Annotated in this window: 95 protein-coding genes, 1 other RNA gene and 1 pseudogene (2 of these 97 running past the window's edge); 50 read left to right on the forward strand and 47 right to left on the reverse strand. The window is 53.7% G+C overall.

The genetic code is table 11. From position 1 onward, the window contains the following. Together H7U12_RS00505 and H7U12_RS00510 are read left to right on the forward strand one after the other, a co-directional pair. Positions 1–1,392: the 3' portion of a lipopolysaccharide biosynthesis protein gene (locus tag H7U12_RS00505; RefSeq protein ID WP_186631211.1), read on the forward strand. The gene continues 81 nt to the left of window position 1, outside the view; 1,392 of the gene's 1,473 nt are visible here — the last part of the coding sequence; its start codon lies off the left edge, out of view; it ends in the stop codon at positions 1,390–1,392. Between the two features lie 149 nt (positions 1,393–1,541). After that, positions 1,542–3,344 carry a T9SS type B sorting domain-containing protein gene (locus tag H7U12_RS00510; RefSeq protein ID WP_186631213.1) on the forward strand — a complete coding sequence of 601 codons (1,803 nt, stop codon included), beginning with the start codon at positions 1,542–1,544 and terminating at the stop codon, positions 3,342–3,344. Between the two features lie 181 nt (positions 3,345–3,525). Here H7U12_RS00510 and H7U12_RS00515 read toward each other — a convergent pair whose 3' ends face one another. From H7U12_RS00515 to H7U12_RS00530, 4 genes are all read right to left on the reverse strand, one after another. Beyond that, a complete protein-coding gene (locus H7U12_RS00515) occupies positions 3,526–4,524 on the reverse strand; it encodes a glycosyltransferase family 4 protein (protein ID WP_206683842.1) in 999 nt (332 codons plus the stop codon). A 99-nt stretch (positions 4,525–4,623) separates the two neighbouring features. Beyond that, positions 4,624–5,310 (reverse strand): class I SAM-dependent methyltransferase, encoded by a 687-nt coding sequence (locus H7U12_RS00520; RefSeq protein ID WP_186631217.1) that lies wholly within the window; start codon positions 5,308–5,310, stop codon positions 4,624–4,626. Between the two features lie 27 nt (positions 5,311–5,337). Further along, positions 5,338–6,351, reverse strand: a complete 1,014-nt coding sequence (locus H7U12_RS00525) for a Gfo/Idh/MocA family protein (protein WP_186631220.1) — start codon at positions 6,349–6,351, stop codon at positions 5,338–5,340. Between the two features lie 167 nt (positions 6,352–6,518). Continuing rightward, positions 6,519–7,649 carry a DegT/DnrJ/EryC1/StrS family aminotransferase gene (locus tag H7U12_RS00530; protein WP_186631223.1) on the reverse strand — a complete coding sequence of 377 codons (1,131 nt, stop codon included), beginning with the start codon at positions 7,647–7,649 and terminating at the stop codon, positions 6,519–6,521. Between the two features lie 224 nt (positions 7,650–7,873). On the opposite strand from H7U12_RS00530, the gene H7U12_RS00535 reads away from it, so the two are divergent. After that, complete coding sequence (locus H7U12_RS00535; RefSeq protein ID WP_186631226.1) at positions 7,874–8,734, forward strand: DUF6565 domain-containing protein; 861 nt, start codon at positions 7,874–7,876, stop codon at positions 8,732–8,734. Positions 8,735–8,923: 189 nt separating this feature from the next. Here H7U12_RS00535 and H7U12_RS00540 read toward each other — a convergent pair whose 3' ends face one another. The 8 genes from H7U12_RS00540 to H7U12_RS00575 all read right to left on the reverse strand — a co-directional run bounded on the left by H7U12_RS00540 (position 8,924) and on the right by H7U12_RS00575 (position 15,162). Next, entirely contained in the window at positions 8,924–9,811 is an 888-nt protein-coding gene (locus H7U12_RS00540) for a glycosyltransferase family 2 protein (RefSeq protein WP_186631229.1), read from the reverse strand. Next, on the reverse strand, positions 9,801–10,511 hold the full coding sequence (locus H7U12_RS00545) for a cell division ATP-binding protein FtsE (protein WP_186631232.1): 711 nt from the start codon (positions 10,509–10,511) through the stop codon (positions 9,801–9,803). Before H7U12_RS00545 ends, H7U12_RS00540 begins: the two co-directional genes overlap by 11 nt. A 121-nt stretch (positions 10,512–10,632) precedes the next feature. Continuing rightward, positions 10,633–10,836 (reverse strand): fructose-6-phosphate aldolase, encoded by a 204-nt coding sequence (locus H7U12_RS00550; RefSeq protein ID WP_186631522.1) that lies wholly within the window; start codon positions 10,834–10,836, stop codon positions 10,633–10,635. A 105-nt stretch (positions 10,837–10,941) separates the two neighbouring features. Then, the gene (gene fsa, locus H7U12_RS00555) at positions 10,942–11,598 is read right to left on the reverse strand and encodes a fructose-6-phosphate aldolase (RefSeq protein WP_186631235.1); all 657 of its coding nucleotides are present in this window, start codon (positions 11,596–11,598) and stop codon (positions 10,942–10,944) included. Between the two features lie 246 nt (positions 11,599–11,844). Beyond that, an RNA gene (gene ffs / locus H7U12_RS00560) (signal recognition particle sRNA small type) lies at positions 11,845–11,944 on the reverse strand. A gap of 108 nt (positions 11,945–12,052) precedes the next feature. Next, a complete protein-coding gene (locus H7U12_RS22925; RefSeq protein WP_186631238.1) occupies positions 12,053–12,460 on the reverse strand; it encodes an IS1 family transposase in 408 nt (135 codons plus the stop codon). Positions 12,461–12,821: 361 nt separating this feature from the next. Beyond that, positions 12,822–13,913 carry a hypothetical protein gene (locus H7U12_RS00570; RefSeq protein WP_186631241.1) on the reverse strand — a complete coding sequence of 364 codons (1,092 nt, stop codon included), beginning with the start codon at positions 13,911–13,913 and terminating at the stop codon, positions 12,822–12,824. Positions 13,914–14,499: 586 nt separating this feature from the next. Further along, positions 14,500–15,162, reverse strand: a complete 663-nt coding sequence (locus H7U12_RS00575; RefSeq protein ID WP_186631244.1) for a hypothetical protein — start codon at positions 15,160–15,162, stop codon at positions 14,500–14,502. 270 nt (positions 15,163–15,432) lie between these two features. On the opposite strand from H7U12_RS00575, the gene guaA reads away from it, so the two are divergent. The 10 genes from guaA to H7U12_RS00625 all read left to right on the forward strand — a co-directional run bounded on the left by guaA (position 15,433) and on the right by H7U12_RS00625 (position 27,086). Next, positions 15,433–16,962, forward strand: coding sequence for a glutamine-hydrolyzing GMP synthase (guaA, locus tag H7U12_RS00580; protein WP_186631247.1), 1,530 nt, complete (start codon positions 15,433–15,435; stop codon positions 16,960–16,962). Positions 16,963–16,988: 26 nt separating this feature from the next. Then, complete coding sequence (locus H7U12_RS00585) at positions 16,989–18,674, forward strand: ABC transporter substrate-binding protein (protein ID WP_186631250.1); 1,686 nt, start codon at positions 16,989–16,991, stop codon at positions 18,672–18,674. 104 nt (positions 18,675–18,778) lie between these two features. Next, positions 18,779–20,077 (forward strand): glutamate-1-semialdehyde 2,1-aminomutase, encoded by a 1,299-nt coding sequence (hemL, locus tag H7U12_RS00590; RefSeq protein WP_186631253.1) that lies wholly within the window; start codon positions 18,779–18,781, stop codon positions 20,075–20,077. Positions 20,078–20,603: 526 nt separating this feature from the next. After that, a complete protein-coding gene (locus H7U12_RS00595) occupies positions 20,604–21,902 on the forward strand; it encodes an NCS2 family permease (protein WP_186631256.1) in 1,299 nt (432 codons plus the stop codon). 219 nt (positions 21,903–22,121) lie between these two features. Continuing rightward, positions 22,122–22,820, forward strand: a complete 699-nt coding sequence (locus H7U12_RS00600) for an SDR family NAD(P)-dependent oxidoreductase (protein ID WP_186631259.1) — start codon at positions 22,122–22,124, stop codon at positions 22,818–22,820. Between the two features lie 133 nt (positions 22,821–22,953). Next, entirely contained in the window at positions 22,954–23,355 is a 402-nt protein-coding gene (locus tag H7U12_RS00605; RefSeq protein ID WP_186631262.1) for an acyl-CoA thioesterase, read from the forward strand. Positions 23,356–23,413: 58 nt separating this feature from the next. After that, the gene (locus H7U12_RS00610; RefSeq protein WP_186631265.1) at positions 23,414–24,286 is read left to right on the forward strand and encodes an alpha/beta hydrolase; all 873 of its coding nucleotides are present in this window, start codon (positions 23,414–23,416) and stop codon (positions 24,284–24,286) included. A 356-nt stretch (positions 24,287–24,642) separates the two neighbouring features. Beyond that, positions 24,643–25,635 carry a glycoside hydrolase family 5 protein gene (locus H7U12_RS00615; RefSeq protein ID WP_186631267.1) on the forward strand — a complete coding sequence of 331 codons (993 nt, stop codon included), beginning with the start codon at positions 24,643–24,645 and terminating at the stop codon, positions 25,633–25,635. 209 nt (positions 25,636–25,844) lie between these two features. Then, complete coding sequence (gene dcd, locus H7U12_RS00620) at positions 25,845–26,381, forward strand: dCTP deaminase (protein WP_186631270.1); 537 nt, start codon at positions 25,845–25,847, stop codon at positions 26,379–26,381. A gap of 225 nt (positions 26,382–26,606) precedes the next feature. Continuing rightward, the gene (locus H7U12_RS00625; protein WP_186631273.1) at positions 26,607–27,086 is read left to right on the forward strand and encodes a hypothetical protein; all 480 of its coding nucleotides are present in this window, start codon (positions 26,607–26,609) and stop codon (positions 27,084–27,086) included. A gap of 67 nt (positions 27,087–27,153) precedes the next feature. Here the strand turns inward: H7U12_RS00625 and gldC are convergent, their stop codons facing one another. From gldC to H7U12_RS00675, 10 genes are all read right to left on the reverse strand, one after another. Then, positions 27,154–27,516, reverse strand: coding sequence for a gliding motility protein GldC (gene gldC / locus H7U12_RS00630; RefSeq protein ID WP_377163097.1), 363 nt, complete (start codon positions 27,514–27,516; stop codon positions 27,154–27,156). A 581-nt stretch (positions 27,517–28,097) separates the two neighbouring features. Next, positions 28,098–29,222 carry a DNA polymerase III subunit beta gene (gene dnaN, locus H7U12_RS00635; RefSeq protein WP_186631276.1) on the reverse strand — a complete coding sequence of 375 codons (1,125 nt, stop codon included), beginning with the start codon at positions 29,220–29,222 and terminating at the stop codon, positions 28,098–28,100. A gap of 220 nt (positions 29,223–29,442) precedes the next feature. Then, the gene (locus tag H7U12_RS00640; protein WP_186631278.1) at positions 29,443–30,198 is read right to left on the reverse strand and encodes a hypothetical protein; all 756 of its coding nucleotides are present in this window, start codon (positions 30,196–30,198) and stop codon (positions 29,443–29,445) included. A gap of 177 nt (positions 30,199–30,375) precedes the next feature. Then, positions 30,376–31,470 (reverse strand): AMP-binding protein, encoded by a 1,095-nt coding sequence (locus H7U12_RS00645; protein WP_186631281.1) that lies wholly within the window; start codon positions 31,468–31,470, stop codon positions 30,376–30,378. A 156-nt stretch (positions 31,471–31,626) separates the two neighbouring features. Continuing rightward, positions 31,627–32,451, reverse strand: a complete 825-nt coding sequence (menB, locus tag H7U12_RS00650; RefSeq protein WP_186631285.1) for a 1,4-dihydroxy-2-naphthoyl-CoA synthase — start codon at positions 32,449–32,451, stop codon at positions 31,627–31,629. A gap of 108 nt (positions 32,452–32,559) precedes the next feature. Then, positions 32,560–33,033: a DoxX family protein gene (locus tag H7U12_RS00655; RefSeq protein WP_186631288.1), complete on the reverse strand. Its 474-nt coding sequence runs from the start codon at positions 33,031–33,033 to the stop codon at positions 32,560–32,562. 238 nt (positions 33,034–33,271) lie between these two features. Next, the gene (locus tag H7U12_RS00660; RefSeq protein ID WP_186631291.1) at positions 33,272–33,718 is read right to left on the reverse strand and encodes a DoxX family protein; all 447 of its coding nucleotides are present in this window, start codon (positions 33,716–33,718) and stop codon (positions 33,272–33,274) included. Positions 33,719–33,813: 95 nt separating this feature from the next. Next, positions 33,814–35,526 (reverse strand): 2-succinyl-5-enolpyruvyl-6-hydroxy-3-cyclohexene-1-carboxylic-acid synthase, encoded by a 1,713-nt coding sequence (gene menD, locus H7U12_RS00665; RefSeq protein ID WP_186631294.1) that lies wholly within the window; start codon positions 35,524–35,526, stop codon positions 33,814–33,816. Next, entirely contained in the window at positions 35,523–36,740 is a 1,218-nt protein-coding gene (locus tag H7U12_RS00670; RefSeq protein WP_186631297.1) for a chorismate-binding protein, read from the reverse strand. Before H7U12_RS00670 ends, menD begins: the two co-directional genes overlap by 4 nt. Positions 36,741–36,746: 6 nt before the next feature. Then, a complete protein-coding gene (locus tag H7U12_RS00675) occupies positions 36,747–37,166 on the reverse strand; it encodes a hotdog fold thioesterase (protein WP_186631300.1) in 420 nt (139 codons plus the stop codon). A gap of 52 nt (positions 37,167–37,218) precedes the next feature. On the opposite strand from H7U12_RS00675, the gene H7U12_RS00680 reads away from it, so the two are divergent. After that, a complete protein-coding gene (locus H7U12_RS00680) occupies positions 37,219–37,833 on the forward strand; it encodes a histidine phosphatase family protein (protein ID WP_186631303.1) in 615 nt (204 codons plus the stop codon). Positions 37,834–37,970: 137 nt separating this feature from the next. Beyond that, positions 37,971–39,713 (forward strand): pyruvate dehydrogenase complex dihydrolipoamide acetyltransferase, encoded by a 1,743-nt coding sequence (locus H7U12_RS00685; RefSeq protein ID WP_186631306.1) that lies wholly within the window; start codon positions 37,971–37,973, stop codon positions 39,711–39,713. Between the two features lie 342 nt (positions 39,714–40,055). On the opposite strand, the pseudogene nagB reads toward H7U12_RS00685, so the two are convergent. Then, positions 40,056–41,984, reverse strand: a pseudogene (gene nagB, locus H7U12_RS00690) (glucosamine-6-phosphate deaminase); the annotation flags it as partial. A gap of 312 nt (positions 41,985–42,296) precedes the next feature. Between nagB and hslV the strand changes: the two are divergent. The 5 genes from hslV to H7U12_RS00715 all read left to right on the forward strand — a co-directional run bounded on the left by hslV (position 42,297) and on the right by H7U12_RS00715 (position 46,867). Then, positions 42,297–42,836 carry an ATP-dependent protease subunit HslV gene (gene hslV / locus H7U12_RS00695; RefSeq protein ID WP_186631312.1) on the forward strand — a complete coding sequence of 180 codons (540 nt, stop codon included), beginning with the start codon at positions 42,297–42,299 and terminating at the stop codon, positions 42,834–42,836. 103 nt (positions 42,837–42,939) lie between these two features. Further along, positions 42,940–43,911: a deoxyhypusine synthase family protein gene (locus H7U12_RS00700; RefSeq protein WP_186631315.1), complete on the forward strand. Its 972-nt coding sequence runs from the start codon at positions 42,940–42,942 to the stop codon at positions 43,909–43,911. Between the two features lie 141 nt (positions 43,912–44,052). After that, positions 44,053–44,547 carry a hypothetical protein gene (locus H7U12_RS00705; RefSeq protein WP_186631318.1) on the forward strand — a complete coding sequence of 165 codons (495 nt, stop codon included), beginning with the start codon at positions 44,053–44,055 and terminating at the stop codon, positions 44,545–44,547. Positions 44,548–44,652: 105 nt separating this feature from the next. Further along, the gene (locus H7U12_RS00710) at positions 44,653–45,246 is read left to right on the forward strand and encodes a DUF4136 domain-containing protein (RefSeq protein ID WP_186631321.1); all 594 of its coding nucleotides are present in this window, start codon (positions 44,653–44,655) and stop codon (positions 45,244–45,246) included. A gap of 187 nt (positions 45,247–45,433) precedes the next feature. Next, positions 45,434–46,867 (forward strand): pyridoxal phosphate-dependent decarboxylase family protein, encoded by a 1,434-nt coding sequence (locus tag H7U12_RS00715; protein ID WP_194362485.1) that lies wholly within the window; start codon positions 45,434–45,436, stop codon positions 46,865–46,867. Positions 46,868–46,899: 32 nt separating this feature from the next. Here H7U12_RS00715 and H7U12_RS00720 read toward each other — a convergent pair whose 3' ends face one another. Continuing rightward, entirely contained in the window at positions 46,900–47,478 is a 579-nt protein-coding gene (locus H7U12_RS00720; RefSeq protein WP_377163084.1) for a 2'-5' RNA ligase family protein, read from the reverse strand. Between the two features lie 215 nt (positions 47,479–47,693). After that, positions 47,694–48,527 carry an SGNH/GDSL hydrolase family protein gene (locus tag H7U12_RS00725; protein ID WP_186631327.1) on the reverse strand — a complete coding sequence of 278 codons (834 nt, stop codon included), beginning with the start codon at positions 48,525–48,527 and terminating at the stop codon, positions 47,694–47,696. Positions 48,528–48,895: 368 nt separating this feature from the next. On the opposite strand from H7U12_RS00725, the gene H7U12_RS00730 reads away from it, so the two are divergent. From H7U12_RS00730 to H7U12_RS00750, 5 genes are all read left to right on the forward strand, one after another. Continuing rightward, positions 48,896–50,698, forward strand: a complete 1,803-nt coding sequence (locus H7U12_RS00730) for a carbamoyltransferase family protein (protein WP_186631330.1) — start codon at positions 48,896–48,898, stop codon at positions 50,696–50,698. Positions 50,699–50,733: 35 nt separating this feature from the next. Continuing rightward, on the forward strand, positions 50,734–50,847 hold the full coding sequence (locus H7U12_RS22505; protein WP_241749012.1) for a DUF5989 family protein: 114 nt from the start codon (positions 50,734–50,736) through the stop codon (positions 50,845–50,847). 1 nt (position 50,848) lies between these two features. Further along, positions 50,849–51,205 (forward strand): SxtJ family membrane protein, encoded by a 357-nt coding sequence (locus H7U12_RS00740; protein WP_186631336.1) that lies wholly within the window; start codon positions 50,849–50,851, stop codon positions 51,203–51,205. A gap of 217 nt (positions 51,206–51,422) precedes the next feature. Then, entirely contained in the window at positions 51,423–53,348 is a 1,926-nt protein-coding gene (gene abc-f, locus H7U12_RS00745) for a ribosomal protection-like ABC-F family protein (RefSeq protein WP_186631339.1), read from the forward strand. 244 nt (positions 53,349–53,592) lie between these two features. Continuing rightward, positions 53,593–54,918, forward strand: a complete 1,326-nt coding sequence (locus tag H7U12_RS00750; protein ID WP_186631341.1) for a type IX secretion system plug protein — start codon at positions 53,593–53,595, stop codon at positions 54,916–54,918. Positions 54,919–55,434: 516 nt separating this feature from the next. On the opposite strand, the gene H7U12_RS00755 is transcribed toward H7U12_RS00750, so the two are convergent. Genes H7U12_RS00755 through rsmA form a run of 3 tightly spaced genes read right to left on the reverse strand, consistent with a single transcriptional unit; the run spans position 55,435 to position 58,567 of the window. Further along, entirely contained in the window at positions 55,435–56,400 is a 966-nt protein-coding gene (locus H7U12_RS00755) for an NAD(P)-dependent oxidoreductase (protein WP_186631344.1), read from the reverse strand. A 42-nt stretch (positions 56,401–56,442) separates the two neighbouring features. Further along, the gene (gene mgtE, locus H7U12_RS00760; protein WP_186631347.1) at positions 56,443–57,795 is read right to left on the reverse strand and encodes a magnesium transporter; all 1,353 of its coding nucleotides are present in this window, start codon (positions 57,793–57,795) and stop codon (positions 56,443–56,445) included. Then, positions 57,785–58,567 carry a 16S rRNA (adenine(1518)-N(6)/adenine(1519)-N(6))-dimethyltransferase RsmA gene (gene rsmA, locus H7U12_RS00765; RefSeq protein ID WP_186631350.1) on the reverse strand — a complete coding sequence of 261 codons (783 nt, stop codon included), beginning with the start codon at positions 58,565–58,567 and terminating at the stop codon, positions 57,785–57,787. Before rsmA ends, mgtE begins: the two co-directional genes overlap by 11 nt. A gap of 55 nt (positions 58,568–58,622) precedes the next feature. On the opposite strand from rsmA, the gene H7U12_RS00770 reads away from it, so the two are divergent. The 10 genes from H7U12_RS00770 to H7U12_RS00815 all read left to right on the forward strand — a co-directional run bounded on the left by H7U12_RS00770 (position 58,623) and on the right by H7U12_RS00815 (position 67,926). Beyond that, positions 58,623–60,059 (forward strand): leucyl aminopeptidase family protein, encoded by a 1,437-nt coding sequence (locus tag H7U12_RS00770; protein ID WP_186631353.1) that lies wholly within the window; start codon positions 58,623–58,625, stop codon positions 60,057–60,059. A 3-nt stretch (positions 60,060–60,062) separates the two neighbouring features. After that, positions 60,063–61,070 (forward strand): 4-hydroxythreonine-4-phosphate dehydrogenase PdxA, encoded by a 1,008-nt coding sequence (pdxA, locus tag H7U12_RS00775; protein WP_186631356.1) that lies wholly within the window; start codon positions 60,063–60,065, stop codon positions 61,068–61,070. A 320-nt stretch (positions 61,071–61,390) separates the two neighbouring features. Further along, entirely contained in the window at positions 61,391–61,951 is a 561-nt protein-coding gene (locus tag H7U12_RS00780) for a YceD family protein (RefSeq protein WP_186631359.1), read from the forward strand. A 32-nt stretch (positions 61,952–61,983) separates the two neighbouring features. Beyond that, positions 61,984–62,178 carry a 50S ribosomal protein L32 gene (gene rpmF / locus H7U12_RS00785; RefSeq protein WP_062544815.1) on the forward strand — a complete coding sequence of 65 codons (195 nt, stop codon included), beginning with the start codon at positions 61,984–61,986 and terminating at the stop codon, positions 62,176–62,178. A gap of 64 nt (positions 62,179–62,242) precedes the next feature. Beyond that, on the forward strand, positions 62,243–63,184 hold the full coding sequence (gene plsX, locus H7U12_RS00790) for a phosphate acyltransferase PlsX (RefSeq protein WP_186631362.1): 942 nt from the start codon (positions 62,243–62,245) through the stop codon (positions 63,182–63,184). 37 nt (positions 63,185–63,221) lie between these two features. Further along, positions 63,222–64,220: a beta-ketoacyl-ACP synthase III gene (locus H7U12_RS00795; RefSeq protein ID WP_186631365.1), complete on the forward strand. Its 999-nt coding sequence runs from the start codon at positions 63,222–63,224 to the stop codon at positions 64,218–64,220. 123 nt (positions 64,221–64,343) lie between these two features. Continuing rightward, positions 64,344–64,907, forward strand: a complete 564-nt coding sequence (efp, locus tag H7U12_RS00800; protein ID WP_186631368.1) for an elongation factor P — start codon at positions 64,344–64,346, stop codon at positions 64,905–64,907. A 4-nt stretch (positions 64,908–64,911) separates the two neighbouring features. Continuing rightward, entirely contained in the window at positions 64,912–65,400 is a 489-nt protein-coding gene (gene accB, locus H7U12_RS00805; RefSeq protein WP_186631371.1) for an acetyl-CoA carboxylase biotin carboxyl carrier protein, read from the forward strand. A gap of 156 nt (positions 65,401–65,556) precedes the next feature. Then, on the forward strand, positions 65,557–66,900 hold the full coding sequence (gene accC, locus H7U12_RS00810) for an acetyl-CoA carboxylase biotin carboxylase subunit (protein WP_186631374.1): 1,344 nt from the start codon (positions 65,557–65,559) through the stop codon (positions 66,898–66,900). A 66-nt stretch (positions 66,901–66,966) separates the two neighbouring features. Continuing rightward, positions 66,967–67,926, forward strand: a complete 960-nt coding sequence (locus H7U12_RS00815; protein WP_206683843.1) for a DUF6340 family protein — start codon at positions 66,967–66,969, stop codon at positions 67,924–67,926. 95 nt (positions 67,927–68,021) lie between these two features. On the opposite strand, the gene H7U12_RS00820 is transcribed toward H7U12_RS00815, so the two are convergent. After that, positions 68,022–68,597: a DUF3109 family protein gene (locus H7U12_RS00820; protein WP_186631380.1), complete on the reverse strand. Its 576-nt coding sequence runs from the start codon at positions 68,595–68,597 to the stop codon at positions 68,022–68,024. Between the two features lie 304 nt (positions 68,598–68,901). Here H7U12_RS00820 and H7U12_RS00825 point away from each other — a divergent pair, with 304 nt between their 5' ends. From H7U12_RS00825 to H7U12_RS00860, 8 genes are all read left to right on the forward strand, one after another. Continuing rightward, positions 68,902–69,654 carry a hypothetical protein gene (locus tag H7U12_RS00825; protein ID WP_186631383.1) on the forward strand — a complete coding sequence of 251 codons (753 nt, stop codon included), beginning with the start codon at positions 68,902–68,904 and terminating at the stop codon, positions 69,652–69,654. A gap of 53 nt (positions 69,655–69,707) precedes the next feature. Then, positions 69,708–72,500 carry a TonB-dependent receptor gene (locus tag H7U12_RS00830; protein ID WP_186631386.1) on the forward strand — a complete coding sequence of 931 codons (2,793 nt, stop codon included), beginning with the start codon at positions 69,708–69,710 and terminating at the stop codon, positions 72,498–72,500. Then, on the forward strand, positions 72,500–73,642 hold the full coding sequence (locus H7U12_RS00835) for a DUF4249 domain-containing protein (RefSeq protein WP_186631389.1): 1,143 nt from the start codon (positions 72,500–72,502) through the stop codon (positions 73,640–73,642). The genes H7U12_RS00830 and H7U12_RS00835 overlap by 1 nt, the downstream gene beginning before the upstream one ends. Before the next feature lie 12 nt (positions 73,643–73,654). After that, on the forward strand, positions 73,655–76,123 hold the full coding sequence (locus H7U12_RS00840) for a hypothetical protein (RefSeq protein ID WP_186631392.1): 2,469 nt from the start codon (positions 73,655–73,657) through the stop codon (positions 76,121–76,123). A gap of 116 nt (positions 76,124–76,239) precedes the next feature. Beyond that, positions 76,240–78,477, forward strand: coding sequence for an ATP-dependent helicase (locus H7U12_RS00845; protein ID WP_186631394.1), 2,238 nt, complete (start codon positions 76,240–76,242; stop codon positions 78,475–78,477). A gap of 201 nt (positions 78,478–78,678) precedes the next feature. Continuing rightward, positions 78,679–79,350: a DUF4290 domain-containing protein gene (locus H7U12_RS00850; RefSeq protein WP_186631397.1), complete on the forward strand. Its 672-nt coding sequence runs from the start codon at positions 78,679–78,681 to the stop codon at positions 79,348–79,350. Between the two features lie 6 nt (positions 79,351–79,356). Continuing rightward, complete coding sequence (murA, locus tag H7U12_RS00855; RefSeq protein ID WP_186631400.1) at positions 79,357–80,661, forward strand: UDP-N-acetylglucosamine 1-carboxyvinyltransferase; 1,305 nt, start codon at positions 79,357–79,359, stop codon at positions 80,659–80,661. Positions 80,662–80,948: 287 nt separating this feature from the next. Next, positions 80,949–81,758 (forward strand): DUF4349 domain-containing protein, encoded by an 810-nt coding sequence (locus H7U12_RS00860; RefSeq protein ID WP_186631403.1) that lies wholly within the window; start codon positions 80,949–80,951, stop codon positions 81,756–81,758. A gap of 346 nt (positions 81,759–82,104) precedes the next feature. On the opposite strand, the gene H7U12_RS00865 is transcribed toward H7U12_RS00860, so the two are convergent. Continuing rightward, positions 82,105–83,289 (reverse strand): THUMP domain-containing class I SAM-dependent RNA methyltransferase, encoded by a 1,185-nt coding sequence (locus tag H7U12_RS00865; RefSeq protein WP_186631406.1) that lies wholly within the window; start codon positions 83,287–83,289, stop codon positions 82,105–82,107. Between the two features lie 269 nt (positions 83,290–83,558). Here H7U12_RS00865 and H7U12_RS00870 point away from each other — a divergent pair, with 269 nt between their 5' ends. Both H7U12_RS00870 and murB read left to right on the forward strand, forming a co-directional pair. Continuing rightward, a complete protein-coding gene (locus tag H7U12_RS00870; RefSeq protein ID WP_186631409.1) occupies positions 83,559–84,842 on the forward strand; it encodes a sugar MFS transporter in 1,284 nt (427 codons plus the stop codon). 150 nt (positions 84,843–84,992) lie between these two features. Then, positions 84,993–86,012 carry a UDP-N-acetylmuramate dehydrogenase gene (murB, locus tag H7U12_RS00875; RefSeq protein ID WP_186631412.1) on the forward strand — a complete coding sequence of 340 codons (1,020 nt, stop codon included), beginning with the start codon at positions 84,993–84,995 and terminating at the stop codon, positions 86,010–86,012. Between the two features lie 573 nt (positions 86,013–86,585). Here murB and H7U12_RS00880 read toward each other — a convergent pair. From H7U12_RS00880 to H7U12_RS00895, 4 genes are all read right to left on the reverse strand, one after another. Further along, the gene (locus H7U12_RS00880; RefSeq protein WP_186631415.1) at positions 86,586–88,994 is read right to left on the reverse strand and encodes an endonuclease MutS2; all 2,409 of its coding nucleotides are present in this window, start codon (positions 88,992–88,994) and stop codon (positions 86,586–86,588) included. A 175-nt stretch (positions 88,995–89,169) separates the two neighbouring features. Beyond that, entirely contained in the window at positions 89,170–89,949 is a 780-nt protein-coding gene (locus H7U12_RS00885; protein WP_186631417.1) for a TIGR02757 family protein, read from the reverse strand. Positions 89,950–90,158: 209 nt separating this feature from the next. Then, complete coding sequence (locus H7U12_RS00890; RefSeq protein ID WP_186631420.1) at positions 90,159–91,181, reverse strand: septal ring lytic transglycosylase RlpA family protein; 1,023 nt, start codon at positions 91,179–91,181, stop codon at positions 90,159–90,161. Between the two features lie 230 nt (positions 91,182–91,411). Continuing rightward, entirely contained in the window at positions 91,412–93,874 is a 2,463-nt protein-coding gene (locus H7U12_RS00895) for a type IA DNA topoisomerase (protein ID WP_186631423.1), read from the reverse strand. A gap of 312 nt (positions 93,875–94,186) precedes the next feature. Here H7U12_RS00895 and H7U12_RS00900 point away from each other — a divergent pair, with 312 nt between their 5' ends. Continuing rightward, complete coding sequence (locus H7U12_RS00900; protein ID WP_186631427.1) at positions 94,187–95,530, forward strand: hypothetical protein; 1,344 nt, start codon at positions 94,187–94,189, stop codon at positions 95,528–95,530. 81 nt (positions 95,531–95,611) lie between these two features. Here H7U12_RS00900 and H7U12_RS00905 read toward each other — a convergent pair whose 3' ends face one another. The 11 genes from H7U12_RS00905 to H7U12_RS00955 form a co-directional block, all read right to left on the reverse strand. Next, complete coding sequence (locus tag H7U12_RS00905) at positions 95,612–96,277, reverse strand: carbonic anhydrase (RefSeq protein ID WP_241749003.1); 666 nt, start codon at positions 96,275–96,277, stop codon at positions 95,612–95,614. A gap of 10 nt (positions 96,278–96,287) precedes the next feature. Next, positions 96,288–97,850 carry a SulP family inorganic anion transporter gene (locus H7U12_RS00910; protein ID WP_186631430.1) on the reverse strand — a complete coding sequence of 521 codons (1,563 nt, stop codon included), beginning with the start codon at positions 97,848–97,850 and terminating at the stop codon, positions 96,288–96,290. 332 nt (positions 97,851–98,182) lie between these two features. Continuing rightward, positions 98,183–99,568, reverse strand: a complete 1,386-nt coding sequence (locus tag H7U12_RS00915) for a HAMP domain-containing sensor histidine kinase (RefSeq protein WP_186631433.1) — start codon at positions 99,566–99,568, stop codon at positions 98,183–98,185. Further along, positions 99,565–100,248: a response regulator gene (locus H7U12_RS00920; RefSeq protein WP_186631534.1), complete on the reverse strand. Its 684-nt coding sequence runs from the start codon at positions 100,246–100,248 to the stop codon at positions 99,565–99,567. Before H7U12_RS00920 ends, H7U12_RS00915 begins: the two co-directional genes overlap by 4 nt. A gap of 181 nt (positions 100,249–100,429) precedes the next feature. Beyond that, on the reverse strand, positions 100,430–101,530 hold the full coding sequence (locus H7U12_RS00925; protein WP_186631436.1) for a hypothetical protein: 1,101 nt from the start codon (positions 101,528–101,530) through the stop codon (positions 100,430–100,432). After that, a complete protein-coding gene (locus H7U12_RS00930; protein ID WP_186631439.1) occupies positions 101,531–103,153 on the reverse strand; it encodes an FAD-dependent oxidoreductase in 1,623 nt (540 codons plus the stop codon). Beyond that, positions 103,154–104,665, reverse strand: coding sequence for a polyamine aminopropyltransferase (locus tag H7U12_RS00935; RefSeq protein WP_186631442.1), 1,512 nt, complete (start codon positions 104,663–104,665; stop codon positions 103,154–103,156). Between the two features lie 12 nt (positions 104,666–104,677). Further along, entirely contained in the window at positions 104,678–104,896 is a 219-nt protein-coding gene (locus H7U12_RS00940; protein WP_186631445.1) for a DUF350 domain-containing protein, read from the reverse strand. Positions 104,897–104,900: 4 nt separating this feature from the next. After that, positions 104,901–105,080, reverse strand: a complete 180-nt coding sequence (locus tag H7U12_RS00945) for a hypothetical protein (protein WP_186631449.1) — start codon at positions 105,078–105,080, stop codon at positions 104,901–104,903. Between the two features lie 6 nt (positions 105,081–105,086). Further along, positions 105,087–106,409 (reverse strand): DUF4178 domain-containing protein, encoded by a 1,323-nt coding sequence (locus H7U12_RS00950; protein ID WP_186631452.1) that lies wholly within the window; start codon positions 106,407–106,409, stop codon positions 105,087–105,089. Further along, on the reverse strand, positions 106,396–107,043 hold the full coding sequence (locus tag H7U12_RS00955) for a hypothetical protein (RefSeq protein WP_186631455.1): 648 nt from the start codon (positions 107,041–107,043) through the stop codon (positions 106,396–106,398). The genes H7U12_RS00950 and H7U12_RS00955 overlap by 14 nt, the downstream gene beginning before the upstream one ends. Positions 107,044–107,469: 426 nt before the next feature. Between H7U12_RS00955 and H7U12_RS00960 the strand changes: the two genes are divergently transcribed. The 4 genes from H7U12_RS00960 to xrtN are packed head-to-tail and all read left to right on the forward strand — an operon-like array spanning position 107,470 to position 112,313. Further along, positions 107,470–108,111: a hypothetical protein gene (locus H7U12_RS00960; RefSeq protein WP_186631458.1), complete on the forward strand. Its 642-nt coding sequence runs from the start codon at positions 107,470–107,472 to the stop codon at positions 108,109–108,111. Continuing rightward, positions 108,108–108,443, forward strand: a complete 336-nt coding sequence (locus H7U12_RS00965) for a winged helix-turn-helix domain-containing protein (protein ID WP_377163046.1) — start codon at positions 108,108–108,110, stop codon at positions 108,441–108,443. Before H7U12_RS00960 ends, H7U12_RS00965 begins: the two co-directional genes overlap by 4 nt. Beyond that, a complete protein-coding gene (locus tag H7U12_RS00970; protein ID WP_186631461.1) occupies positions 108,433–110,985 on the forward strand; it encodes an XrtN system VIT domain-containing protein in 2,553 nt (850 codons plus the stop codon). The genes H7U12_RS00965 and H7U12_RS00970 overlap by 11 nt, the downstream gene beginning before the upstream one ends. After that, positions 110,982–112,313, forward strand: coding sequence for an exosortase N (xrtN, locus tag H7U12_RS00975; RefSeq protein ID WP_186631464.1), 1,332 nt, complete (start codon positions 110,982–110,984; stop codon positions 112,311–112,313). The genes H7U12_RS00970 and xrtN overlap by 4 nt, the downstream gene beginning before the upstream one ends. Before the next feature lie 184 nt (positions 112,314–112,497). On the opposite strand, the gene H7U12_RS00980 is transcribed toward xrtN, so the two are convergent. Together H7U12_RS00980 and glgP are read right to left on the reverse strand one after the other, a co-directional pair. After that, positions 112,498–113,724, reverse strand: a complete 1,227-nt coding sequence (locus H7U12_RS00980; protein WP_186631466.1) for a multidrug effflux MFS transporter — start codon at positions 113,722–113,724, stop codon at positions 112,498–112,500. 314 nt (positions 113,725–114,038) lie between these two features. Next, positions 114,039–115,343 carry the 3' portion of an alpha-glucan family phosphorylase gene (gene glgP, locus H7U12_RS00985; protein WP_186631469.1) on the reverse strand. It continues 354 nt past the right edge of the window, so only the last 1,305 of its 1,659 coding nucleotides appear in the window; its start codon lies off the right edge, out of view — the gene reads right to left on this strand; the stop codon is at positions 114,039–114,041.

The raw sequence follows: 115,343 nt of genomic DNA on the forward strand, positions 1-115,343 counted from the left end.
TTTGTTCTCCCCTATTTCCTAGACGATACGCAAGTGGGACTCACCCGTTTTTTGATGGCTGTTTCTCCGGTATTCGCGCAATTTGCCGCCTTGGGGTTCACCAACACCAGCGCCCGCTATTTCCCCTACTTCCGAGACCGCGACAAGCAGCACAACGGCTTTCTGTTCCTGATGCTGGCCATCCCCATGCTGGGTTTTGGGGTGGTCACGGTGCTGTTCCTCTTCCTGAAACCCGTCGTATTTGACTTGTACCGGGTTACCTCGCCTTTGGCGGTGGATTATTATTATTACATCATCCCGCTCAGCTTTTTCACGCTGCTGTTCCTGCTGCTGGATGCCTACCTGCGTTCGCTCTACAAAACCATCGTGCAGACCTTCCTCCAGGATTTTATGGTGCGCGTGCTCACCATGGCCTGCGCCGCCCTCTTCTACTGGGGCTGGATCGATTTTCAGGGGTTTGTCATTCTGTTTATTGCCGCTAATTCCTGTACGGCCTTCATCTGCATTGTGTACCTGCTTTGGTTGCGGCAGTTCTTTGTGAAGCCGGGCCGGAACATGTTTCAGATTGTGCCCATCAAAGAAGTGGTGCAGTACGGCTTGTACGCATTCCTGGGCAACATCTCCAGCACCATCATCACCTTCACCGACACCGCCATGATCATGGCCTACCGCGGCCTGTCTGATGTGGCCTATTATACCACCGGATACTTTATCACCAGTGCCATCCTGGTGCCCTACCGGTCCATGAACAAGATTCTGAGTCCGCAGGTAGCTGATCTCTTCAAGCAGCAGGACATGTCGGCGCTCCGCAAACTGTACAAGAACATGACGCGCGTGAACCTGCTCATCGGGTTGCTGCTGTTTCTGGGGATCTGGGGCAACGTAGACAATATCTTCGCGCTAATGCCGGAGGAATACAGCGCCGGCCGCTACGTGATTTTGTTCATGGGCATCGCGCGCATCTTCGAGCTGGCCACTGGCCTGAACGCCATGATCCTGGTCACCTCCCACAAATACCGCTACGACCTGATTCTGAACATCCTGATGGTGACGCTCGTCATCTTCACCAACTACCTGCTCATTCCGCCCTACGGCATCAGCGGGGCCGCCTTCGCCTCCATGCTCGTGTTTATCCTGATTAATGTATTCCGGGTCGCGTTTGTGGGCTACTTTTTTAAAATGCAGCCCTTTGGGTGGGACTCCCTGCTGCTGCTGCTCATTGCCGGAGTGGCGTATCTGGCTTCTTGGCTGCTGCCGCAATTGCCAAATTTAGTGCTGGATATTGCCGTGCGTTCAATCCTAATCACCGTTGTATACGGAGGGTTAGCGGTAGGATTGAAAGTCTCCCCCGAGCTGAATAACGGGATACAGAAGACCTTGCACCGGAGATAATTCATTATAGATACCTATTCTAAACTCAAGGGATAATTACACATTAATCATTTGTATTTACCTCAGGCTCGTGTATATTACTACTTCTTAATATTTAAATTTAACATTATATTCAAAGGGAAATTGGTATCCTGCATTCATCTCTCTAAATGAAAAAAATCTACATTTTATTGGTTACCCTCTTAACTGTTGCTTCTCCTTCCTTTTCCCAAACTACCGTTGAAAAATTAATTGCCTATTTCCCCTTTGATGGAAACGCAAGAGATGTGAGCGGTAATGGCTACCATGCTACGGTAAGAGGAGCCACATTAACAACGGATAGGTTTAACAGGCCCAACAGTGCCTATTCCTTTGACGGCCAAAATGACAATATTATCATTCCAAGCAGTTTTGATCTACTGCCCAAGACCATCAGCTTCTGGTTTAATGCCGCCACCATTGACGCTTTTTCCAGGGTGTTGTATGTCTCTGATAATCCTGCTCTGAATTATGGAATTACTGCCATTGAAGTCAAAACGTTAGATGACGTGCCAAAACTCATCACCCATATCACCAGTTCCAGAGACACTGCGACCATAACTTCTGATGCCTGGTTTTTCTTTACGATTACCATCAATACAGATTCCACCCACTTCTACATGAATGGTGAGAAACTGAAAAGTAGAGTCAGGACCGGTTACCCTAAATCAAACACGGGCGTTCCCCAGACCTTTGTGGGGTCCCACAGACAAGGAGATACTCCAAGCCTCTATTTTCATGGCAAGATAGATGATGTAAAAATCTACAACAAAGAAATGACAAAGCAGGAGGTTAAAGCCGCCTATGATATGCTTTCCATTGATCTTGGCCCGGATTTCTGCTTAAGAACCGGACAAGTCAGAAGTCTATCGGCCCCAGGTTTTACGAGTTATAGGTGGAGCACCGGCTCTTCAGAACCGGTGTTACGGGTGAATCAACCTGGTAAATACACCCTTACCGCTACTGATCAATATGGCAACCGATACTTTGATGAAATTCAGGTATCTGACTGTCCTCAACCAGACTTTACCTACACCTTTGACTGTAAAACCAACAGTTTCAGATTTGAGCCGATCCTCAATTTCCCGTATGATCGGTTTCACTGGAAACTGGATAATCTGGTGATACCCAATAACACCTCTCCTACCCACCAATTCTCCAGGGAAGGGCAACAATACGTTACTCTGAATGTCTACCAGGATGGAGAAGAGTTCGCGGTAACTAAGACCCTGGACTACACGAAAAGTGTAACCCCTTACTTAGGCAGGGACACCATCCTGTGCACAGACAAGGCGTTCACCCTAACCCCAGACGTTTTACCCGGCACTACCTTACGTTGGTCAAACGGAACCACAGGATCTTCTTTGAATGTCACCGCTGGAGGAACGTACTGGGTAGAGGCCACAAGGGGTGATTGTACTTTCAGGGACGAGGTCAAGATTGAGTTCAGCAATCCCTTCTCTATCCATCTTGGGCAGGACACCACCTTATGTGAAGGCTCATCGGTACTGTTTGACCCCAAAGCTCCAATGGATGCTACTGTGAAGTGGTCTGATGGTTCTTCCGGCCCCACTCTGCAGGTGAACAAGGCAGGAACTTACTGGGTGGAAGTACAGCGCGGGGCTTGTACCGAACGAGATGAGGTACTGGTCACTTATTGTACAATTGATCTGTTTATCCCCAACATATTCACGCCTAACGCTGACGGGCTGAATGATAGCTTTTTTGTGAGGGGGCTGCTCTCTGAGAGTGCTAACAATGGAACCGAATGGGAATTAACCGTCTTTAACCGCTGGGGAGGACAGGTGTACCACAACCGAAACTACAAAAATGATTGGGACGGCGGAAAGCTTAAAGAAGGCTCCTATTTTTACCTTTTAGCTAACAAGGATCAGAAGAAAAACTACAAAGGCTATGTGGAAATTCTGCGCTAAGCAGTTCCATTCTCAGCATGATTAGCCCTTTACATATAAGCTTGTTTAAGCAGTTCTATTATCTGCCTATTAAAATTAGAAAGTTAGTTGATGAACTGATCCAGATTGCAAAGATAAAGTGCCGTGATAAAGTTTACGAGCATCTCGTTAATTTCAGAGCGGTCCTATCATTAACAGGAAGCTACGACCGCTTTAGCAATTGTTGGAGTAATAAGTGCAATTCCTTTTCTCTTCTTTCTTCCCGATAACGAAGGGCAATTTGCTGTCTTGCATTTTCGGCAAGTTTTGGGGAATTTGAGCGTAAAGCATCTTTTAATAAATGCTCTAATAAAACCGTATCCTGTTTCTCTAGAACGAAGCCGCTATCACCAATAATTACAGGCATTCCCCCTACTCCGCTAACTACCGGAACGCACCCGCACAGCATGCTTTCGCTTAGAGCGTTGGGAAACCCTTCAGATAGGGAAAGCTGCATGTAAAAGGTATGGGCACTGTACACCAATTTAAGATCGGCCAAAGGCATTTTAGGGAGCAGCTTTACATTGGCAGGTTGGTTGGGGAACCTGAAACCGTCTGGCGCGCCTACAATCGTGAAGGTGGCCTCCGGCATTCTGGCGGCCACTTCCAGCATCAAATCTAATCCTTTCAGGCGCTGGGTAAAACGCATGTCCAGCCCGGCACAAACGGTCAGAAAAGTGTTTGGCTGACGGACCACCGCTGCATCTGGCTTCCAGAACGAGGCGTCATATCCGTTGTAAATGACGGTGTGCGGCGTCTTTAGCCCAGGGCAGTGAAAACGGAATCCCTGGTGGGGAAAATCATTTGGTTGATAAGTATAGTCCTGCCACACCAGTTTCTCGTGTACCGGCGCAATGTGGGCCGCCATCTGGTAAGACCAGCGGGCGAATCGCCCCAGCAGCGCATTCGCGAACACGCCATAGCCAATGCTGGGGAAAGCCACACAGTCGGTGCCGCCTGCCACAATCAGACAGGGTTTTGAGGCTAGTTTCCCGAAAAGGGCCGGTAAAAAGGAATGGTACCCGGCAAACATGCAGATCAGCGCATCGGCTTGCCAGATGTGACGGAGAAGGAAGAGCACCTGACCTAACCAGACCAATGGCGTTTGCCACTTTTTCTTCGGCAGAAAACCTTGGTGGCGTACTTCGTATTGCTGCTCCATCAGCCGCAGATCTTTCACCACAAAAGATGACTGCGCAGGATAGAAGTACAGCAAAACAGGTTTACGCGACGGCATGGAAATGGTAATCAGTGGAAAAAGCTACAGCCACTTGGAGGACAAGTCCTGCAATTTCAGATCTACTTTAGATTTCGGCTGTACCGTCTCCGGCACCAGGCGTTGTTTCAGCAGGATCCACTGATAGTCTTCGGCCTGGGAAAAAAGCGAATAACTGTCCAGTTTGTGCAGATACAGTCCGGCCGCGTAGGTGTTACGCAGCAACTCATCCGTGTGAATCGGTTGATCGATTACCTGCAGCAACTCCGGCTGGTGCTCGCGCACCCAAGTCAGGTACAGCGGATGCGGAATGTTAATGGCCACCACCGATTTCTTGTGCAGATGGCGGGAAATCACCTGGAACAGGTTGGGGTGCTGCTCCAGCGGGATGTGTTCAATGACATCGGGCAGCACCACAAAGTCAAACTTCTCAGGGCGGTTGAAATCCGTCATGTCAGAGACGGCGAACTCCACGTGGTTGAACTGCTGGTTGAAGCGTCGGGCCATGTCAATGCTCTTCGGGCTGATGTCTACGGCCAGTACTTTCCCCTGCGGCGTGGCTTTGGCGATAAGGTGCGTGACGGTGCCAATGCCGCAGCCAACCTCCAGCACTTTGGAATCGGACTTCAGGCCGGCTTCTTTCAGGTTTTTCAGGATGGTCCGGTGCCGGATGTGGATACCCTTCTGGAACTGCTGCTCGGTATAGTCGTCGTAAAAATCAGATACTGACATGGCGGATCTTCTGTGGCCGGAAAGCCGTTACTTCTTCAATTCGTAAATGCGTTCAATAATCTCCACTACCTTGAGACCTTCCAGGGCGTTGGTGGTGGCGAAGGTCTTGCCTTTGAGCGTGTCAATCACGTTCTCAAAGATGAAGTGGTGGTTGGCGGCGCTGCCTTTGTAGTGGCCGTAGTCGTTGGCCGGGCTGCTGGGCGGCAATTGCGGCATTACGTAATCCTGCACGTGGCAATACTCCACCTCGTTCATGTACTGCCCCCCTACCTTGATGCTTCCCTTTTCGCCGATGATGGTCATGCTGCTTTCCAGGTTGCTGTCCCAGACGGCGGTGGAGTAATTGAGCGTGCCCGCGCCGCCGTTCATGAACTCAAACTGAATGAGGCCGCTGTCCTCGAAATCGGTGAGCTGCTGGTGGTTGAAATCCATGAACCGGCCGCTGATGTTCCTGATGTCCCCGAAAAGCCAGTACATAATGTCAATGAAGTGGCTGAACTGCGTGAACAGCGTACCGCCGTCCAGGGCCTGATTTCCTTTCCAGTTGCCGGGTTTGTAGTACCGGTCGTCGCGGTTCCAGTAGCAGTTGATCTGCACCATGAAAATCTGGCCCAGCCGTTTCTCCATGATCATTTCCTTCAGCCACAAAGATGGCGGACTGTAGCGGTTCTGCATCACGCAGAACACCAGCTTGGAGGTCTGCAGAGATTTGTAGATGATGCGCTCACAGTCGGCTTTGCTCAGGGCCATGGGCTTTTCGCACACCACGTGGCAGCCGTTCTCCAGCGCCAGCATGGCATGATGGGCGTGGAAACCGTTGGGCGTACACACGCACAAGACATCGGCCTTGGGGCCGGAGGCGAAATATTCCTCGATGCTCCCATAAAACGGAACCCCAAAGGACTCCACCTCGGCTCGGCGCGCCGGATCAGTATCTACCATGGCCACCAGTTCTCCCTCGGGGTGACGTTGCACCATGGTGGCGTGGCGTTTGCCAATGTGGCCCGCTCCTATTACGGCAAAGGTTATCTTTTCTGACATCAGATGTCGGCTATTCGTTTTGGGCTTGTTTTGGGAAAACACCCCTAAAACAAGCGGATCAATGTTGAGGACGTCTTGTCCATACTTTACTATCTAAGTTCTGGTGCTTGCTTGTCGGCAGAGCGGCGAGAGGCACCACGTTTCCTTAGAGGAAGCAAGTTATTCAATTATCCCCTGAAAAAGCGGACCACGGCTTCACCGATGAAATTTTGCTGCTCTTCGGTGAGCTCGGTATGCATGGGCAGGGAAATCACTTTCCGGCACAACTCCTCAGAAACCGGGAAATCGCCGGCTTGGTAGCCTAGGTAGGCGTACGCGTCGTGGAGGTGCAGCGGCACCGGGTAATACACCATGCTGGGGATTCCTTTCTCCTGCAGATAAACTTTCAGTTCATCCCGTTGTTCGGCGGGCACCTGCAAGGTGTACTGATGGAAAACGTGGCTGCTGTACGGGGCCAGGGCCGGAATCCTGATTTGCGCCACTTCCGCGAAAAAGGCATCATAAACACCCGCGGCTTTCTGCCGACGGTAGATAAAGTCATCCAACTGGGTGAGCTTCACATCCAGCAAGGCCGCCTGCAAAGTATCTAGCCGGGAGTTCACGCCTACGCGGGAGTAATGGTATTTCTTGTGCTGCCCGTGGTTGGCGATCTGCTGCAGGGTAGAAGCCAGGTCGATGTCCTGGGTGAAGATGGCTCCCCCATCGCCCATGCAGCCCAGATTCTTGGACGGGAAAAACGACGTGGTGCCAATGTGCCCAATGGTGCCGGCAAAAGAAGTAACTCCCTCGGCATCTATGTACTGCGCTCCGATGGCTTGGGCATTGTCTTCAATCACGAACAGCTCCTGCGCAATAGCCAGGTCCATGATTTCTTCCATGGGCGCACACTGCCCAAACAGATGCACCGGCATAATGGCCACGGTTTTGTCCGTAACGGCGGCTCGGGCTTTGGCCGGGTCAAGGCAGAACGTATCGGGGAGCACATCCACAAAAACTGGTTTGAGCCCCAGCAAGGCAATCACCTCGGCAGTGGCCACGTAGTTGAAGGCTGGCACAATGACCTCGCCGCCGGCGGGCAGGTCCAGGGCCATCAACGCAATCTGCAACGCATCGGTGCCGTTGGCGCAGGGAACCACGTGGTCCACCTGTAAATACTGGGCCAGGTTCTGGCTGAAGGTTTTCACCTGCGGACCGTTGATGAACGCGGTACTGTCTACCACCGCCTGCATGGCGGCGTCAATCTGGGGTTTCAGGCGCTGGTACTGACCTTTCAGGTCCACCATCTGGAGCTGGTTCATGGATTCAATAGAAAAGACAAATATAGGTTTTGTCTCCCGAACCATCCGTACTTCTCCCTGATTATTCCTCCATCTCAGCCGCACCGCACCCTTCTATCCACTTCTTAACAAAATACAATATATAAATTTTCATATTACGTATTTATACGAAAGTGAAACATCGCCAAATGGTTCTCGTTCAAAGCAATTACAAGTACCAAGATTTATTAACCAACCTTACGACTATGAAAATGTACAATCCACTTAAAAAAAATACATTGGTGTATGCGGCCTCTTTCACCTTGGCCTTTACCCAATTTGCGTGTAACCGCACGGAAAGTACGGAGACAGCTTCGTCTACCACTACTACCACCACCTCTTCTCCAGACCAGGCTTATGATGACTACAAAAACCACATCACAACGCTGGAGTCTGACGTGCAGCGCGGCTGGGACACCACCATGGCCGACGGCGAGGCGCAGATGAAGCAGTGGGAAACTGATTACGAAACAAAACGAGCGGCCGTAGCGCAGTACGAAGGAGACTTTGACGATACTCGCCGGAAAGAATACGATGAGTTGCAATCCAGATACAACACGGCCTGGGCTACCCGAGAGGAGCAATACAACACCTGGCGCATGAACCACCAGGGCACCGGCATGGCAGCCAGCGGCACTTCTTCCGTGGACATGTCTTCTATGGATGAAAGCAAGATCCCGTCTTATACCGCTACCAACATCCGTACCGCGTATGAGGACTTCGTGAAGCACGTGGAAGCCAACAAATCAGGTTTCAGTAACGAAGACTGGAGAACGGTAGAGAAATACTGGAACCAACTGGATGACCGTAAAAACGCCATCCAAAGCCAGCTCAGCGACAAAGACAAATGGGAAATTGCCAAGGCTAAAACCAAGTACGTGGCCATGAAAAACGCCAACAAAGCCGGTAACAAGGCCTCCAATATTGGCTCTGATGTGAAGGAAGTGGGCAAGGACGTATCTAACAGCAAAGTAGGCGAAGCCACCAAAGATGCCGGAAAAGCCGTGGGAAACACCGCGAAGAAAGCCGGCCAAAAAGTAGGTGACGTTGTAAAGGGCGATAACTAAAGACGTGTATCGCCGATAAAGAAGCCTCTCCCACCGGAGGGGCTTTTTTATTGCCTCTGTTCTCGCGCTGGTTTCACAAAAGGAAGCCTAAAACACCATCGTCTCTGTTTTACCCCTGTTTCCGGTAAAAGGGCCCTGAAACGCCATCGTCTCTGTGCCTTGCTTTGGGAAAAGGTGCCTAAAACGCTGCTACTTCCGCAAGTACCGGTCCAGCAATAGGAGTCGGTAGAGGTCAAAGAAGCGCAGGCTGGGCTTTCGGGACACCAGATTACGTTTCAGGAGCGGAAACAACCATTGACTGTTCTCGCGCAGCAGCTTGGTAGCTTTCCACTTTTTAAGGGAAGCATAAGCGCTGAGCAGTTTGGTCTGGTTCCCGAGGTTGAATTCCCGGTGCAGGTGCATCAGGTTATGGAGGGCTTGCTGGGTTTTGAGCAGAAAGATGTCGGCGGATTCCAGGCCCAGGTGCCAGACGGGGTTGTCCAGGTGCTGCACCGGAATTTGGTTTTGCTCTAGCCGCCAGGCGAAAAGCGTGTCTTCGTGCCCATACCCGGAAAGCTCGTTTTTGGGGAAACAGGCCAGAAACACCTTTCTGGACACCAGCAGATTACTGGTAAACACCCGCTGATAGGGATTCTTCTGCCGCAGGTGAGCGGGTGCCTCTTCCCGGGCTTTGCCGTATTTCCAGCGCAGCTCCGCGCCTTTTGGGGCAGATGCCTGATACGCAACTCCACCAACGGTCACATCGCCTTGCGCCTGGGTTAGATATCGATGCAGGAAATCTGGGTGCACGGGCAACACATCGTTGTCCAGGAAAAGGAGGTGCTCAAAACGGGCTTCCTGTGCTAAATTATACCTTATTTGGGAGCGGCCCACGTTTTGGGGCAGTTCCTGGTAAATCACCCCGGAAACACCTTGCAATGATCTGTTTTGCTGGAGCGTCTCTGAATTGGAGCCATCGTCATACACCCTGATCTCACAGGGAATGAGAAAAGCAGTGGTTTCCTGGCGCAGCGCCTCCACCAGGGCCAGCACGTTCTGGTTGTAAACGGGAATGAGAAGAGATATCTCAGATACCATCAACGAGCGAAAACTCTTCGCGCGAAGAATCCAGGACGCGGCCTCTATCGCATTTCAGGATACGGCGCGGGTAGCGCTGCAGGATGTGGTGGTTGTGGGTAGCCATTAAAACGGCCGTGCCGCTGTTGTTGATCTCCTGGAACAGTTCCATGATGCCCTGGGTCACGTCGGGGTCCAGGTTTCCGGTGGGTTCGTCGGCGAACAGAATGAGCGGCTCGTTGAGCAAGGCCCGGGCAATCACCACGCGCTGTTGCTCGCCGCCCGAGAGCTGGTGCGGCATTTTGTTTGTCACAGAATCCAAGCCCACGCGCATGAGCACCTCAGAAATACGGTTCTTGATGCGGGATTTGTCATTCCAGCCGGTGGCTTTGAGCACGAATTTGAGGTTATCGGCCACGGTGCGGTCAAAGAGCAACTGAAAGTCCTGAAACACGATGCCAATCTTGCGGCGCAGAAACGGAACTTGGTTCCAGGTGAGGGCATGGATGTTGAAACCGGCTACCTGCGCGGTGCCTACCTTCAGGGGAAGATCGGCGTAGAGGGTTTTCAGGAGGGAGCTTTTGCCGCTCCCGGTACGGCCCACCAGGTATACAAACTCGCCTTTCTCAATGGTACAGGTTACCTCAGACAAGATGGTGTTCACATCCTGAAAAATAGAAACTTTGTGCAGCAAGACCACTGGGTTAGACGAGAATTCCATGGCGGGGTACGTGGTAAAGTAAAGGACCGCCCAGAGGCAGCCGGAAATCATTTGAATTAAAAATACGCATCAGCAAAGGAGACGGGCACGGCGAATTCAGGGTACTTTCAGGAAAACAGGCTCAAATCTCCAGTTTCTGCAGTTTGCCAAATTCAAGGCCGGCAATCACGGCGGCCAGTTCCTCCTCTTTGCTGTCCAGGCCGTAGCGGTCCAGATTCTTCAGAGGCCGGTCGGCCCGGAAGTAGGCAATCAGCACGAAGTTCTCATCGCGCAGCTGAATGTAATCCGGAATCTTGGCCTTGCCTTTTACTTTGATGATGTACACTTTAGATGCATTAGAAACCAGGAAGCAGCGCGTTGGAGCCGAAGAGTAGCCGCAGCCGGTTCTCCAGACCAAGCGCTCTGCTTCCTGGTTTTGTATTTCTAAAACTTACGCGTTCGCTTTCTTGTGATCGGCAAGGAACTTGGCCAGACCGCTGTCGGTCAGGGGGTGGTTCAGCAGACCGGTGATCACGTTCAACGGGCAGGTCACCACATCGGCCCCAATCTCAGCGCATTTCACCAGGTGCATCACGTGACGAACCGAGGCCGCCAATACTTCCGTGGCGAAACCGTAGTTCTGGTAGATGTTCACGATCTGATCGATCAGATCCAGGCCATCGGTCCCAATGTCATCTAAACGACCCACGAACGGAGAAACGTACGTAGCGCCAGCTTTGGCCGCCAGAATGGCCTGCCCGGCCGAGAAAATGAGCGTGCAGTTGGTTTTGATGCCTTTGTCTGTGAAATATTTGATGGCTTTCACGCCGTCTCTGGTCATGGGAACTTTCACCACAATGTTGGGGTGAAGCTGGGCCAGCTCCTCTCCTTCTTTCACCATGGTCTCAAAATCAGTGGCAATTACCTCGGCGCTGATGTCTCCGTCCACAATCTCGCAGATGGCCTGGTAGTGCTTCATGACGTTGTCATACCCCACAATGCCTTCTTTGGCCATGAGCGATGGGTTGGTGGTAACGCCGTCCAACACGCCTAAATCATGGGCTTCGCGGATTTCGGCAAGATTTGCGGTATCAATGAAAAATTTCATAGTAGAAATGGTTTGGAAACACAAATCTACTTCAATATGGTTTCAAAACCGAACGGCTGCCGCAAGTATTTTAACGCCTTGCCTTACCAGCACTTGAGGTCAACAAAGCGCAGAAAACGTTGCGAAGAGACTCTTAGTTTTAGGCCTCTTTTCCTGAAAACAGGCGTAAAACGGTAGAAAATAAATGAAGGAAGAAGGGGTATTGGGAGCAGGAACCGGAGCGGTTCCGTTGGGGTATGGGCAAAAAAAAGCGGCAAACCGAGTATCGCGCCGCTCAACCACCTACCCTTGCTCCCTTCCGGGCCTGGGGGAGTTCAGCAGGAGCTGGCCGTACCGATTTGCCGTTGCAAAGATAGGAAGACTTTCTTTCAGCACAAGCTGTTTCTGGCTTATTTTTATAAAAACAGCCCTAAAACCCGCCAGTACGCTCATCCTCAGCAAAGTAAATTTCGCGTCAGGGTTTCAAGGCATTTATCAAGTGCCACTTGAACCACATGACAGCTTCTTTGTAACCTCTTTCATAAAGCAGCTGAATTGACTTCCCAGCCGCCCTTGCTGGTGAGAACACCAACAAGGGCGGCTGCAGGTGCCTTTCCGCCTGTCTGCATAAGTTGTCCAGGACATATTCCCTGCTCACCCCCAGCAGCGCCTCGATGTCGCGCATGCCGCCGTTGCGCTCCGAAGGCCGCGATATCATCTGCTTTGTGGCAGGATGAGCACCGTTGTAACTATAGGAGGCATGGAACTGCTTTTTACAGGATCGGCACAGCAAGTTCTGCGAGCCATTCTTTTTCTTCCCGTTTTTCACTACCTCACTGCTCTGGCAGCTGGGGCAGTTTACTTTGATGAGCACTTCGAACATTCCATCATCTTAGACACTCCGCTGCCAGCTTTTATCCCATCATACTTTCTAAACCACTACCGGAATCTTATTCCTTAACCAATTTTCTTGTCTACAGCTTAGGTACTTGTTTTATCTGTTTTAGATAACATTTTCGCTGATCAACAAAAGGGAAAAAGAGTAGCTAAGACACTGAAAACAAACATGGAATGTTCAATAGAAAAGGCAGAAGAGAGGTCGTAAAATCGTGCTTTCAATATTTAGAAGTCAACTTCATGACATAGAGTTGTACTTGCGGTGTGACGGCACTTCATTATAAATCAAAAGGCCAGGGAGCTACCTCTCCTGGCCTTTTGATTTGGATGTAGCTGCTACAACTACCTTAAAGCTTGAGAGAGAAGCCGGTGTTGAGGGCGTAATCAGAGAAAGCGGCATCGCCGTGGGTATAGTTGCCGGTTTGGGCAGTTACTTCTTTGTCTGTCACGCTTTGCAGGCGGTCGCGCTTAAAGGCGACAGGCACGGTAGCGAAGAAGTTGAATTTGTTCATCTGGTAACTCAGCCCCGGCTCCACGGACTGCACATAACCCGGACGCCGGAACCCTTTGCTGCTGCCAAAGACATCCTCCACCGGCACGCCTTCCATCCTGGCGCCCAACGAGGCGACCACTCCTTGCAGCTTTCCTGAGAAACTGCGGCTCACGCCCAACCGCACCATATACTGATCCGGCACGCTGGTGATAGCCTCGTTGGCACGCAACGGCGACAGGGTTTCGCGGAAGGTGCGGGTGCCGTTTTCGCCACGGGGGTTGAAGAGGTAATACACGTTGCCGTAGGCACTGAAGTGGCTGCCCAGTGCATAAAAGCCATTCAACTCCGTAATGGCTCCCACGCCGCCATCGCCCAGCTGGATCGATTGGTCGACAGGCCGTACTTCCTCGCCTCTGTCAGGGCCCACATTGTAGAAGGTGTCTTTGTAGTTGTAGTTGCCGGTGGGCAGTTTCATGCCCAGTCCCAGCTGCAGGTTGCCCTTGGTGGCCTTCTGAGGGTCGAGCAGCCACCTATAGCCCGTGATTCTGACATCGCCGATGCCTGCCGAGTTGCTGTTGTGCCGTTCTGTTCTGCCGTGCTCATAGAGCGAGGACCGTTTGTTAGACAGCAGCGGCAAACCTACCGCCAGTGTCCACCTGTCACCAAACTGCCGGATCAGCGTCAGGTCGAGGCTGTGCTGCCAGTTGATGACCTCTGTGTTCTGCTCCAGGCGCTCTTTCTGCTCCTCATCGCCCTTGAAGTGCCGGAACGACTTAAAGTAACGGTGGGCCACATTCAGCTGCCACCCCTTAGAAACTGATTCTTCGCCTAGGTGCTCCATCGAGCAGGACATCATCCCGTTGCTCCTGATGGCTACACAGCCTTGTGAGTAGGCCTGGCTGTAGAACGCGAGGCAAACTGCCGCAGAGAGTAAAAATTTCTTCATATAAGAAGGTTAAAATTATAAAATAATATATTAATTACCAGTTAGTTAATCTAACAGAAAGGTGGCTACCAGTTAGTTAATCTTGCGGGAAGGGGGCCGTTTGAGTGTAACCGAAATATATACTTTTTGCTTGGAGCAATGCAACTAATGTTAAAACATTTTTACATGTAATATGAAAAAGCCAGTATGATTTAGAACACATTTGCTTTTTCTCTGTCTCTCATTAAAATTTACTAGGGAGAACTAGAAGTTTTCTGTTTCTATGGTTCAACCTAAGCTATCAGAGGGTCTTGTCAGAGGACTTCGAACATTCCATCATCTTAAACACTCCGCTGCCAGCTTCTATCCCATCATACTTTCTAAACCACTACTGGAATCTTATATAGAGTTCTGCCATGGGGAAGATAGAACGTGTGGAACGATCAGTTCTCTTCTGCCCCACTCCCTCGCGCCGGCAGGCAAAAAGATCTTTACCGGATTAAGGGAAATGCAGGCGAGCGGCTGTTGCCCGAAAAGGAAGAAGCCGTTTCAAGGCAGTTTTTCTAAAACTAACCCCAAAACGGCTTCTCTATAATAATACGTGTGCTTACTCCGCTTTGCGGCCTTTCACGTTCTCGAAGAGGAGGTTCAGGTTACGGCTGGAACCGCTTTCCTTTAAGACGTTGCCCGCCCGGTTAGGGAAAGAATAGTCGGGCACGTAGTATTCCAGGGGCAGTTTCAGGTTAGAAATCGTGCCGGAGAGCACATGGGTAGCGACATCGTACTGCAACGCGGCTGTACCATCCAACACCTTCACGCAGCCCGGCGACATGGCACCGCTGCCGTCAGAGAAATTCTGCCCGTTGTGCACGCATACGGTGGTGGCATCTTTTAAGGAAATGAACGCTGGCAGGTTCTGAATGCCCCGGTTTTTGAAGTGGATGGACACCCATGATCTATTGTCTACGCCAGAGGTGTCTCTGAAATACAGGGTAACGCCATTGTTCTCCTCCAGGAAATAAGCTACTAGTTTGTCCTGGGCAGTTACTTTGTAGGTTTTGCCTCTGAGGTTGTTGTAAGCCTCGGGATACGAACTCTGGAATTTGGCATCCACCTGAATGCTGTCCACGAGCGAAAACGTGCTGTGGGTGGCAGTGGCCTCCGGGGAGGGCTCGGTGGTATCTGAATCGGCTTCACAGGAGATCAGCAGGGAGGCGGTCATCAGCACCCCCAGCGTCGCCTTGAAGGAATGGAGTATATATTTCAACATAGATTCTTACGAGCGGTTTGTTTCTTTTTTTGGCGAACCTTTTTCAACGAGCCGGTTCGCGCCTTTCAAATTCCTAACTGAGTATGCAAAATGCGTGCCTCGTTTAAGGTTTCGTAAACTACATTCTTTTTTTGATATATTTTTCAAAAAATGGCTGCGAAACGGACAAAAGGTCTGGTCAACTGTTTTCAAAGACAGACTCGTTCTGCCGCTCCCCTACTCTGCTGTAAATTCATTTTCATGTTTTAAAACCGGCACGTACCTTTGCACATGCCAGAAAAAATTCTCATCCTCGATTTCGGGTCTCAGTACACCCAGCTGATTGCCCGTCGCGTCCGCGAACTCAACGTTTACTGCGAAATCCATCCATTCAACAAAATCCCGGAAATCACCCCAGACCTGAAGGGCGTGATCTTGTCAGGGAGCCCGTCATCGGTGCGGGAAGAAAACTACCCCAATCCAGACATCACCCCGTTCCTAGGCAACTTGCCGGTGCTGGGCGTGTGCTACGGGGCGCAGTTGATGGCGCAGGAAAACGGCGGCGAGGTTATTGCCTCCACCATCCGGGAATACGGCCGGGCCAAGCTCAGCCACGTAGACCATCATAACCTGCTGCTGAAGGAAATCACCCTGGACTCACAGGTGTGGATGTCGCACGGCGATACCATCAAGAAAATTCCAGACAACTTTGAGGTCATCGCCAGCACCGATTCCGTGGAAGTGGCGGCGTATAAAGTAAAAGACCAGGAAACCTACGGCATCCAGTTCCACCCTGAGGTAACGCACTCCACCGAGGGCAAAACCCTGCTCCGCAACTTTGTGGTACACATCAGCGGCTGCTCCCAAGACTGGACCCCTGACCAATTCATTGAAAGCACCGTGGCGGAACTGCGCGAGCAGATTGGCGGCGACAAGGTGATTCTGGGCCTCTCCGGCGGCGTAGACTCCTCAGTGGCGGCCATGCTCATCCACCAGGCCATCGGCAAGAACCTGTACTGCATTTTCGTGGACAACGGCTTGCTGCGCAAAAACGAGTTTGAGGACGTGTTGCACTCCTACAAAGACATGGGCCTCAACGTGAAAGGTGTGGACGCGAAAGACCAGTTCTACGCCGCGTTGGCGGGCTTGACCGACCCCGAGGCCAAACGGAAAGCCATTGGCCGCGTGTTTATTGAGGTGTTCGATCAGGAATCGCATCAGGTGGAAGACGCCAAGTGGCTGGGCCAGGGCACCATCTACCCAGACGTGATTGAGTCGGTTTCGGTGAAAGGTCCGTCGGCGACCATCAAATCGCACCACAACGTAGGTGGCCTGCCCGATTTCATGAAACTGAAAGTAGTGGAGCCGCTCAAGACACTGTTTAAAGACGAAGTTCGTTTAGTGGGCAGAACCCTGGGCATCTCCGAGAACATCATCGGTCGTCATCCGTTCCCGGGTCCAGGACTGGCCATCCGTATCCTGGGCGACATCACCGCCGAAAAAGTGGCCATCTTGCAGGAAGTGGATCATATCTTCATCTCCTCTCTGAAGAAAACCGGCTTGTATGACCAGGTGTGGCAGGCGGGCGCCATGTTATTGCCGATCCAAAGCGTGGGCGTGATGGGCGATGAGCGGACGTACGAACGCGTGGTAGCACTGCGCGCCGTGACCAGCGTAGACGGCATGACCGCCGACTGGTGCCATTTGCCGTATGAATTCCTGGCCGATGTGTCTAACGAGATCATCAACAAGGTGCGCGGGGTAAACCGCGTAGTCTATGATATCAGCTCAAAACCACCGGCTACCATTGAGTGGGAATAGGTTTTAAGCTTCCTTTTGAGAAAACGATGAAAAAACGAATAGTACTTGCCGTTGCGGGGGTTGCGCTGTGTTGGAATGTGCAAGCCCAGTCTACTTCAGATCTGGACACCAGGCTGCAGAACGGCCGCTTGCTGGTAGATCAGGAGAAGTATGCGTTGGCCATGGCCGAGCTGCTGCCCATTGCCAGCACGGCTACGGGCAAAAGCTACGCGCCAGACGCCGCCTACCTGTACAGTGTAGCCGCCAGCCGGCAGAAGAAGTTAGCCGAGGCCGATAAAATGCTGACCCAACTCACTTCTGAGCACACCAACTGGGGCGGCCTCGCCGATGCCCAGTACCTGCACGGGCAAGTACTGTTTGAGAAAAAAGAATACCTGCGGGCACTCAAAGCCCTGGAGCCCATTGATGACAAGTCGCTGAAAGACGAGGTAGCCGCCATGAAACGGTACTACATGCTGCAACTCACTGACAAAGCCACGTTCCAGTACCTGATGCGGCAGTTCCCCGAGGATGCCACCCTGGCCCGCGCCTACGCCGATAAGCTGGTGACGGGTTGGTTCACCGAGGCGGACCGGCCGCAACTGGAAACCCTGGTGCGTCAGTTCAATTTGGACCGCAGTTACCTGCAACGTTCTGCCGCCGTCAAGAAAGACGCGTACAATGTGGCCGTGCTGCTGCCGTTCAACGTGACAGACCAGGGCGTAAAAGTAGACAAGAAGAACCTCTACATCACAGATTTTTACGCCGGGCTTCTATCCGCGCGGGATTCGCTGCAAAAAGAGGGCGTGCAGGTGAACGTCTTCCCGTATGACACCAGCAATGATACCGCTCAGGTGCGCACAGTGATGGAACTTCCCGAGATGAGCACCATGGACCTGGTGATCGGACCAATATTTAAAGGCAACAGCGCATTTGCTGCCAAGATAGCCCAGCAGCGGAACCTCAACATGGTGAATCCTTTCTCAGATGACGCTGATATCACCAAAGGCAACCCGTACCTGTACCTCATGGAAGCCTCCGTGGCCACCCAGGGCCAGCGGGCCGCGACGTATGCGTACCAGACGTTCCCCAGGAAAACGGCCGTGCTGGTGTATGACAGCGAGAAAAACGACACCGTCTTTGCCGGAAACTTCAGGAGAACCTTCACGGCCCTGGGCGGAAAAGTAGTCAGCTCCCATAAAATCAACTCCAAAACCTCCGGAAATGTGGGGGGCATTTTAGGTGCGGTCAACCTGAAAGACCTGGGCGTGCTGGTGGTGCAGTCTTCAGCGGCCAATGTGGCCACTGGCACTATCAGCTTCCTGGAGCAGCGCGCCTCCAAAGTTCCGGTAATTGCGCCCCAGGCCTGGCTGGAGAACCCGCAGATCAGTTTCGCCCAGTTCGATTTTCTGGAGATGTATTTCACCGCCCCAAAATTCATTGACCAGGAAAATCCATCGGTGCAGAATTTCAAACGGGCGTACACCAGCCGCTACAACCTGCCACCTTCCACGTTTACCTACACCGGTTTTGAGCTGCTACACTACTACGGCCGTCAGTTGAAGGAAAACGGGTACTCTGCGCCACCAAAATTAAGCCGGGTGCAGCCTGGTACTTTTTACCAGGGCGTGGGCTATGAAGCCGCTCCCGGCAAGCAAGCCCAGGACAACCAGTACCTCCCTTTAATAAAAGTAGAGAACGGGCGTTTACTGGTGGTGAACCCGGTACTCTAAAATAATGAGAGCGTGAGCGGTTGCGAGCTAGAGAGAATGCAAAATGTCTCTTCCTTCTACCCATCCTTCACGCTCTTCTTCCATCCATCACACAATCAAACAACATGTCACTTACCCATACAACCAGCCAGGACCTTTTCCAACGGGCGCAGCAGTCCATCCCCGGTGGCGTAAATTCGCCGGTGCGGGCGTTCAGAGCCGTGGGCGGTCAGCCGCTGTTCCTGAAATCGGCGAAAGGTGCTTACCTCTATGACGAAGACGGAAACCAATACCTGGACCTGATCAATTCCTGGGGTCCCATGATTCTGGGCCACGCCCATGAGGTGGTGGAGAAAGCCGTACGCGATGCCTTGCCCGGTTCCCTTTCCTTTGGTGCCCCTACCCGCCGTGAGGTGGAGATGGCCGAGCTCATCATCAGCATGGTGCCCAGCGTGGAGAAAGTGCGCATGGTGAACTCCGGCACCGAAGCCACCATGAGTGCCATCCGGGTGGCCAGAGGCTACACCGGCCGCGACAAGATGATCAAATTTGAAGGCTGCTATCATGGTCACGGCGACTCGTTCCTGATTGCCGCGGGCAGTGGCGCCATCACCCTGGGCGTGCCCGACAGCCCGGGTGTGACCAAAGGCGTGGCCAATGACACTTTGACGGCTCCTTTCAATGACTTAGCCGCCGTTCAGACCTTGGTTGACGCCAACCCGGCGCAGATTGCGGCCATTATTCTGGAACCGGTGGTAGGCAACATGGGCCTGGTTCCTCCGGCCGAAGGCTTTCTGCAAGGGCTCCGCGATCTGTGCACCAAAGAAGGCATCGTGCTGATCTTTGATGAGGTGATGACCGGCTTCCGGCTGGCCAAAGGCGGGGCGCAGGAACGCTACGGGGTGACGCCAGACATGACCACGCTGGGCAAAATCATTGGCGGCGGCATGCCCGTAGGCGCGTACGGCGGCAAGAAGGAAATCATGAACGCCGTGGCTCCGGCCGGCCCCGTCTATCAGGCGGGAACGCTTTCCGGAAACCCGATTGCGATGTCGGCGGGAATGGCGGCGTTGTCCTACCTGAACGAGCACCCCGAGATTTACGCCCAATTACAGCAAACCACCGATAAACTGGTGAACGGCACCCGTCAGAACCTGCAGCAAGTGGGCCTGAACTACATCCTCAACCAGGTGGGCTCCATGTACAGCCTGTTCTTCACCGAGCAGCCCGTGACCGATTTCGCCTCCGCCAAGACCTCAGATTTAGTGCTGTTCGGCCGCTATTTCCATGAGATGTTGCAGCGTGGCATTTACCTCGCACCTTCGCAGTTTGAAACGCTGTTCGTATCGGCCGCCATCACCGATGACCTAGCCGATGCCTATTTAGCCACCAACCTGGAAGCCCTGCAGGCTTTGCGGGCATAATTGCGAAAACCAGTCAAAAGCAGAAGCGGTCCTTGAGTACTTTCAAGGGCCGCTTCTGCTTTTAGAGCGATTCTTGGCGGCTAAGTTACTCTTCTACTTTTTCTCTGCATGGAAGCAAGAAGTTGCTATCCGCCTCTATCGGGATGAATCCTGTTGCCAAAGTATTTACCGATGCCACGCTAGTTTAGGGCTACTTTTGGAAAATCGCCCCTAAAACAGCTTGCCCCTTTCTCCTCCTGAAAGGAACGTGCGCACCCAGTAGAAAAGCGGCTTATCAACCGCGATCAATGTCCGCAAGTTCTGGTAGAGAAATTACGTGATACAAATCACTGCTTAAACTACCTTCCAACCCATTCGCTGTTTTAAGACTCTTTTCTGAAAACAAGCGCTAAAGTAGCCCGTGTGCTGCTACTGGTTGCAACAAAGTCCTGCTAAAAGGGCAGGCAAATGGAACAATATGTAACTTCGCGGTGAACTACGGCCCTGATCGTATCCTGAACTGCTTTCTCTCTCACTTCACGTGCCTATGACTTCCTTTTTTGAGCTGAAGAAAAACGGAACCAACCTCCAGACCGAGATCATTGCCGGCCTCTCCTCCTTTCTGGCTACGTCTTACATCATTGTGGTGAACCCCAGCATCCTGAGCCAGGCCGGAATGCCGTTTTCCGCGGTGCTCACCGCCACGGTGCTCGTTTGTTTCTTCAGTAGCCTGATGATGGGCCTTTACGCCAAGAACCCCATTCTGGTGGCGCCCGGCATGGGGCTGAATGCTTTCTTTACGTTCACGGCGGTACTAGGCATGAAGGTGCCCTGGCCGGTGGCCCTGGGAGCAGTGTTCTGGTCGGGTGTTGTGTTCCTGCTGCTGTCGGCGTTCAACGTCAGGACGTACATCATCAAAGCGATTCCGCGTCCGTTGCGGTATTCCATTGCGGCCGGCATCGGGTTATTTATCTCGCTCATCGGGTTTTCCAACGCCAAATTCATCGTCTCCAATCCGGCGACCATCGTGGGGCCGGGAGCGCTGACCCCGGCGGTGCTCACGTTTCTGGCGGGCTTGCTGGTGACGGCGGTATTGGTGACCCGGCAGGTAAAAGGCGGAATTCTGATGGGTATTCTTTTTACCACGTTGGCGGCGTACCCCATTGGGCGCTGGTGGGGAACCGAGGAACTCATCCATTGGCAAGGCCTCTTTGCGGCCCCTGATTTCAGCCTCTTTTTCAGTTTAGACCTCGTAAACTCACTGCAGTGGGCAGTGGTGCCGGTGATCTTCGCCTTCGTCTTCACCGATATGTTTGACAGTCTTTCCACGCTGGTGGGTCTGGCCGAGGCCGCCAATCTGCTGGATGAGCGCGGCGAACCCCGTAACGTCAAACGTTCTCTGATGGTGGATGCCATCGCCACAACCATGGCGGGTCTGGTAGGGTCCAGCCCCGGCACGGCGTACATCGAATCAGCGGTGGGCATTGAGGCGGGCGGCCGCACGGGACTCACGGCCGTGGTAGGCGCGCTGCTGTTTCTGCCGTTCCTGTTCCTGGCCCCGCTGCTATCGGTGATTCCGGCCATTGCCACGGCCCCGGCGGTGGTGCTGGTGGGCGTGTTCATGGTAAGGCCCGTGACCAAGATTAACTGGCAGCAACTGGACGAGGCCATTCCGGCGTTTCTGGCCATGGTGCTCATTCCGTTCTCCTACTCCATCACCCAGGGCATCATCTGGGGATTTCTCTCCTGGACGGCCCTTAAACTGATCTCCGGCAAGAAAGAAGATGTCACCTGGCCCCTGCTCATTGTGGATGTTTTCTGCATCATCGCCCTGGTGCTGGAATAAGGCGCTGTTTTGGGAGCCTATTCCTGAAAATAGCCTTAAAACAGGAAAGTTTGATGGAAGGTGCTTCCTGAAATAAGTTTGGCATAGAAGCCTGAAATTTGATTAAAACTAGGCGTCTGGTGCAGGTCGCTTTGACGGATGGCAAGTTGTCCAAAACTTGTGCCCGTTGTAGCTGTTTCTCTGTGGTAAACCAATCCATTTACCACTAGAAAGGGCGACATGAAGAATTATCTGATTATTGGGGGCTCCTCGGGCATCGGCAAAGCACTGGTAGAACTGCTTGCCCAAGCCGGACACCGGGTGTACGCCACCTACTGCCAGCATCCGGTCCAGCCCGAAAGCTCTTCCTTGGCGTATCATTATCTGGATGTCCGTGAAACAGACCACGACCTGAATTTCCTGCCTGATTCCCTGGACGGTTTCGTGTATTGTCCGGGAAGTATCAACTTGGTGCCTTTCCACCGCCTGAAACCCGCCGATTTTGCGGCTGATTTTCACTTGCAGGTGAATGGAGCCATCCAGTTGCTGCAGGCCATTCTGCCCAAACTCAAAGCCGCCGGAAATGCCTCCGTTGTGTTTTTCTCCACCGTGGCGGTCCAGACGGGATTTCCCTTTCACGCCCAGGTGGCGGTTTCCAAAGGGGCCATTGAAGGATTGACCAGAGCCCTGGCGGCGGAATGGGCACCCAACATCCGGGTAAACGCGGTTGCTCCCTCCCTCACCGATACCCCGCTGGCGGCCAAATACCTGAGCAGCGAAGAGAAGATGCAGGCGAATGCCCAACGCCATCCCCTGAAAAAACTTGGCTCCCCGCTGGACATCGCGCACATGGCCGCTTTTCTGTTGTCAGAGCAATCTGCCTGGATGACCGGTCAAATCCTGCACGTAGACGGCGGTATGTCCAGCGTGAAGGTATAGAGATAATTTCAGCCTCAGCGGTAAACATAGTGGCAAGTAGAAAACAGTTTTACGCCTCTTTTTTACGAAACTGTAGCAAAGGAACTTTATATTTGATCTGTTTCCCTAGCTTCTCCCCCAAACCCTTGCTGCCATGGCGAAAGAACATCTTCACAAATTCAACATTGACATCAAGGTGACTGAGGCCGACATTGATGCGTTGGGCCACGTGAACAATGTGGTCTATGTCCGGTGGGTGCAGGAAGTGTCGGCGGCGCATTGGGCGCACGTGGCGCCTCCCCAGATGCAGGAGAAATACCAGTGGGTGGTGCGTCGGCATGAGATCGACTTCCATAAACCGGCTTTTGCGGAGGACACCATCAAAGGCTACACTTGGGTGGGCGAGCACGAGGGAGCCAAGTTTGAGCGTTTTGTGAGCTTGTACCGTGCCGAGAACGACGAACTGCTGGCCTCGGCCAAAACCACCTGGTGCCTCTTGGATGCCCTATCCATGCGCCCCAGACGCATTGAGCGGGAGATGTTGGAGCTGTTGTGAGCACATTGAACTGCATCGGCAAAAGAGTAAAGTCATCCGCTCACTAAACATCCCTGGCATGAGATTTCTGATTCCCGTTTACTTGCTGGTGTTTTTCGCCACGCCGGCTCTTGCTCAATCCAGAAAAGCTAAGCAGGTTGACACGTCCAAGCAGTTCGTGCTGGGGCTGACGGAGGAAATCAGCTCAGCGAAATTAGGCGAGAAAAGGATTCTGAACATCTATCTGCCCGAAGGCTACAACCCGAAAGACACGACCCGCTACCCGGTGGTTTACCTGCTGGACGGATCGGCGGAGGAGGACTTTATTCACGTGGTGGGCCTTTACCAATTCAACAATTTCCCCTGGATTGACCGGGTGCCTAAATCCATCATCGTGGGTATTGCCAACGTAGACCGCCGAAGGGACTTCACCTACCCCACCACGCTGGAACCGGACCAGAAGCGATACCCCACCAGCGGCCACTCAGAAAACTTTATGGCTTTTCTGGAGCAGGAGCTGCAACCGTACATCGCCCGGAAATACAAGACCAACTCTTCCCGAACCCTGATCGGGCAATCACTGGCCGGACTCTTCGCCACGGAAGTTCTGCTGAAGAAACCCACGCTTTTCAACCAGTACATCATCATCAGCCCCAGTATCTGGTGGGACAACGGCTCCATTCTGAACCAATCCTCTCCCCTGCTCAGTGAAGGCTTTTCTCAGAAAACCGACATTTACATTGGTGTCGGGAAAGAAGGACTCTCCCCCGGCGATATCCCGCACGTCATGGAAGTAGACGCCAACCTGCTGGTGGAGAAACTGAAAACCAAGAACCGGCACGTGACCGTCCATTTCGACTACTTGCCGCAGGAAGACCACGCCACCATCACCCACCAGGCCATCTTCAACGCCCTGCGGCTTCTACACCCCGATAAACGGCAAACGAAGTAGACGCCTACTAACGTGCTTTACTCTTTTTGCTGCCCGTGTTGTATTTCGCTCGCCTTTTTGGGGTTCTCACCAACAAGTCAGATCCTGTCGTCCTTCCGCTGGCTGATGAAAACACAGCAACAGCGGTACAATCCACGCTTGCTACCCTAAATAGGTTTAAGGAAGCTCTTCCATTTTCAAAAGCCGTTTTGGGGCTATTTTCCCGAAAACAGCCCCAAAACTCCAAATCCATCAGAAGCCAATGAACGCACTCCCAGAAAGGGCATGAGTAGAAACCGGAGTAAGAAATGCTAAAGAAGTGTTATGCGGCACATGGCTTATTTCGCGTACTTTGAGTTTCCACCTCAACTGTATTTATGTCGATCAAGAAAATCATACCCGCGCTTTTATTGATGGGAAGCAGCTACCTGGCCACCGGGCAGGCGGTGAAAGAACACGGGGCGCTGCACGTAAAAGGAACGCAGCTGGTAGACAAAGCGGGGCAGCCGGTCATCTTACGAGGCATGAGCTTCGGGTGGCACAACTTCTGGCCCCGGTTCTACACGCCCCAGACGGTAAGCTGGCTCAAACAAGACTGGAAGATCAACGTGATCAGGGCGGCTATGGGCATTGAACCCAAAGACGGGTACCTGCAAAAGCCCGAGTGGTCTAAGGAAAAGATCAAAGCGGTGGTAGACGGGGCCATCAAAGAGAACATTTACGTGATCATTGACTGGCACAGCCACAACATCAACCTGCCGGAGGCCAAGGCGTTTTTCACCGAAATGGCTCAGACCTATGGCAAGAACCCGCACGTGATCTACGAGATCTTCAACGAGCCCGATGAAGAATCCTGGGCTGAAGTAAAGGCCTATTCCGAGGAACTCATCAAAACCATCCGGGCCATTGACCCGGACAACCTCATTCTGGTGGGTACCCCGCACTGGGATCAGGATGTGCACCTGGCCGCCGATGATCCCATTACCGGGGCTTCCAACCTCATGTACACGCTGCATTTCTACGCCGCCACCCACAAGCAGGAACTCCGAGACCGCGGTGATTACGCCCTGAGCAAAGGCCTTCCGCTCTTTATCTCTGAATCGGCGGGCATGGAGGCCACCGGCGACGGTCCTCTGAATGAAACGGAATGGAAAAAGTGGCTTGATTGGGCCGAGCAGCGCAAGATCAGCTGGGTTACCTGGTCCGTTTCGGATAAAAACGAAACCTGTTCCGTCCTGCTCCCTTCGGCCTCGGCCACCGGCCAATGGAAAGACGCTGATCTCAAACCATCGGGTTTGAAAAGCCGCGAGCTCCTGCGGAACTACCACAACGCCCAACCGGCCAAGAAGAAAACCGCGAAGGCCAAGTAAATAATGGCTTTTGCATCGCGTGTAGCCCTCAGTTGATCTGCCATTCTACCCCTGAATCGTCCGTCGTTCTTTCTCCTCAGGAAAGCGCGGGGCGATTTAGGGGTATTTTCATGGAAACAGGCGTAAAACGAAGTCCTCCGGTTTTAGAGGCGTGGCAAGAACCGGAATTTACGTGTACCTTGCAGCCTCAAGTTTAGCTACCTACCCGCATGATCCTCACCGACCGTCAGATTCTGGAAGAGATAGAAAAAGGCACCATTCTGATAGAACCGTATGACCGCTCCTGCCTGGGCACCAACTCCTACGATGTGCATTTAGGCAAGTACCTGGCGTTCTACCAAGACGAGGTGCTGGATGCCCGTAAACACAACCAGATTGAGGTGTTTGAAATACCCGAGGAAGGCTACATTCTGGAGCCCGGCCGTTTGTATTTGGGCGTTACCGAAGAGTACACCGAGACCCATGCGCATGTTCCGTTCCTGGAAGGGAAATCCAGCGTAGGCCGTCTGGGCATTGACATCCACGCCACCGCCGGCAAAGGCGACGTGGGCTTCTGCAACCACTGGACGCTGGAGATCTCGGTGAGCCAGAAAGTACGCGTGTACCACAACATGCCCATCGGGCAGCTGATCTATTTTGTGGTGAACGGCGGCATTGAAAACTATTACAACCAGAAGAGCAACGCCAAGTACAACCAGCGGTCTGTGTACCCGGTGGAGTCCATGATGTGGAAGAACAAGTTTTAGATTTTTCCTGCTTAACCGGCAGTTTTAAGGGTATTTTGGATAAAACTCATAGAAAGCTTGTAGTACAGCAAGAACTTTATTTCCAATAAGTTATATAGGGCTCTACAGGAAACAAACTAACCTAAAGCACGTTCTTTTTTACAGGAGGCCAACTTTTTAGCCATTGGTTTTGTTCTAAAATAGATGGCACAGGAATTGTATAGGAACTCTCAAACCAGAACGACTATGAAAAGATTAGTGTATACCTTAGCCCTTGTTCTCTCTGTTTCATTCGCCTCTTTCGCGCAGAACGGAGGAACCGCAGAACAACGCGCCAAGAACCTATCCGATAAGATGATCCGGGAACTGCAGCTGAACAACTACCAGTCGCGGAAACTGAGAGAGATGAACCTGGCCAACGCCAAGAAAATGGTAGATTTTGAGGCCAAACACGCCAATAATCCGGCCGAGCTGGAAAGATGTATCAACGGAGTTTGTAAAGAGCGTGACGTTGCTCTGGAAGGGCTATTGAGCACGGCGCAGTACTCCCGCTATTACGGAGCCCGTAAATCCTTCAACAGCTATGACCGCGCCTACGCGCAGCAGTTGCTGAAAGAAAACGGCAAGGCTGCCAAGTCATTGATCGCGCAGGACAAAGAAAGCACCAAGCGTACCTTCCCGCAGCCTGAAACGGCCGTGATCAAGGAAGCTGCCCCCGGAAACTAAACATACCTTTTATACCATAAAAAAAGCCGCTCTCTCCAGCGGCTTTTTTTATGGTATTTCTTTTAGCTTACTGCGGGTTTTGGGCCGCGTTACGCTTTTGCTGCTCCTCTACGTGCTGCATCAGCTCCTGGCACAGGCTGCGCATTTTCTCGGCCATCAGCTTGTCATTGGTAGCGGTTTCAATGCTTTGCGCCATCGCCCCGATGGTGTCAATGTAGAAGTATTTCATTTCATCTACGGGCATGTCTTTGGTCCAGAGATCAATCTTCATGGTTCCGGAGTCATTGCGGTCCCAAAGCGAGATGTTGATGGCTTTGGCGAAATGGATGTCAGTACCGGCATCGGTAGCGGTCCAACTGATGGCCTCCGGGATGCGCTGATCATCTAAGGCAATGCTGAAGTGTATCTCTGATTTTTTCATTTGTTTCATGGGTTTTGCGCTTTCGCGCAGTTTTCTGAAAAACAAAGGTAAAATGTTTTTCTCAGTTCTGGGGATAGATGCAATGCCTTTTCTGAAGCGTCTCTACTTTGGACCCGATTTCAGGAAAGAACCCTCATAACAAAAAACCTTTCTCATCTGCTTAGCTTGTTCATCTTATCAACGCAGATTTATTTGTTTCTCTATGGAGCGGAAGTTACTTCCGTGACTACCTGAGTGTAATTCACGGAAGTAACTTCCGCTCCATAGAGAAACAAATTCAGGTTCTGGTAAAGAATTTCAGCCTTTTCTCCTGATGGCCTGTTTAGAGCTTGTTTTCAAGAAAATCAGCCTCAAAACAGGAATTTCATAATCGGAACTCCTTTCTGCATCAACCATTATTTAAGCACTCTACTGGGCAGGCAGCTCGTTCCCCAGCAAAGAAGAAACGGAAGAGGTAAGATCACTTAAAAGCAGTCCACTTCCCCTCCTCGCCATTTTAAGGCTGATTTCCTAAAATCAGCTTAAAACGGGAAATCCTGCCTGGGTCTTATGCCGGGCAGGATTTCTGTATTCTCTAGTTTCTGTAACGCTTACACGTAGTTGTTGAGCATTACCGGCATCACCAGCATCAGGATACTTTCTTCCTCATCATTGGTGGAAGGCATGAGCAAGCCGGCGCGGTTTGGCGTGGAAAGCTCCAGGGTGATTTCATCAGAGTCAATGTTACTCAGCATCTCGGTGAGGAACTTGGCGTTGAAACCGATTTCCATGTCCTCGCCATCGTACTGGCAGGTCAGGCGCTCATTCGCTTCGTTGGAGAAATCCAGATCCTCGGCCGAAATCTGCAGTTCGCTGCCCGTAATGCGCAGACGCACCTGGTGGGTGGTCTTGTTGGAGTAGATGGAGATACGTTTCACAGAGCTCAGGAAATCGTACCGGTCAATCACTAATTTATTGGGGTTCTGAGCCGGAATCACATTCTCGTAATCTGGGTAGCGCTCATCAATGAGGCGGCAGATCATTCTGATGTTATCAAAGCTGAAGAACGCGTTGGACGTATTGAACTCCACCCGAACCGCCGTGGCCTCATTGGGCAACGTGGACTTGAGCAGGTTGAAGGCTTTTTTAGGAATGATGATGGAAGCGGCGTTGTCGCTGCTCACATCCTGGCGGCGGTAACGCAGAAGGCGGTGTCCGTCTGTGGCCACAAACGTGATGTTCCCGCTGTTCAGCTGCACGAAGATACCCGTCATGGCCGGCCGAAGCTCATCGTTGCTTACCGCGAAGATGGTTTTGTTGATGGCCCGGCCCAATACGTTGGAAGGGATCTCAATGGCATTGCCCCCGCGCACCACCGGCACCTTAGGGAAATCAGTGGCGTTTTCACCAGACAGTTTGTAACGGCCGTTAGACGAGCTGATCTCAATGGTGTAGGTCTCCTCGTCAATGGTGAAGGTCACCGGCTGGTCCGGCAGGTTTTTCAAAGTATCAATCAGGATACGGGCCGGAGCGGCGATACGGCCATTTTCACGGGCTTCCACGTGTATCTCCGTGATCATGGAGGTTTCCAGGTCACTAGCTGTGATGGTCAGAACACCGTCGTTGATCTCAAACAAGAAGTTCTCCAAAATCGGCACCACCGGGTTGTTGGCCACTACCCCGTTGATGCTAGTAAGCTGCTTGAGCAGCGCCGTAGAAGATACAATGAATTTCATCCGATATAGTAGGTTTGGATAAGGTCGTATATCGGGCAAAGTTAACCAAAAAACGATTTTTTCCTATCTTCCAAGGGGCTTTTGTTTCTGCCCATCCGCTATTTTAAGCCTGTTTTTGAGAAAAGATCCTCAAAACGACCTTCCTATAAAAAGGCTTCGCCCACCAGCTCTGACGTTGAGCCGTCAGGGCTGGTGGGCGAAGCTTTTTTATAGGCGATTTTTATTTTTTGAAGCGTTTGAACATCCCCTTCCCTCTGGTCTTAGACGTCCCGACAGGCACCTCGCTTACCGGGGTAGTTCCATCTGGAATATGGTACACCAGGTTAGGTTCTGCCACGGTGATAAACGACTGTTGGTTGAAGATGGAACAGATTGTCAGCACATTACCGGTAGAGAATTTATCGGCGCGCAACAGGTGAATATCGTCTGAAAAGGAGAAAACCAGTTTGGTGTTGGTTCTGGCCATTAACTGCTCCAATTGCTCATAGGTCCCGTTGCCTTCAATGGAAACCATGAACTCATTGGAGGAGCCCACCCAAGCTTCTGTAGGATCTGTGGTTTGTGGTTCAAAGAAAGGATAGGCAAAGGAAACGGCGCCTTCGCGCTTCAATCGCTCCATCAGTCTTTCCACGTCTGAGCAGGTTGACCAGGGAGTTAAGTTCACCCGCGTGATCACGCCGGAATCCATAAAGATCTCTCCGTCTATGCTCTTGAACTGCGAATAACGGCTCAGGATCTGGTGACGGGCTTCCATAGAAAGACCCTCCTGGAACCCTACCAGCAGAACTCCTCCCCTGGCGCTGCCAAAACTTACCGGGCCAGATACTTTATTGAAATAAGAATACTCGTTGCAATATGTGCCTCTTGATTCAGAAACCACCTCAGCATTGATATTTGGCTCGATTTCTTCTTTTTCACAAGAAAACAGGAAGAAAGTTGCGAAGGAAAGGGAAAGTAGAGAGGAGAGCTTATTCATGGTAAAAAGATAATGTTCCAGATATTTTCTACTCCCATACGCAGCAAAATAAAAAAGGAGACGAAAATGGAATTAAATAACTACCATAACTTCTAAATTACTGAATTTCAGTTAAATAATTTTATCACTTATTATCTTATACTCATCTAGTGAACAGCCTCCCCTAGCCCTCTGATTTTAAAGCAAGGTCAGACCACTGCGGCGGTCAATTTTGCCGGTGGCGGTTTCCGGCAGTCTGGGCAAATACCCGAACTGCTTAGGGGTTTCGTACTTGCTGAGCGACTCGCTGAGCTTGCCTTTCAGATTGCTTTCCTCCACCTCCGTGAGCGGACTTCCTTCCAGTACGGCAATCAGGCGCTCGCCCAAGGTTTCATCAGGCAAGGCGGCGGCAAAATACCGGCGCGAAATTCCCATTCCGGAGAGCGCCTCCCCCAGGGCGGCCTCCACTTTCTCCAGCTGCACCTTCACGCCTCCTGAGTTAATGGTATTATCGGCGCGGCCGAGCCAGCGGAAGGAGTTGTTTTCCAGCAGCTCCACCAAGTCATTGGTTTCCAGGGTTTCCCCGCCGGTCACGTCAGCGGAGATGGTGAGGCAGCCGCGTTTATCCTGCCCCAAGGTAACTTCGGGTGGAGCGGTGTAGTAATCCGTTTTCTCTTCTCCGTTCAACCGGCGAACAGCTATGTGGGAGATAGTTTCGGTCATGCCGTAGCTTTGGTACACGGGTACCTCCAGCGCCTGCACCGCCTCTTCCAGCGACTTGCTCACCGCGGCTCCGCCCAAGAGAATCGCCTTCATGGAATTGAGCTTGGTTAGGTGTTCCGGCGTCTGCTCCAGAATGGTTTGCAGTTGCAGCGGTACCAGGGCCATAAAATCGAACTGCGGCTCAGGGCCCACGCTGGCCAACGGATTCCCGATGGGCTCGATGATGGTCATGTGCAGGTTCCCCACCAGGCCCCGCACCAGCATCATCATCCCGGCAATGTACTCGGTGTTCAGGCATACCAGCACCCTGTCCTCGGGTTGCAGACTGAAAAGCCGCAGGGTACGCCTGGCACTGGCCTCCATCCGGTCACGGGGAAGCTCCATGAACTTGGGGATGCCGGTACTACCCGAGGTCTGCACAGGAAACTCCTGCACGCCCTGCAGCCAGTTTTTGCAGAACTCCAGCGTTTTGGCCTCATACCCGTCAATGGGAATACTCTCCCGGAACGAGTAGTACTGGACTTCATCTAAAAAGAATTTCTTGCCGTTGAGGAGCAGGTGGTCGGGCATGGGTAGGCGCTAGTAGTTGGATATTAGTTGCTAGACTTTGTCTCGTAAACTTACTATCTGGGCCGAATAAAGTTTGTTTCAAGCCAATAAAAAGCCCTACCTCTTGAAAAGGTAGGGCTGAAGTCTACAATCTAATGTCTAACTGCCAGCGTCAGATCAAGGGAACTTTGGATACTTGGAGAAATCTGGTTTGCGCTTCTCCAGGAAGGCGTTCTTTCCTTCTTTGGCTTCGTCTGAGAGGTAATAGAGCAAGGTGGCGTCTCCGGCCAGCTGCTGCACCCCGGCCTGTCCGTCCAGCTCGGCGTTGAAGGAGGCTTTGAGCATGCGCAGGGCCAGCGGGCTTTTCTCCAGAATCTTTCCGCACCATTCTACGGTGGTTTCCTCCAGTTGCTCCAGCGGCACTACTTTGTTCACCAAACCCATGTCAAGCGCTTCCTGGGCATTGTACTGGTCACAGAGAAACCAGATTTCACGGGCTTTCTTCTGCCCTACCACCCTGGCCAAATAAGACGCCCCGAAGCCTCCGTCAAAGGAACCCACTTTAGGGCCAGTTTGGCCAAAACGAGCGTTTTCCGCGGCTATGGAAAGGTCACACACCACGTGCAGCACGTGGCCGCCGCCAATGGCCCAACCGGCCACCATCGCAATCACGGGCTTAGGAATTCGGCGGATTTGCATCTGCAAGTCCAGCACATTCAAACGGGGCACGGTGTCTTCACCGATGTAGCCGCCGTGGCCGCGCACGCTCTGATCACCGCCGGAGCAGAACGCCTTTCCCCCTTCGCCGGTTAAGATAATCACCCCGATGTCAGAGTTGTCGCGGCAGATGTCCATGGCATCAATCATCTCAGCCACAGTGCGCGGCGTGAACGCATTGTGCACGTGCGGCCGGTTAATGCTGATTTTGGCGATGCCGTTATAGAATTGGAAAAGTATCTCTTGGTATTCTTTGATGGTTGTCCAGTTGAATTTGCTTTGCATGAACCTTGTGTTTAGGTAGAACATTACGGCGTAAAGGTACTGTGCCTTTGCAGGAATATGCAAAGGTATACGCAGATTTGGGTTCTACCCTAGCAACAGAAGCTCCAATTAGTGGTTATTCTGGTACCGCTGCTTTTTCTCCAGCAAGCGTTTCTCGTTCATCTCAAACTTATGATCCACTGAATAATACCCGGAGCCGCCCACAAAATAGAAGATCAGCGCGATGAGCGTCACCAGCGAGAGACCAAACTGGGGATACACGGAGAAAAAGCCCTGCCCGGGATTAAAGAAAAACACGGCTCCTATCAGAATAGGAAGTTGGAAGCCGATGGCTACCCGCGTGATCAGCCCGATGGCAATCAGGAGCCCGCCCACTAGGTGCGCAAAAGCTACATAGTGCGCTAAGCCCAGGGAGATCCATTGAAACTGGCTGTTTTGGATGATCTGCGCCAGCCCGGCGGTGTCAGCGATAAAGGTCAGGCCTTTGTAGAAGATAAACAGGCCTAAAAGAATTCTTCCGTAGTCATAGGCTACGGGCCGGTGTTCATGTTGCCACCGGTCTACTTGTTGTACCCAATTCATTTGCGTTACGCCATTAAAAGACAGCGCCTCCCATAAATTTTAGGTTGACTACCAATCGCTTAAAAACAACTACCTAAACTTTTTCTTTCCTGAGAAACCGGCATTTTTCAACAACTGCCGGACAGGCCCCAGGGAGAAAAGACGACGAGCTCCTGCCACTTTTATGGAAATCTTTGGGTTAAGTATGGCAGAGAACTACAGGGACAACTCCCCAATTTCCCCGCCTTGCCCCAGAGCATTACTCCGAGGATTTGCGGAACCGATAGGCGCGGTTATGATCAAAGGAATAATATCCCGCCCCGCCAATGAAGTAGAAAATGAGGAACAGCAGGGTGTAAATGGCTACCGCAAAGGGAGAGTACAGCGAGAAAAGGTCATGCGTAGGAGTGAAAAACAAGACGGCAGATAACAGAATAGGAATCTGCACCAGAATGGCGGACCGGGTATGCCACCCCACGGTGATCATGGCGCCTCCCACCATATGCAGCACCACTACAGCATAGGCCATGAACGTGGCCATGGAGTAGAGCTTACTGTCCAGCAGAATCTGTTCCAGCGCCGAAATATTAAACAGAAAGGAGATGCCCTTGAATACGAGAAAACAGCCTAGCGCTATTCTTCCGTAATCATACAGGACCACGTGGTGCTTGTGGTGCCATTCTTCTACGTTCTTTGTAAACTCCATAATTATACCGCTTTATTACAGCGTCTCCTATGGTGATTTACGACTTATTTTTCGCTAAGTCAACAAAGAACGTGTTAAATTTAACCTTTTGACCTTTAAATATTTAGCTTGGACGCCACCTGTTTCCGGTACGCTTCAAAAATGGCGAAATTCTCGGGGCTGCTGGTCTCAATCTCGAGCAACTGCGGCCCCGCCGATGGGTTGAAAAAGGAAGGTAACAAAGCGGCCAGGGAAGCGGCATCAGAAGCCTGCAGATACTGGAACCCCATGTCTTCTGCGGTTTTCTGGGCGGTCAGGCGCTGCTCGGTTTCAAAGAAAGGGCGCAGTTCGGGTTGGCTGCGCGGGCCTTCAATCATCCTGAAAATGCCGCCGCCGTGGTTATTTAGCACCACCACGCGCAGGTTATGCGGCAGGTAATTGTGCCAGAGCGCGTTGCGATCATACAGGAACGCCATGTCGCCGGTGAGCAGCGTCACCAGTTTTTCGGTGCTCAGAGCCGAGCCCACGGCGGTGCTGGTGCTTCCGTCAATGCCGCTGGTGCCGCGGTTGGCGCATACTTCCACCCCCTCAAGATCGGCTACGCCGATGAGGTTGGCGTAGCGTACGCTCATGCTGTTGGCCAGGTGCAGAATACTGTGGGCCGGCAAATTCCGGAGTACCTGGTGACAGGCCTTGAATTCTGAAAAAGGGCTGTTTTCCTGAAAACCCTCCAAAAACGCTTTCGCCCGCTGATCCAACTCTGTCCAGGTCTGGGCAAAGTCTGACGGATGGGACAGATTCTCCTCCCCTTCGGCTACTTGCCGGAAGAAATCCTGCGGAGTGGTTCTGATGATTCTGGTGAGGGACTGGAACGTATCAGCCACCATTCCGGCCGGTTGCACGTGCCAGTGCTGGAGGTTCGTCTGTTTCCTGAGAAACAGTTTCAGATTTTTAGAAATCAGCGACTTGTGAAAGGTAATCAACAAATCCGCTTGAAGTGCGTCTGCCGAGTGGAGATGCTTGGCGCCCAGGAACACATCATGGAAATTGATGGTCTCACCGGCTACCTGTTGGTTGCTGATGGTGTCGGTCACGAAGACGGCCCCGTTGGCTTGGCAGAACCGAAGTACCTCCTGGTGCAAGGCCTCGTCCCGCTTGCCCTGACCCGCCACTACCAGCACACGTTTGTACTGTTTCAGCTCCTGATTCAGGGTTTCCCAACTCTGGGCAGGCAAGCCAAACCCCGATGGCAACTCTTCTATGATCTTAACGTTTGAAGAATACGCAAACTCCTCACCCGGCTCCGGGTAAAACGGCTCCCGCAAGGGGATATTCACCTGCACCGGCCCCTCCGGAAACGCCATCGCTTCATTCAAGGCTTCATTTAACAGACGAGCAGCATACCACTGGGCATCAACGTGCTTTGTATCCACCGGAAAGTCAAAGCTCCGCTTCACGTGACCGCCGTAAATATGCGACTGCCGGATGGTTTGTCCGTCCAGCTGATCAATCCACTCGGGAGGTCTGTCGGCGGTGAGCACCAGCAGCGGGATGTTCTGGTAGAAGGCCTCGGCCACCGCCGGGGCGTAGTTGTAGGCAGCCGTCCCGGAGGTACACACCAGCACCACCGGCTTGCCCGTCTGCTGCGCAATCCCCAACCCAATGAAGGCGGCACTCCGCTCATCGGGTACGGTGCGCACGCGCAGTTTAGGGTGCCGGGCGAAGGCCAGCGTCAACGGTGCGCAGCGGGACCCCGGTGACAAGACAATATCCTCTACCCCCTTGCGGACGCAGATCTCGGCAATATCAATGACGGCTTGTAAAATCATGATTCAGACGCTTGAAAAAGACGGAGCACGGTTTGCATTTTGAGCTCGGTTTCCACCCACTCCTTCGCGGGCACAGAATCGGCGGTCATGCCGGCGCCGGCGTAGGCGGTTACCGTATCCTGCCCCAACTCCACGCACCGCAGGTTCACGAACAGATGCGTTTCCTGCCCCAGTTGCACCGGCCCCAGATACCCGCTGTAGTAACGGCGCTCATGGAGTTCCAGTTGGCCTATCATCTGCAGGGCCGCGGCTTTGGGCATGCCCCCCACCGCCGAGGTGGGGTGCAGCAGTTCCAGCATCTGGGTACCTAACTTGAGGAAGCCCACTTCGTCCATGGCGGCGCTGAAATCGGTGCGGAGGTGCAGCAGGTTACCGGCCCGCACGGTGCGGGGTCCCATCTCCACGTACTCCCGCAGGCGCAGGTGCCGGAAGCAACTCACAATGTAACGCTGCACCAGGGCCTGCTCCTCAATTTCCTTTTGCCGCCAGATGGCATCGGCGGGCGTAAGCCCATCGGTGAGCGGTTGGGTGCCCGCCAAGGCCACAGTCCGGAATACCCGGTGCCGGTCTACCTGCACCAGCAACTCGGGCGTAGCCCCTAACCAGGTGCCTATCCCCGGGATTGCGACGAGCGAGACAAAGGCGGTGGCATACAGTTGGGTCAGCTGGGTAAAGGCGTGCAGCAGGTCAAATCCCTCAAACAGCGGCAAGGTCTTCGTGCGCGACAAAACCACTTTCTCCAGACAACCGGCCTGCATAGACTTGATGCTGGTGGAGACGGTCTTCTCAAAGGCATCGCGGGCGATGGAGGGAACCGTTCCGGCGGGGTGGCTCGGCCACTTCCCGGCCAGGTCTGTTTTTAAGCCACTTTTCTGAAAATCGGCCCAAAACGCGGTGGGCAGCACGGTATCGCCCAGTTCGGGTGCTGTCCCTGCTTTGCCGGAGAAATACAAATCAGCGGGTAAAAACGTGACCGGCGCTGAGGCAGATACCTGGAACGGGCAGAACGCAAAGCCTTTCTGCGGACCTTCCATGGGCGGCAGGGCGTGCTGAACTCCGGAGGCCACTACCACCTGGACTTCCTGGGTATTGGGTAATCGCCAGAGAGCAACCGGCAGTTGGGCGCGAAGGGCGGCCTGAAATAAGCGATGGGCTGTCTCCCCGGGGGAAGTGTCAGCGGAAAGCGGGGGTATGGAAGGGTTCTCTTGGGACATGTACTTCTATCTATCCAGAACGGCCATGGTGATGCGGCTGATGCAAACCAGGTCACCGGCTTCGGAGGTAATACGGATTTCCCAAACTTGGGTCTTGCGCCCTACGTGAAGGGCCGTGGCCTTACCGTAGACATAACCGCTGCGCACGCTCTTGATGTGGTTGGCGTTGATCTCCAGCCCCACGCAGTACTGCTTCTCCAGGTCCAGGAACATGGTGGCGCCCACGCTGCCCAGGGTCTCGGCCAGGGCCACAGACGCGCCGCCGTGCAGCAAACCCAGCGGCTGGTGGGTGCGGTGGTCCACCGGCATCCGCCCGATGAGGAAATCCTCGCCAATCTGGGTGTACTCCATGCCCAGGTGCTCGCCCAAGGTGTTTTTATTCCAGGCATTTAGCTGATCCAGGGTCACATCGGGGCGTCTTTTCATGGGTAGTTCTCGTATTTAAGGCCTATCTTAGGGCCTGCAAATTAGCGTAAAATTGAGCCTCAAAAAAATCTACCTCGTTCGTCACGGTCAAACGGATCTTAACCTGCAGGGAATTGTGCAGGGAAGCGGCGTTGACAGTTCCCTCAATGATACCGGCCGCTGGCAAGCCCAGAAATTCTTCCAGGCCTACCAGGGCATCGCCTTTGACAAAGTGTACACCTCGGTGCTGCAGCGCAGCGTGCAATCAGTGCAGGGTTTCCTGGATCTGGGCATCCCGCATGAGCGGCACGCCGGCCTGAACGAGATCAGCTGGGGCAACCGCGAGGGCACCCGCATCACCCCCGAAGAGGACGTCTATTACTTTGACATGCTCCGGCGCTGGCAGGAAGGCGAGACCGATGTGCCCATTGAAGGCGGCGAGAGCCCCCAGATGGTAGCCGACCGCCAGAAACCCGTCATCGACCTGATTCTCTCCCGCCCTGAGGAGAAGACCATCCTCATCTGCATGCACGGGCGGGCCATGCGGGTGCTGCTGGCCCAGCTGCTGCGCTACCCGCTGCACCAGATGGACCGCTTTGTGCACCAGAACCTTTGCCTCTACGAACTCAATTTCACCGGCTCCATGTTTTGGGTGGAGCGTTTTGCCGATGTGTCACATTTGACCTAGAAAAAAGAACAACCTTGCTGTTTTTGGCCTCTTTTTTTGAAAACAAGCCAAAAACCCCCTCACATTCTCTTAAACGCATATTTGTATTACAGCATTTTTGCCTCTATTTTTGAGGCCTTAAAACCGAGCAAAAAACTATGGCCGAAATCATCCGAATGCCCAAGATGAGTGACACTATGACCGATGGGGTCATTGCCTCATGGTTAAAGAAAGTTGGTGACTCTGTGAAATCTGGGGACGTTCTTGCCGAAGTGGAAACCGATAAGGCAACCATGGAATTGGAGTCTTATGAAGATGGGACGTTACTGTACATCGGCCCTAAAAATGGTGAATCAGTACCGGTAGACGGCGTGTTGGCCATCATCGGGAAAGAAGGTGAAGATATCGCTGGCCTGATGGCTGAAGTGAACGGCGGCGCTCCTGCCCCTCAACAAGAAGAAGCCCCTAAAGCCGAGGCCCCGAAGGCAGAGCCGGCTCCGGCCGCTGCTCCGGCCGCTGCTCCCGCTCCTGCTGCCCAACCGGCGGCCGCCGCCAACGTGAACGCCGAGGTGGTGCGCATGCCTAAGATGAGCGACACCATGCAGGAAGGCACCATTGTGGCATGGCACAAGAAAGTGGGCGACAAAGTGAAATCCGGCGACCTGCTGGCCGAGGTGGAAACCGACAAAGCCACCATGGAACTGGAGTCCTATGAAGACGGTACGCTGCTTTACATTGGCGTGGAAGCCGGTGCCTCCGTGGAAGTTGACGGCGTTCTGGCTATCATTGGAGAAGCCGGTGCCGATTACCAGGCCCTGCTGAACGGCGGCGGAAACAAATCTGGTGGAAACGCCAACCCCGCAAAAGGCGCGAACAACGAAGAAGCCACTCGCCGCGAAGAACATAAAACCGAAGAGCAGTCTCAGTCTGGTGACGGCGTAAACGAAACCGTTGGTGCTCCGGTACCAGGTCCGGGAACTGATGCCCAACCTGCTTCTGGTTCTGCTACGCAAGGCCGCGTGCTGGCGTCACCGCTGGCCAAGAAAGTTGCCCAGGAAAAAGGCATCAACCTCTCCCAGGTAAAAGGCTCCGGCGAGAACGGTCGCATTGTGCTACGCGACGTGGAGAACTTCACTCCAAGCGCCGCCCCTGCCGCCCAACCAAAAGCCACTCCGGCCACAACTTCTGCTCCTCAGGTTGCTGCTCCGGTGCAATCCGGCGAAGCCTTCACCGAGGTTCCGGTATCACAGATGCGCAAGGTGATCGCCCGCCGCCTGTCTGAGAGCTTGTTCACCGCGCCGCACTTCTACCTGACCATGGAGATTGACATGGACAAAGCCATGGAAGCCCGTACCAGCATGAACGAGGTGGCCCCGGTAAAAGTCTCCTTCAACGACATGGTGATCAAAGCCGCTGCTGCTGCCCTGCGCAAGCACCCGGCCGTGAACTCGTCCTGGTTAGGCGACAAGATCCGCTACAACAACGTCATCAACATTGGCGTGGCCGTAGCCGTGGAAGAAGGTCTGTTGGTACCGGTGGTGCGCAACGCTGATCAGAAATCCCTGTCCACCATCTCTGCCGAAGTGAAAGATCTGGGCGGAAAAGCCAAATCCAAGAAACTGCAACCGTCTGACTGGGAAGGCAGCACCTTCACCATCTCTAACCTGGGCATGTTTGGCATTGAGGAATTCACCGCCATCATCAACCCGCCAGATGCGTGTATCCTGGCCGTAGGCGGCATCAAGCAAACCCCAGTCGTGAAAAACGGACAGATTCAGATTGGCAACGTGATGAAAGTAACCCTTTCCTGCGACCACCGCGTGGTAGACGGCGCCGTTGGTTCCGCCTTCCTCCAGACCCTGAAAGGCTTCCTGGAAGATCCGGTGAGAATGCTGGTGTGATTTTAGTCTTTAGTAATTAGTTGTTCGTTCTTAGTAGACGAACTTCCTATAAGAAAGAGCCGACGGAGAAATCCATCGGCTCTTTCGTTTTAAGGGTCTTTATCAGAAAACGGCCCTAAATCACAATAGTCCCAAGTAGCCAATTTTGCAGGGGCAATCCCTTGTGGTTGCCCTTTCTGCTGCAAACGTAAAATGCAACCACAAGGGATTGCCCCTACAGTTTAAATTCCGTTTATCGGCTGTTTTTAGAAAACAGCCGATAAACGGAATTCTCCTTTCCAGACACAAAAAAGCCGCCTCAGAATTTCTGAAGCGGATTTAGAAAAGTACTTACTGGGGTGCTTAATAATGGAACCGTACGAAGGCCTCCATGGCCTCGTAGTCAGCCAGGCCGAGGTGGTCATAGCGGCGGGCGGTCTCGCGGTTGCGCTCCTGGGCGCGTACCCAGAACTCGCGCTCGTCGTCGCCGGGGAACACCGGGCGGTCTTTCTGGCTCTGGTGCTTGAAGATGGCGATGCGCTTGCGCTCCACCTCCTGCGGAGACAGCGGCACGGCCATCTCGATCTCGTGGGTCTCGAACTCGTGCCAGGCGCCGCGGTACATCCACAGCCAGCAGTCCTCCACCCAGGTCTCCCCGGCGGCCCGGAGCCTCCTCAGCGCCTCGGTGATGATGTTGAAGCACACGATGTGCGTGCCGTGCGGGTCCTCGAAATCGCCGGCGGCGAACACCTGGTGGGGTTTCACCTTCTGCAGCAGCTCCATGGTCAGCTCGATGTCGCGGTCGGTCACGGGGTTCTTCTTGGTCTTGCCGCTCTCGTAGAAAGGCAGGGCCTGGAAGTGGATGTGATCGTCTGAAAGACCTGCGTAGCGCGCCCCGGCGATGGCCTCGCTCTTCCGGATGAAGGCCTTCACGTCCTGGATCTCCCGCGTGTCCACCTGGTTCGGCTGCTTCCGGGCGATGAAGGCGCGCATCTGCTCGTACACCGAGGAGAGCGTCTCGCCGTCCTGCCCGATGCTGCGGCTGAAGTCGATCGCGAACTCCATGTAGCGCAGCACGTCATCGTCCCACACGGCGGTGTTGCCCGAGGTTTGGTAGGCCACGTGTACGTCATGTCCCTGGTCTACCAACCGGATGAACGTACCGCCCATCGAGATCACGTCGTCATCGGGGTGCGGGGAGAAAATCAGCACGCGTTTCTGGGCCGGGTTCGCCCGCTCCGGACGGCCCGAGTCGTCGGAGTTGGGTTTACCGCCGGGCCAGCCGGTGATGGTATGCTGCAGCTGGTTGAAAACGTCAATGTTGATGTTGTACACCGGTCCCCGGTTCACGCCCAGTTGGGCCATGCCGTGGGCGTTATAGTCTTCCTCGGTCAGTTTCAGGATAGGCTTCTTCACGGTGTTGGAGAGCCAGATCACGGCTTTGCGGGTGAGCTGGGCATCCCAGACGCAGTCCTTCACCAACCACGGCGTCCCGAAGCGGGTCAGCTCAGCGGCGGCATCCTGGTCCAGCACGAACTCCACGTTGTCAGAGAGTTGCAGGTAGGTGGCGGGCACCTCGCCGGAGATCTCCCCTTCCACGGCTTTTCTCACTATGGAGGCCTTTTTCCCGTTCCAGGCCATAAGCACGATCTCGCGGGCCTTGAAGATGGTGCCAATGCCCATGGTGATGGCCTTTGTGGGCACATTCTCTTTCCCTCCGAAATCACGGGAGGCATCGCGGCGGGTAAGGTCATCCAGGGTCACCAGCCGGGTACCCGAGTTGGGCGCGGAGCCCGGCTCGTTGAACCCGATGTGGCCCGTCCGCCCGATGCCCAATACCTGCAGGTCCAGCCCGCCCAGCTTCTCTATCTTGCGCTCGTACTCCAGGCAGAAAGCCGGGATCTCCTCAAGCGGCAGGGTGCCGTCCGGGATGTGCACGTTGGCTTTTTCGATGTCAATGTGGTTGAACAGGTTCTCGTCCATGAACCGCACGTAGCTCTGCGGCGCGGTGGGCTGCATGGGGTAGTACTCGTCCAGGTTGAAGGTGACCACGTCCCGGAAGCTCAGGCCCTCCTCGCGGTGGAGCCGGGCCAGTTCATTGTACACGCCCACGGGAGTAGCACCGGTGGCCAAACCCAGCACCGTCTTCTCTCCTATCGCCTGCTTGCGTCTGATCAATTCGGCAATGCGGTGGGCTACGGCTTTGGAAGCCTCCTGCTGATCTTTGTATACCGTGACGGGTACCTTCTCGTACCGGGTCTCCTCCAATAAGTTGAGCCTACTCATAGTTTTCTGTGGTTTGTGGTGATAGGTGAAGCAAAGGTAGAAATGTCAATTAATTGACAAAATTTACAAACGTTAATTTAATAGTAAATTTTTTAAAAAAGTTATTTCGTTAAATATCGTCTAAAAAAACACCTAAATCTAAGAAAACGGTCACATTCTAAAACCCTCCCCTGAAACCTGCCAATGCATCGGCTACAACTGGGTTCCATAAGCGGGGTCGCCGCCCCAAGATAGGGCACGTTCGGGTATTCGGAAAGTTTGTTGTACTTTCGCGCCCGTAGACTTAAGGCAAAGTCTTCTCATTAAGAAAGGTACATCATGACGAAAATACGTTCTACCACCGTACTGGGAGTTTACCACAACGGGGAAGTGGCTTTGGGTGCCGATGGCCAGGCCACCATGGATAAATACATCGCGAAAAGCAATGTGAAGAAGATTCGCAAGTTGCAGGACGGGAAGATTGTGACGGGTTTTGCCGGTTCCACCGCCGATGCCTTCACCCTGCTGGAGCGTTTCGAGGAGAAACTCAACGCGTACGGCAACAACATGAAGCGCGCCGCCATTGAGTTGGCCAAAGACTGGCGTAAAGACCAGTACCTGCGCAAGCTGGAGGCCATGATGGTAGTAGCCAACAAGGAAGAGCTGTTGATCATCTCGGGTACCGGCGACGTGCTGGAACCAGATCACCAGATTGCCGCCATCGGCTCGGGCAGCACGTACGCTCAGTCCGCGGCGTTGGCCCTGAAAAAGCACGCGCCGCACCTGACCGCCGAGGAAATGGTTCGGGAATCATTGAACATCGCGGCCGATATCTGTATTTACACGAATCACAACCTGATCATCGAAAAACCGAACTAACCAGTTCCATTTCCTGTTTGCTCCATGGTTTCTTCCTTGTTTGGGAAAAACGGTGCAGAAACACTTAAACTAGTACGTAAAAACAATCAACTAATTGAACAGCATGAAGGTAACGCAGTTCCTGAAAGATCATTACAAGCATTTCAACGCAGCCGCTCTCATTGATGCCGCTGAAGGTTATAAAACCCATTTGAACGAAGGTGGTAAGATGATGATCACCCTGGCCGGTGCCATGAGTACCGCCGAACTGGGAATTATTCTGGCTGAGATGATCCGGCAGGACAAAGTGCAGGCCATTACCTGTACCGGCGCCAACCTGGAAGAAGACATCTTCAACCTGGTGGCTCATGATTTCTATGAGCGCATTCCCAACTACCGTGACCTGACTCCGCAGGACGAGCAAGACCTGCTGGACCGTCACCTGAACCGCGTGACCGACACCTGTATTCCTGAGGAGGAAGCCATGCGCCGTCTGGAGCATACGGTTCTGAAATACTGGCAAAAAGCGGATCAGGCCGGCGAGGCGTACTTCCCGCACGAGTTCTTCTACCAGATTCTGAACTCCGGCGATTTGGAGCAGTATTACCAAATTGACCCTAAAAACAGCTGGATGCTGGAAGCGGCCAAGAAGAACCTGCCCATCTTTGTACCGGGTTGGGAAGATTCTACCCTGGGCAACATCTACACCGGCCACGTGATCACCGGCGACATCAAAAATGTGCATACCATGCGTACCGGTATCCAGTACATGATGGAACTGGCCGAGTGGTACACCAACACCGCCAAAGAAGAGTCTACTATTGGCTTCTTCCAAATTGGCGGCGGTATTGCCGGTGACTTCCCAATCTGCGTGGTGCCTATGCTGCACCAGGACTTACAGCGCACCGGGGTTCCGTTGTGGGGGTATTTCGCGCAGATCTCTGATTCTACCACCAGCTACGGTTCTTATTCCGGCGCGGTGCCAAACGAGAAAATCACCTGGGGCAAATTGGGCATCAACACGCCTAAGTTCGTGATTGAGTCTGATGCCACCATTGTGGCTCCTCTGGTGTTCGCCATCGTGTTGGACATGTAATCAGATCAAAATAGCTTATCCAGGAAAGGCGGGAGATTCTCCCGCCTTTTTTTATGCCCTACCTGTATTACTATTCCAATAAAATTGATAACTTGTATCTAAAGCCGCTTTTCTCCAGCTGAATCAAACTAATTGGTACTCATGCTGATACATCGCCTCACCCTTTCTGATGAAAATCTGCCCAACCAGCGGCTTTTTTATACCCTTGCTACGGGTTTTTCCCCACCAATCTGCTCAGACAACGCTTTTACTGCCAACACCAGCACCGCCGGTCTAACTTTAAACCAGCATGAAGCAGGTGAAAACCCGGCTTATCATTTTGCCTATACGGCTCCGGAGAAACAGCTATCCGGGGCAGAGACTTGGTCCACGAATGCGGCTGATCTACAAGTTAAAAATCGGGGATATCATCCCATTATAGAGAACAGGCAGATGGCGGGAACAGGTGTTAAAGGCTTGGAACCGGAAAACGGCTCTCAACCTAGCGTACAGGTAGCTTCAGTTCAGGTTCCAAACCAGTGGCCTGCTTCCCTTTCCCGCTCCTCCATCGCACCTAAAATTAGCCTGCTGCGGTTGGAGATTGGTACTTACCGCTGCATCGGGTTAATTCAGGAAAATGTAGAAATACGGCAATAAACAGGGCTTCAACTATTTTTTCCTTTTCTGATAAAATTTTAAAACCTTCCTTGATTAATAGATCGTAAGTAACGGAGTAACAGAATTTTAAACACGGATAAAAAAATGAGAAAGCACTACTATCTGTCCACCATCTTACTCGTGATTTTAATGGCCGGCCTCAGCGGCTGCCTGGGCTTCGGACACCGCAAATTCGGTTCTGATTACAGCTATGCGGGGGCGTTCCATAAGTATAAGACGTTTAACTTCATCACCCACGCCTCAGAAGAGGATAGTAGCACGCTCAAGAACTACGAGGTCCTGAAGAAATACATCCGGGAGCGGCTGGAGATCCAGGGCTACGAGTACAGTGATAAAAAGCCAGATCTGTTGGTGAGTTACTACATTTATTACAATGACCTGAACATGAAAGGCTATGAGCAGGAAGAGTTTGACATCTGGCTGGTGAACAATGATGAACCCACCAAAGAGCACGAAGGCTACAAGCCCATCAAAATGTACATGAGCCAGGGCACCTTGCTGGTGACCCTGCTGGACCATAAAAAACAGAACGCCGTTTGGCAGGGCTATACCTCCGGGGTGCTCTCAGACCCGTCCACCGAGAGCACGGCCTACCTAAACCGAGCCGTCCGGACCATCTTTGACCAGTACCGCGTTTTCCGGAAAGGCTATCTGCGGGAGAACTCCTCGGCGAACTAGTCTTGCCGGTCTAGCAAGAACACTAATTAACCATCGGGTTTCGGGGCTGATTTTCTAAAATCAGCCCCGAAACCCGATTCTGTTTTAAGGCTACTTTCCCAAAAACGGCCCTAAAACACATTTGCTTTGGGTAGGTGTACGGTTACCGGCTATTCTGTACATTTACAAAAAAGCGATTCTAAAATCCATGTCCCGCACTCCTTATCCCCTGGAACCCACCGCCTCTGAGCGCGTGGCGGTACAACAGGCTGTTGAAAGTTATATTCAGAATTTCCTGACCCAATTGCCCGCGCTGCCCGCGTATGTGGACACCCCAGAGAAAGGGGCCGGTCTACTGGAAAGCCCCCTGGAAGAAAATCCCATCTCCATTGAACACGCACTGGGCTTACTCAAATCTGAGGTAGACGTACCGGGCATCAACTCGGCCTCGGGCGGGCACCTGGGGTATATTCCGGGCGGAGGCCTGTATTACGAGGGTTTGGGCGACTACCTGGCGGCGGTCACCAACAAATACGCCGGAATTTTTTACTCGGCCCCGGGGGCGGTGCGCATGGAAAACCTGCTGCTCCGCTGGATGGCCAGCTTGATAGACTTCCCGGCCGATGCCGCCGGAAACCTGACCTCGGGCGGCAGCATCGCCAGTCTGATCGCTTTGGCAACGGCCCGAGACGCGCAGAAAATAACTTCCCGGATGATTCCGGATGCCGTTGTGTACCTGACCGCGCACGCCCATCACTGCTTAGACAAGGCGCTGCGCATTGCCGGGCTGGGAGAATGCCCGGTGCGGTACATTCCAATGGATGCCCGCTATCGCATGCAACCCGAGGCGCTGGAACAGGCAATTCTGGAGGACAAAGCCGCCGGACTTACCCCCTGGCTCATCATCGCCTCGGCCGGTACCACGGACGTGGGCGCCGTTGATCCGCTCAGCGCTATCGGCCAAATCGCTAGGCAACACCAGCTCTGGTATCATGTGGATGCGGCGTACGGAGGCTTCTTCGCCCTGGCTCCTTCGGGCAAACCTAAGCTGGAGGGGATTGCCCTCGCAGACTCCGTGGTGATGGACCCGCACAAAGGCTTGTTTATTCCGTACGGTTCCGGCGCGGTACTCATCAAAAACCGTAAGCAGACCGCCGAGACGCACCATTACCTGGCCAATTACATGCAGGACGCCCTCTCCGCCACCGAAGAAGCCTCGCCCGCTGATCTTTCCCCCGAACTCAGCAAACACTTCAGGGGTCTCCGGTTGTGGCTGCCACTGAAATTACACGGCGTAGGCGCTTTCCGTGGTGCGCTGGAGGAGAAACTGGATTTGGCTAAATACGCTTATGCGCAGCTACAGCAGATGGCTGGCGTGGAGGTTCCCGTTGAACCAGAGCTATCGCTGGTGATTTTCCGTTTTGTGCCCACCACCGGCGAAGAGGCGAATGCCTTTAACCAGAAGCTGATCAAAGCGGTGCAGCAAGACGGACGGGTATTTCTGTCCTCTACCCTGCTGGACGGGAATTTCATGTTGCGCCTGGCCATCCTTTCGTTCAGAACCCACCAGGAGACCATTGATCTGGCCCTGCAGATTCTGCGGGAAAAGGCAACTGAAATAGAACAGGACTACCGGAGCTAAGCCGACACCTGCTCTTAAACGAGGTGAAAAGGCTATTTACCGGAGGTGGTGAGTTTGATGGTGTCTTTCGTCTCCACGCCTACCAACGGGAACTCTCCGTTTTTCAGGAACAGATCACCGTTTTTCGTCAGCAAGGTCAGGTTGTCCAGCTCAATTTTCCAGTGGTAATTGCTTCGGTTGAGGTATAAGACGGCCTGGGAAACAATTTCGGGGGTGGTGTCACCCAAGGCCAGGGAAAGGTGCGGCACCCACACCTCGGGGTGGTAGTAGGCGCTAATCTCCTGGCTGATGAGGCAAACCGCTTTGTGCAGCTGCCGGTGGAATTGGTTTACTTTAGAAGTTCGGAGGATGGGAATGTACAGGACGGGCTTCTCGCCCGGGAAAATGCCCAGTCCGTTGGTGGTGATCCTGAACCGGCAGCAAATTCCCGCCGCGTGGCCTAAGGTTCTCTGCAGATTGGGCAGGCTCCCGTCGTTCACCGTCAGCCAGGTGATGTGCGGAAACGGCGTTTTCTGCACTTCCTTCAGCCCAAATTCGCGCTCCAAGCCGTAAATCAGCTGGTTCATCCTATCAGAATGTTCGTCATCGAGCAAAGAAACAATAGCTACCATAGCGTATCAGATAAGCGTTTTAGGGCTGGTTCTCCAAAATAACGTGATAAACAGGCAAACGTTGAGTTATACGCTTTAATATTCCACCGGAAGGCAACACGCTGAGAAACAGCTCAAATGAAAACAGTTGAAGCAAGTAGATGTTTCAAGTTCTGTTTCAGAGCTTGTGCTCATGTTTAGAAAGCTCACAGGCGTCGCAACAAACCTGTACTTTATCACTTCTTTAGAAGGTTTAGAACTCCCATTTTAGAAAGGCCAGATACAAGGCTATCGGCAATTTCGGAGTGAAAAGCAGCAGTGTAGTGCACTTTATCCACGTACCGGTTGGCCGAACGGCTTTGTTGGATATCCGCTAGCCAGAGAGAATTAAATTGATCTGCGCTCTTTTTCCATTCCTGAGACATTTGGCCATACCCGCAACCCGGATAACAATCCTTTGCCTCCTGAGCCGTTAAAAAGTAAACATCTTTGGGGGTGTAGTTGAAACAGGAAATAGGTTGCCAGACAAACACGCTAGGGATAGCAGCTTGTTTGGCGACAGCCTCAATCATTTTGCGGTTCTGCCAGTAGCGTTGATGAACCACCTGTATAGAATCTGCGTGGCAGCTGTACTTTGGTTCCGGCAGTTCAGGAGAAATACCCAACAAACGGTAGCGTAGAGAGCGGGCCAATCGGCTAATGGATAATCCTTGAAACCAATATTGAAACAAGGTGCCGGGTTTCTGGTCAAACAGCGCTTGCGTCTGCTCTACAAACTCCGGTTCTGGCTGGGCATATTCATTCAGGCCATCCACAAAAACCACTACATCTGGCCGAGCCCCTTCCAGCAGTAATTTCTCAAAAAGCGCCCGTTCCTGCACGGAATAGTAAAAGCCCCGACCAAAATTATAGCAGCGTATTTTTGGGTCTATTTTTTGGAAAGCACGCTGTAAATGCGAGGGCAACGTTTCTGAGTCTGCCACTCCGTAGCCAAAGGTGGTGGATCCGCCAAACACAAAAACATTGACAAACTGGGAATCCAGAGGCCAAGGCCCTTGCTCCCAACCCATCCTGAAGCCAGCTGGGTGCACATTCAGGTACTTACCCTGGAAGGCGGCTTCCTTGAAACCGGTAAAGCTTTCGTATTGTTGTTTTCGGGTCCAGGTTTCGGTAAGCAGCACGTCCTGCTCCTGATCTGAATAGGAAGGATACACCGATCGCAAGGCTTCTCTGCCGTACTTCTGCACAATAGGATTCGTCTTCTTAAGCTCCTCATCTTTGTAGAAATAAAACAGGGAGAGTAACATGTTGAGCAACAAGACCAACATCAACAGGGTAAAAACCTGCACTGCCACGAATTGATACCCAGACGCCCATTTCTTGTACATAAGTCCTATCTTTCAGGGGGCAATTTGAGAAAATTCAGAGTTTTTTAATAATGAGTGAATTCGTTCTGGGCATATCGGCCTATTATCATGATGCGGCCGCCTGTCTGGTGGGGAAAGGGAAAATTTGGGCGGCGGCACAGGAAGAGCGTTTTACCCGGAAAAAATTTGACGAGTCATTTCCTGAGCAGGCCATCCGATATTGCCTCTCTGAAGCCGGGATCACGCTGTCAGAGGTGAAGGCGGTAGTGTTCTATGACAAGCCTTTATTGAAGTTTGAACGGTTGCTGGAAACTTATTATCAAAATGCCCCCGCGGGATTTTCCTCGTTCCAGGCTTCCATGCCCATCTGGTTGAAGGACAAGCTTTTTCTAAAAACCACCTTGCAGAAAGCGTTCAAAGAAATGGACCCCGAGGCAGCCCCTCCGCTTTATTTCTCAGAGCACCATCTTTCCCACGCCGCCAGTACCTTCTATGCCTCAGCCTTTGAAGAGGCAGCCGTCTTAACCATTGACGGAGTGGGCGAATGGGCCACGGCGGGTATATACCATGGCCGGGGAACCCAGCTGAAATCAGTGGTTGAAATGAAATTCCCAGACTCTGTGGGCCTGCTGTACACTTCTTTCACCTATTTCCTGGGCTTCCGGGTCAATAGCGGGGAATACAAACTGATGGGCCTGGCACCTTACGGCCGGCCTGAACAGGCCCAAAAGCTCACGAAGAAACTAGAAAAAGAACTGGTCATATTGTACGACGATGGGTCTCTTACTTTACATCAACCTTATTTCCAATATGCCACTGGCTTACGGATGATCCATGAAAAGAAATGGGAGCAACTATGGGGATTTCCAGTGCGCTCCTCTTCCGAGCCTTTGAATCAAAACCACGCTGACCTGGCCCTGGCCATTCAACTGTTCACCGAGGAGGTAGTACTACGCATGGCGAAAACCGCTAAAAAGCTTACCGGAAGCAAAAACCTTTGCCTGGCTGGTGGAGTGGCTCTGAACTGCGTAGCCACGGGTAAACTGGAAAACTGCGGCATTTTTGAAAAGATCTACACCCAACCTGCCAGCGGTGATGCAGGAGGAGCCTTAGGTGCAGCCTTGGCATTTAGCCATCTTTATTTGAATCATCCCCGCCTGAAGAACAATGGTTATGACGCCCTGCAGGGCTCTTACCTGGGTCCATCCTTTTCAGAAAAGGAGATCGAAAATGCCCTTCTCCAAAGTAGCTTTCAGTTCAACTATATCGCTGACTTAGATCAATTAGTGGACCATACCGCTTCTCAATTAGCAGAAGGAAAAATAGTGGGCTGGTTCCAGGGCCGCATGGAGTGGGGACCGCGGGCTCTGGGGAACAGAAGCATTCTAGCTGATCCCCGCAGCTCCAAAATGCAATCTATCCTGAACCTCAAAACCAAGCACCGCGAGGATTTCCGGCCCTTTGCCCCAGCTATTCCTTTAGAGTACAAGGCTGCTTATTTCGAGAATGCGTCGCCTTCGCCTTACATGACCACCACCACGCTCCTTAGAGCAGAACACCGCCTTCCTGTAGCGGAGCATTTTGCCCAAGCTGACATAAACACAAAACTCCAGACCCCCAAAAGCAACTTACCCGCCATCACCCATTCAGACTTCTCTGCCCGGGTACAAACCGTTACCCCAGATACCAATGAGCGTTTCTGGAAACTCCTGCAAGCCTTCGGAAAGAAAACCGGAACCCCTGTGCTGGTCAACACCAGTTTCAACGTCAACGAAGAACCCATTGTCGCCACTCCCGCAGATGCCCTCAGATGTTTTAAGAGCACTGAGATAGATATGCTGGTATTAGGTAACTTTGTGGTCAGTAAACCTTGAACGACATGGATTCCTTGAAAGAGCTTTGGCGGTACATGCTCACCCGAAAGAAATGGTGGCTCACCCCTATTTTGTTTTTACTTCTACTTTTGGGCTTATTGGTGGTGGCCGGCGGACCAGCTGCGTCCTTCATTTACGCTCTTTTTTAAAATGGCCTCTAAACGCCTTGAGACCTTGGAGGCCGCCATTTCGCTGGTGGTTCCTCTGCTCTTTTTCTACATCTTCTGGTTTCCTAACCTCCTCTTAGTGGTAGTAGCCGGGGCAATCCTGGTTCTGGCGCTGCTTTCAGTTCCTCCTGTTCCCTGGCTCCTGCAGAAATGGATGGCTCTGCTGCATTTTGTTGGCATCATCAACACTAAAATTCTTCTGGCGATTCTCTTTTTTGGGGTGCTCACTCCTGTTGCCTGGGTATACCGCCTGTTCCATAAGCCAGCAAAAAAGGAGAACTCCAACTTCGTTCAGAGAGACCACACCTTTAGTGCCTCTGATTTTGAGCGCACCTTCTAATATCATAAAACTCAGCTCTGGTTTTGCGGCTGCTTTCTGAAAATAGCCTCCAAACCTCCCCTTCTTGCTTGAACAAAGCGGCTGGTACTCTCCATCCGTTCAAGGCACGTTTTACAGGTTTTGGCTGTTACTACTCTGTTAAAATCCTGCAGCTGCAAATGGCGGACGCCTGATAATTTTCAAAGTGTTACCTTTGCGCCCAGATATAGTTTGATCCATGATTTCCATTAATAACCTCAACTTCCATTTCGGGAGCCGCACCCTGTACGAAGACGCCAACCTGCACATCAAACCCAAGGACAAGATTGGGCTGGTGGGGCTGAACGGAACCGGTAAATCCACCTTGCTACGCCTGCTGGTAGGCGAATACCGTCCCGATGGCGGCAGCATCCAGATGGGCCGCGAGATCACCCTGGGTTTCCTGAACCAGGACCTGCTTTCCTATGACACCCACGAGAGCATCCTGAACGTGGCCATGCAGGCCTTTGAGGAAGCCATCCAGCTGCAGCACAAGATTGACGAAGTGCTGCACCAGATGGAAACCGACTACCAGGACGAGCATATTGACAAGCTAGCCAAGCTGCAGGAGCAGTTTGAGGCGCTGGACGGCTACAACATGCAGATCAAAGCCGAGGAGATTCTGGAGGGTCTGGGCTTTACCACGCAGGAACTGCAGCAGCCCCTGAAGACCTTTTCGGGTGGATGGCGCATGCGCGTAATGCTGGCCAAGATTCTGCTCCAGAAACCGTCGCTCCTGCTTTTGGATGAGCCTACCAACCACTTGGACTTACCATCCATCAAATGGCTGGAGACGTACCTGAGCGCGTACGAGGGAGCCGTGGTGATTGTGTCCCACGACCGCGAGTTCCTGGACAAAACCATCAACACCACCGTGGAAGTATCGGGCCAGAAACTGAACGTCTATGCCGGTAACTACAGCTTCTACCTGGAGGAAAAGGAACTTCGGAACGAGATCCAGAAAGGCGCCTACGAGAACCAGCAGCAGCAGATCAAACAGGCCGAGCAGTTTATCGCCCGTTTTAAGGCAAAAGCCACCAAAGCGAAGCAGGCCCAGAGCCGCATGAAGGCGCTGGAGAAGATGGAACGCATTGAAGACGTAGCCGGCGATGCCCCGGTGGTGAACTTCAAGTTCCAGTTCACGGTGCAGCCCGGCCGCAACATCCTACGTCTGGAGAACGTGAGCAAAAGCTACGGCGAGAAACTCATCTTCAAAAACACCAACGTCAACATTGAGCGCGGTGACAAGATCGCGTTGATTGGCGCGAACGGAAAAGGAAAATCGACCCTCATGCGCGTCATTGCCGGCGATGAACCGGTGAAAGGCGAACGGCAGCTGGGCCACAACGTGATCATGGCGTTTTACGCGCAGCACCAGTTAGAGAGTCTGCACGTGGAGAACGAGATTCTGCAGGAAATGGTGCAGGCGGGCAGCCGCCGGACCGAAATGGAATTGCGCGGCGTGTTGGGCTCCTTCCTCTTTACCGGCGACACCGTATTCAAGAAGATCAAAGTCCTCTCCGGGGGCGAGAAAAGCCGCGTGGCCCTGGCCAAAACGCTGATCTCGGAAGCCAACTTCCTGCTGCTGGATGAGCCTACCAACCACTTGGACATGCAATCGGTGAACATCCTCATCCAGGCGCTGGAGCAGTACGAGGGTACGTTTGTGGTCATTTCCCACGACCGCTACTTCGTGGAGAACGTGGCCAACAAGATCTGGTACATCGAGGATTACGAGCTGAAGGAATACCCCGGCACCTACCACGAGTACGAGTACTGGATGGAGCAACGCGAAAAAGGCGTCAGGAAACCAACTTCGCAGGTAGCCACGCCTAAAACCCAGGCCAAACCCAAGCCTACCGCCAGCCAGCAGCAGGAATTGGAGCAGGAGCTCAAGCGCGTGAACCAGAAAATAAAACAGATAGAAGGCCTGGTGAACGAACTGGAAGGCAAGCTGAAGAACTGCGAAAACAAACTGGCCCTGCCCAGCACCTACGCCGACCCCAACGCCCTGCACGAAGCCACCCAGCAATTCAACAAAGTGAAAGCCCAGCTAGACAAAGAGCAAAGCGTCTGGGAACAACTCATGGAACAAGTAGACGAACTGGAAAACCAGCTGAAGTAAAGCTTACAAAACCTCACCGGTCATTGACAATGGTGAGGTTTTGCGTTTTGCGCCCGTTTTCGAGAAAACAAGCCTAAAACATACTTTGATCTTCCAACGCTTTGCGTGGTCCTACCTTCTTTTTCGTTTTGGACGGGTTTTCCAGAAATCAGCCCCAAAACGTTGGCCTTGGCGAACGCCGGCCCAAGAACTTCTCAGATAACCAATGCTCAGCGGTTCTCCGTAGAGACATAAAAACCCCAACATGACACTACCTTTCAACTGGAAAAACGGAATAATGGCCCTCACGGTGGCCGCCGCCGCTCTCACTGGATGTGTACCCGTGGAGTCTTCCAGCACCGGAACCGGCGCCTCGGGCACGGCCGCCATCCGCTTTGAAGACGCCGTCTATAACCCCGATGTCCGCTCGGTGCAGTTCTATGCTTTAAGCAACAACGTGGGCGATGTGCTGGCCCCCCCGGTGGTCTCCCTGGAGCAGTCCAGCGCCTTGGTATTGGAATTTGACCGGATGACGGCCCCGCGCGGACGGGCGGTGGTGAAACTCCAGCATTGCGATGCCCGGTGGCAACCGTCCCAACTCCAGCCGCTGCAGTTTGTGCAGGATTACAATGAATTCTACATTCAGGAAGTGGACCCCTCGGGCGGCACCAAGGTACCGTACTGGCACTATAGTTTCCGGTTACCGCGGGTGAAACTCAGCGGAAATTACGTCATGGAAGTTTCTGAGGAAGGCGGAAGCCCCTTGCTGACCCGTCGGTTCGTCATCTATGAGCAGCAGGTGCAGGTGGCCTTACGCCCGGTGGCCACGCCGGGAGCCGGAGACCGCTACGAGCGGCAACAGCTGGACTTCAACATCCTCTACGGCCAGTACCCACTCGTCAATCCGTCACAGGAGATCAAAGTGGTCATGCGCCAGAACCACCGCTGGGACAACGTCAAGTACTTCACCCGCCCCACGTTCATCCAGGAAGCCCAGCGCCGGCTGGAGTACCAGCTCTTTGACGTGGAACAGGCCTTTCTGGGCCTGAACGAGTTCCGGGCCATTGATACCCGCAGCGAGCGCTTCAGTGGCTTTGGCGTAGAGCGCCGCGATGTGTCCGGCAGCCCGGACCGGGTGTTCGCCATTACCGGCCGAAGCCGCGCCCGCGAAGTGTACAGCACCCAGCCAGATGCCAACGGGAAATTCATCTTCGGGAGCCGCGAGTACGGAAACGCCCCCCTCAACGCCGATTACCAGCAGGTCACGTTCTCCCTGCACTCCCCGGAGCCCGCTCCCGGCCCCGTCTACGTGTTTGGCGCGCTGTCTGACTGGCAATTACAAGAGCCCTTCCGGATGACCTACGATGCCGAGAAACAGCTCTACACCGGCACCGCGCTGCTCAAGCAAGGCTACTACAACTACTACTTCGCGGTGAAAGGCGCCAACGGCCAAGCCGATGCCCGTTACTTTGAAGGCAGCCACTTCTCCACCGAGAACGTCTACGATGTGCTGGTCTATTACCGTCCGCCCGGCACCCGCGCAGATCTGGTCATCGGGTACTCCACCATCCAATTCAATCCGCAGCGGTAGACTTGTTGATTGCTTATTGCTGATTGTTAATTGCTGGTTGTTAATCTCAGAGATGCGGTTTACTGAGTTGAACCATCATCTCCTAAAGAAAGGCATAACCTAAGCTTACCCTGGCGCGAGTCTCCAGACTCGTGCCTCCGGGTCTCGGGTAGTCTCCTGACTACCCTCGCTGCCCCGCAGCGAAACCGGGCTGGTTTGCTCCCCATATAAAAATGGCTTCGATATACTTTCATGTGTAAGAAAGTAAATCGAAGCCATTGAAGTTGTAAAGCCCTTGGTTCCCGGCGAGTCTGGAGACTCGCTTCATCCATCGGCACGAGACTGGAGTCTCGCGCCAGGAACGTTTCATGGCCTTGTGCCACGTCTGCTAGTTTCTAGCCTACTTTTAGAAAACACGCCTAAAACGACTAATCCCACTACAGCAACGCATCAGACCTCGTAGTGTCCGGAGGACCTACGAGTGTCTCTGCCTATAGAGAGTCAGTTCCGTTTTAGGGCCCTTTTCCTGAAAAGAGGCTAGAAACGCTTGCGTTCCAGATAGGCTTTCAGTTTAGAAGTCAGGACCTCGTTGATGCGCACGTATGATTCCTGGGTCCAGCCGGCGATGTGGGGTGTTAGAATCACGCGCGGGTGTTGCATCAGATAGGTCAGGCGTTCCTGCTGCGCGGGGTTCAAGGTCTTCAGCTTTTCATTCTCCAATACATCCAGGGCGGCGCCCAGCACTTTCCCGGCTTTCATGGCTTGCACCAAAGCGGCATGATTCAACACCTCGCCGCGGGCGGTGTTCAGGAGCCACAGAGAGTTCTGGAAACCGGAAAGCACGGCCTCGTCCACATAATGGTGGTTTTCTTTGGTGTACGGGATGTGCAGGCTGAGCACCTGGGCTTTCTCCTGGATTTCCGCCAGCGATGTCAGCCGCACGTGCGGGTACGGGTTTTCTACTGGCTGATGGTCATAGGCCAGCACGTTGCAGTCAAACCCCATCAGCAGCTTGGCGAAGGATTTGCCCATGTGCCCGTAGCCGATGAGCCCGATAGTTTTGCCGCCAATTTCCTCGCCCCGGTTGTCTTCCCGCAGCCATTGGCCCTGCCTGATCTGCCGGTCGCCTTGGGTGATTTTCCGGAAAAGCGCCAGTAAAAGGCCGAGGGTATGATCGCCCACGGCATCGCGGTTGCCTTCGGGGGCATTTATCAGGGTGATATTGCGGGCTTCCAGCACGCCGTCATCTATGTTGTCTACGCCGGCGCCGGCCCGGGCCAGAATCTCCAGTTTTGGGGCACTTTTCAGTAAATCGGCCGTTATTCGCATTTTGCTGCGCACCACTAGCATCTGGTACCCGGGGAGTAAACCCGGCACTTCTTCTTTTTTGACATCGGGCAGATACGTCACCTCCACGTCCAGGTTCTCCAGCATGGGCATGAGGCTCTCGTGCATCAGGTCGATGACGAGGCAACGGAACGGGGTTGGGTTGGCTAAGGTCATAGGCAAAGGAAGGTCTGGCAAGGATTGTCTCCAGCCCTCAGATCAAAGGTTCAGTAATAAGTGGGCCACCATAAAATAAACGGCTAGGCCCAACAGGTCATTGGCGGTGGTGATAAACGGACCGGCGGCCACGGCGGGGTTCACGCCGTATTTGTCCAGGATCATGGGCGTGACGGTGCCCATGAAAGACGCCAGCAGCACCACGCTGAACAAGGCCACGGCCACCACGATGGACAGGGTTATCTGCACCCCCAGCAGTACGTTGAACCCAAACACCAGCCCAGACATGACCAAACCGTTGATGATGGCGACCAGCAGCACCTTCACGATCCGGGAGGTGAAGTTATCGAACATGACGGTTTTGTTGGCCAGCGTCTGGATGATGATGGACGAGGATTGGATGCCCACGTTTCCGCCGGTGGCGGTGATGAGCGGCGTGAACATGGCCAGCGCCGGAATCACGGAGATATCGCCCTCAAACAACCCGATGAACCTTGCCCCCAGCAAACCGCCCACCATGCCTACCATCAGCCAGGGCAGCCGCGCCCGAGACAAACGGAACACGCTGTCGTCTTCCTCAATGTTCTCGGTGATACCGGTCATGAGCTGGCGGCTCAGCTCGGCTTGCTCCTGGATCACGTCAATCACGTCATCGATGGTGATACGGCCCAGCAGACGGCCCTGGATGTTCACTACCGGGATGGCGTCCAGGTCATACTTCTGCATGACAGCCGCTACTTCCTGCTCGTCCTTATATGACTCAATGGAGATGACATCAGCGTCGTAGATCTGGGAGATGGGCGTGTGGTCGTTGGAGAGCAGCAGGGTTTTCATGCCCAGGCGGCCCACCAGTTTGTCGCGGTCGTCTACCACGTAGATGGCGTAGACCTTCTCCACTTCCTCGGCCTGGCGGCGGATCTCCTCAATGCACTGTCCTACCCGCCAGTTCAGGTTCACCTTGATGAGCTCCTTCGCCATGAGACCACCCGCGCAGTCTTCGTCATAGTGAAGGAGTTCGATGATGTCGGCGACGTGTTCCTGGTCTTCCAGCAGGGCGATGATCTCTTCCTTGCGCTGCACCGGCTGCTCGTTGAGCAAATCCACGGCGTCATCAGAGTCCATCTCGCCAATGTAGCGGGCAATCTCCTCAATGGTGAAGTTCTTCAGGAAATTGGTGCGCACGTCTGAGTCCAGGTCGCTGAGGATCTCGGCCCCCACCTCGGCGGGCAGCACGTCCATCACGTACTTGCTCTGCTCGGTGTTGAGTTCGTACAAGACGGTGGTGATGTCCACGGCGTACATTTCCTCCATGTTGGAGAGCACGAACTCGGCATCGCGGCGCTCAATGGCGTCTTCTATCTGGTCAATGAACTCGCGGGTGATTTCAGACTGCATGCTGCTGGATCAGAAGGGTCAGGTTGATAAAATCGGTCACGGAAAGCTGCTCGGCGCGTTTGTCAAACAAGGCATCCTGGGCAACTTCCTGCGGAAGGTTAAAGGGTTTCAGGCAATTACGCAGCGTTTTGCGGCGCGTGGCAAAACTGGTCTTCACTACTTTGAAAAACAGTTTCTCGTCGCAGGGCAGTTGGGCCACCTCGTTGCGCGTGAGCCTGATGACCGCGCTTTTCACTTTGGGCGGCGGGTTGAACACGTGCTCGTGCACCGTGAACAGGTACTCAATGGTGTAAAACGCCTGCAACAGCACGCTCATGATGCCGTACGTTTTGGAGCCGTGCGGCGCGGCAATGCGTTCGGCCACTTCTTTCTGGATCATGCCCACCACTTCGGGCACCTGGTCGCGGTGGTCCAGCACCTTGAAGAAGATCTGGCTGGAGATGTTGTACGGGAAATTTCCGATGACGGCAAACGGGCCGGAGAACAGCGTTTTAAGGTCGGTTTTCAGAAAATCGGCAAAAAGCACACGTCCGTCCAGCTGCGGAAAATGCTCGTTCAGCCAGGCGATGGACTCCCGGTCAATGTCCACGATGGTGGTCTTGTATTCGGGGTGATTTACCAAAAACTGGGTTAAAACGCCCATGCCGGGCCCCACCTCCAGGACTTCCCGCACCCCGTTAGGCAGACGCAGCGCCTCCACTATGTTCTGGGCAATGTTGAGGTCAGTAAGGAAATGCTGACCCAGGTGTTTCTTGGGCTGGACGGGCTTCACTGGTTTTCGGTTTCCGTTTGTTAAGGCTATATTGCAGCTCAAAGATACACATCTTATGCGCACAGAACTGACCTACGTAGCAACATTACCGGCTAATACCAGCACCGCCGTCTTAGTTCCGGGCCACGAGCACCTCCCCGAGGAGCTTTTCTCCCAAGATGAACAGGAATACATCAGCCGCCAGCTGGCTCTCAAGAGCACGTTGGTGACGATCAATAGATACACCCACCAGCTGTACCTGGTGCTCACCGATCCCAAACGCAAGGAAACCGAAACCCAGGAAGCCCTCCGGAAAGCAGGCCATGCCCTGCACCAACGCCTCTCCGCCGACAAGGTGGACCACGTGGTGTTATTGGACGGGGCCGATGGTGAGGCTTCGCTGTTTGTAGCCGAAGGTCTGGTGTTGAGCAATTACTCGTTCCAGCGCTACAAAACCGAGAAAGCCACTCCCCCGCTCCTGAAATCGGTCGCCATCACGGGTGTAGGCGTATCGCAGACCCAGGTCATGGAACTGTCTCACCTGCTCGACGCCGTCTACCAGACCCGCGACCTCATCAACACGCCTCCCAACATGCAGACGCCAACGATGCTGAGCGAGCAGATCCAGGAGATGCTCCAGGATTCTGGCGTGCAGGTGGAAGTGCTGGACCAGGTGCAGATCCAATCCCTGAAAATGGGCGGCTTACTGAGCGTCAACCAAGCCTCTGATGAATCGGCTACCTTCAACATCCTGGAGTGGAAACCCGAGAACGCCACCAACGCCCAACCCATCGTGCTGGTGGGCAAAGGCGTAGTCTATGATACCGGCGGACTGAGCATTAAGCCCACGCCCAACTCCATGGACTACATGAAGTCTGACATGTCAGGCGCGGCGGCCGTCACCGGAACGCTGTACGCCCTGGCCCATAACAAAGTGCCCCTGCACGTCATCGGCCTCATCCCGGCCACCGACAACCTCATCAGTGGCAAAGGGTTCGCCCCCGGCGATGTGATCACCATGCACAGCGGCCACACCGTGGAAGTCCTGAACACCGATGCCGAAGGTCGTTTGATCTTAGCCGATGCCCTGCACTTCGCCAAGCGCTACAACCCCGCCCTGGTGATTGACATTGCCACGCTCACCGGAGCCGCCGCCCGCGCCGTGGGCCGCGAGGGCATCGTGATGATGGGCACCGCCGATGATTTACTGAAAACAGACCTGAAACTGGCCGGGGAGATGGCCCATGAACGCCTGGTGGAGTTCCCGCTGTGGGACGAGTACCAGGACCACCTGAAATCCGACATCGCGGACCTCAAGAACATCGGCGGAGCCGAAGCAGGCGCCATCTCGGCGGGCAAGTTCCTGGAGTTCTTCACCAATTACCCCTGGATTCACCTGGACATCGCCGGTACGGCCTATCTGCTCAGCCCAGACTCTTACCGCGGCAAGCACGCCACCGGCAGCAGCGTCCGGTTGTTGTACCACTTCCTTACCTCACAAGCCACTGCTTAATCAATGGAGCACAGAACCAAGCCTCGCATAGGAATTACAATAGGAGATATCAGCGGCATTGGGCCGGAAGTCGTACTGAAAACCCTTTCTGATAACCGGGTACTGCACTACTGCACCCCTATTATATACGGCTCCGCCGGGGCGGTGAACAAATACCGCAAACTGCTGGGTCTGGAGAATTTCAACTTCCAAACCATCCAGTCGTTTGACCAGCTGCACCCCAAGAAAACCCACGTCCTGAACTGCCTGGAAGAGGAGATTGAGTTCACCCCGGGCACTCCCACGGCTGCTACCGGTCACCTGGCCCGCACGGCCTTGCTGCGCGCCGCCCAGGACCTGAAAGACGGCCATATTCAGGCGGTGGTGACGGCCCCCATTGACAAGGACAACACCCAGGGCGAAGGGTTCCAGTTCCCGGGCCATACCGAGTTCTTCACCACCTTCTTTGACGCGCCGGAGAGCCTGATGTTTCTGGTCGCCGATGATTTCAGGGTAGCCACCGTCACCGGCCATCTGCCTTTAAAAGAGGTTGCTCACCGCATCACCCCAGAACTGCTCATCCGCAAGCTCACCATTCTGGACAACTCGCTGCGCCGGGATTTCGGGATTCAGAAACCTAAGATTGCGGTGCTGGGGCTGAACCCCCATGCCGGGGAAAACGGGCTGCTGGGCACCGAGGAAACGGAGATCATCCTGCCGGTCATTGAACAGCTCAAGAACAAAGGCAACCTGGTGTTTGGTCCCTTCCCCGCCGATGGCTTCTTCGGGACGCGCAGCTACAAGAAATTCGATGCCACGCTGGCGCTTTACCATGACCAGGGCCTGATTCCGTTCAAGACCATCGCCTTTGAGCGGGGCGTGAACTTCACGGCCGGGTTGCCCATTGTGCGCACCTCCCCTGACCACGGCACCGCCTATGACATTGCCGGGCAAAACAAAGCCGACGAGACCTCGTTCCGGGAAGCCCTGTTCGCCGCCGTGGATATCCTGCGTGTGCGGGCAGAGGCGTAGGCGGAAGTAAGGAAGAAACAATTGAAAGCGTTTTAGGGCTGATTTATTGAAAAAGGCCCTAAAACGCTTTGCTTTATACATCGCTTTCTAAGCCGGGGAAATGGGTTCTTTGCGAAGAACAGCCGTACAAGAAAACAGGTCCACCGGTTTCAAACCTAGAGGTACAGGTATCTGGCTCATAATGAACTAGTCCTGTTTAGAAGCTGTTTTGCCCAAGACAAGCCCGAAACGGCTATTTATTAACCAGCGCAAAAAAGGCATTTGTATTTTATAATTCAGATATTCTTGCTAATTTTGCGACTTGCAAAAAAAGAGGCAACGTGAAGGAGATTAAGAAATACGATATCAACCTTGTCAAGCTGGGCAACAAAAGCCACGGCTACGAGTTTGAATTGGATAACCGCTTCTTTGAGTTGTTTGAGCAGGAACTGATCCTGGGCGGCAACTTGAAGGCAGTGGTAGAGCTGCACAAATCGGAGCTTCTTTTGCAGTTTGACTTCCACATCCAGGGAACCGTCCGCCTGATCTGCGACCGGAGCCTGGAGGAATTTGAGCACCCGCTGGAAGTGGAGCAAACGCTGCTCGTGCGTTTCGGCCCGGAAGACCTGGAACTGGACGTGAACGTGTTGCAGATTACCCCTGACACGCAGTACATCAACATCGCCCAGCACCTGTATGACTACATCGGGCTGGCGATACCCATGAAAAAGCTGCACCCCAGGTTTGTAGAGGAAGATCTTGAACTGGAGGATGATCCGGAGGCGGAAGGCCTGCTGATTTACTCCACCGGCTCTGACGGAGACGAGGAGGACGGAGATGATGACGGGGAGGACGATGGTCCGGTAGACCCGCGCTTCGCCGCCCTTAAAAAGTTAAAATAAGTTTATAACCAATTTTGTAATAATTACCTGAGATGGCACATCCTAAGCGAAAAATCTCCAAAACCAGAAGAGATAAGAGAAGAACGCACGACAAAATCACTCCAAAGGCGATTTCTATCTGCCCTAACACCGGTGAGGTGCACCAATACCACAGAGCGTACGTGGTAGACGGAGATCTGTACCACAACGGTAAAGTGGCCATCAAAAATTATACCTCTGTTGCGTAATAAAGCTTGCCTAGACAGGCTTTATTTTAGTTACTTGTAGGATAATTTACGAAACACGCTTTACATGAAAATAGCTCTGGATGCAATGGGCGGCGACTTCGCCCCCGACGCAGTTGTAGAAGGCGCACTTTTGGCGGCTGAGACTTTGACGAATGAAATTGAGATTTTCCTCATTGGAGATGAAGTCAAAATCAATTCCCTCCTCAAAAAGCACGGCTACACCGGTTCCAGAGTAAAGGTTGTTCACGCATCTCAAGTGATTGGGATGGGTGAACACCCTACTAAAGCCCTCACCCAGAAACAAGACTCCAGCATAGCGGTAGGTTACGGCATGCTGGCCTCTAAAAAGGTAGACGCTTTCTGCAGCGCCGGTAATACCGGCGCCATGTTGGTAGGCGCTGTCTTCAGCGTGAAACAGGTAGAAGGCATCCTTCGCCCGGCCCTGGCCAGCTTCGTCCCTAAATTAGCGGGCGGATACGGGGTCATGCTGGACGTGGGAGCTATCGCAGACTGCAAACCCGAGATTCTGGAGCAGTTTGGCGAGATTGGTTCCATCTGTGCGCAATACCTGCTGGACATTGAGAATCCGCGGGTAGGCCTCATGAACTTAGGGGAAGAGGAAGGAAAAGGCACCATGGTGACCCAGCCCACCTACAAACTCCTCAAAGAAAACAAATCCATCAACTTTATCGGGAACATTGAAGGGCGCGACCTGTTCAATGACAAAGCCGACGTCATTGTCTGTGACGGGTTCACCGGTAACGTGCTTCTCAAAATGGCAGAATCTATCTACGATATCCTGCTGGAGAAAAAAATCTCTGATCCCTTCTTTGATCGCTTCAACTATGAAGCGGTAGGCGGAAGTCCGATTCTGGGCGTGAACGGCAACGCGGTCATTGGCCACGGTGTATCCAGCCCTACTGCCATCTGCAATATGCTCCATTTAGCCAACAAGATGGCGGAGTCCCATATCTCAGATAAATTCAGAAAATACTTTAGCGCCTAATTGTGCGCCCTTTCACCAGACATTCCTTCAGAACGTTATGAGCAAAATTACCGCCGCCATCACTGGTGTGAGTGGCTATGCCCCGGAGTATGTGTTAACCAACCAGGAGTTGGAGACAATGGTAGAAACCAACGATGAGTGGATCGTTAGCCGTACCGGGATCAAAGAAAGACGCATCCTGAAGGGAGAAGACCAGGGCACCTCCGCCATTGCCATTCCGGCGGTACTGGAACTGCTGAAGAAAACCAATACCCAGCCAGAGGAAGTAGACCTGCTCATCTGCGCCACCACCACCCCAGACATGGTGTTCCCAGCTACGGCCAACATCATCTGCGCCGAGGTGGGCGCCGTGAACGCGTTTGGCTATGACCTGCAGGCCGCCTGCTCCGGTTTCCTGTTTGCGCTGGCCACCGGCGCGCAGTTTGTGGAGACCGGCAAATACAAGAAAGTGATTGTGGTGGGGGCAGATAAAATGTCCGCCATTGTAGATTATACTGACCGCGCCACCTGCATCATCTTCGGGGATGGCGGCGGGGCCGTGATGCTGGAACCTAACACCGAAGGGTTTGGCGTACAGGACAGCATCCTGAAGTCAGACGGAACCGGGGCGCAGTTCCTGCACATGAAAGCCGGCGGAAGCCGCAGACCCGCCACCCAAGAAACCCTGGACCGGAGAGAGCATTACGCGTTCCAGGAAGGCCAGCAGGTGTTCAAGTTCGCGGTGAAAGGCATGGCCGATGTGTCTGCCGAAATCATGGAGAAGAACAACCTCACCGCCGATGACATTGCCTGGCTGGTGCCCCACCAGGCCAACAAGCGCATCATTGACGCCACAGCCAACCGCATGGGCGTGGGCCCGGAGAAGGTCATGATCAACATCCAGAAATATGGCAATACCACCAGCGGCACCATTCCTTTGTGCCTGTGGGAATTTGAAAACCAACTCAAAAAAGGTGACAACGTGATTCTTGCCGCTTTTGGCGGTGGTTTCACCTGGGGCTCCATTTATCTGAAATGGGCGTATGACCCTAAGTAAGGACCTCGTTTTTAAGGCACTTTTCTGAAATAGATCAAAAAATTCGGCTATCTTTGGCCGAATTTTTTTATGTCCGAACGGGAAAAACCCACCGGCATTTTAAACCGAAACCCACAACTACTTATGGCAACTACCGCTGATTTCCGCAACGGGCTTTGCATTGAATTCAACGGCGACCTGTGGCTTATCACTGAGTTTCAGCACGTGAAACCCGGCAAAGGTCCAGCCTTCGTGCGTACCAAACTGAAGAACATCAAAACCGGCAAAGTGGTGGACAACACCTTCACCGCCGGCGTGAAAGTAACCACGGCCCGTGTAGAGCAGCGCCCGCACCAGTTCATCTTCAAAGATGACTACGGCTACAACTTCATGGACATGAATACCTTTGAGCAGGTAACCTTGAACGAGAAACTGGTACCTTTTGCTGACCTGATGAAAGAAGGCCAGGAAGTGACCATCCTGTTCCACGCCGAGACGGAAACCCCGCTCACCGCTGAACTTCCCACGTATGTAGAGCTAGTTATCACGTATACAGAGCCGGGCATCAAGGGAGACACCGCCACCAACGCCTCAAAACCAGCCACCGTAGAAACCGGGGCCACTATCTCTGTTCCGTTGTTTATCGGGCAGGATGAAAAAATAAAGGTAGACACGCGTACCTATACCTACGCCGAACGAGTAAAATAGAACTATGAAAGCTAAGGAAATCCAAGAACTGATTGATTTCATCGCGAAATCAGGCCTGAACAAAGTTGACATCGAGACTGAGGAATTCAAAATCTCAGTGGAGCGCGAGGCGAGCCAGAAAGTGAAATTTGTGCAAGGAGCTAGCCCTGCCGCCCCAGCGGCATTGCCTGCGGCCCCCGCAGCCCCTGCCCTGCCCCAGGCTCCCGCTGCTCCGGCCGCCCCGGCTCAGCCCGCCGCCGATGACACCAGCAAATACGTGACCATCAAAGCCCCTATGATCGGGACGCTGTACCGCTCTGCCAACCCAGAGTCTCCGGCGTTCGTGAACGTGGGCGACGAGGTACAAAAAGGCCAGGTGATCTGCATTATTGAGGCCATGAAGCTGTTCAACGAAATCGAGTCTGAGATCTCAGGCCGTATCGTGAAAGTGCTGGTAGACAACTCCAGCCCGGTAGAATACGACCAGCCGTTGTTCTTGGTAGATCCTAGCTAATGTGCTGATTTTTTAATGTGCTGATGTGCTACTTTAAGTGCGGGTGGAATTTCATGACTTCATTTAGTTCCCTCCCTGCTTTAACTAGTTCATTAGCACATTATTTTTTTGAATCATTAGCACATCAGCACATTTACACATTAGCACATTAACTACATGTTCAAAAAAATACTTATTGCCAACCGTGGCGAAATTGCGCTGAGGGTCATCCGGACCTGCAAGGAAATGGGCATTAAAACGGTAGCCGTGTACTCTACCGCCGACAAGGAAAGCCTGCACGTACGCTTCGCGGATGAAGCGGTGTGCATCGGGCCGGCCCCATCGTCCCAGTCGTACCTGAATATCCCTAACCTGATTGCGGCTGCGGAAATCACCAACGCCGATGCCATTCACCCGGGCTACGGGTTCCTTTCTGAAAACGCTGAGTTTTCCAGAATTTGTGCCGAAAACGGCATCAAGTTCATTGGCGCCTCTCCGGAGATGATCAACTCCATGGGCGACAAGTCCTCGGCTAAGGAGTACATGAAAAAAGCCGGCGTGCCTACCATCCCGGGATCGGAAGGATTGTTGGCTTCTGCCGAGCAAGGCAAGAAACTGGCGGCCAAAATTAAATATCCGGTCATCATCAAAGCCACGGCGGGTGGCGGTGGCCGCGGCATGCGCATCATCAAATCAGCTGATGAGTTTGACAAGGCCTGGAACGATGCCCGTCAGGAAGCCAAAGCCGCTTTCGGGAACGACGGCATGTACCTGGAGAAATTCGTGGAGGAGCCGCGCCACATCGAGATCCAGATCGTGGGCGACCAGTACGGGGCCGTTTGCCACCTGTCTGAGCGTGATTGCAGCATCCAGCGCCGTCACCAGAAACTGATTGAGGAAACTCCTTCGCCGTTCATCTCAGACGAGCTGCGCGAGCGCATGGGTCAGGCCGCTATTGCCGGTGCCAAAGCCATCAACTACGAAGGCGTGGGGACCATTGAGTTCCTGGTTGACAAGCACAAAGATTTCTACTTCATGGAGATGAACACCCGTATTCAGGTGGAGCACCCCATCACCGAGGAAGTTGTGAACTATGACCTCATCAAGGAACAGATCAAAGTAGCCGCCGGAATTCCTATCTCCGGCAAAAACTATTATCCACAGATGCACGCCATTGAGTGCCGTATCAACGCCGAGGACCCGAAGGCCGGTTTCCGCCCGAGCCCCGGCAAGATCACCGTGCTGCACATCCCGGGTGGCCACGGCGTTCGCGTAGACACGCACGTGTATGCGGGCTACACCATTCCTGCCAACTATGACTCCATGATCGCGAAGCTGATTGTGAGTGCCCAGACCCGGGAGGAGGCCATCGTTAAGATGAAGCGTGCCCTGAGCGAGTTTGTGATCGAAGGCGTGAAAACCACCATCCCGTTCCACCTGGCCATGATGGACGACAAAAACTTCAACGAAGGCGATTTCACCACCAGCTACCTGGACACCTACGATTTCACTAAGTTTTAAGAAAAACAGGCTTAAAACAGAAAAGCAGCTCAGAGGGGCTGCTTTTCTGTTTACCGGGAAGTAGAGATGAAAATGAAAATAGGGTTATCCTTCGTCACGTTTTGCCTTCTCGCGGTTAGTACCAGCTGTACCAAACAGCTCTTCGTGAAGGTAGAACAGCCACCCGCCCATGCGTTCCCCAAGCAGGACAGGCACTTACTGATTGTTCCACTTTACCAGGCTGCTTCCCTCTACAAGAAGAAGGAAAAGGCCGAGGTGTACCAGTTTGCCGCCCAGGAAGCCATTGCGGGCGCAACTACTTTTTTCCGGAAAGACTCCAGCTACCACGTGCAGGTGGCAGATAGCCAATTGCTGAACCGGTTTAACCTCCGTCCTCAGAGGATTTCCGCCAGCTACGTACAGCAGATTTGCCAGGAGAGGAAGGTCTCTCAGGTTCTGTTCCTGCAGGAGGTGACCGCCGATATTCAAAGAAGTGATGTAACTCTGGGGAACCTGCTCAGGTCACCGCTGCCCTCGCTGGGCCCCCAAACGAACACCTGGCACTACAGTCTGCTCCTGACCACCCAGTGGGCGCTGTATGACCAAACGGGAGCTCTCCTGGACTCAACGCATGTCACGGCGCGTAAACCGTACGTGTTTAATGAAAAGATGACGAAGGAAATGACCTTGGTGGGTCCTGCTCTGGAAAACTCACTAGAAACGGTGCATTCCGTTGCGCTGGCCAACGGACAGGCGTACGCCCAACGATTCTTTCCGAAAGCAATCGTGGTCCATCGGCCTTACTACCGCACGGGAGCGCTGGCCCCCGCCGCCGAGTGGATTGAAATCAGAAACTGGAAAGAGGCCGCCGAACTACTTCTCCCGCTGGCGCAGGATGCCTCCCCTTCCACCGCTGCCAAGGCTGCCTACAACCTCGCCTTGATGAGCGAGGCCCAAGGCAACCTGGAGGAAGCCAAGCAATGGGCCCAACTTGCCGCCAGTGCTGGCAACCGCCTGGCTCGCAAAATGCTTTCAGACCTGAAGTAAAGTTGATACCCCCTGAAAATCGGATCGCCCGTTTCAAGCCTTCTTTTAAGAAAAGAGGCCTGAAACGGGCGATCCGATTTTAACAGGAATGCGGTTTATTTGACCAGTGCTTCTTTGGCGACCATCTCGTCCAGTTCCTGGAACCACTCCTCTCCGTATTTCCGGATCAGGGGTTCGCGCAGGAATTTGTAAACGGGTACGCCCAACTCCTGCCCGAAGGAACAGGCCGGGTTGCAGATTTCCCAACGGTCATAGTTCAGGGCCTCAAAGCCGTCGTATTTCGTGATCCGGATGGGGTACAGGTGGCAGGAGATTGGTTTCTTCCAGGAGATTTTACCGTCCAGATAGGCTTGCTCAATGGCACACTTCAGGGTGAAGTTATCGTCGTAGATGGCGTAGGCGCACTCGCGGTCCCCGATGGTGGGCGTGCTGTAATCACCTTCAAAATCCTCTACGTACAACCCCTGCTCCTCCACGGCCTTAATGCCTTCCTGCGACATATAGGGCTTCACGTGGGCGTACGCATCGGCTAACTGGGGCAATTCATTTAGATCCAACGGAGCGCCCAGGTCACCTTCCACGCAGCAGGCACCTTTGCATTTCTCCAGATTGCAGACAAAGAACTTGTCTTTGAGATCATCTGAGAGAACGGTATTTTGTAGTACAATCATGAGCTTTTTCTTACAGCAGAAAGACAAAAGTACCGCTATTTAAGTTCGACCGCAAAAAGAGGAAAAAGAATATCCCTCAGTTGGCTATTCGCCGCTTTAAGGCTTCTTTTCTGAAAATAGGCCTAAAACGGCGGTGCTGCTTTTCTCTTTCTTTTATCCCGGCAAGACTATGGTAATACTTTTTGATTCTGTCTGAGTACTATTAACATGATACTATTTTATCTTTTTGTCAAAACACTGTACTATATGAATAAAATATAATATATTGGAAAGCAGATAGCCTTTACCCCCAAATTCTTCTTCCATGCTACATCAGTTGGAAAGAAAGCTTCTTTTACTGGCAGCTTTTCTTTTTCCTCTTTCCCTCCCTGCTTTATCTCAGACGGTTAGTACCGCAGCAACCAGTAACCAGACCACACAAAGCTACCCCGTACGCCTCTACCGAGAAGCCACCAAAACCGAATCGCACTTATATAATGGTCCGGAGTATGTAGACTACCGAAGAGCCAGCCGCGATGGGCACCAATATTTCTTACAGGACAAGAGCGCGCCGGGAAACGTGCGGTATGATGGCTCTTTGTATGAAGATGTTCCCCTGCTGTATGACATCGTGACCCATGAAGTGATCGTGGTATCGAACGGTTATCTCCTGCAGAAACTGATCACGGAGAAAGTGACGGCATTTGAATGGCAGGGGCACCGGTTTATCAGGCATGTGGCGCCGGATTCTACGGTGAGAGGAGCGCTGCCCACCGGCTTTTACGATGTGGTGTATGAAGGAGGCACGCAATTACTGATCAATAGAAGCAAGCTGAAAGAAGATAAAATAACCGACCAAAAAGTAATAGAGGTTTATACATCAAACGACAGGTTCTTTATCAAAAAAGACTCGGCTTATTACCCGGTGCAGCGAGCGGCATCGGTGTACAACATTTTCAGCGACAAGAAGAAGGAACTGAAAAAGTTTGCCCGCACCCAGAAGTTCTCCTTTAAACATCGGCGTGAGGAGGCCATTATGGCGCTGGTACGGCAATATGACCTTTTGAAAAACAGTTGATTGACCACTCTCCCCTACTACATCCAGCTTTACCGCCCTTTGAACAACATCAGATGACCCCACTTTACCGGATTACGTTTCTTTTGGCCGCCTTTCTCTTGTTAGGCTTACGTCAGGGAAACGCCCAAACTTCTTCCCCGCCCCTGCTGACCTTAAGCCTGAAGGAAGCTTCCTTTCATGACCTGATCCGGGAAGTAGAGAATCAGACCAGGTACCGGTTCTATTATCATGCCGCAGATCTGGACAGTGTCACCGTTACCGTTCAAGCTACCCAGAAGCCATTGAAGGAAATTTTGGAGCAGGCCGTGGCGGGAACGGACCTTCGGTTCAGCATCACCGAACAAAACGATGTGCTGCTTACCAAGGGCAAAAAGTTTGTGGCCACGCTTCCGGACAACTTCTTCCAACGGAATGAAAACCTGACCAAAAGCAAACCGCTGGCGAACGAGGGAGCGGCCCGGCAGCCATTCATCCCGGGGGAACAAGACAAGAAGAAAGCGGTCTCAGAGGCTAAATTGTACGTCATTGGGGTGAAACGTGACGGCGCGACCGGCAACGCGAACCTGGCGGGGCACCTGCGGGATGCCAAGTCCGGTGAGCCGATCATCGGGGCCTCGGTGTACATCCAATCGCCGCTCCTGGCCACCACCTCAGACCAATACGGCTACTACTCCTTAACCTTACCCGTAGGCCAGCACGAGCTGCTTATCAGAGGCATCGGGATCAAGAACTCCAAGCGCCGCATTGGCTTGTATTCTGACGGAAAACTGGACATTGAGGTGGAGGAAGACGTGAGATCACTGAAGGAAGTGCTGGTGGAGGCCGAGAAAGACCGCAACGTGGCCGGTATGCAGATGGGCATGGAACGCCTGGACATGCGCGCCATCAAACAGGTGCCTACCGCCTTTGGCGAGACGGACATTCTACGCGTGGTGCTTACTTTACCGGGCGTGAAATCAGTAGGCGAAGGCAGCACCGGCATGAACGTGCGCGGCGGCTCCACTGACCAGAACCTGATTCTCTTCAACGATGCCACCATCTACAACCCCTCGCACCTGTTCGGTTTCTTTTCCGCCTTTAACCCGGATATCGTCAAGTCAGTGGAGCTGCACAAAAGCAACATCCCAGCTCGGTACGGCGGCAGGCTGTCCTCGGTGCTGGAAGTCACCACCCGGGATGGCAACAAGAAGAAGTTCAGCGGCTCCGGCGGACTAGGACTCCTCACCAGTCGGTTGATGCTGGAGGGACCTATCACCAAAGACAAGACCTCTTTTATGGTGGCGGGCCGCAGCACGTACTCAGACTGGCTTCTCAAGAAACTGCCGCAGGAAACGTTCGCCAAAAGCTCAGCCTCGTTTTATGACCTGAATGCGCAAATCAGCCACGAAATAAACAGCAACAATACGCTTTACGTCTCAGGTTACCTCAGCAAAGACAAGTTCCGGCTGGGCAGCGACACCCTATACAGCTTCGCCAACCATAATGCCAGCGTCAAGTGGAAACACATTTTCCATAACCAACTCTACAGCGTGGTGACTGGGGCCTACAGCAACTACGGTTACGGGGTGAATTCTGAAAAGAACGCTGTAAACGCCTCAGACATGTCGTTCAGTATGAACCAGGCAAATCTGCAAGCTGATTTCAATTACTTCCTGAATTCCAAACACACCCTTGACTTTGGGGCCAGTTCCATCCTCTACAATGTCTCGCCGGGAAGCCTGAAGCCGGTAGGGTCTGAGTCGCTGATCATGCCCGATGTGCTGCAGCGGGAAAAGGCGCTGGAGAGTGCGGTCTATGCCTCTGACCAGATCGATATTTCTCCCCACTTTTCTGTTTACCTGGGGCTGCGGTATTCGCTGTTCAATGCGCTGGGGCCGCGGGAGGCCTATACGTATGCGCCCAACGAACCAAAAACGGAAAGCACCATCGTTGACACCGTTTCCTACGGCTCCGGCAAATCCTTTGCGACGTACCACGGACCCGAGTACCGCATTTCGGCTAGATTTGGTCTGACGGATCATTCCTCGGTGAAGATGAGCTTCAACCGGATGCGCCAGTACATCCACATGCTCTCCAACACAGCCACCATGTCCCCCACAGATACCTGGAAACTGAGCGATGCGAACATCCGGCCGCAGGTAGGCGATCAGGTGGCGCTGGGTTACTACCAGAATTTCCGGGCCAACACCGTTGAGTTATCCGTGGAAGGTTACTACAAAAAGATGAAGGACTTCCTGGATTACCGCAACGGCGCCACCATTGTGCTGAATCACCACATTGAAACCGATGTGGCCAATGCCGAGGGTAAAGCCTACGGGGTGGAAGTCATGCTGAAGAAACTGACCGGCAAACTCAACGGCTGGGTGAGCTACACCTACTCGCGTACGCTGGTGCGCCTGAACAACCCGCAGGTGTCTGAGCTCATCAACCAGGGAGAATGGTACCCCAGCAATTTTGATAAGCCGCATGACGTGACACTCATCAGCAACTACCGGTTCAGCCAGCGGTTCAGCACGTCGCTGAACTTCACTTACAGCACCGGCCGGCCCATCACCCTGCCCATCGCCAAGTACCAGGACGGCAACGTGCAGCGCATTTTCTACTCAGACCGAAACCAGTACCGGGTACCGGATTACTATCGCGTGGACTTCGCCATGAACATTGAGGGGAACCACAAAATCAAGAAGCTGGCCCACAGCTCCTGGACACTGGCGGTCTACAACCTGACCGGCCGCAAAAATCCGTACTCGGTGTACTTCCGGTCCGAGGCCGGGAAGATCAAAGGCTACAAACTCTCCATCTTCGGGCAGCCCATCCCTACCATCACCTATAACTTCCGATTTTAATGCGTTTTCCTAAAAATAGCCTCAAAACAGCTCTTTCTTGGCTTTGTCTTCTTTTTCTGGCCAGTTGCGAGGAACCGTATGCCCCCGAGGTGGTAGAAGGCCCCAACAGCTTTTTAGTAGTGAGCGGCTTCATCAACAGCAACGGGCCTACCACCATTAAACTCTCGCGCACCCAAAATCTGTCAGACGAGAGCGCCCCCAAAGTGCAGTCGGGTGCCACCGTAGCGTTGGAGGAAGAGAATGGAAACACCTTCCCGCTACGGGAAACCGAAGCCGGCACCTATTTTGCCAGTGCTCTGCCCATCATAGGAGACAAAAAATACCGGTTGGTGATCTCGGCTTCCGGAGATCGCTATGCCTCCGATTACCTGGAGGTAAAATACACCCCGACCATTGACGACATTACCTGGAAAACCGATGATGGCAACCTGCAGGTATCCGTCAGTTCCCATGATGACCAAAACAACACCCGCTATTACCGCTGGGAGTTTGAGGAAACCTGGGAATATAGCGCCTACTATTACTCGGTGCTTGAGTATGTCAACGGGCAAATGCGGGACCGGGACCCTAGAAACCAAATCAACCTCTGCTGGCGGTTCAACAATTCCTCTTCCATCCAGATCGGGAATACCGTGCGGCTGAGCCAGGACGTGATGAGTAATTTCCCTTTGCTGAGTATTCCCTCCAATTCAGAGAAACTTAACCGCAAGTACAGTATTCTGGTGAAGCAGTACGCCCTGACCAAAGAAGCCTATGACTACTGGGAAGCCCTGAAGAAGAATACCGAGAGCATTGGCACCTTGTTTGATCCGCTCCCTACGCAACTCACCGGAAATATCCGTAGCCTGACCACCCCCTCTGAACCGGTGATCGGGTTTATGGCCATTTCCTCTGTGCAGGAGAAACGGATCTTCATCAGCCGAAGTGATTTACCCACGGGTTGGGGAATCAGAAGCCAATTCTGCCCCTTTGACACAGTTAAAGTTGGAGAGGAAGGGGAATATTTCTCAGGTAGTGGCTACCTCCCCGTTGACCGCATTTACTCGAACAGCATGGCATTGATCGGTTACGCGGGCGCCTCCAGTTCCTGCGTAGATTGCCGGGTGTTTGGCACCACGCAAAGACCAGCCTATTGGCAATAAACAGCACACAACATGAACGCACCAATAGCACATCAACCGGTCATAAACCGCCAGCTCACCTTCCGTTTTGGGGCTATTTTCCGGAAAAGCGGCCTAAAACTCGCCTTGGGATTAGGGCTGGTTCTGGCTGTCCTTCAGCCGGCAGCAGGGCAAGTGAAGTCATTCGCCAGTCTGGTTTCTGATTTCCAGGAATACAACCGAAAAGCCCTTCAGGAAAAAATCTTCCTGCACCTGGACCGCCCGTCTTACGTCTGCGGCGAGACTATCTGGTTTAAAGTATACACGGTGGAAGGCGCCCACCATCACCCGCTGGACATGAGCAAAGTGGCCTATGTGGAAGTCCTGGACAAAGACCAGAAGCCGGTGCTGCAGGGGAAAGTCGCGCTGAAAGAAGGTACTGGAAGCGGCTCATTTGTCTTGCCGGTGACGCTAGAGGCAGGAAACTACTCCGTCAGAGCCTACACCAACTGGATGAAGAATTTCAGCCAGGATTTTTATTTCCAGCAGTCCATCACCATCATCAATACGTTTCAGCCCCTGGGTTTGAAAACCCTCACGGATACCGCTGCCTACGCCATCCGGTTTTTTCCGGAGGGTGGTCACCTGGTCCGCGGTTTGCCGGTAAAAGTGGCTTTTCAGGCCCAAAACAGCGTGACCGGCAAAGGTGCCTTCTGCCAGGGCGAGATCCTGGACCAAACCGGAAAAGTAGTGGCCAGCTTCCAGCCCACCAAGCTGGGGATAGGGTACTTCCGCTTCACCCCTACGGGCACAGACCACTACACGGCCCAGATCAGATTTGCCAACGGAAAGGTGATTCAGCAGAAATTGCCGCCCGTGCAGGAACAAGGTTTTGGAGTACAGTTGGAGGATAGCAATAGTGGCGAACTGCGCCTCACCGTGCGGGCAACGGGCGAGCACACTGGTACGCTGTACCTGCTGGGGCACACCAGGCAAAGAGTGGCCGTCACCGCCTCCGCTCCGCTGACCAACGGACAAGCCCTTTTCTCGGTCCTGAAAGATTCGCTGCCCGAGGGCATCACCCATTTCACCGTTTTCAACAGCCAGCAAAAACCAGTTTGTGAACGCCTGTTCTTTAAACGACCGGCGCAGGAGTTGGAGATAGAAACCAGCATCGGGAAAAATCAGGTGGGCACCCGGGAGAAAGTGGCTCTTGACCTGCGCACCCAATTCGGGGCCGGAGCATCCACCTCGGCGAACCTTTCCGTGGCGGTTTTCAGAAACGACCAGCTGGCAACATCCAATCCCGCTGACATCAAGGCTTATCTCTGGCTAGGTTCTGACCTGAGAGGCACCATTGAGCAGGTTTCCTCCTACTTTTCGGAAACCGGCCCCAAAGCCGACGAAGCTTTTGACAACCTGATGCTCACCCATGGCTGGAGCCGTTTTTCCTGGGAGCAGATTCTTTCCCAGCAAACACCTGCTTTCGCTTACCTGCCGGAATATGACGGGCACCTCATCAGAGGGAAAGTCACGCAGGCAACCACCGGCGAGCCCGCCAAAGGCATACGCGCGTTCCTGGCCTCGCCCGGCAAGCTCATCCGGTTTTACAGCAGCGTGAGCAAAGGGAACGGGGCGGTGCTTTTCGATGCGAAGGATTTCTTTGGCCAGAAGGAGGTGGTCCTGCAAACCAATACCCTGAAAGACAGCATCTACCACTTGCAGCTTTTGGACCCTTTTTCTGAAAAGCACGCCAAAACGGCCCTGCCTCTTTTTGAGGTAAGCGAAAACCTGAAAGATGCCATCTACCTGCGCCACCTGGAGGTGCAGGCGCAGAACATCTACTTTGAAAAGTCCCTGAACCGCTTCCAAGCCCCCAAAATAGACAGCCTCGCTTTCTACGGCAAACCCAGCCAGCAGTATTTACTGGACGATTACACCCGTTTCAAGGTAATGGAGGAGGTGATGCGCGAATACGTGCCTGGCGTGATGGTGCGGAAGCGCCGCGATGGCTTCCATTTTCTGGTGTTGGATGACGCGAACCGGCAGATTTTCCAGGAAGACCCTCTGGTGCTGCTGGATGGAGTCCCGGTTTTTGACATCGACCAGATCATGGCCTTTGATCCGCTGAAGGTGCGCAAACTGGACGTGGTGACAAGTAAATACTACAACGGCTCGTTGGTTTCCAATGGTGTGGTCAGTTACACCACCTACAAAGGCGATCTGGCCGGTTTCCCGCTGGATTCCCGCGCCTTGCTGCAGGAGTACGAGGGCTTACAGCTCCAGCGTGAGTTCTACGCTCCCGCCTATGACACCAACGAGCAGAAACTCAGCCGCCTGCCCGACTGGCGCAACCTCCTGTTCTGGGCTCCAGAGTTGGTGACGGATGAGAGCGGCCGCGCCAGCCTGCACTTCTACACCTCAGACCAGCCCGGCTCTTACTCCATCGTGGTGCAGGGGCTTACCAAGAACGGCTTACCCGGCAGCAAAGTGCTCACCTTTGAAGTGAAGAAACCTTTGTAACGCACCAGCTTGCCGTTTTGGGCAAGGTATTCAGAAACCAGGCGTAAAACGAACTCAGGAAATGCGACTTTATTCCGTAATTTTGTGTTCTCCCTGAAGAAAGAATCATTGTGAGCATGGATTATCTGAAACTCCTGAATGAGTCACAGCGCGCCGCTGTTTTAAATACCGAAGGCCCTTGTATGATCATCGCCGGTGCGGGCTCCGGTAAGACGCGGGTGCTGACCTACCGCATCGCGCACTTGCTGGAAAAAGGCGTTGATCCGTTTAACATCCTGTCCCTTACCTTTACCAACAAGGCCGCCAAAGAGATGCGCGGTCGGATTGAGAAAGTGGTGGGACCCGAGGCCAAGAACCTCTGGATGGGGACCTTCCACTCCGTTTTCTCGCGTATCCTTCGGGCCGAGGCCCAGAAAATCGGCTACCCCAGCCACTTCACCATCTATGACTCCGATGACTCCAAAACGCTCATCCGGAACATTGTGAAGGAGATGAACCTGGACGACAAGCTCTACAAACCCAACATGGTGCTGGGGCGCATCTCGGCGGCCAAAAACAAACTGATCTCCGTAGCGCAATACCTCCGGGACCCCGCCATCCAGGCGGATGACGAGGCGGCGCTTCGCCCGAAAATAGGCCAGATTTTCAAAATCTACGCCGAACGGTGCTTCAAGGCCGGCGCCATGGACTTTGACGACCTGCTGTTCAACACCAACGTGCTTTTCCGGGACCACGTGGACGTGCTTAACAAGTACCAGCACATCTTCAAATACGTGATGGTGGATGAGTACCAGGATACGAACTACAGCCAGTACCTCATCACCCGCAAGCTGTCCGCCAAGGACCGCAACATCTGCGTGGTGGGCGATGATGCCCAGAGTATCTACGCCTTCCGCGGTGCGGATATCCAGAACATCCTCAACTTTGAGCGCGATTACCCTGAGCTGGAGGTGTTCAAACTGGAGCAGAACTACCGTTCGACCCAGCACATTGTGAAGGCGGCCAACAGCGTCATCAAGAACAACAAGGCGCAGCTGCGCAAGAGCGTCTTCTCCGAGAACGAGGAAGGCCAGCTCATTGACGTGATCAAAGCCAGCTCAGACAACGAGGAAGGCAAACTGGTGGCCCACGCAATCTTTGAGGAGAAGATGAACCACCACCTCTCTTACGAAGATTTCGCTATCCTTTATAGAACCAACGCCCAAAGCCGGGCCATGGAAGAGGCCCTGCGCAAGATGAACATCAAGTACCGCATTGTGGGCGGTCTGTCGTTCTACCAACGCAAGGAAATCAAGGATTTGATCTCGTACCTGCGCCTGGCCATCAACCACAACGATGAGCAGGCCCTGCGCCGCGTGATCAACTACCCTAAACGAGGCATTGGCGACACCACCATTGAGAAACTGATTGTCACGGCCAACGAATCCAACCACAGCATCTGGGAAGTGGTGAGCCACGCCAATCAGTTGGTGGGCGGAAGAGCCGGGGCCGCCATCCATGATTTCGCGACGAAGATCAAAAGCTTCGCGGTGATTGCCCAGGAGAAAGACGCCTTTGAGGCGGCTACCTACATCGCCAAACACTCCGGTCTGGTAGATGATCTGTACGCTGATAAATCAGTGGAAGGATTGGCCCGTTACGAGAACATCCAGGAATTGCTGAATGCGATCAAGGAGTTCGTGGACGATCCGGAGAAAGAAGACAACTCCTTGGCCTTGTTCCTGCAGGACATCGCGCTGCTCACCGATTCTGACACCAAGAAAGAAGAGGAAGGCGAGTACGTGACCATGATGACCATCCACTCGGCCAAAGGTCTGGAGTTTAGAAACGTGTTCATTGTGGGTATGGAAGAGAACCTGTTCCCCAGCCAGATGATGCTGCAATCCCGCGCCGATCTGGAGGAGGAACGCCGTCTGTTCTACGTGGCCATCACCCGCGCCGAGAAGAAGCTGACTCTCTCCTACGCCACCAGCCGCTACCAGTGGGGGAACCTGCGGGCCGCCGAGAAGAGCCGGTTCATTGACGAGATTGACCCTACGTTCCTGAACTTCAAGTTCGGCGATGAGCGCGCGCCGCTGGAGAAAGTATTGCAGCGGAAAACACCTGTGGCCCAGCTTATTTCTCCGGCTAAGAAACCATCGGCGGCCTCGTCTTACACGCCGCCCGCCGACTTTACGCCTAGTGACACCTCAAACCTGCAGGCGGGTATGCGCGTAGAGCATCCTAAATTCGGGTTCGGGAACGTGACCAAGATAGACAATCAAGGAAACTCCATCAAAGCCATCATTGAGTTTGAAGGCGTGGGCGAGAAAACCCTGCTCCTGAGTTTCGCCAAGCTGCGCATTCATGCGTAAGACATGAAGCGTATCACGAATCACGTATCAGGTAGCAAGACTTTTATCTTGACATATAGCATTTGAATAAGTATTTCCGTTTTAGGCCTGTTTTTCTAAAAACAAGCCTAAAACGGAAATACTTTTATCGTGATACTTGATACACGATACATGATACGAACAAAAAATTCCTAATTTTGACTTTGCAACACATTCCATCACATGGTAGCTAGTTCCACTTTTAAACAAGAGCTTTTGCTGCGGGAGTACGGCCGCAACGTGCAGAACATTGTCCAGTACATCCTCACGGTGGAAGACCGGGGCAAACGCACGCAGCTGGCCCAATTGCTGGTCAACCTCATGGGCCGTCTGAACCCCAACGTGAAAGACATCCAGGATGCCCAGCAGACGCTCTGGAACCACTTGTACGTGATGTCAGACGGCAAGCTGGACGTGGACGCGCCCTTTGCCCTGAGCGCCATGGAATACCTCAATGACAAGCCGCAGCGGGTAGACTATCCGGTGCAGAACCCCCGGTTCAAGCATTACGGCACCAACCTGGAGCGCCTCATTGACAAAGCCAAGCAGATCAATGATCCGCAGGAACGCGAGGCCGCCGTTATCTCCATCGGGAAACTGATGAAAGTACTGTACCGCACCTACAACAAAGACAGCGTCACCGACGAGGTGATCCTGGAAAACCTGCGGGATCTCTCCAAAGGAGAGCTGGACGTGAACCCTGCCCTCATGGAAAAAGGCAATCTTTTTGAAAGCACCATCAAAGCGCCGCAGGGTCCTGGTAACAACAACAATTACCAGAACAACAACAACCAGAAGTACAAGAACAACAACCAGAACAAGAATCAGAATCAAAACCGTAGTAAGAATAAATAAGAACGCATGGCGTCTTTTGAAGTAATAGGGGGTCGTACTTTACACGGCGAAATTATTCCGCAGGGCGCCAAGAACGAGGCGTTACAAATCCTTTGCGCGGTGCTGTTGACCCCTGAGCCGGTGGTCATCTCCAACATCCCCAACATCCGGGACGTGAACAAACTCATTGAGCTGTTGCGTGACATGGGCGTGGACGTGGAGCAAACCGCACCAGACACCTATGTTTTCAAAGCCGAGAACGTTAACCTGGACTACCTCACCACCGAGAAATTCATTGAGCAGGCCCGCGCCATTAGAGGCTCAGTGATGATCCTGGGACCTATGCTGGCCCGTTTCGGGGTAGCCAAACTGCCCAAGCCCGGCGGAGATAAAATTGGTCGCAGAAGGCTGGACACGCACTTTGTGGCGTTTGAGAAACTGGGGGCCAAGTTTACGTATGACTCCGCGGACAGCTTCTACCACCTGGAAGGCAAAAACCTGAAAGGCACGTACATGCTACTGGACGAGGCCTCGGTGACCGGAACGGCCAACATTGTGATGGCCGCCGTACTGGCTGAGGGGATCACCACCATTTACAATGCGGCCTGCGAGCCTTACCTGCAGCAGCTTTGTAAGATGCTGAACCGCATGGGTGCTAAAATCAGCGGCATCGGGTCTAACCTGCTCATCATTGAGGGTGTGGAGAAACTGGGCGGTACCGAGCACCGCATGCTCCCGGATATGATCGAGATCGGTTCTTTCATCGGTTTGGCCGGCATGACCGGTTCCGAAATCACCATCAAAGACGCTCAGATCAGGGAATTAGGCTTGATCCCGGACACGTTCCGCAGATTGGGAATCCAGATGGAGTTCCGGGGCGATGATATTTTCATTCCGGCTCAGGACCATTACGAGATTGACACCTACATTGACGGCAGCATCCTGACCGTTTCTGACCATACCTGGCCGGGGTTCACCCCAGACTTGCTGAGCATCGCGCTGGTGGTGGCCACCCAAGCCAAAGGTACCGTGCTCATTCACCAGAAGATGTTTGAGAGCCGCCTGTTCTTCGTGGACAAACTCATTGACATGGGCGCGCAGATCATCCTCTGCGATCCGCACCGTGCCAACGTAATTGGGCAGAACCGTCAGGTGCCGTTACGCGGCATCTCCATGACGTCGCCGGACATCAGAGCGGGCGTGGCCCTGCTGATCGCCGCGCTTTCCGCCGAGGGCCGCAGCGTGATCCACAACATTGAGCAGATTGACCGCGGGTACCAGAACATTGACGGCCGTCTGAACGCCATCGGGGCGCAGATCACCCGTCTGTAATCTCGATTACCCTACTTTATAGAAAAGGGAGCCCTTAACGGCTCCCTTTTTTTGTGCCCAGGAGTTTTCGTTTTGGGGCCATTTTCAGAAAAACAGCTCTAAAACAACTCTTCTATCGGCTCTAGTTTTTCAAAGGAAAATGCACCAAGGCAGGATCATTTCCTCACTTTTCCTTTTCCCCTACTTTCAGAAAAAGAGCCCCGAAACGTAATCAGTGGGTTACTTATTGTGCCCGTGAAATGGGTTACCTTTTTGAGGGACAGCGCATTAAAGGTAAACTTCGGCCTATGAAAACTCTCTTCTCGTTTCTCTCGCTTTTCCTTTTCTGCACGGCCTCCCTCCTTTTCAGTGGATGTGAAGGCAAACAGCAAGAAGCCATGGTTCAGGAAACGGCTACCAGCCAGGATGCCGCTCAAAGCACCGCCCCACCAGACGAAGCCAAGCCCACCGCCCCGGAGCACGTGATCCGGCAGGCCGAGGTGAAGTTTCAGGTGAAGGACCTTTTTGAAAGCACCCAGCGGGTAGAGTTATTGGTCTCCGATCTGGGCGCCACACTCGCCAACACCACCCAACAGCAAACCGATGACGCCAAGACCACGGATTTCGTCATCCGGGTGCAGCCCGAAAAGTTTAAACCGCTGATGCAGCAGCTGCAGAAAGAGAGCATCCAGTTAGATGTCCGGACTATCTCCACGGAGGATGTGGGCATGGAGTACGTTGACCTGCAGGCCCGCAAGAAAGCCAAACTGGCGGTGGAGCAGCGTTTTCTGGGTTTGTTGAAAGAAGCCAAGAACATGAAGCAGGTGCTGGAAGTGGAGCGTGAGATTCAGTTGGTGCGCGAGGAGATTGAAAGTGCCGAAGCCCGTCTTAGGTACCTGCAAAACCAGACGGCGTTCAGCACCATCCGGCTGTCTATGTACCAGGTGATTCCTACCCATGTGCCGCAGGAACCCGGTTTTGGCAGCAGACTTCTGGCAGCTCTGGACACAGGCTGGCAGCTGTGGCTCTCTGTGGTGGTAGGTCTCTTCTATGTCTGGCCATTATGGTTGTTAGGTGCGGGCGTGCTTCTTTACCTGCGCAAGCGAAATGTAGCGTAAGCGTTTCAGGGCTCCTTTCAGGAAAACAGCCCTAAAATGGTCAAGCCGTTCAGCAAAGCCCCAGCGTATAACCATCGCCCTTGCTGCGTGATAGCACCAGCAAGCGGAAAGACGTTCTGGTCTGACTTGTTGGTGAGAACACCAACAAGGAAGGCTGACAATAGGTGAGCAATGTAGCATAGCCGCTTTTGATCTTCTTTCTGAAAATCGGCTTAAAAACAGAAACTGAAGCGTGTAAGAACAAGAATCCCTCAGCGTCATCTAATCAGTAGATGGCGCTGAGGGATTCTTGGTTTAGCGAAACGATGTGTCTGAGGCTGGTTTATAGGCGATGGCTCATCAACATCTATTCTTCACTAGGCTCATTCACGCGCTTGCTGCCTCTGTACAGTTCATACTTGAACAAGCGGCATTCAATGGGACCGTTGTACAGAGGAATCCGGCGCGATGGCTTTAGTCCGATGTGTTTGGCGGCTTCCAGGTTTCCGGTGAAGATGCAGGCATCCCAGTCCTGGAAATTAGATTTCAGGGTGTCACCTATCATTTTGTAGAGGCCGTTGATCTCGCTTTCCTCGCCTATCCGCTCGCCGTAGGGTGGGTTCATCACCACAATTCCCTGATCAGACGGCTTTACGGCCTCTTTGAAGTTGAGTTCTTTGATGCGTACGTATTGGTCCAGCTCGGCGTATTCCATGTTCTGGAAGGCGGCTTCCACGAAATCAGGGTCTACGTCAGAGCCGAAGATATCGACCTCCACATCGGCTTCTTCTTTGGAGATGGCATCCTGGTACACGCGTTTGTAGAGCTCGGCGTCGTAATCGGGCCAGCGCATGAAGCCGTAATCGCGGCGGTACACGCCCGGCGCAATGTTGTGGGCAATCATGGCCGCCTCGGCCAGGAACGTGCCCGAGCCGCACATAGGGTCATACAGCGGCGACCGCTTGTCCCAGCCGCTCAGCAGCAGAATGCCGGCCGCCAACACTTCATTCAAAGGGGCCACGTTCGTCTGCTGCCGATAGCCCCGGCGGTGCAGTGAGTCGCCCGAGGAATCCAGGGCCAGCGACACGATGTTCTCGTGCATGTGCAGGTTGATTCTCACATCGGGCGTGGTCACGTCAATATTGGGCCGACGGCCGGTTTTCTCCCGGAATTGGTCCACAATGGCGTCTTTGGTGAGCTGGGAGACATACAGCGAGTGCTCAAACGTGGAGCGGGACACCACCGCATTGATGGCGAAGGTATCATTGAGGCTCATGTACGGGTCCCAGTCAATCTCGCGCACCTTCATGTACAGTTCCTTTTCATCGCGGGCCTTGAACTGGGCAAACGGCTTCAATATCCGGATGGCCGTGCGGCAGCAGATGTTGGCCTGGTAGAGCAGGTACTGGTTTCCGCTGAAGGTCACGGCCCGCACCCCTACTTTCACGTACTGCGCCCCCAGATCGCGGAGTTCCTGAGCCAGCACTTCTTCCAAACCCGCCAGGGTAGTTGCCGTCATGTTGAAATTACCCGATGATTTTGATTTGGCCATAGAAAGCGGTGTTTGGTTGAGCGGAGCCATTTTGAGGGATGGGCTCCTTTGAAGCGGCAATTTCGGAAAAAAAGTGGCATGCCGCGCACCTGCCTCCTACCTCGGCCGCCAAATAGAAGAATAATATTGCGTTGGTAGCAACGATAACTTTTTAAAAATTTTTATTAAATTTAGCAAAGCAACAGCACCGTAAAACGAGATTTTTCCCACATATTTGATTTTCAGCCCAATGCTCCACACCCCTACCCACTTCTAACATGTCAAAAGTAATGTCATCCCACTCTCCTGGCCTTCCAACCCAGGCACCCTCTGTGAATTACACCCGCTCCATGTTCATCATTGGCGCTCTGTTTTTTGTGTTCGGGTTTGTGACCTGGCTCAACTCCGTGCTGATCCCTTACCTGAAGATCGCTTGTGAGCTGAACAACTTTGAGTCCTACCTGGTCACGTTTGCCTTTTACATCGCTTATCTGGTCATGGGAATTCCGGCGGGTTGGCTGTTAAAGAAAACTGGGTATAAAAAAGGCATGTCGGCGGGGCTGCTGATCATTGCCGCCGGAGCGCTGGTGTTTATCCCGGCCGCCATGACCCGCACGTATGGCTTGTTTCTCTTGGGCTTGTTTGTGCAGGGAACTGGTTTAACGGTGTTACAGGCGGCCGTGAATCCGTACGTCTCCATCATTGGTCCTCCCGAGAGTGCCGCCCAGCGCATCAGCATCATGGGGATCTGCAACAAAATAGCGGGTTCCTCGGCTCCTTTCATCTTAGGCAGCATTTTATTGGCGGGCGCCGATGACCTGGTGACCAACCTGAGCACCATGGATCTGGCGCAGAAAGCCCAGGGATTGGATGCCCTCGCCTCGCGGGTAATCACGCCTTACCTCATCATCATGGGTGCCCTGATTCTTCTATCTGTGTTTACGTATTTCTCTGGCCTGCCCGAGGTGGACACCGACCAGGAAGATGAGTCTGTAGCTGCCGCCAACACCGGTAAAACCAGCGTGTTCCAGTTCCCGCACTTAGTTATTGGCGTGCTGAGCTTGTTCCTGTACGTAGGCGTGGAAGTAATGGCCGGTGACACGGTGATCAGTTACGCCTCCAGCCAGGGCATTCCGTTAGCCGAAGCATCCCGCTTTACCACCTTCACCCTGTGGGCCATGATTGCCGGTTACGTGATCGGGATTATCGCTATCCCCAGATATATCAGCCAGCACAAAGCCCTGCAGATCTGCGCGGTTTTAGGGGTGGTTTTCACGTTGATGGCCATTTTCACCGATGGCTACGTGTCTGTGCTGAGCATCTCCCTGCTTGGCCTGGCCAACTCCCTGATGTGGCCCGCCATTTTCCCGCTGGCCATCGCTGATCTGGGACGTTTCACTAAGATTGGCTCCTCGCTGCTGGTGATGGGCATTGCCGGCGGGGCGGTACTTCCGCTGCTGTACGGTTTCCTGGTAGACATTGTCAATGCGCAGCAGGCTTACTGGATGATGGTGCCGTGTTACCTGTTCATCTTGTATTTCGCCGCCCTCGGTTATAAAATTAGAACCAGATAGGTTCCCTTTGATTTGAGGCCGTTTTCTGAAAAACGGCTCTAAATCAGGAAAGCCACCTCCCCCCCGAGGTGGCTTTTTCTATGCCCCGCCCCGGCGTACTGATTTCTGTTTTCATTTCCGTACTTTTGCTCAACACTCCATTTCCCTTGCATGACCATTCAGAGAGAAGCCTCGTTGCAGCCGTACAACACCTTTGGCATTGACGCCAGAGCCACCCTTTTGGCCGAGTTTACCTCCGTGGAAGAACTGCGGCAACTGCTCCAGAACCCCGAGGTGCAGGCCTTGCCTAAACTGATTCTGGGCGGCGGAAGCAACGTCCTTTTCACGCAGGACGTGGAAGCCGCCGTGCTCCTGAACCGCATCAAAGGCATCACGCTCAACCCCGAAGCCGACGGAAAACATGTGCTGGTGACCTCGGGCAGCGGTGAGACCTGGCACGACCTAGTTTTGTACTCGCTGGAGCAGGACCTGGGCGGCATTGAGAACCTGTCATTGATTCCCGGCACCGTGGGCGCGGCTCCGTTGCAGAACATCGGCGCCTATGGCGTGGAGCTGAAAGACACCTTTGTCTCGCTGGAAGCACTGGAGATGGAATCCGGCAACTTAGTGACGTTTACCCATGAGCAATGCGGCTTCGGCTACCGCGAAAGCGTTTTCAAGAAAGAAGCCAAAGGCAAGTTCATTGTCACCTCGGTTACGCTTAGATTAACCAAAGAGCATACGTTCAACACCTCCTACGGCGCCATCCAGGACACCCTGCTCCAACAGCAGGTGCAGGAACTGAGTTTGAAAGCCATCAGCCAGGCCGTGTGCCACATCCGGAGAAGCAAACTTCCTGATCCGGCTAAAATTGGCAACGCTGGTTCCTTCTTCAAAAACCCCGAGATTCCGTTGGCCTTGTTTGAGATTCTGAAGTCGCAGTACCCGGGCATCCCCGGCTATCCGGTAAGCCCCGAGACGGTGAAAGTACCCGCCGGCTGGCTCATTGAGCAATGCGGCTGGAGAGGCAAGATCCTGGGCAAACACGGCGTGCACAAAGACCAGGCGCTGGTGCTGGTGAACTACGGCGGTGCGGCCGGAAATGACGTGAAAGCCCTGGCCTATGAGATCATTCAATCCGTGGAGCAGAAGTTTGGCATCACCCTCACCCCTGAGGTGAACATTATATAACGCCAGTTGCAATAATCAGAGATTTCGAACCCACCCCTCCAAGGAGGGAAGTTCAACGTTAGACGGAAAACTCCCCTCCTTGGAGTAGGGCCGTTAAGTTCTAAAAATATAGCTGGTTCAAGTTTCCAACTTGGACCTAAAATGAGCTGAAGTTTTCAACTTCAGTGAGCCGTGAGGCTCAAAATATGTAGTAACGTTAATGCCTTCGGGAAGGAGCCAAACCATTGAAATAAAACTTAACGGCCCTACCCTCCTTGGAGGGGTAAGGGGTGGGTAATTTTCGTTCACTGAAACTTCCATTATACAAATCGCAACTTAGGCTAAATAATAGAACACCATAAGAATAAGGGATACAACCGTTTGCAACCAAGATCCTTTCAGGATGACAGATGGAAGCGGAGCGCCAGAATGACCAGTGCCCTACAAGAATTTGAAATAGAAATTGATACTAGTATTACCTAAATATTGATACTAGTATTGCCTAAATAAAAAAGGGAGCCGGTAAAAACCGGCTCCCTTTTTCTATGGTACGTTTCAGGCCTGTTTTCTGAAAACTCGGCCTAAAACAGAAGATTACTTCAGCACGATGATGGAAACGCCATCGCCGCCGCGCTCTATGTGTTCATCAGCCACACTGGCCACTTCCCGCAGGGTGCGCACGTAGTCCCGGATGACCATCTTCAGAGCACCACTACCACGGCCGTGGATGATTTTCACCTCGGGCATGCCCAGCATGATGGCATCGTCCATAAAATTCATCACGGTGGTCAAAGCTTCTTCGGCACGTTGGCCCCGCACGTCAAGCGTGTACTGGAAATCGGCCATGCGCTGGGTCACGTCCAGGCCTTTGGAAGGAGCGCCGGCGGTAGCCAGTTCCTTTTCCTTTTTGGCTTTTTCGCGCACCACATTGGGGTCAGGGCGTTCCAGTTTCTCCAGCTTCACAATGGTTTTCAGGCCTCCGAAGCTCACTTCCGCCGTCTTGCCTTTGATGGCCAATAGTTCACCCACCGAGTCCTGCCCGATCAAGGCCACGCGCTCGCCCGGCTGTAATGGTCCGGTTGGTACTGAGCCGTTGCGTTTGTACACCGGCTTGGGTTCGGGCGTAAGCTGCTCCTTGAATGTATCCAGTTGCTGACGGGCGGCTTTGGTTTGTTCCTTGTCGGCTTGGCTGCGTTTGATCTGCTCAATGGTGCTCTCAATCTGCTGGTTGGCATCTCTCAGCAGCAGCTTGGCTTGACCTTTGGCGGTCCGGATAATGTCCTGTTTGCTTTCCTCCAGGTGCTGTTTCAAAGCGGAGTATTCCTCTACCTGTTTCTGCAGTTTGCGCTCGTGTTTGGCCGCGGCCGCATTCTTGCGCTCCAGATCGGTTTTTTCCTGCTCCAGTTGCTCCAGCAGTTTGTCGTACCGGATCTTCTCCTTCCCTACCAGCGTACCCGCCTTGTCAATGATGTTCTTCGGCAAGCCGATTTTACGCGCAATTTCCAAGGCGAAGGAAGAACCCGGTTTCCCGATCTCCAGCTGATACAGCGGCTGCAACTCGGCGGGGTTATAGCGCATGGCCCCGTTCACGATGCCTTCGTTCTTCTCCGCAAAGTTCTTCAGGTTGGTGTAGTGGGTGGTGATCACGCCAAACACTTTCTGCTGGTGCAATTGGCCCAGCACCGCCTCGGCAATGGCGCCGCCCAAAGCCGGCTCCGTTCCCGTCCCGAACTCATCGATCAGCACCAATGACTTTTTATCGGCTAACAGCACGAACTGCTTCATGTTCTGCAGGTGCGAACTGTAGGTACTGAGGTCATTCTCAATGGATTGCTCATCGCCCATATCCAGGAACACGTCCCCGAACAAACCGGCTTCCGAGCCTTCGTCCACCGGAATCAGCAAACCGCACTGCAGCATGTACTGGAGCAGTCCCGCCGTTTTCATCGCTACTGATTTCCCCCCCGCGTTGGGCCCGGAGATCAGCAGAATGCGCTGCTCCTGGTCCAGGTCCAGGGATAACGGCACCGCTTTTTTGCCCTGCGCCTGTAAGGTCAGGTGCAGGATAGGGTGCCGGGCGTTCTTCCACTTCATAACCGGGCGTTTGTGCAGCGTGGGCATGATGGCCCCCAACCGATTCGCGACCACCGATTTGGCCCGGATAAAATCCAGCAAGGCTAAAAATTGGTACGCTTTGCGCAGGCCCGGCAAGTGGTGCCGCACCTGATTGGTCACGGCCGTCAACAACCGGATCAACTCGCGGTGGTAGGCGTTCTCCAGGTCTTTGATGTCGTTGTTCAGCTCAAAGACGCTCTCCGGCTCCAGGAACACGGTTTGGCCGGTAGCCGATTCATCGTGGATCAAACCTTTGATGCGGCGCTTGTACTCGGCAATCACCGGGATCACCAGACGGCCCCCACGGATGGTGGGCTCGGCATCCCCCGGCGTCCAACCCTCGTTTTTGGCGTGTCGCAGGATGCTGCTGATAGTCTTCCGGAGCTGCGTCTGCTGCCCGATCAAATCACGTTTCACGCGTTGCAGTTCCGGCGAGGCATCGTCTTTCACGGCTCCATTGTCGTCCACCAGCTTGTCCAGGGCGGCCACCAGTTGGCGGTCTACTTCCACGCCTTCGGTCAAAGCTTTCAGGGCGGGGTACTCCCCTTCCTCAGACTCCACAAAGAAGCCCAGCGCCTGCCGGATGGCCCGAAGCGACATCTTGACTTCAAACACGCCGCGCACTTCCAGAAATGCTCCTTCCAGAGAAGCGCGGTTCAGGTGCTCGGTCACGTCAAAGTAATAGCTGGAGGGGAAATCTTCGCCGGAGCGCAGGATGTTAGCAAACTCATGCGTTTGTTGCAACAGCCGTTGTACCAGGTCAAAGCGGTCCAGGAAAGACACGCGCTCTACAAACCTCCGCCCCAGGGGACTTAAACAGGCGTCAGACAACATCTCTCTGATCTGGCTGAACCCTATCTTCTGTTCAAAATTTGATGGGTATATCAAGTCTTCGTTTTTTCTAGTTTTATTTTCTCGTTTTCTGCCCGATTTCGCAAAAGTAGTCTAAATACGGGATTGGGCAGCATTTTAGAACATCGGCGGGCGACGGTATGTTCCGTGGTCTAATAGAATAATTATAGAGCTGCGTTAGTTAACATATTAATACAACCAAAGACGAACGTCAAAACTTCTCCTCTATTCCCAACCCGAACAACGCGTAGTCATACTTCACCGGATCTGCGGGGTCAAACTGCCGGAGGTTTTGGGTGAGTTCCTCGGCCATGGCCCAGTCTGATTGGGTTCGCTCAATGAGGCCTAACTTGCGGGCCACACGTTGCACGTGCACATCACAGGGGCACACCAGATCAGCGGGGGACATCTGGTTCCAAATGCCGAAGTCTACTCCCTTATCATCTTGCCGCACCATCCAGCGTAGGTACATGTTGATGCGTTTACACGCCGATTTCTTGGCCGGGGTGGAAATGTGCTTGCGGGTGCGGTGCGGAGCCTCGGGGAGGGAGAACACCAGGCTGTAGAAAAACTCCAATCGTGCTTTCTGGGACGTGATTGGTGCCGCCGGGTACCCCACAAACGCCTCCTCCAGACTGGCATGCCGCTCATAAAACCACCGGAAGAAATACACCAGGTACAGCAGATCAGTGTCATTGAAGGTGCGGTGCTTGAAGCCGAGCAGTTGCTTCAGGTCATCGTCCTGATGCTGGGTGATGAATTGAAAGGGAGCATTGTCCATGCGCTGCAGCAGTTCCCGGCACTTGTTGATGATGGTCTTCCGCTGGCCCCAGGCCAGAATGGCGGCAAAGAACCCGGCTATTTCTATGTCCTGCTTCCGTGTAAACAGGTGCGGAATGGAAACCGGGTCGTGTGGAATGAAGTCTGGGGTGTTGTACCGCTGGTAGCGGTCTTCCAGCAAAGCTTCCAGTTGGGCGGTGGTATAGGTCATCGAGTTACTTAAGAATGGGGATTTGAGAACCAGGAAGGAAAAAGCATCAGAAGGTTTACCGCTTCATAACTGGTCTCACTTTGCAAGGTTTCACTTGTTCCGTTTTCGGCCTGTTTTTATAAAAGAAGCCGAAAAATGAAAGAGGCAAAAGACGGAACCAAGTTGGCTTCCGTTTTTTGCCTCTTTTCAGAAAAATGGCTTAGAAACGCCTAGGGCATGTAAGACACCTCCACTCTGAAGCGCTTGTCTACGGCACCAATTTGCTGGCAGGCTTTTCTGGAGAGCTTCACCACCACTTTGTCATTGTCGCCGGTGGCGGGCAGTTTACCGATGACGCGCACGTACACGGTCTGGTCATTCATGGGGTTCTTCACCGCCATGATGGTACCCACCGGAGCCGATTTATGCAAAGCCAGAAACTTGTTCGCATCGGTACGGGTTTCGATCTGCTCGGCCATGCCGCTCTCGTTGATCCGGGAAACGTATTCCGAGGTTTTAGAGGCGGCGGGTTTGTCTTCGTCTGCCTCGGCTTTAGCCGGAGCTGGAGTTGTAGTTTTGGCCGTGGTGGCTACCGGGGCGGTGCTGGTGGCGGGTTGCTTGGCCGGTGTAGCGGCAGCGGCAGTGTTGGTGGCAGGCTGCTTGGCGGTGGTGACCACGTCATCTGACTCGGGCACGTACACTTTGCTGGCGGTTTGGGTCCCGCTGGCTTGCGCCGGAGCTTTGGCTCCCACGCCCACAATCATCTTCTGCCCTACTTTTACAGTAGACGAGGTTAGGTTATTCCACTTCTTCAGGTCGTCAATGCTCACCTGGTGCAGGTTGGCGATGGAGAACATGGTCTGACGGGCCTGCACCGTGTGGATTTTGTTTCCCTTGGCGTCTACCTCGTACGTACGGTTCGCGGCGGGGCTGGCCACAGGAGTTTCAGCGGCGGCAGAAGTAGTGACTGCGGCGGTACTGGTGCTGCCCGCTCTCATGGGAATGAGTACCGTTTGCCCCACAATCAGTGATTTGTTTACATTTTTATTTACGGCCACAATCTGGTCTACGCCAACGGCGTACTTGCGGGCCAAGCCATACAGGGTTTCGCCGGGCGTTACTTTGTGGGTGATGTAGGTTTTCCCGTTCTGGACTTTAACCCCGGTGGAATCTCGGGGGAACAATGTCTCGGCGGAGGCGGCGCCATACGAAACCAGAAGACATCCCAAAACAAACACAAACTTCTTTAACATGGACTCTACTTCTTTTAATCAATAAAAAACCGGAGAAGTACCTTTATGATTGATCCCGGATCTTCAGCCACGGCGGGCATGTTTTCCGTAAATTCTGGCCACTTCCCTTTCTCTCAGACTTCCTCAGAACGGCAAAATGTCCCTTCTAAGTCTCTTGTGAGGGTGTAAGTTACCAAAAAAATTGGTAACCTTCTCTCTTCCTTTTCCGTTTAGCGCAGTCCTCAAAAGGCTTAGAACTGGTAAACGACTTTGTACTCTTCGTTCAGTTTCAAGGCTGCTTCAAATTTGTTGCCAGTTTTGGGCGAGGTGAAGCCTTTGATCTTACCGGTCTTGCCTTTCAGGATCAAAGCCTGAATCTGACTCTCGGAAAGCGTTTTTCCGTGCAGTTCAAAAGGCACCATGAACTGGCATCCTTCCCGGAAGCGGCTGCACCCGTAGGCGGTTTTGCCTTTCAGCATCTGGCCCTGGCTACACTTCGGGCAGATCATCACCACCGGCTTCTGGACCTTGGCCTCTGCCCTTTCCAGCTGTAGTTCATGCGTGGGGGACAACACAAAGGCCGCATCGTACTTCTCCCCCGAGGTCTCGTCCACAAATCCTTTCACCACCGGGCTTTTGCCTTTCTTCAGAAGCGCCTGCACCTGCTTTTCGGCCAGCGGCTTGCCCTGGAAATTCATGGGCAACCGGAACGTACAGCCCTCCCGGAAACGGGCGCAGCCGTACGCCTGGCTCCCTTTCAGGATATGGCCGGCCCCGCAGGACGGGCACGCGCCCAATCCGCTCGTGGGAGCGGCGGCGTTTTTGGCCTCTTTTTTCGTTTTCTCCCCTTTTTTGACGGGCTCCTTTTCCTGCGGTTGGGCAGCAGTTTCAGTGGGTTGCAGGGTTACTTTGTGGGTATCCTGCTTTACTTCCTGCACCATTTCCCACACCAGCCCTTTTAGTTCCTGCAAGAAATCATCGGCGGAGAACTCGCCGCCTTCAATCTGCCGCAGCTTTTTCTCCCACTGCCCTGTCATCTCCGCAGATTTGAGCGTGGGGTTCTTGATGACCTGAATCAGGTCGATACCCATCTGGGTGGGCAGTATTTTCTTTTTCTCCTTCCGGATGTAGTTGCGTTTGAACAGTGTTTCGATGATGGCGGCCCGGGTAGAAGGCCTCCCGATGCCGTTTTCCTTGAGGGCTTCCTTCAGTTCATCGTCTTCCACCTGTTTGCCGGCGGTTTCCATGGAGCGCAGCAGCGTGGCCTCGGTGAAATCCTTGGGCGGACTGGTAGATTTACGCTCCAGCAAAGGCTCGTGCGGACCACGTTCGCCGGCATCAAAGTGCGGCAATACGGCCAGATCCTCTTCCTTCTCCTCGCCTTCGGCCCCGGGCTTGGCGGCAGGTTTGGGAGCCGCGGGGTTTTCCTCAGGGCCATACACCACGCGCCAGCCGGGCTCCAGAATCTGCTTCCCCTTCGCCCGAAACGCATGTTGCGCCGCCTCGCCGTTCACCACCGTGTTGCTTACAATACAGTCTGGGTAAAACGCCGCGATGAACCGCTTGGCTACCACGTCAAACACCTTCGCCTCGGTCCCGAACAGCCCGCGAGCCTCAGAACCGGTGGGAATGATGGCGTGGTGATCGGTGACTTTGTTGTTATTGAAAACCTTCGCTGATTTTCTGATTTTCTTGCCCAGCAATTCCTGGGTGAGGTGCTGGTAGCCCGTGAGACCACTTAAGATAGAAGGAATCTTGGGGTAAATGTCATCGGGGAGGAACGTGGTGTCTACCCTGGGATAACTGACCACCTTTTTCTCGTACAGACTCTGCACCGTTTTCAGGGTCTCATCCGCTGACATCCCGAATTTATTGTTGCACTCCACCTGCAAAGACGTTAGGTCAAACAGCCGGGGCGAGCTCTCGGTGCCGCGTTTGGTTTCCACGTCCTTGATCTCAAACTCAGAGGGCCTGATCTGCTCCAGAATTTCCAGGGCTTTGGCCTCGTCTTTGAATCGGCCCGAGGTGCTGCTGAAGGTCACCTCGCGGTACACGGTCTTCAGTTCCCAGAAAGGCTCTGACTTGAAGTTCTGGATCTCCAGGTGCCGGTGCACGATCATGGCCAGCGTAGGCGTCTGCACCCGGCCCAGGGAAAGCAGCTGCCGCCCCTGCGCGTACTTCACGGTAAACAAACGGGTGGCGTTGATGCCCAGGAGCCAGTCACCGATGGCGCGGCTTTTCCCGGCCTGGTACAACTGGTCAAACTCCTTGCCGTCACGCAACTGCGCGAATCCCTGCCGGATGGCTTCCTCGGTCAGCGACGAAATCCAGAGGCGTTTGAACGGTTTGCGGTACTTGGCCTGGTGCAAAACCCAGCGCTGGATAACCTCCCCTTCCTGCCCGGCATCTCCGCAGTTGATCACTTCCTCGGCGCTGTCCAGTAAGGTCTGGATGATCTTGAATTGTTGCTCTACCCCTTTGTTGCTGATGAGTTTGATGTCAAACCGGTCTGGCACCAACGGCAGGTCTGGCAGGTACCAGCGTTTCCAGTTGGGGTTGTAGTCATCTGGTTCGCAGAGCTGGCAAAAGTGCCCGAAGGTCCACGTGACCTGGTACCCATTGCCCTCAAAATAGCCGTTCATCTTGGTTTTGGCACCAATGACGTGGGCAATCTCACGGGCTACGCTAGGTTTTTCGGCGATGCAGAGTTTCAAGGCTTTTTTTCTAAAAACAGGTCAAAAACAAACCACAAAGGTACGCAAAATTGAAGGCCTATGCCAATTTAGACGCTCTGCCAGCCATATAGCACTTTACCTATGTACTACAAATTTCTCACTACTCCATCGATTTCCTTTATAAATTCACTATCAACCTTTTACCACCCCTGCAACACCTTACAACCGTTAGGAAAACAGACCAATATTTAGTATTTATACTTAACCCAGGCAAAATGGACTCGTATACAGGAACCGATGCCTTTAGTGGCATCTGAAGAATCCATCATTCACCTTTAACTAGATACAACTATGAGAAATCACGGAATGGGGTACGATGCGTTTAACTCGTATCGCTCTGGACATGAAAACACCAATCGTAGTGAATGGGGCAGCTTGGGCAACCGCATGGAAGGCCAAGGCAATAAAGATTATCAGTCTTACGGCGGCAGCAACAACCGCGGCAACTCCGGTGAACGCGGCGAAAGCAACTTCACCAGCCAGGGAGGTTCCGTTTTCAGCGGCAACCTAGGCGACCGTCAGGATAACCACTACAGCAGCCAAGGATCTAACTACGGCGGAAACCAATACCGCACCGGAAACCAAAGTGACCAGAACAGAAGCGGCACCAGCGGCCAGTACGGCAGCAGCAGCGGCTGGAGCGGACACTCTATGCAGGACAACAACAACAACATGCGCAGCGGCTCCTCCAACCAGGGAGGCTATGGCTCTTCCATGGGCAGCCAAGGCAGCTACGGTTCCCATAACTCAGGATCAAACCAAGGCTCGTCTAACTACGGTTCTTCCAACTACGGATCATCGAACCAAGGTTCCCGTGGCGGGTCAAACTACGGCCAAAGCGGCTCCTCCAACACAGGGGGTTCTTCCTCTAACATAGGCACCTACGGCGGGGCCCGTTCTGGCTATGCCGGATCATCTTCCGGAAACACCTCTGGCGGCGCGCTGGACAGAGGCAACGCTTACGGCAACTACGGCAACTCCAATGATTTCCGCGGATCAGGTTCTGGCTACGGAACTTCAAATTACGGGAGCCAGCGCGGCGGACAGTCATCCGGTTCCTCCAACTACGGCGGATCTTATGGCCACAGCGGGTCTTCGTATGGGAACAATTCCGAGTCTTCTTACGGGCAGTCTTCCAGAGGCGGTTCTGGCTACGGAATGAGCGGCAACTCAGGCATGGGCAATTCCTCATCGGGAATGAACAGAGGCGCCAACTCCTGGGACAATGACCGTCACTCTGGCGGTTCTACCAACCTATATGGAACCAACAACCAAAGCAACTACCGCAGCGGCAGCAGCAACAACAGCTGGATGAACGACCATGACGACCACGATCATGCCCGTTTCAGCCATGGCAATGCCAACGAAAACCGTTATTCTGATGACTACAGCCATCCGTCTAACATGAACCGTGGCAACCAGTACGACCAGGACCGGTACAGCCACAACCGCAGCCATGACAGCCACCAGGACAATGACCAGGAAGAAGGCTTCTTCGAAAGAATTGGCCATGGCATCAAAGATGCCTGGAACAGCATAGCCGGTGACGATGACAACAATGACAATAACCGCCGTGGTTCTGCCGGTGGCCCTCCGTACAACTACGGGGCCGGCTCTAACAACGCCGGTTGGTAATCACCCCTCCTTTTTAGGGAAAAAGAAAGCCCCGCCAATATGGCGGGGCTTTCTTGCTCTAGAACAAAATCAGGGAAACTATTAAGATGGCTCTTGCATGCCGTAGATGTGCGCAAATCTCTTGAGCATGTGCTCTTTCACGTTCAGGTTCTTAAGGATACCCTCCCGGATGTCATACACCAAGCCATGCAATTGCGGCGGGTTTTCGTTCTTCAAAGCGTTCTGGATGATGGACGTTTTGGACAGGTTGATCACCTGCTCAATCACGTTCAGTTCCACCAACCGGCGGAAGCGCTGCTCCTCATCCGTGATGAAGTTGAACTCGTTCTCGTGCAACCGGATCACGTCTTTGATGTTGGTGAGCCAGTTGTCAATCAACCCGAACTGTTTGTCGCTCATGGCGGCGGCCACGCCACCACAGCCGTAGTGGCCTACCACCATCACGTGCTGTACTTTCAAGACCTCCACGGCGTACTGCAGTACAGAAAGAAGGTTCACGTCTGTGTGTACCACCATGTTGGCGATGTTGCGGTGCACAAACATCTCGCCTGGGCCCGTGCCGGCAATCTGGCTGGAAGGCACCCGGCTGTCTGAACAACCAATGAACAGGTATTTGGGAGTTTGCCCTTTGGCCGAACGCTCAAAGAAATCTGGGTCCTCTTCCCGCTTTTTCTCCACCCACTCGCGATTTCCTCTGAAAATACGCTCCATGTCGGGGTGCATTGGTTCATTATTGATAGCTTCCATATAGTCTTAATTAATGCATTTCCATTGTTTTCACGGATGGGATATCGCGCAGCGTGAGCCGGATGTCTTTTTCGTGGGCCACTGTCTTGAAGTTCTGAATCGCTTCCAGAACATCATAGTCAATGTAGGTAGACTGCGAACCGTCAATGACCACGTCACTGTTGGGGGGCAGGTGATCTAAGGTGAGCGCCACGCTGGCTTTGTTCAGGAAAGAAACGTTCTCGCTCAGTTTGATGTGGATTTTCTCCTGCCCGTTAAGGCTTTCGCGTTTAAAGAAGTACGGTGACTTGTAGTTGGCTTTCAGGATGTAGAACACGCCTACCACTAAACCAATGGAGATACCTTTCAGCAAATCGGTAAACAGAATGGCCAAAATGGTGATGATGAACGGCAGGAACTGATCCATGCCCAGTTTCCACTGAGTTTTGTACAGCACCGGTTTGGTGAGTTTGAAACCTACCATCAATAAAACAGCGGCCAAAGCGGCCAACGGCACCAGCCCCAGCACATTGGTCAGGAACAGGATGCTCAACAGAAGGAATACGCCATGGAAGAAGCTGGATAGTTTACTCTCACCGCCGGCATTCACGTTGGCGGAGCTTCTCACAATTACCGCCGTCAGCGGGATACCGCCAATCAGACCACTCATCATGTTCCCCACGCCCTGGGCTTTCAGCTCACGGTTAGTCGGGGTGCGGCGCTTGTGCGGGTCCAGTTTGTCAACGGCTTCCACGCTCAGCAAGCTCTCCAAACTGGCCACAATGGCCAGCGTGATGGCTACCACCCATACCTGCGCATTGGTGATAGACGCCCAGTCCGGAAAACGCAGTTCATTCAGCAGAGTAGCGGGGCTGGAAATCTCAGGCAGCTGCACCAGGTGCGTATCAGCGATGGCCAATGCTGGGAAAGAGTTCTGGAACATCAGGTTCAAGCCAATGGAAACCAGAACTGCGATAAGAGCGCCCGGAATGAGCTTCAAAATGGTATTCCGTTGGATAAACGAACGCTCCCACAGAATCAGGATGCCCAGAGAGACAATCCCCACAATCAGGGAGCCAAACTGCAACTTGTTGCTGAAGGCGTAACCAATTTCTGAGAAGGTGTTCCGCCCGTCTGACTGGAAGAAGTCCAGGTCGCCCAGGAAGTCATTGTCAGCGCCCAGGAAGTGCGGTATTTGTTTCAGGATCAGGATAAGACCAATGGCGGCCAGCATCCCTTTAATAACCGATGACGGGAAGTACAACCCGATGATCCCGGCTTTCAGGAAACCCAGAATCACTTGGAAAACCCCGCTCAGCACCACGGCCAGCAGGAAAATCTCGTATCCGCCCAGCGACTGGATACCGTTTAATACAATTACGGTCAAGCCCGCAGCCGGACCACTCACGCTCAGTTGCGAGCCGCTCAGCCAGGAAACCACCAAACCACCAACTACCCCGGCAATCAAACCTGCGAAAAGAGGCGCCCCAGAGGCGAGGGAGATCCCGAGGCATAGCGGCAAGGCCACCAGAAAAACCACCAAGCCGGCAGACAAATCTTTGCCTACGGTGTCAAATAATCCCCGTTCTTTCATACGATGTGTCTTTTGCACCCTTTGCCATTGTGGCAAAGGTTTTTACCTATTATAGAAATTTTGAAACACAAAAGTCACTAAAGGGAATTAAGATCGAATTAAAACCAAATTAAAATCTGATTAAAATGGAAGAAAGAACCATGGTTTGATCATGAAGAAAGCATTCCGTTTTCTGCCTGTTTTCAGAAAAAGAAGGCCAAAACGGAGGAATGACTAATGGCTACCAGAAATTAAATTCAGATTAGAAATACCCGCATCCGTTTTAAGGCCATTTTAAGGAAAAGGGGGCCAAAACAGCCGGAACCCGTGAACGCCTGAAGAAGGAGAACTTCTCAGATTTTGTAGATCTCGTAGAGTTTAGGCAAGGTGATGGTGACCTCGGTGCCTTGGTTCAGCTGGGAATGGACCGCGATGGAGCCTCGGTGCAGCTTGATGATTTTCTCGGCCAGCGGCAACCCGATGCCGTGCCCCGAGATATCGCGCACGCTCTCCGCCCGGAAGAAAGGCACGAACACTTTCTGCACATCCTCCTCGGCCATGCCGATGCCCTGGTCGCTCACCCGCAGGTGCACGAAGGTGGGCTGCACTTCAATGGAGGCGGTGATGAGAGGATCGGTCCCCGAGAATTTGGCAGCGTTCTCCAGCACGTTCACCGTGGCGATGAGCAGCAGGGCCTCGTTGCCAATGACCAGCAGTTCGTTGTCATCCTCGGGCAGGTTCGCGAATACCACTTCCACCTTCATGTGCGGCTGCCGTTTGCGAGCCTCGGCGCAAGCCTGCCACACCAGTTCGTCTATCCTGATCTCGGTCATCTGCACTTTGGAAGAATCGGTACTGGCTTGCACCATCTGCAACAGGCCGTTGGAGAGCTGCGCCAGTAATTGGGCATCTTCCAGGATAGATTTCAGTACCCGTTCGTATTCCTCGGTTTGGCGCTTTTTCATGAGGGCCACCTGCAGCTCGCCAATCATGGCGGTCAGCGGGGTCCGGAGTTCGTGGGAGGCGTTGGAGACAAACGTGCGCTGCACCTCAAAGGCCCGCTCCAGCCGGTCCAACAGGTTGTTGAAGGTCTGGGCCAGTTGCGCGACTTCGTCCTGCCCCTCGGCTTGGGTTAAGCGGCGGTGCAGATCAGAGGCATTGATTTTCTCCACCTCAGACACCACTTTCAGGAAAGGCCGCAACGCCGCCCGCGAGAAAGCCATCCCGCACAACACCACCGTGACCAGCGCCATCACAAAACCCGTCAGCAGCAAGGTGCGCAGGTGCAGCAGTTTGTTCAGGTTGTACAAATCAATGGACGAAGCCAGCACGAAGTGGTATTGCCCGCGGTGCAGGTACCGGATGCCCACCACCTGCCTGTCGCCTTGGTCCAAGCGCACCTCTCCCTGCTGGCTTAGCTGGTTCAGCAGCCCCGGCGGGATCTTTATTTCTTCATCGCCCTCACTGAAGATGAGGCGCTGGTTCTGGTCATACACCTTCACCACCTCGCGGGGCAGCATCTGGAAATACAGGCGCTGGTCCAGGGCGTGCTGCTGCTGGCTCACGGAGTCGGCGTCCAGCACGAAGTGGGCGGTGGCGTAGGCGCGGTTCAGGATGCGGCCGTAGAAATCATTCTGGCGGTAGAGCGAGCTGAAGTAGTAAACGGAGACGCAGAACAGCAGCAGAATACCCGTGAAGATGGCGGTGAACTGCAGCGTCAGTTTGGTTTTGATTTTCATTTTTCCTCCATTTCCTTCATCACGTATCCCATGCCCACCAAGGTGTGGATCAGCTTGGGCGAGAAATCTTTGTCAATCTTCTTCCGAAGGAAATTGATGTACACGTCTATCACGTTGCTGCCGGTGTCAAAAGATGTTTCCCAGACCTGTTCAATGATATCTACCCGTGACACCACGCGCTCTTTGTTGCGCAGCAGGTACTGAAGCAGGGCAAACTCGCGGGCGGTCAGGGAGATGGGCTGGCCTTTCCGGAAGACGGTTTTCTTCTGCACATCCATTTCCAGATCGGCGATTTTCAGGACCTCAGTCCCCACACTTTCCTGCGAGCGGCGGGTGAGCGCCCGGATGCGGGCCAGCAGCTCCTGAAACTCGAAGGGCTTCACCAGGTAATCATCGGCGCCGGAGTCAAGGCCCAGGATTTTGTCATCGGTGCTGCCCAGGGCGGTGAGCATGAGAATGGGCACCGTGAGGCTATGCTGCCGAATGAGTTTGCAGACCTCCACGCCGTTCATGCGCGGCAGAATCACATCCAGAATCACCAGGGCGTATTCATTCTCGGTGGCCAGCTTGGCACCGTAGAAACCGTCATAGGCCGTCTCCACCTCGTACATCTGCTCTTCCAGGCCTTTTTTGATGAAAGCGCTTACTTTGGGTTCATCTTCAATGAGCAGGATTTTCATAGGCATCTACTTGGGGTGGTTTGGCTGGACAAAGGTAACTATTCAGGCTATATGATGGGCAGCCGCCTCAGATGGCCACGCAAATCACTGGCACAGCATCTTTAGGAAGCTAAGTTCCATTGAGGCGGGGTTTCCTGTTTTGCGGGTGTTTTGCTTAAAACAGGCTTAAAACGAAGCGCCTTCAGGCGGATACGTTGGCCATGGCGGCCTTCTTGCGGGAAGACGTTTTCCAGATGAAGCCGTCCAGGATGTAGTGCGTCATCTGCGGCAGGGCCAGCAAAGGTACCAGCACCGAAAGCAGCACGTGATCCTCCACCGCCGACATCCCCTGGAACGAGGCGAACACCTCCGGATGCTCGCGCCACACCAGGGCATCCCAAAGTCCTTCCTCCACATACGCCAGCACCACCACCAACCCGATAAAGAACGTAATGCCCACCGCGCCCAGCGAGAGCCGTTGCCGCCAAGTGAGATGCGCGGCCGCTCCCGGAGCGTTTTGGGGCTGCTTTCTGGAAATCCAGACCAAAGCCAGATAAGGAATGCCGTGGGAAATCACGTTGAAGGCGGTAAAGATCAGGTCGCCGTTGTACTGCACAATGCCCACGTACCAGGCCAGGAAAGTACCCGTGATGACCAGGTGCCGCGGCAGGTTCCAGCGTCTGGTTTGCCAGAACACACAGATCTCCTTGAGCAGGTAGCCTACCATCACCCCGATGTTCAGCAATGCGATGTAGGGCGTGAGCTGGGGCAACTCAAACGTCAGGAAATCATCTTTTATAAACCAGTTGAAGTTGCGGTGGCCTTCCAGGTGCCAGTACAGCAGCGGCAGCAAGGTGGCGGCGTACACACAGACGGTATCTACCTGGTGCTCCCAGCAGGGGCGCTGCTCCTTCCGGGAATACAAGCGCATGAAGCCGTACTGCTGCCGCACAAAGTGATACACCGCCAGATACGCCAGAACCCGCCAGAAAATCCCCTCGCCCAGAGAATACAGCACGACTCCGCCCACCCAGGCCCCCACCGGAGCCCAGAGCAGCAGTTGCCCTTTCTGTTTCAGGGCTTCTTTTTCAAAATAGGTCCTGAAAAGGGTGCTGTACACGTGGCCCACGTCAATGAGCAGAATGAGCAGAACCCAGGCGGGAACCGGCAGGCTTTTCACGTGCTGCTGAAAGAAACCGGGGAAAAGCAGAATAGCCAGCAGACACAAAAACGGCGGCGACAGGATAAACAGAACGTCTACCTTCGCGGAGTGGAGCCAGGGCTGTTTTGGGGCCGTTTTCACTTAACTCGTTAAAATCTGTTGGGCCGCTTTGATGCCCTTGTAAAACGCCTCTTCAAAGATGGAAATGCCGCTGAGGTCTGAATGGGCGAAAGCGATCTTGTTCTGGATGGGTTGGGCGGCGGCCTCCCGATCGGGTCCCCAGATAAAACCGGGCGTAGGTTTAATCATGCCGTGGCCCCAGACCCAGACATCCAGCTGCTCCACTTCCTCCCGGATAGAGGGGTGCGCCTTCTCCAGTTCCTGCAACACCAGCTCGGTCCAGTCTTCCCGCTTTCTGGTAAAAACCGCCTGCCGGGAGGCCGGAGACGTGTCTGGGATTGGGTAGTAAAAGGTAATCACCTGCTTATCGGGGAAGCCGACCACACTCTGGTGCTGGGCGTTCACGTAGCCCAGCGAGGAGCTGCCGTAAATGACATTGTCCCAACTCAGCGGAATTCCTTTGCCCGCCGGCACCTGATTCAAGGTAAGGTTCGCAACCACCCAGGGGGCATAAGTAAAAATCCGGCTGTTGACCTTCGGGGCAGCGGGTACCTTGGCGAGCAGTCGTTCCCGCACAAACTGCGGCGTGGCCATCACACATTTCTTAGCCATGAGCCTGGTGGCCTCATCAGTGGCTAAATCAAGGTAATCAACAACGATTTTATCATCGGCTACTTCCAGGTTGTACACCAAAGAACCGGTTCTGAGGTCGGGCCCGGCTTGTTCCCGCAGTCGTTCAGCCAGCCAATGATTGCCCTGGGGCCAGGTGAGCACGCGGTGGGCATCGGAGTTGGCAGCCTGGGCCCGGCGGGCGGCAAAGTAGTGGATGGCGGCCCAGGCCGAGGTCTGCGCCAGCGTTCCCCCGAAATCATCCAGGCAGCAATACTCCACGTACCAACTCAGGTAAGTTGAAGTCAGGTTTTGCTTTTGTAGCCAGTCCTGCATGGTCAGTTGGTCCAGTTGCCGGAACTGGTCATCAGAAGAAGAATGCGCCAGCGGAATGTCAAAGGCGAACCGCCCATCTGCCCCTTTGGCCTGCTTCATTTCGTCCATGAGCGCCTGAAAGCGGTCTATCTGCTGAAGATCCGCGGGCGGCACGCTCCAGTTGGGCACCAGCCCCTCCTGCCAATAGCCGTTGATGAAAAGGCGTTCCTCCGGATCAAAGCACAGGTGGTATTCATTGTATAAAGGCAGCCCAGCCGCATCATAGCCGGTGATCAACTTCGCCTCCTCCAGAAAACGTAGCAGCTGCGTATTAGAGTTGTTGGGCAAAGGCAGGTAATGGGCACCCCACGGAAATGCCGAGTGCGCGTTCTTCCCAGATTGGCTGTTTCCGCCGGTGCGATCTTCCAGTTCCAGAAGGCACACCCGCTGCTCTGAGTTTTTCTGCAGCCACCGCGCCGCCGATAAACCGGAAACCCCACCGCCGATGATCACCACGTCCACCTCTTGGGTACGCGCGGGTACTTTCCGGATGCCGGTTCTGAGTAAATGCCCCGCCTTGAAGGAAGGGCCAAACAAGCGGCCCGCTACCTGCTTGGTCTCTTCGGTCCCGCAGCCGGGCAAGGCCGTGCCCGCCAGTGCCAAACCACCCAGGGCCAGTGCACTCTGCTTCAGAAACCGTCTTCTCTCCTCCGCCTTCATCTAATTGATATAGTGCGCCCATTCGTCTTCAAAATAGCGGACGAGGGCCTGGTTGTTTAACTTGTTGACCTCGGTCTGGCGGGCGGGCATGTCCTTGGGAAACGTGCGCATCTGCTCAAATGTGGCCTGGTCCAGAAAGCGTAATTGAGGCATGAACTGCCCGTTTACCGGTAGCATTTTATCCGGCGAAGCCAGCACAAAACCCCAATCGCCGAAGGAGGGCACGTGGGCGTGGTACGGCAACGTGGTGAAGCCGCAACTCACCAAGGTGTTCACCACGCACCAGTACGCGTTGGGCGCCACAAACGGCGACGTGGCCTGAATAACCGCGGCCCCACCCGGCGCAATGGCCTGCCGCAGCACCTTATAGAAGGTATTGGAATACAGCTTCCCGATGGCGTAGTTGGCCGGGTCCGGAAAATCAATCACCACGAAGTCAAACTGCTCCTGGCTGGTTTTGAGCCATTGAAAGGCATCGGTGTTGATGACCTGGACTTTTTTGGAGAGCAGGGCTCCTTGATTTAAGTTCTTGAGCACTTCGTGGCTCGCAAATAGCTTGGTCACGGCCTGGTCCAAATCCACCAGCACTACTTTCTCCACGCTGGGGTAGCGCAGAATTTCCCGCACGGCCAACCCGTCGCCGCCGCCCAGCACCAGCACTTTTTTGGGATATTTCACGGAGTTCAACCCCGGGTGCACCAGCGCCTCGTGGTAGCGGTACTCGTCAGAGCTGCTGAATTGGAGGTTCCCGTTCAGAAAGAGCCGGAACTCCCGCTCATTTTTAGTCAGGACGATCTTTTGGTACGGCGACTGCACCGAGTAGATGATCTTATCGGCGTAGGAAAGGCTCTCGGTGAAGGCCAGAATGCGATCACTCAGCACAAAGCCCGCCACCAACGCCACAATGGATGCCACGCAGGAAATCCGGAGGAAATGAATCCACTTGACTTCTTTGCTGAAATAGAAACACAGCCACAGGGCCACCCCGGCGTTCAGCAAGCCAAAGAAAAAGGAAGTACGCAGCAAGCCCAGGTGCGGCACCAGCAGCAGCGGGAAAATCACCGAGGCCAGCAAAGCCCCGATGTAGTCAAAGGTGAACACCTTGGAGACCAGCTCCTTGAACTCAAACCGGTCCTCCAGAATCCGCATGATGAGGGGAATCTCCAGGCCCACTAGAATTCCGGTAAGAGAAACCAGCAGGTAGAGCACCATCTGGAAAGAAGCCACCCGGTCAAAAAGTAAAAACAGGAGGGTGGAGCTGAAACCGCCCACCACGGCCACCAGCACCTCCACCTGAATAAACCAGGCAATCAGGTTGCGGTTGAAGAACCGTGACAGGTAACTGCCAATGCCCATGGAAAACAGGTACACCCCAATAATGGTGGAGAACTGCGTCACCGAATCCCCCAGCAGATAACTGGCCAACGTACCCGCCACCAACTCATACACCAACCCGCAGGTTGCCACCACAAACACCGAGAAGAGCAGCAACACCTGTACGTTTATACGCATGAAACCAACTTCTTACCCGTGAACAGATGCACCAATGATGATGGCGATGGCGATGATAAAGGCCGCAAAAACGACTGCCAAGGCCATATTCTGCTTTTCCAGAATCTCTTTCCAGAGGTTTTCCGGCGTGATCATCTCCAGGAGCCAGAAGGTGAAGAACAGGATGGCGATGCCAATGAAGGAGTACAGCAAAGACGCGGTAATCAGTTTGTAGTTGATGAGTGATTCCATGGGTTTATTTGTGGTAAAAGGTATGTCTTCTGTATCCGCCGGAGGAGGTGCGGGAATTGCTGCCCGCCTCCAGTTCTTCTTTGTCATCGCCCAGGAAACGGGTGCCGGTGAGCCCGGCATAGGCGAAGTAGCCCACCACCAGCGCCAGGTAAGCAATGAAGATCTTTTTCAGGTTTTTCTGCATAAGCGCTTACTCCTGTTCATAAGGTGAATAATCGCTGTTCATCCAGCGGTTCTTTTCAAAGTTGTAGTGCCGCATACCCTGCACCGCCGGTACGGCCGCCAGAAGCAGCAAAGCAATCCAGAAGTTGGACCAGATGGGCACATCCTGCACCAGCATAAGGTGAAACGACTCCGGCCGACTGGCCCCGAAGGCGAAACCCTCCCGCGAAGGCTGTAGGTACACCTGGTAGGTACCGCTGGGAAGCGAGGAAAGAATATGGTCGGTGCCGGGGCTGCCCTCAGACCAGCGTTCGCCGTCTTCATAGCCGCTGTAAAACTCCACCCCTACCTCTACAAAGTATTCGCGGCCCGTTTTCACGTTCAAAAGCGAGATCCCCGTGGCAAACCAGGTGTTGGTGACCGGTGCCCGGAGAAATACCTGCACGTTGGTGGAACCCAGAAAAGAGGAACCAATGTCTATGGTGGGGCCCGGCAATGGCAGCAAGGTTCCTTTGCCAACTTCTTCGGTGAGGGTATAGGTTTGGTCCAGCAGCACCTTATTCTGGTGGAAGAGGGAAAACAGCACCTGAATCACCAATAGAATGCCGGCGGCCCAGCCGGCCAAGGTGGCACTGTATCTAAAGGAGAAGTTCTGCGAAAAAGGTTCTACCGCGCCTACATCCAGCCGGTCTGGCATGGCCCCTTCCAGCGCGAAGGCCTGTTTCACCTCCTCGGGCTCCAGGTGCTCGCCCAACATCCAGCTCTGCTCGGTTCTATTCACCGAAAGCGTGAGCATGTACGGCGGCGCAATGTACTCCAGGTACTGGCTGGTGTCTTTGTGGGTGGCCCAGAAGAACTCGCCGCGCGCGGCCATGACCTGAGACCTGTATTTGTTGTAAAGCTTGAACTCCCGATCCAGATAATACACTTCCGCCTGCGTTCTCCGGGCCCCGATGGAAAAATCAAAGATATACCGGAAGAAAGTCCAGTGCCCGTCATACTCAGACAGGTAAGCGTACCCGTGCACCGGGTTGAAGAGCACGTACTCCCGCCAGCGGTATTTAAGGTTCTGCTCTTTGTACACCAGAAACCCCACGACCCGGTACCGCACATCCTTGATTTTACCTTCCCGCCCGATGGGCAACAACGGCTCGATTCGTTCCTTGTCAATCGCCTGGATGGGAACCAGCCGATCGTCCTTTACTTCAGACAGATAGAAACACTTTTGGCAGCACACGCTTTTGGCCTGGGCAAACGTAAACAGCTCTATCGTGTTCTTGCACTGCGGACACGTCACTTGCAGCGGCTGCGCCGGAAGGGTGCCCTTCTCGTTCACCTCAAAGCCATTCATGGTGTACCCGGGTTCCTTGAAGTGATAAATCCTTTAACTCAACGTACCAGCCCAAATAGGCATGGGGCGGCCCGTACGAGGTGGCGTGCACGAGGCCCATCTGCCCATCGGTCCGGAACAGCTCCAGGGAGGTAAACCCCTGCTCCAGAAGCCCCTGCTCAGGCACCTCTCCTTCCCAATAGATGCTTTTCACCTTGTCAATAATTTCCACCTCCAGCGCAACGTCCATCAACGTAAGGTTATCTCCGATGGCCGCACTGAGTACTGAGGTTAAGCCGGTGTAGTTGGATTCCTGAAAGAGGCTGTAATTTCCGGCCCAGTCGCCCAGCCATCTGGTCTTGCCGCTGGCAAACAGGACAAACCAGTGATTGCGGTACCCTTCGGAGAAAAAGTACTGAATACGGCCAATCACCTCAAAGGCTTCTCCCTGGAACATACCCGTGGTGCCTAGCTGCACTATATTCAGGACCTCTTTCATGGGCGAGGCCTGCTGAAGAACCGCTCCCTCCACCCCTGCTTTTCGCACGATGGTCCGGCAACTGGGGCAAACCTGCGACAAGGTGAACTCGGTTTTGAAGACAAGGCTGGTACTACAGGAAGGGCAAGGGAAAGGGGTACCCACTGGTGCCATCATAACTTTCTAAAGAATCAACGCCGGTGAGCAACAGCCACCGGGCCTGTTTTGGGTTTGTTTTGCTAAAAATAGTATTAAAATGTTAAATTCAGAACAGATTCTGGCCCAGGCGTTCCTCCCTATCTGCTACTTATAGACATGTAAACCCGCCTCAGCTCCCCATCCACAGCCAGCACCCTGGATTCAGGCCTCTGGAATAATGCAAACGCCATCACTTCCTTCAGGTATCTCCTGCGTTTTTGGGCTATTTCCGGTAAAACAGCCTTAAAACGAGTGAAGTGGTTAAACCTTGGAAAGAAAGATGCTTCCGGCCAGACCTGATAGTTTCAGGATGCAGAGCACCTTTCCGCAGAGGTAAAATTTATTTTCGGTAACCTATTGGAGAACTCGGCAGTACTACTAACTTTGAAACTCAAAGTACTTTACATGAACACACATCTACAGCACCTGGAAAACCTGAGAGAGATCAGGAGCATCATGGACCGGTCCTCCCGTTTCCTGTCGTTGAGTGGCTTGTCGGGGGTAGCGGCAGGCGTATGCGCGTTGCTGGGCGCCGGGGTGGTGAAGTGGTACCTAGGGAGCCATTACCTGCTTTCGCGCTCTTTTTACCAAACTACCCCTAATTGGGACACGATCTTTTTCCTGGGCGCAGTGGCCGCGGTGGTGCTGGTACTGGCGCTGGGATCTGGTATTTACTTCACGCAGCGCAAAGCCCGGCAAAACCGGCAAACCATCTGGGACAGCCAGGCGAAACGCTTGCTGCTCAACCTGGCCTTGCCGCTGGTCGCCGGAGGAATTTTCTGTGGGGCGCTGCTTTACCACGGCCTCGTTTACCTGATTGCCCCGGCCATGCTCATCTTCTACGGATTGGCTTTGCTGAACGCGAGCAAATACACGCTGCGCGACATCCGGTTTCTGGGACTTTCAGAAATTGGCTTGGGCCTGGTGGCGTGCTTCTTCATCGGGTACGGTCTGCTTTCCTGGACCATCGGGTTTGGGCTGCTGCACATTCTGTACGGCACCATCATGTATGTCAAATATGAACGGGAGGCACCAGCGCACACGTGAAGAACTATCTTGAAGACATGGACAAAGCGTTTGAAAGCAAGGCGCGGCTGGGCATTATGTCGGTGCTGCTGGTGCAGGAGAAAGTGGAGTTCGCGAAGCTCAGGGAAACCCTGCACCTCACCGACGGCAACCTGGCCAGTCACCTGCGCGCCCTGGAGGAGGCGGCTTACCTGCGGGTGGAGAAACAATTCGTGGACCGGAAGCCCAACACCACCTATGCCGCCACATCTACCGGGAAACAAGCCTTTCAACAACACCTGAATGCCCTGGAGAAACTCATTTTAAACAATAGATCCAATTTTCAACCAAAAAAATTTAACCATGAACTTTGAATTACAAAGTACTTTAGAAAAATCAAAGGAAGTAATTCCTTCCCCACGTCAGGTCCTCAAACCCCTCCTTAAAGCAGGCCTCCTCTGCATTCTAGCCTCCTACGGGCTCTTCGTCTTCCAGGAATGGCAGTTGACCGATGACAACGGTAGAAATGAAAACTCGCTTTTCCTGGTGAATTACCTGCTGGCAGTAGGATACTTTGTTGCTTTGCTCCTCCAAAAGGGCTTCCGATTCAAGGCCCCGCTCTCTTACCTGGATCCCCTCCTGCTTTTCCTGGTGCTGGGCCTCATCAGCTGTTTCTCCCTGAACAAAGAGCTCACGATATTCAACCCCAGCGTGGACTGGCTGACGGGGTGGCTGATGGTGGTAGCAGGGGCCATGATCGCGTATGCTTTCCGGTTTTTCCTGCCGAGGGGTCTGCAGCTGGTGGTGGTGTTTCTGCTGGGCACGGGCGTGGTGTTGCTGGGCTATTATGCCATTTACCTCACCCCCTATTATTGGGCGGGGGTTATAGGCGCTCTGGCGCTGGGGCTAGGTTTGCACCTCTTCGTTCCGGTGAGTACAGTATTTTACCTGTTGGTTACGGCCAAACGGATGTACCGGGAAGATACGGGCATGACCCGCACGTTTGTGGTGGGCATTCTGGTGCCGGTGCTGTTTGCATTGGTGTACCTGAGCCTCTGGCAGGCCGGCCACGATAAAATCACCCGCATCCTGAACTCCTACCAGGTGCAGGACCGGCAGGACCTTCCGCGCTGGGTGGTGCTGAGCCAGCAGATTCCCACTACGCCCATCTTTGAGCGCATCGTGCAGTCTGATTTTGTGTACCAGGCCGCCTCTGAGTCCTTTGAGGCTTTCGGGACGCCCGAGCGGCGGTTTGAGGAATTGCAGCGCCATGACCCGCTGGTGGTGCTCGCCACCCGGCTGTTCGGGAAACCGGAGTTAACCCGCGAGGAACGCATTAAAATCATGGAGAGCCGGTTTGGTACCCGCCACGCCGCACAGGAACGTCTTTGGTCCGGGAAGCACCTCTCCACCAGCAACGTCATCACGCACGCCCAACTTTACCCGCAGTACCGTTTCAGCTACACAGAGAAAATCCTGTCCATCCGCAACAGCCTGCCTCGTCACTGGGGAGAGGAAGAAGCGATTTTCACCTTCCATCTGCCCGAAGGCAGTGTGGTCACCTCGCTTTCCCTCTGGATCAACGGGGTAGAGGAAAAAGGCTACCTCACCACCCAAAGCAAAGCCGACAGCGCCTACAAAACCGTGGTGGGTGTGGAAGTAAGAGACCCCTCTGTGGTGCACTGGCAGGAAGGCAATACCGTGAGCGTGCGGGTCTTCCCCTGCACGCCGCAGGAAAGCCGGCAGTTCAAGATTGGAGTAACTTCTCCGCTGCGGCTGGAGGATGGCCAACTGGTCTACGAAAATATCTACTTTGACGGACCTTCGGCGCAAAACGCCTCTGAAACCACCGTGCTACGGGTAGAGGACGGCACCTCGGCTCTCCGTTTACCCGATGAATTCCGAAAAGCCTCCTCAAACCGGTATGAGCGCTACGGAGACTACGAACCAGACTGGACCCTCCGGCTACCGGCCCCGGCCCTCAGCTCCCAACCGTTCTCCTTTGCCGGACAAGCTTACCAGATGCAGGCGTACACGCCCGTCCTCACGTCCTTCGCCCCCGCCCGTGTGTACCTGGACCTGAACAAAGCCTGGACCGAGGAAGAGTTCAGCACCGTTTTGCAGGCGGCCAAGCACGCGAAGGTGTATGCTTTCACCGGCGGTGTTATGACGAAACTGACGCCGGAGAACCAAGCTGAGATCTTCCGGGAGCTGCACCAGCTGAATTACTCGCTGTTTCCGCTGCACCTGGTCAAAGATCCGGTGCAGGCCCTGGTCATCAGCAAAGGCACCCCTGACAGTTCTCCCAACCTGAGCGACCTGAAAAGCAGCCGTTTTGCCGATGATTTCGCGAAAGCAGCCCCAAAACAGGGAGCCATCCGGTTCTTCCAGCTGGGTTCTACGCTTTCGCCTTACACCAAAACCATGAAGGAACTAAGCCTGCTGCAGTATGACCAGGGCTCGCTGGAAAAGTTGGTGGGGCTGTTAAAGCAGAAGCAGTTTTTGCAACCGCCCACGGAGGCAAACGCCGTCTTTCTGGAAGCCGCCGGGGTGAAAATCACGCGCGCCGGCACGGCTGATTCGTCCGCCGCCGGGCCCGATCACCTGATGCGGCTGTTCGCCTACAACCACTTGCTCCAGCAGATCGGGCCGAGGTATTTTGAGAAGACTTACCTGGAAGAAAAGCTGATTGAAGAGGCCACGCAGGCCAACGTGGTGAGCCCGCTTTCCAGTCTGGTGGTGCTGGAAACCCAGCGGGATTACGAGCGGTTCGGGATTGAAGAAAGCAAGAACAGCCTGGGCAATGCCAGCGTGAAATCGTCTGGGGCCGTGCCCGAGCCGCACGAATGGGCGCTCATCTTCCTGGTGATTCTGGTAGTGTCCTTCTCCGTACTCAAACCTCGGCTGTTCTCATGAGCGCTGTCGCTTTCCCCTTTGGGGCTCTTTTCCGGAAAACGGCCCTAAAACCGACCGTTGCGTTGGGAATAGGGTATGTACTGGTGGCGGGGTTTTTCCTGCGCCAGTACCTGCTCTGGGACCCGCAGTGGGTGCTGGGTTTGGCCTTGCTGCCGTTCATTACGTTGCCTGCTATCAAAAGGAAATCCTCCCCGTTTCTACTAATCGGGTTGGTTTGCCTGCTGCTCATGGCGGCTTTTTACAAGATCACCACGTTGTATTTCTTCGCCCTGCTGCTGGCGTTCTGGGTTTTCCTGCAAACGGTAATGGGCAGATCGGGCGGATACGCCCTCCTGATGCTGGCGGTGGCCTCCCCCATTTTCAGGTACGTCTCCGAGATCCTGAGTTTTCCGCTGCGCTTGCAGCTTACCAAAGCCGCGGCGGTTCTCCTGAGTGTGAGCTACACCAAGGTGGAGGCGGTGGGGAATCTACTGCTGCTGGACGGCGAGGAGTTCTCCGTGGACCCCGCCTGCGCGGGCCTGCACATGCTGTCGTTCTCCTTGATGATTGGGGTTTTTCTGTTGGCGCACCTGCACCGCACGCAGCATAAACCCTGGCCGCTCTGGCAGCTCACCGTCTTGTTGGCCGCCATGCTCCTGCTGAACCTGGGGGCCAACCTCCTCCGGATTCTAGTACTGGTCATCCTCCGGATTGGCCCCGAGGATCTCATGCACGATGCCGTGGGCCTGATCTGCCTGGTTCTGTACGCCCTCCTGCCGTTTTACCTGCTGGTGAAATTCACTAAAAACAGAAGCCGTTTTAAAGCTGATTTCCCGAAAGAAGCCTCAAAACAGGAAAACCCATCCAAAGAGACGGTGACGCTGCACCTGCTTCTCCTGCTCTGCCTGGCCGGCGTGGGCTACCAGGTGCAAACAGACCGGAAATCTCCGCAACTTACATCCCGACAGACCATCCCCGGGTTTGAGAAGACCATTCTTCAGGATGGCGTCACCAAATTCACCAACGGACAGGCTTTGGTGTACATGAAACCCGTGCGGGCCTTCTATTCCACTGAGCACCACCCCATGATCTGCTGGGAAGGCAGCGGCTACCAGTTCAAGCACGTGTCTGAGAAGCAGGTCAACGGCAAGATCATTTTCACCGGTATTCTGGAAAAAGGCCAGGACCGCCTGCACACCGCCTGGTGGATGGACAACGGCCGTCACCAAACCATTTCCCAAGCAGATTGGCGATGGCGAATGGCCCGCGGCGAACCAGCGTTCCATCTCGTCAACGTCACCGCCAGCACAGAAGCCCTCCTTGTGGCCCAGGTCGGGGAGTTAAACTGATGAACCCCTGGTCAGATAAGACCTCCACCTGAGGATTAAAATCTTCGCCTACAGCTTGACTCAAAGTAGATTCGGGCTGTCAACCAAGTCATCGATTACGAGTTCCCGCTAAAGCAAATCGCCCGTTTAAGAGCCGTTTTCAGAAAACAGCCCCTAAACGGGCGATTCATTTCAGGAGGAAAGATTACATCTCCGGAACGGCTCCGGATAGTTCGGCGGCACGGTAGTTGGCGGCGCTGCTCTGCCCGATGAAGTAGATCAAAATGCCCAGCACGGTGCAGGAGGTCATCACGATCACCATGGGCAAGGCCGTTCCGTTGTGCAGCAAACTCACGGCTCCCGACACCAACGCCCCGATGCCCATCCTGAAACTTCCGCCCAAGGCCGAGGCGCTGCCCGCAAACTTGGAGAACGGAGCCAAGGACAGCGCCGAGGCGTTGGGCGCCGTAAGCCCCTGCCCCAGCAGAAACAGGAACAGGACAATGATCAAGCCCATTTTATCGTACCAACCGGCGTACACGCCAACCACCATCAGGGCGCCAACCACGGTCTGGTACATCAGCCCCATTCTGATGATCTGGTCGCTTTTCAGTTTCCGGAGCAAGATGTGGTTGAACTGCGGGGAACCGATCATGGCCACCGACAGGATCGCGAAAATCCAGCCGTACTCCTGCTCGCTTACTTTGTAGATGTTCATGAACACATCCGGCGAGCCTGAGATGTAGCCGAATGGTGCCGCCGAGGCAATGCCGCCCACCAGGGTGTACACCAGAAACTGAGGGTTCCGCAACACGGCTAGGAAATTTCCCAGCACCGCCTTCGGCTTCAGCGACATGCCGGGGTCTGGTTGCTTCCCTTCGGGGAGGGCGAAGAAAATCGCGATCAGGATTGCCAGCGTGATGGCACCCAAGGCGATGAACACCGAAGGCCAGCCGAACGCCGCCGTCATGTAGCCGCCCACGGTGGGCGCAATCATGGGCGAAACGGCGATCACCAGAATCAGCCAGGAAAACACCTTGGCCGTCTCGGACACCGGGAACAGATCGCGTACCAGCGCCTGGGCCGCCACCATGCCCGCACAGCCGCCCACGGCCTGCAGAAACCGCATGGCAATAAGCATGTCAGCGGAGGTAGACAGGGCGCAGCCGATGGAAGCCAGCACGTACACGCCCAAGCCCACGTACAGCGGGTACTTCCGCCCGAAACGGTCCAGCAAAGGGCCGTAGAGCAGCTGCCCGGCCGAAATTCCTATCAGATAAGCGGTTAACGAAAGCTGTACTTTGGAGATGGTGGTGTTCAGGTCCTGGGCAATGGCCGGAAAACCCGGCAGGTACATGTCAATGGAGAAGGGACTGATGGTGGAGAGGGAACCCAGAATCAGGATAATCAGAAAATATTGTTTACGCGTCATAAGAATAAGCCAAAGAGGGCAAAGGTACGCTTCTTCAAGGGGCAATCCCCTGGAAAACCCACTTTTGTGCCAGTACCCTCTGTGAAACTGACTTCTTTCTACGCAGTTAATGTAGACCCGGCCAGGTGTTTACGGCTTGTTTTCTGAAAATCGGGCAAAAAACGAACATAAGTTAAAAGTACCCTTTGGGAACGGGCTAGCCCTCTGAACCAGCATCGCTTTCCCGCACCTCTTCCCTCCTCCCGTATAAAAAAAGCCGCCGGGAGAGAGCCCCCCCGGCGGCTTTGCTGCAAGCGTAAACTCAGGCCAGCGGCTTATTTGCCGTCCTGGTACATGAGGTGGTAATACTCATCGGCCATGCGCTCTGAACCGAAGTAGGCGGTCACGTCACGCATGCTCTGCTTCATGATGTTGACCCATTTCTTGCGGTCCTGGTAATAGGCCGGGATAATCTCGTTCTCCAGAATGCTCATCATGTTCTCGTAGTCCTGATGGTCCTGCTCAAGATCCGGGAGCGTGGTATCCACGATGGGGAACAGGAAGCTGTTCTCGCCATGCTTGCCAAATTCGGGAATCCAACCGTCCTGCACCGAGAAGTTGATGGCTCCGTTCATGGCGGCGGTCATGCCGCTGGTACCGGAGGCTTCCCTGGGGCGGCGCGGCGTGTTCAGCCAGATATCGGCGCCATATTTCAGCTTGGCCGAGAGGTCCAGTTCGTAGCCCGTCAACACGGCCACGTTCTTCTTCTCATGCGAAATGTCAATCAGTTTATTGAAGATGCTGATGGCGCCGTAATCAAACGGATACGGTTTCCCGGCCCAGATCACCTGTACCGGCTGCCCCTCGCGGTTCACGAGTTCAAAAAAGCGGTGCAGGTCATAGAGCAGCAGATCGGCGCGTTTGTAGGCGGCGAAGCGGCGGGCCCACACAATGGTGAGCACATCGTTCTTGAAGATTTTCCCGGTCTGGTCGGCCACAATGTCAAAGAGCGGCTTTTTCATCTCGGCTTTCAGCTGCACCAGACGCTCGTCATCGTTGGTTTCCAGCGCCTTCCTCAACTCGGGGTTCTGCCAGTAGGTGATGTTCTGGGCGTTGGTAATGGACTTGATCTCGCTGATTCCCTCGTTGCCGTACCACATCTCCCTGGACACCTCGCCGTGCAGTTTGGATACTCCGTTGGACATCTTGGAGAGGCGCAAAGCCGTCAAGGTGTAGTTGAGGCTGGTGCCGTGGGCCCCGGAAATACGGCGGGCTTCCTCCACGGGCAAAGCCCCGAAGAAGGACATTTTGGCCAGCAGGTCTACATCGTGCTCCTCGTTGCCGGCTTTTTCTGGGGTGTGGGTGGTAAAGACCATCCGTTTTTTCACCTCGTGCACATCGCGGTAGCGGTCAAAAAGGTGGAACACCAGCGGCAAGGCGTGGGCTTCGTTCATGTGGTAAATGGCGCATCCGCCCAAGGTCTCCACTACTTTGGCTCCGCCGATGCCCAGAATAATGCTTTGGGCAATACGGGTGGGAAGTTCCGGGTCATAGAGGCGGTGGGTAATGGTGCGGCTCAGATAATCGTTTTCGGGGATGTCAGTGGTGAGGAAGTACATGGGCACCGTCCCGAAGGTGTC

Source organism: Rufibacter sediminis (assembly GCF_014269285.1).
GTDB classification, from domain to species: Bacteria; Bacteroidota; Bacteroidia; order Cytophagales; family Hymenobacteraceae; genus Nibribacter; species Nibribacter sediminis.

Bases quoted from the DNA above. Each gene is read 5' to 3' on its own strand.
- H7U12_RS00510 (WP_186631213.1), top strand. From the start codon at position 1,542: ATGAAAAAAATCTACATTTTATTGGTTACCCTCTTAACTGTTGCTTCT.
- H7U12_RS00515 (WP_206683842.1), bottom strand. From the start codon at position 4,524: ATGGAGCAGCAATACGAAGTACGCCACCAAGGTTTTCTGCCGAAGAAA.
- H7U12_RS00520 (WP_186631217.1), bottom strand. From the start codon at position 5,310: ATGTCAGTATCTGATTTTTACGACGACTATACCGAGCAGCAGTTCCAG.
- H7U12_RS00525 (WP_186631220.1), bottom strand. From the start codon at position 6,351: ATGTCAGAAAAGATAACCTTTGCCGTAATAGGAGCGGGCCACATTGGC.
- H7U12_RS00530 (WP_186631223.1), bottom strand. From the start codon at position 7,649: ATGAACCAGCTCCAGATGGTGGACCTGAAAGGTCAGTACCAGCGCCTG.
- H7U12_RS00535 (WP_186631226.1), top strand. From the start codon at position 7,874: ATGAAAATGTACAATCCACTTAAAAAAAATACATTGGTGTATGCGGCC.
- H7U12_RS00540 (WP_186631229.1), bottom strand. From the start codon at position 9,811: ATGGTATCTGAGATATCTCTTCTCATTCCCGTTTACAACCAGAACGTG.
- H7U12_RS00545 (WP_186631232.1), bottom strand. From the start codon at position 10,511: ATGGAATTCTCGTCTAACCCAGTGGTCTTGCTGCACAAAGTTTCTATT.
- fsa (WP_186631235.1), bottom strand. From the start codon at position 11,598: ATGAAATTTTTCATTGATACCGCAAATCTTGCCGAAATCCGCGAAGCC.
- H7U12_RS22925 (WP_186631238.1), bottom strand. From the start codon at position 12,460: ATGTTCGAAGTGCTCATCAAAGTAAACTGCCCCAGCTGCCAGAGCAGT.
- H7U12_RS00570 (WP_186631241.1), bottom strand. From the start codon at position 13,913: ATGAAGAAATTTTTACTCTCTGCGGCAGTTTGCCTCGCGTTCTACAGC.
- H7U12_RS00575 (WP_186631244.1), bottom strand. From the start codon at position 15,162: ATGTTGAAATATATACTCCATTCCTTCAAGGCGACGCTGGGGGTGCTG.
- guaA (WP_186631247.1), top strand. From the start codon at position 15,433: ATGCCAGAAAAAATTCTCATCCTCGATTTCGGGTCTCAGTACACCCAG.
- H7U12_RS00585 (WP_186631250.1), top strand. From the start codon at position 16,989: ATGAAAAAACGAATAGTACTTGCCGTTGCGGGGGTTGCGCTGTGTTGG.
- hemL (WP_186631253.1), top strand. From the start codon at position 18,779: ATGTCACTTACCCATACAACCAGCCAGGACCTTTTCCAACGGGCGCAG.
- H7U12_RS00595 (WP_186631256.1), top strand. From the start codon at position 20,604: ATGACTTCCTTTTTTGAGCTGAAGAAAAACGGAACCAACCTCCAGACC.
- H7U12_RS00600 (WP_186631259.1), top strand. From the start codon at position 22,122: ATGAAGAATTATCTGATTATTGGGGGCTCCTCGGGCATCGGCAAAGCA.
- H7U12_RS00605 (WP_186631262.1), top strand. From the start codon at position 22,954: ATGGCGAAAGAACATCTTCACAAATTCAACATTGACATCAAGGTGACT.
- H7U12_RS00610 (WP_186631265.1), top strand. From the start codon at position 23,414: ATGAGATTTCTGATTCCCGTTTACTTGCTGGTGTTTTTCGCCACGCCG.
- H7U12_RS00615 (WP_186631267.1), top strand. From the start codon at position 24,643: ATGTCGATCAAGAAAATCATACCCGCGCTTTTATTGATGGGAAGCAGC.
- dcd (WP_186631270.1), top strand. From the start codon at position 25,845: ATGATCCTCACCGACCGTCAGATTCTGGAAGAGATAGAAAAAGGCACC.
- H7U12_RS00625 (WP_186631273.1), top strand. From the start codon at position 26,607: ATGAAAAGATTAGTGTATACCTTAGCCCTTGTTCTCTCTGTTTCATTC.
- gldC (WP_377163097.1), bottom strand. From the start codon at position 27,516: ATGAAACAAATGAAAAAATCAGAGATACACTTCAGCATTGCCTTAGAT.
- dnaN (WP_186631276.1), bottom strand. From the start codon at position 29,222: ATGAAATTCATTGTATCTTCTACGGCGCTGCTCAAGCAGCTTACTAGC.
- H7U12_RS00640 (WP_186631278.1), bottom strand. From the start codon at position 30,198: ATGAATAAGCTCTCCTCTCTACTTTCCCTTTCCTTCGCAACTTTCTTC.
- H7U12_RS00645 (WP_186631281.1), bottom strand. From the start codon at position 31,470: ATGCCCGACCACCTGCTCCTCAACGGCAAGAAATTCTTTTTAGATGAA.
- menB (WP_186631285.1), bottom strand. From the start codon at position 32,451: ATGCAAAGCAAATTCAACTGGACAACCATCAAAGAATACCAAGAGATA.
- H7U12_RS00655 (WP_186631288.1), bottom strand. From the start codon at position 33,033: ATGAATTGGGTACAACAAGTAGACCGGTGGCAACATGAACACCGGCCC.
- H7U12_RS00660 (WP_186631291.1), bottom strand. From the start codon at position 33,718: ATGGAGTTTACAAAGAACGTAGAAGAATGGCACCACAAGCACCACGTG.
- menD (WP_186631294.1), bottom strand. From the start codon at position 35,526: ATGATTTTACAAGCCGTCATTGATATTGCCGAGATCTGCGTCCGCAAG.
- H7U12_RS00670 (WP_186631297.1), bottom strand. From the start codon at position 36,740: ATGTCCCAAGAGAACCCTTCCATACCCCCGCTTTCCGCTGACACTTCC.
- H7U12_RS00675 (WP_186631300.1), bottom strand. From the start codon at position 37,166: ATGAAAAGACGCCCCGATGTGACCCTGGATCAGCTAAATGCCTGGAAT.
- H7U12_RS00685 (WP_186631306.1), top strand. From the start codon at position 37,971: ATGGCCGAAATCATCCGAATGCCCAAGATGAGTGACACTATGACCGAT.
- hslV (WP_186631312.1), top strand. From the start codon at position 42,297: ATGACGAAAATACGTTCTACCACCGTACTGGGAGTTTACCACAACGGG.
- H7U12_RS00700 (WP_186631315.1), top strand. From the start codon at position 42,940: ATGAAGGTAACGCAGTTCCTGAAAGATCATTACAAGCATTTCAACGCA.
- H7U12_RS00705 (WP_186631318.1), top strand. From the start codon at position 44,053: ATGCTGATACATCGCCTCACCCTTTCTGATGAAAATCTGCCCAACCAG.
- H7U12_RS00710 (WP_186631321.1), top strand. From the start codon at position 44,653: ATGAGAAAGCACTACTATCTGTCCACCATCTTACTCGTGATTTTAATG.
- H7U12_RS00715 (WP_194362485.1), top strand. From the start codon at position 45,434: ATGTCCCGCACTCCTTATCCCCTGGAACCCACCGCCTCTGAGCGCGTG.
- H7U12_RS00720 (WP_377163084.1), bottom strand. From the start codon at position 47,478: ATGGTAGCTATTGTTTCTTTGCTCGATGACGAACATTCTGATAGGATG.
- H7U12_RS00725 (WP_186631327.1), bottom strand. From the start codon at position 48,527: ATGGGTTGGGAGCAAGGGCCTTGGCCTCTGGATTCCCAGTTTGTCAAT.
- H7U12_RS00730 (WP_186631330.1), top strand. From the start codon at position 48,896: ATGAGTGAATTCGTTCTGGGCATATCGGCCTATTATCATGATGCGGCC.
- H7U12_RS22505 (WP_241749012.1), top strand. From the start codon at position 50,734: ATGCTCACCCGAAAGAAATGGTGGCTCACCCCTATTTTGTTTTTACTT.
- H7U12_RS00740 (WP_186631336.1), top strand. From the start codon at position 50,849: ATGGCCTCTAAACGCCTTGAGACCTTGGAGGCCGCCATTTCGCTGGTG.
- abc-f (WP_186631339.1), top strand. From the start codon at position 51,423: ATGATTTCCATTAATAACCTCAACTTCCATTTCGGGAGCCGCACCCTG.
- H7U12_RS00750 (WP_186631341.1), top strand. From the start codon at position 53,593: ATGACACTACCTTTCAACTGGAAAAACGGAATAATGGCCCTCACGGTG.
- H7U12_RS00755 (WP_186631344.1), bottom strand. From the start codon at position 56,400: ATGACCTTAGCCAACCCAACCCCGTTCCGTTGCCTCGTCATCGACCTG.
- mgtE (WP_186631347.1), bottom strand. From the start codon at position 57,795: ATGCAGTCTGAAATCACCCGCGAGTTCATTGACCAGATAGAAGACGCC.
- H7U12_RS00770 (WP_186631353.1), top strand. From the start codon at position 58,623: ATGCGCACAGAACTGACCTACGTAGCAACATTACCGGCTAATACCAGC.
- pdxA (WP_186631356.1), top strand. From the start codon at position 60,063: ATGGAGCACAGAACCAAGCCTCGCATAGGAATTACAATAGGAGATATC.
- rpmF (WP_062544815.1), top strand. From the start codon at position 61,984: ATGGCACATCCTAAGCGAAAAATCTCCAAAACCAGAAGAGATAAGAGA.
- plsX (WP_186631362.1), top strand. From the start codon at position 62,243: ATGAAAATAGCTCTGGATGCAATGGGCGGCGACTTCGCCCCCGACGCA.
- H7U12_RS00795 (WP_186631365.1), top strand. From the start codon at position 63,222: ATGAGCAAAATTACCGCCGCCATCACTGGTGTGAGTGGCTATGCCCCG.
- efp (WP_186631368.1), top strand. From the start codon at position 64,344: ATGGCAACTACCGCTGATTTCCGCAACGGGCTTTGCATTGAATTCAAC.
- accB (WP_186631371.1), top strand. From the start codon at position 64,912: ATGAAAGCTAAGGAAATCCAAGAACTGATTGATTTCATCGCGAAATCA.
- accC (WP_186631374.1), top strand. From the start codon at position 65,557: ATGTTCAAAAAAATACTTATTGCCAACCGTGGCGAAATTGCGCTGAGG.
- H7U12_RS00815 (WP_206683843.1), top strand. From the start codon at position 66,967: ATGAAAATGAAAATAGGGTTATCCTTCGTCACGTTTTGCCTTCTCGCG.
- H7U12_RS00820 (WP_186631380.1), bottom strand. From the start codon at position 68,597: ATGATTGTACTACAAAATACCGTTCTCTCAGATGATCTCAAAGACAAG.
- H7U12_RS00825 (WP_186631383.1), top strand. From the start codon at position 68,902: ATGCTACATCAGTTGGAAAGAAAGCTTCTTTTACTGGCAGCTTTTCTT.
- H7U12_RS00830 (WP_186631386.1), top strand. From the start codon at position 69,708: ATGACCCCACTTTACCGGATTACGTTTCTTTTGGCCGCCTTTCTCTTG.
- H7U12_RS00835 (WP_186631389.1), top strand. From the start codon at position 72,500: ATGCGTTTTCCTAAAAATAGCCTCAAAACAGCTCTTTCTTGGCTTTGT.
- H7U12_RS00840 (WP_186631392.1), top strand. From the start codon at position 73,655: ATGAACGCACCAATAGCACATCAACCGGTCATAAACCGCCAGCTCACC.
- H7U12_RS00845 (WP_186631394.1), top strand. From the start codon at position 76,240: ATGGATTATCTGAAACTCCTGAATGAGTCACAGCGCGCCGCTGTTTTA.
- H7U12_RS00850 (WP_186631397.1), top strand. From the start codon at position 78,679: ATGGTAGCTAGTTCCACTTTTAAACAAGAGCTTTTGCTGCGGGAGTAC.
- murA (WP_186631400.1), top strand. From the start codon at position 79,357: ATGGCGTCTTTTGAAGTAATAGGGGGTCGTACTTTACACGGCGAAATT.
- H7U12_RS00860 (WP_186631403.1), top strand. From the start codon at position 80,949: ATGAAAACTCTCTTCTCGTTTCTCTCGCTTTTCCTTTTCTGCACGGCC.
- H7U12_RS00865 (WP_186631406.1), bottom strand. From the start codon at position 83,289: ATGGCCAAATCAAAATCATCGGGTAATTTCAACATGACGGCAACTACC.
- H7U12_RS00870 (WP_186631409.1), top strand. From the start codon at position 83,559: ATGTCATCCCACTCTCCTGGCCTTCCAACCCAGGCACCCTCTGTGAAT.
- murB (WP_186631412.1), top strand. From the start codon at position 84,993: ATGACCATTCAGAGAGAAGCCTCGTTGCAGCCGTACAACACCTTTGGC.
- H7U12_RS00885 (WP_186631417.1), bottom strand. From the start codon at position 89,949: ATGACCTATACCACCGCCCAACTGGAAGCTTTGCTGGAAGACCGCTAC.
- H7U12_RS00890 (WP_186631420.1), bottom strand. From the start codon at position 91,181: ATGTTAAAGAAGTTTGTGTTTGTTTTGGGATGTCTTCTGGTTTCGTAT.
- H7U12_RS00900 (WP_186631427.1), top strand. From the start codon at position 94,187: ATGAGAAATCACGGAATGGGGTACGATGCGTTTAACTCGTATCGCTCT.
- H7U12_RS00905 (WP_241749003.1), bottom strand. From the start codon at position 96,277: ATGGAAGCTATCAATAATGAACCAATGCACCCCGACATGGAGCGTATT.
- H7U12_RS00910 (WP_186631430.1), bottom strand. From the start codon at position 97,850: ATGAAAGAACGGGGATTATTTGACACCGTAGGCAAAGATTTGTCTGCC.
- H7U12_RS00915 (WP_186631433.1), bottom strand. From the start codon at position 99,568: ATGAAAATCAAAACCAAACTGACGCTGCAGTTCACCGCCATCTTCACG.
- H7U12_RS00920 (WP_186631534.1), bottom strand. From the start codon at position 100,248: ATGAAAATCCTGCTCATTGAAGATGAACCCAAAGTAAGCGCTTTCATC.
- H7U12_RS00930 (WP_186631439.1), bottom strand. From the start codon at position 103,153: ATGAAGGCGGAGGAGAGAAGACGGTTTCTGAAGCAGAGTGCACTGGCC.
- H7U12_RS00935 (WP_186631442.1), bottom strand. From the start codon at position 104,665: ATGCGTATAAACGTACAGGTGTTGCTGCTCTTCTCGGTGTTTGTGGTG.
- H7U12_RS00940 (WP_186631445.1), bottom strand. From the start codon at position 104,896: ATGGAATCACTCATCAACTACAAACTGATTACCGCGTCTTTGCTGTAC.
- H7U12_RS00945 (WP_186631449.1), bottom strand. From the start codon at position 105,080: ATGCAGAAAAACCTGAAAAAGATCTTCATTGCTTACCTGGCGCTGGTG.
- H7U12_RS00950 (WP_186631452.1), bottom strand. From the start codon at position 106,409: ATGAATGGCTTTGAGGTGAACGAGAAGGGCACCCTTCCGGCGCAGCCG.
- H7U12_RS00955 (WP_186631455.1), bottom strand. From the start codon at position 107,043: ATGATGGCACCAGTGGGTACCCCTTTCCCTTGCCCTTCCTGTAGTACC.
- H7U12_RS00960 (WP_186631458.1), top strand. From the start codon at position 107,470: ATGAACACACATCTACAGCACCTGGAAAACCTGAGAGAGATCAGGAGC.
- H7U12_RS00970 (WP_186631461.1), top strand. From the start codon at position 108,433: ATGAACTTTGAATTACAAAGTACTTTAGAAAAATCAAAGGAAGTAATT.
- xrtN (WP_186631464.1), top strand. From the start codon at position 110,982: ATGAGCGCTGTCGCTTTCCCCTTTGGGGCTCTTTTCCGGAAAACGGCC.
- H7U12_RS00980 (WP_186631466.1), bottom strand. From the start codon at position 113,724: ATGACGCGTAAACAATATTTTCTGATTATCCTGATTCTGGGTTCCCTC.